The sequence below is a fragment of the Chitinophaga lutea genome (genome assembly GCF_003813775.1).
Classification (GTDB): domain Bacteria; phylum Bacteroidota; class Bacteroidia; order Chitinophagales; family Chitinophagaceae; genus Chitinophaga; species Chitinophaga lutea.
In genome coordinates this window covers 980414-1095756 of sequence record NZ_RPDH01000001.1, presented here as the reverse complement: position 1 = coordinate 1095756, position 115343 = coordinate 980414, and the positions used below count along the sequence as shown (strand labels likewise).

Annotated in this window: 82 protein-coding genes (2 of these 82 running past the window's edge); 48 read left to right on the top strand and 34 right to left on the bottom strand. The window is 55.1% G+C overall.

What is annotated here, in order from left to right:
- From EGT74_RS04210 to EGT74_RS04200, 4 genes are all read left to right on the top strand, one after another.
- On the top strand, positions 1-683 hold the 3' portion of the coding sequence (locus tag EGT74_RS04210; protein ID WP_123845278.1) for a TonB-dependent receptor. It extends 1666 nt beyond the left edge of the window; only the last 683 of its 2349 coding nucleotides appear in the window; its start codon lies off the left edge, out of view; the stop codon is at positions 681-683.
- A gap of 256 nt (positions 684-939) precedes the next feature.
- A complete protein-coding gene (locus tag EGT74_RS27035) occupies positions 940-1830 on the top strand; it encodes a DNA adenine methylase (protein WP_220392809.1) in 891 nt (296 codons plus the stop codon).
- A 6-nt stretch (positions 1831-1836) separates the two neighbouring features.
- Positions 1837-2880, top strand: a complete 1044-nt coding sequence (locus tag EGT74_RS27030) for a DNA adenine methylase (protein ID WP_220392808.1) — start codon at positions 1837-1839, stop codon at positions 2878-2880.
- Positions 2881-2890: 10 nt separating this feature from the next.
- The gene (locus EGT74_RS04200; RefSeq protein ID WP_123845277.1) at positions 2891-4645 is read left to right on the top strand and encodes an AlwI family type II restriction endonuclease; all 1755 of its coding nucleotides are present in this window, start codon (positions 2891-2893) and stop codon (positions 4643-4645) included.
- A gap of 1 nt (position 4646) precedes the next feature.
- On the opposite strand, the gene EGT74_RS04195 is transcribed toward EGT74_RS04200, so the two are convergent.
- Both EGT74_RS04195 and EGT74_RS04190 read right to left on the bottom strand, forming a co-directional pair.
- Positions 4647-7061, bottom strand: a complete 2415-nt coding sequence (locus tag EGT74_RS04195; protein ID WP_123845276.1) for a TonB-dependent receptor domain-containing protein — start codon at positions 7059-7061, stop codon at positions 4647-4649.
- A 104-nt stretch (positions 7062-7165) separates the two neighbouring features.
- Positions 7166-8227 carry a helix-turn-helix domain-containing protein gene (locus tag EGT74_RS04190; RefSeq protein ID WP_123845275.1) on the bottom strand — a complete coding sequence of 354 codons (1062 nt, stop codon included), beginning with the start codon at positions 8225-8227 and terminating at the stop codon, positions 7166-7168.
- Positions 8228-8602: 375 nt separating this feature from the next.
- Between EGT74_RS04190 and EGT74_RS04185 the strand changes: the two genes are divergently transcribed.
- The 3 genes from EGT74_RS04185 to EGT74_RS04175 all read left to right on the top strand — a co-directional run bounded on the left by EGT74_RS04185 (position 8603) and on the right by EGT74_RS04175 (position 10972).
- Positions 8603-9592: a hypothetical protein gene (locus EGT74_RS04185; RefSeq protein WP_123845274.1), complete on the top strand. Its 990-nt coding sequence runs from the start codon at positions 8603-8605 to the stop codon at positions 9590-9592.
- A gap of 314 nt (positions 9593-9906) precedes the next feature.
- The gene (locus tag EGT74_RS04180) at positions 9907-10269 is read left to right on the top strand and encodes a hypothetical protein (RefSeq protein ID WP_123845273.1); all 363 of its coding nucleotides are present in this window, start codon (positions 9907-9909) and stop codon (positions 10267-10269) included.
- A 124-nt stretch (positions 10270-10393) separates the two neighbouring features.
- A complete protein-coding gene (locus tag EGT74_RS04175) occupies positions 10394-10972 on the top strand; it encodes a hypothetical protein (protein WP_123845272.1) in 579 nt (192 codons plus the stop codon).
- 164 nt (positions 10973-11136) lie between these two features.
- Here the strand turns inward: EGT74_RS04175 and EGT74_RS27320 are convergent, their stop codons facing one another.
- On the bottom strand, positions 11137-11247 hold the full coding sequence (locus EGT74_RS27320) for a helix-turn-helix domain-containing protein (protein WP_123845271.1): 111 nt from the start codon (positions 11245-11247) through the stop codon (positions 11137-11139).
- A 44-nt stretch (positions 11248-11291) separates the two neighbouring features.
- A complete protein-coding gene (locus tag EGT74_RS04165) occupies positions 11292-11945 on the bottom strand; it encodes a Pr6Pr family membrane protein (protein ID WP_123845270.1) in 654 nt (217 codons plus the stop codon).
- Between the two features lie 103 nt (positions 11946-12048).
- Between EGT74_RS04165 and EGT74_RS04160 the strand changes: the two genes are divergently transcribed.
- The 4 genes from EGT74_RS04160 to EGT74_RS04145 all read left to right on the top strand — a co-directional run bounded on the left by EGT74_RS04160 (position 12049) and on the right by EGT74_RS04145 (position 14767).
- Positions 12049-12480: a tetratricopeptide repeat protein gene (locus EGT74_RS04160; RefSeq protein ID WP_123845269.1), complete on the top strand. Its 432-nt coding sequence runs from the start codon at positions 12049-12051 to the stop codon at positions 12478-12480.
- A gap of 37 nt (positions 12481-12517) precedes the next feature.
- Entirely contained in the window at positions 12518-13066 is a 549-nt protein-coding gene (locus EGT74_RS04155) for a TetR/AcrR family transcriptional regulator (protein WP_123845268.1), read from the top strand.
- A gap of 210 nt (positions 13067-13276) precedes the next feature.
- Positions 13277-13690 carry a nuclear transport factor 2 family protein gene (locus tag EGT74_RS04150; RefSeq protein ID WP_123845267.1) on the top strand — a complete coding sequence of 138 codons (414 nt, stop codon included), beginning with the start codon at positions 13277-13279 and terminating at the stop codon, positions 13688-13690.
- Between the two features lie 105 nt (positions 13691-13795).
- Positions 13796-14767, top strand: a complete 972-nt coding sequence (locus EGT74_RS04145; protein ID WP_123845266.1) for an alpha/beta hydrolase — start codon at positions 13796-13798, stop codon at positions 14765-14767.
- Between the two features lie 169 nt (positions 14768-14936).
- Here the strand turns inward: EGT74_RS04145 and EGT74_RS04140 are convergent, their stop codons facing one another.
- The gene (locus EGT74_RS04140; RefSeq protein WP_123845265.1) at positions 14937-16646 is read right to left on the bottom strand and encodes a RagB/SusD family nutrient uptake outer membrane protein; all 1710 of its coding nucleotides are present in this window, start codon (positions 16644-16646) and stop codon (positions 14937-14939) included.
- A gap of 19 nt (positions 16647-16665) precedes the next feature.
- Positions 16666-19788: a SusC/RagA family TonB-linked outer membrane protein gene (locus tag EGT74_RS04135; protein ID WP_220392807.1), complete on the bottom strand. Its 3123-nt coding sequence runs from the start codon at positions 19786-19788 to the stop codon at positions 16666-16668.
- A 587-nt stretch (positions 19789-20375) separates the two neighbouring features.
- Between EGT74_RS04135 and EGT74_RS04130 the strand changes: the two genes are divergently transcribed.
- On the top strand, positions 20376-22103 hold the full coding sequence (locus EGT74_RS04130) for an FAD-dependent oxidoreductase (RefSeq protein ID WP_123845264.1): 1728 nt from the start codon (positions 20376-20378) through the stop codon (positions 22101-22103).
- Between the two features lie 250 nt (positions 22104-22353).
- Positions 22354-23856: a choice-of-anchor I family protein gene (locus tag EGT74_RS04125; protein ID WP_123845263.1), complete on the top strand. Its 1503-nt coding sequence runs from the start codon at positions 22354-22356 to the stop codon at positions 23854-23856.
- Between the two features lie 186 nt (positions 23857-24042).
- Here the strand turns inward: EGT74_RS04125 and EGT74_RS04120 are convergent, their stop codons facing one another.
- Positions 24043-25425, bottom strand: a complete 1383-nt coding sequence (locus EGT74_RS04120) for a chloride channel protein (protein ID WP_158617996.1) — start codon at positions 25423-25425, stop codon at positions 24043-24045.
- 67 nt (positions 25426-25492) lie between these two features.
- Entirely contained in the window at positions 25493-26587 is a 1095-nt protein-coding gene (locus EGT74_RS04115) for a hypothetical protein (RefSeq protein WP_123845261.1), read from the bottom strand.
- A 184-nt stretch (positions 26588-26771) separates the two neighbouring features.
- On the opposite strand from EGT74_RS04115, the gene EGT74_RS04110 reads away from it, so the two are divergent.
- Entirely contained in the window at positions 26772-27494 is a 723-nt protein-coding gene (locus EGT74_RS04110) for a hypothetical protein (protein WP_123845260.1), read from the top strand.
- 99 nt (positions 27495-27593) lie between these two features.
- Here EGT74_RS04110 and EGT74_RS04105 read toward each other — a convergent pair whose 3' ends face one another.
- Entirely contained in the window at positions 27594-28730 is a 1137-nt protein-coding gene (locus EGT74_RS04105; protein WP_123845259.1) for a glycoside hydrolase family 88/105 protein, read from the bottom strand.
- Positions 28731-29776: 1046 nt separating this feature from the next.
- On the opposite strand from EGT74_RS04105, the gene EGT74_RS04100 reads away from it, so the two are divergent.
- A complete protein-coding gene (locus EGT74_RS04100; RefSeq protein WP_123845258.1) occupies positions 29777-31141 on the top strand; it encodes an SGNH/GDSL hydrolase family protein in 1365 nt (454 codons plus the stop codon).
- Positions 31142-31145: 4 nt separating this feature from the next.
- Here EGT74_RS04100 and EGT74_RS04095 read toward each other — a convergent pair whose 3' ends face one another.
- Positions 31146-31595, bottom strand: coding sequence for a VOC family protein (locus EGT74_RS04095; protein WP_123845257.1), 450 nt, complete (start codon positions 31593-31595; stop codon positions 31146-31148).
- A gap of 111 nt (positions 31596-31706) precedes the next feature.
- On the opposite strand from EGT74_RS04095, the gene EGT74_RS04090 reads away from it, so the two are divergent.
- Positions 31707-32402, top strand: coding sequence for a DUF4397 domain-containing protein (locus EGT74_RS04090; protein WP_123845256.1), 696 nt, complete (start codon positions 31707-31709; stop codon positions 32400-32402).
- 510 nt (positions 32403-32912) lie between these two features.
- On the opposite strand, the gene EGT74_RS04085 is transcribed toward EGT74_RS04090, so the two are convergent.
- Positions 32913-33314, bottom strand: coding sequence for a hypothetical protein (locus EGT74_RS04085; RefSeq protein ID WP_123845255.1), 402 nt, complete (start codon positions 33312-33314; stop codon positions 32913-32915).
- A 77-nt stretch (positions 33315-33391) separates the two neighbouring features.
- Here EGT74_RS04085 and EGT74_RS04080 point away from each other — a divergent pair, with 77 nt between their 5' ends.
- The 6 genes from EGT74_RS04080 (at position 33392) to EGT74_RS04055 (ending at position 40277) form a co-directional block, all read left to right on the top strand.
- Positions 33392-33949, top strand: a complete 558-nt coding sequence (locus EGT74_RS04080; protein ID WP_123845254.1) for an NADPH-dependent FMN reductase — start codon at positions 33392-33394, stop codon at positions 33947-33949.
- 61 nt (positions 33950-34010) lie between these two features.
- On the top strand, positions 34011-35417 hold the full coding sequence (gene gndA, locus EGT74_RS04075; protein ID WP_246008115.1) for an NADP-dependent phosphogluconate dehydrogenase: 1407 nt from the start codon (positions 34011-34013) through the stop codon (positions 35415-35417).
- 14 nt (positions 35418-35431) lie between these two features.
- The gene (gene zwf, locus EGT74_RS04070; RefSeq protein ID WP_123845252.1) at positions 35432-36937 is read left to right on the top strand and encodes a glucose-6-phosphate dehydrogenase; all 1506 of its coding nucleotides are present in this window, start codon (positions 35432-35434) and stop codon (positions 36935-36937) included.
- A gap of 53 nt (positions 36938-36990) precedes the next feature.
- Positions 36991-37716 carry a 6-phosphogluconolactonase gene (gene pgl, locus EGT74_RS04065; RefSeq protein ID WP_123845251.1) on the top strand — a complete coding sequence of 242 codons (726 nt, stop codon included), beginning with the start codon at positions 36991-36993 and terminating at the stop codon, positions 37714-37716.
- A gap of 127 nt (positions 37717-37843) precedes the next feature.
- Positions 37844-38398: a glutathione-regulated potassium-efflux system oxidoreductase KefF gene (gene kefF, locus EGT74_RS04060; RefSeq protein WP_123845250.1), complete on the top strand. Its 555-nt coding sequence runs from the start codon at positions 37844-37846 to the stop codon at positions 38396-38398.
- Positions 38399-38411: 13 nt separating this feature from the next.
- Positions 38412-40277 (top strand): monovalent cation:proton antiporter-2 (CPA2) family protein, encoded by a 1866-nt coding sequence (locus EGT74_RS04055; RefSeq protein WP_123845249.1) that lies wholly within the window; start codon positions 38412-38414, stop codon positions 40275-40277.
- Here the strand turns inward: EGT74_RS04055 and EGT74_RS04050 are convergent, their stop codons facing one another.
- Genes EGT74_RS04050 through EGT74_RS04040 form a run of 3 tightly spaced genes read right to left on the bottom strand, consistent with a single transcriptional unit; the run spans position 40278 to position 45912 of the window.
- Positions 40278-43454, bottom strand: coding sequence for an efflux RND transporter permease subunit (locus EGT74_RS04050; protein WP_123845248.1), 3177 nt, complete (start codon positions 43452-43454; stop codon positions 40278-40280). It abuts the gene before it with no gap.
- 9 nt (positions 43455-43463) lie between these two features.
- Entirely contained in the window at positions 43464-44543 is a 1080-nt protein-coding gene (locus tag EGT74_RS04045) for an efflux RND transporter periplasmic adaptor subunit (RefSeq protein WP_123845247.1), read from the bottom strand.
- Positions 44544-44553: 10 nt separating this feature from the next.
- Entirely contained in the window at positions 44554-45912 is a 1359-nt protein-coding gene (locus EGT74_RS04040; protein WP_123845246.1) for a TolC family protein, read from the bottom strand.
- Positions 45913-46022: 110 nt separating this feature from the next.
- Between EGT74_RS04040 and EGT74_RS04035 the strand changes: the two genes are divergently transcribed.
- The 3 genes from EGT74_RS04035 (at position 46023) to EGT74_RS04025 (ending at position 50796) form a co-directional block, all read left to right on the top strand.
- A complete protein-coding gene (locus EGT74_RS04035; RefSeq protein ID WP_123845245.1) occupies positions 46023-46868 on the top strand; it encodes an energy transducer TonB in 846 nt (281 codons plus the stop codon).
- A gap of 222 nt (positions 46869-47090) precedes the next feature.
- Positions 47091-48176 (top strand): glycoside hydrolase family 18 protein, encoded by a 1086-nt coding sequence (locus tag EGT74_RS04030; protein ID WP_220392806.1) that lies wholly within the window; start codon positions 47091-47093, stop codon positions 48174-48176.
- 79 nt (positions 48177-48255) lie between these two features.
- The gene (locus tag EGT74_RS04025) at positions 48256-50796 is read left to right on the top strand and encodes a family 20 glycosylhydrolase (RefSeq protein WP_123845243.1); all 2541 of its coding nucleotides are present in this window, start codon (positions 48256-48258) and stop codon (positions 50794-50796) included.
- Positions 50797-50842: 46 nt separating this feature from the next.
- Here the strand turns inward: EGT74_RS04025 and EGT74_RS26835 are convergent, their stop codons facing one another.
- Complete coding sequence (locus tag EGT74_RS26835; protein WP_158617995.1) at positions 50843-50989, bottom strand: hypothetical protein; 147 nt, start codon at positions 50987-50989, stop codon at positions 50843-50845.
- A 59-nt stretch (positions 50990-51048) separates the two neighbouring features.
- On the opposite strand from EGT74_RS26835, the gene EGT74_RS04020 reads away from it, so the two are divergent.
- Positions 51049-52806: a hypothetical protein gene (locus tag EGT74_RS04020; RefSeq protein WP_123845242.1), complete on the top strand. Its 1758-nt coding sequence runs from the start codon at positions 51049-51051 to the stop codon at positions 52804-52806.
- A gap of 134 nt (positions 52807-52940) precedes the next feature.
- Positions 52941-54329 (top strand): sialate O-acetylesterase, encoded by a 1389-nt coding sequence (locus EGT74_RS04015; RefSeq protein ID WP_123845241.1) that lies wholly within the window; start codon positions 52941-52943, stop codon positions 54327-54329.
- 385 nt (positions 54330-54714) lie between these two features.
- Here the strand turns inward: EGT74_RS04015 and EGT74_RS04010 are convergent, their stop codons facing one another.
- The 3 genes from EGT74_RS04010 to EGT74_RS04000 form a co-directional block, all read right to left on the bottom strand.
- Positions 54715-55779, bottom strand: coding sequence for a response regulator (locus tag EGT74_RS04010; RefSeq protein ID WP_123845240.1), 1065 nt, complete (start codon positions 55777-55779; stop codon positions 54715-54717).
- Positions 55776-56909 carry a sensor histidine kinase gene (locus tag EGT74_RS04005; protein ID WP_123845239.1) on the bottom strand — a complete coding sequence of 378 codons (1134 nt, stop codon included), beginning with the start codon at positions 56907-56909 and terminating at the stop codon, positions 55776-55778. Before EGT74_RS04005 ends, EGT74_RS04010 begins: the two co-directional genes overlap by 4 nt.
- Positions 56910-56984: 75 nt before the next feature.
- Complete coding sequence (locus EGT74_RS04000; protein ID WP_123845238.1) at positions 56985-59405, bottom strand: glycosyl hydrolase family 95 catalytic domain-containing protein; 2421 nt, start codon at positions 59403-59405, stop codon at positions 56985-56987.
- A gap of 102 nt (positions 59406-59507) precedes the next feature.
- Here EGT74_RS04000 and EGT74_RS03995 point away from each other — a divergent pair, with 102 nt between their 5' ends.
- Positions 59508-60023, top strand: coding sequence for a hypothetical protein (locus tag EGT74_RS03995; protein WP_123845237.1), 516 nt, complete (start codon positions 59508-59510; stop codon positions 60021-60023).
- Positions 60024-60255: 232 nt separating this feature from the next.
- Here the strand turns inward: EGT74_RS03995 and EGT74_RS03990 are convergent, their stop codons facing one another.
- Complete coding sequence (locus tag EGT74_RS03990; RefSeq protein WP_123845236.1) at positions 60256-60546, bottom strand: HTH domain-containing protein; 291 nt, start codon at positions 60544-60546, stop codon at positions 60256-60258.
- A 742-nt stretch (positions 60547-61288) separates the two neighbouring features.
- On the opposite strand from EGT74_RS03990, the gene EGT74_RS03985 reads away from it, so the two are divergent.
- Both EGT74_RS03985 and EGT74_RS03980 read left to right on the top strand, forming a co-directional pair.
- Positions 61289-62665: an alpha-L-fucosidase gene (locus EGT74_RS03985; RefSeq protein ID WP_123845235.1), complete on the top strand. Its 1377-nt coding sequence runs from the start codon at positions 61289-61291 to the stop codon at positions 62663-62665.
- A 79-nt stretch (positions 62666-62744) separates the two neighbouring features.
- Positions 62745-64205: a sulfatase family protein gene (locus tag EGT74_RS03980; protein WP_123845234.1), complete on the top strand. Its 1461-nt coding sequence runs from the start codon at positions 62745-62747 to the stop codon at positions 64203-64205.
- Between the two features lie 327 nt (positions 64206-64532).
- Here the strand turns inward: EGT74_RS03980 and EGT74_RS03975 are convergent, their stop codons facing one another.
- From EGT74_RS03975 to EGT74_RS03960, 4 genes are read right to left on the bottom strand one after another with little or no spacing between them, the layout of a single operon-like run.
- A complete protein-coding gene (locus EGT74_RS03975; RefSeq protein WP_123845233.1) occupies positions 64533-66245 on the bottom strand; it encodes a RagB/SusD family nutrient uptake outer membrane protein in 1713 nt (570 codons plus the stop codon).
- A gap of 18 nt (positions 66246-66263) precedes the next feature.
- A complete protein-coding gene (locus EGT74_RS03970) occupies positions 66264-69269 on the bottom strand; it encodes a SusC/RagA family TonB-linked outer membrane protein (protein ID WP_123845232.1) in 3006 nt (1001 codons plus the stop codon).
- 26 nt (positions 69270-69295) lie between these two features.
- Positions 69296-70978: a RagB/SusD family nutrient uptake outer membrane protein gene (locus EGT74_RS03965; protein WP_123845231.1), complete on the bottom strand. Its 1683-nt coding sequence runs from the start codon at positions 70976-70978 to the stop codon at positions 69296-69298.
- Between the two features lie 11 nt (positions 70979-70989).
- Positions 70990-74040 (bottom strand): SusC/RagA family TonB-linked outer membrane protein, encoded by a 3051-nt coding sequence (locus tag EGT74_RS03960; protein WP_123845230.1) that lies wholly within the window; start codon positions 74038-74040, stop codon positions 70990-70992.
- A 1077-nt stretch (positions 74041-75117) separates the two neighbouring features.
- Here EGT74_RS03960 and EGT74_RS03955 point away from each other — a divergent pair.
- The 6 genes from EGT74_RS03955 to EGT74_RS03930 all read left to right on the top strand — a co-directional run bounded on the left by EGT74_RS03955 (position 75118) and on the right by EGT74_RS03930 (position 86856).
- The gene (locus EGT74_RS03955) at positions 75118-78153 is read left to right on the top strand and encodes a SusC/RagA family TonB-linked outer membrane protein (RefSeq protein WP_123845229.1); all 3036 of its coding nucleotides are present in this window, start codon (positions 75118-75120) and stop codon (positions 78151-78153) included.
- A gap of 39 nt (positions 78154-78192) precedes the next feature.
- Positions 78193-79665: a RagB/SusD family nutrient uptake outer membrane protein gene (locus EGT74_RS03950; protein ID WP_123845228.1), complete on the top strand. Its 1473-nt coding sequence runs from the start codon at positions 78193-78195 to the stop codon at positions 79663-79665.
- 3 nt (positions 79666-79668) lie between these two features.
- Positions 79669-80955 carry a glucoamylase family protein gene (locus EGT74_RS03945; RefSeq protein ID WP_123845227.1) on the top strand — a complete coding sequence of 429 codons (1287 nt, stop codon included), beginning with the start codon at positions 79669-79671 and terminating at the stop codon, positions 80953-80955.
- 312 nt (positions 80956-81267) lie between these two features.
- Complete coding sequence (locus EGT74_RS03940) at positions 81268-83814, top strand: glycoside hydrolase family 95 protein (protein WP_123845226.1); 2547 nt, start codon at positions 81268-81270, stop codon at positions 83812-83814.
- Positions 83811-85688, top strand: coding sequence for an alpha-L-fucosidase (locus EGT74_RS03935; RefSeq protein ID WP_246008114.1), 1878 nt, complete (start codon positions 83811-83813; stop codon positions 85686-85688). The genes EGT74_RS03940 and EGT74_RS03935 overlap by 4 nt, the downstream gene beginning before the upstream one ends.
- A 1-nt stretch (position 85689) precedes the next feature.
- The gene (locus EGT74_RS03930; protein ID WP_123845225.1) at positions 85690-86856 is read left to right on the top strand and encodes an alginate lyase family protein; all 1167 of its coding nucleotides are present in this window, start codon (positions 85690-85692) and stop codon (positions 86854-86856) included.
- Positions 86857-86951: 95 nt separating this feature from the next.
- Here the strand turns inward: EGT74_RS03930 and EGT74_RS03925 are convergent, their stop codons facing one another.
- Genes EGT74_RS03925 through EGT74_RS03915 form a run of 3 tightly spaced genes read right to left on the bottom strand, consistent with a single transcriptional unit; the run spans position 86952 to position 88743 of the window.
- Positions 86952-87458: a hypothetical protein gene (locus tag EGT74_RS03925; protein WP_123845224.1), complete on the bottom strand. Its 507-nt coding sequence runs from the start codon at positions 87456-87458 to the stop codon at positions 86952-86954.
- Positions 87455-88177 carry a tetratricopeptide repeat protein gene (locus EGT74_RS03920; RefSeq protein WP_123845223.1) on the bottom strand — a complete coding sequence of 241 codons (723 nt, stop codon included), beginning with the start codon at positions 88175-88177 and terminating at the stop codon, positions 87455-87457. The genes EGT74_RS03925 and EGT74_RS03920 overlap by 4 nt, the downstream gene beginning before the upstream one ends.
- Complete coding sequence (locus EGT74_RS03915; RefSeq protein WP_123845222.1) at positions 88174-88743, bottom strand: RNA polymerase sigma factor; 570 nt, start codon at positions 88741-88743, stop codon at positions 88174-88176. The genes EGT74_RS03920 and EGT74_RS03915 overlap by 4 nt, the downstream gene beginning before the upstream one ends.
- Before the next feature lie 133 nt (positions 88744-88876).
- Here EGT74_RS03915 and EGT74_RS03910 point away from each other — a divergent pair, with 133 nt between their 5' ends.
- Entirely contained in the window at positions 88877-90844 is a 1968-nt protein-coding gene (locus tag EGT74_RS03910; protein WP_158617994.1) for a PKD domain-containing protein, read from the top strand.
- A gap of 691 nt (positions 90845-91535) precedes the next feature.
- The gene (locus tag EGT74_RS03905) at positions 91536-94376 is read left to right on the top strand and encodes a CHAT domain-containing protein (protein WP_158617993.1); all 2841 of its coding nucleotides are present in this window, start codon (positions 91536-91538) and stop codon (positions 94374-94376) included.
- Between the two features lie 142 nt (positions 94377-94518).
- Here EGT74_RS03905 and EGT74_RS03900 read toward each other — a convergent pair whose 3' ends face one another.
- The 4 genes from EGT74_RS03900 to EGT74_RS03885 all read right to left on the bottom strand — a co-directional run bounded on the left by EGT74_RS03900 (position 94519) and on the right by EGT74_RS03885 (position 98195).
- Positions 94519-95004, bottom strand: coding sequence for a MarR family winged helix-turn-helix transcriptional regulator (locus tag EGT74_RS03900; RefSeq protein ID WP_158617992.1), 486 nt, complete (start codon positions 95002-95004; stop codon positions 94519-94521).
- Positions 95005-95170: 166 nt separating this feature from the next.
- Complete coding sequence (uxuA, locus tag EGT74_RS03895) at positions 95171-96337, bottom strand: mannonate dehydratase (RefSeq protein ID WP_123845218.1); 1167 nt, start codon at positions 96335-96337, stop codon at positions 95171-95173.
- 161 nt (positions 96338-96498) lie between these two features.
- Complete coding sequence (locus EGT74_RS03890; protein ID WP_123845217.1) at positions 96499-97773, bottom strand: glycerate kinase type-2 family protein; 1275 nt, start codon at positions 97771-97773, stop codon at positions 96499-96501.
- The gene (locus tag EGT74_RS03885) at positions 97773-98195 is read right to left on the bottom strand and encodes a hypothetical protein (RefSeq protein WP_123845216.1); all 423 of its coding nucleotides are present in this window, start codon (positions 98193-98195) and stop codon (positions 97773-97775) included. The genes EGT74_RS03890 and EGT74_RS03885 overlap by 1 nt, the downstream gene beginning before the upstream one ends.
- 197 nt (positions 98196-98392) lie before the next feature.
- Between EGT74_RS03885 and EGT74_RS03880 the strand changes: the two genes are divergently transcribed.
- From EGT74_RS03880 to EGT74_RS03870, 3 genes are all read left to right on the top strand, one after another.
- Positions 98393-101464, top strand: a complete 3072-nt coding sequence (locus EGT74_RS03880; RefSeq protein WP_123845215.1) for an amidohydrolase family protein — start codon at positions 98393-98395, stop codon at positions 101462-101464.
- Positions 101465-101521: 57 nt separating this feature from the next.
- Positions 101522-102823, top strand: a complete 1302-nt coding sequence (locus tag EGT74_RS03875; protein ID WP_123845214.1) for an amidohydrolase family protein — start codon at positions 101522-101524, stop codon at positions 102821-102823.
- A gap of 526 nt (positions 102824-103349) precedes the next feature.
- Positions 103350-103721, top strand: a complete 372-nt coding sequence (locus EGT74_RS03870; protein ID WP_123845213.1) for a rhodanese-like domain-containing protein — start codon at positions 103350-103352, stop codon at positions 103719-103721.
- Between the two features lie 29 nt (positions 103722-103750).
- On the opposite strand, the gene tyrS is transcribed toward EGT74_RS03870, so the two are convergent.
- Complete coding sequence (gene tyrS / locus EGT74_RS03865; RefSeq protein ID WP_123845212.1) at positions 103751-105034, bottom strand: tyrosine--tRNA ligase; 1284 nt, start codon at positions 105032-105034, stop codon at positions 103751-103753.
- A gap of 142 nt (positions 105035-105176) precedes the next feature.
- On the opposite strand from tyrS, the gene EGT74_RS03860 reads away from it, so the two are divergent.
- Both EGT74_RS03860 and EGT74_RS03855 read left to right on the top strand, forming a co-directional pair.
- The gene (locus tag EGT74_RS03860; RefSeq protein WP_123845211.1) at positions 105177-105884 is read left to right on the top strand and encodes a TapB family protein; all 708 of its coding nucleotides are present in this window, start codon (positions 105177-105179) and stop codon (positions 105882-105884) included.
- 49 nt (positions 105885-105933) lie between these two features.
- Complete coding sequence (locus EGT74_RS03855) at positions 105934-106632, top strand: TapB family protein (protein ID WP_123845210.1); 699 nt, start codon at positions 105934-105936, stop codon at positions 106630-106632.
- Here the strand turns inward: EGT74_RS03855 and EGT74_RS03850 are convergent, their stop codons facing one another.
- From EGT74_RS03850 to gatC, 3 genes are all read right to left on the bottom strand, one after another.
- Positions 106633-107193, bottom strand: coding sequence for a cob(I)yrinic acid a,c-diamide adenosyltransferase (locus EGT74_RS03850; protein WP_220392805.1), 561 nt, complete (start codon positions 107191-107193; stop codon positions 106633-106635).
- A gap of 78 nt (positions 107194-107271) precedes the next feature.
- The gene (locus EGT74_RS03845) at positions 107272-107988 is read right to left on the bottom strand and encodes an ABC transporter ATP-binding protein (RefSeq protein WP_123845209.1); all 717 of its coding nucleotides are present in this window, start codon (positions 107986-107988) and stop codon (positions 107272-107274) included.
- A gap of 3 nt (positions 107989-107991) precedes the next feature.
- A complete protein-coding gene (gene gatC, locus EGT74_RS03840) occupies positions 107992-108282 on the bottom strand; it encodes an Asp-tRNA(Asn)/Glu-tRNA(Gln) amidotransferase subunit GatC (RefSeq protein WP_123845208.1) in 291 nt (96 codons plus the stop codon).
- A gap of 114 nt (positions 108283-108396) precedes the next feature.
- Between gatC and trpS the strand changes: the two genes are divergently transcribed.
- From trpS to EGT74_RS03820, 5 genes are all read left to right on the top strand, one after another.
- Positions 108397-109401, top strand: coding sequence for a tryptophan--tRNA ligase (gene trpS, locus EGT74_RS03835; protein WP_123845207.1), 1005 nt, complete (start codon positions 108397-108399; stop codon positions 109399-109401).
- A gap of 19 nt (positions 109402-109420) precedes the next feature.
- Entirely contained in the window at positions 109421-110053 is a 633-nt protein-coding gene (locus tag EGT74_RS03830) for a deoxynucleoside kinase (protein ID WP_123845206.1), read from the top strand.
- 170 nt (positions 110054-110223) lie between these two features.
- Complete coding sequence (locus tag EGT74_RS26830) at positions 110224-110937, top strand: hypothetical protein (protein ID WP_158617991.1); 714 nt, start codon at positions 110224-110226, stop codon at positions 110935-110937.
- Positions 110938-111026: 89 nt separating this feature from the next.
- Positions 111027-112916 (top strand): ComEA family DNA-binding protein, encoded by a 1890-nt coding sequence (locus EGT74_RS03825; protein WP_158617990.1) that lies wholly within the window; start codon positions 111027-111029, stop codon positions 112914-112916.
- 671 nt (positions 112917-113587) lie between these two features.
- Positions 113588-115343 carry the 5' portion of a SusC/RagA family TonB-linked outer membrane protein gene (locus tag EGT74_RS03820; protein WP_123845204.1) on the top strand. 1448 nt of this gene lie beyond the right edge of the window, so the window shows 1756 of its 3204 coding nt (coding positions 1-1756); it begins with the start codon at positions 113588-113590; its stop codon lies beyond the right edge, outside the window.

Below are 115343 nucleotides of genomic sequence, written 5' to 3'. Positions count from 1 at the left end.
ACATCGGCCTGGCGCTCCGCGACGCGAAGGTGGACAATATCAGCAAAATCAACACCGAAGCGGTGCTGGTCAATAATTACGAGCTCGGTTTTGTGAGCAGGATACAAAAGCTGCGTTTTGAGCTGACCGGTTTTATGAGCACTTCCAAACTCGGCGCCGAAATGGTGTACGATGCCGCTACCGACCTGTTTAACGTAGCCCGTATGCCCGAGCGCATTTATGGCGTGGAAGCAGCCGTGCAATACAGCCCGCTGACCAATCTTGACCTGGGTGCGTCTTTCAGTTATGTGGAAGGCAAGGCGGATACCGGCCGCAACGGCAATTACAGGATGTATCTCAACGGCCGCCGTATTGCCGCGCCCAAACTCGGGGGCAGTATTCATTTCCGTCCGGTGAACACGCTGGAGTTGCAATTGCAGTATACCGGCATCATGAACCGGAACCGTTTCAGCAAACTGCCGAGCGGGCTCTACAAAGGGAACGAGGGAGAAGTGAAAGCCTACAACCTCTTCAACCTGAACGCCAGCTACCGCGTGACCCGCAGCACCATGCTTACGCTCGGGATTGAGAACCTCTTCAACGCCGACTATTTCCCTGCGAGGTCGCAGTGGTTTATGATACCCGGCTTTTATTCCAAAGGCAAGGGTGCATCATTTAATATTGGGGTAGCCGTGCGCTACTGATAAATAACCTGCGAAAATGTGATACCCCCGAAAAGCCCCGCGCTTTTCGGGGGGTGTTTTTTAGGAAAATATCCGGCGGTAGCGTGTAGCCGGCCGCCGGCGGTTGCGGAAATTGCCAGTCGCCGCGTGAAGGCCGGTTGAAAGTAAATACCGCCTTCTCCGGGGGGTACAAGCGGCCGGTCGGGCTATGCACATCGACCGATAACTTATCCCCATACAGCCGGATTGCTAAAAATATTAGTTTATATTTGCCCGTATGACGAGTCAATTTGCTGGTTCACCCAATGATAGTCAGGCAGTTGCGGCGGCATCGGGCGGGGATAAACCTTTTGGTTCAACCCTGTCGGCGATTGCCCGGAAACCGTTTTTGAAATGGGCCGGGGGAAAAACCCAGCTGATCGCCGAGTTGTCGAAATATATTCCCTCCCGGTTCAATACCTATATTGAGCCGTTTATGGGAGGCGGCGCCCTGTTTTTCCACATGGCGCCGGAAAAGGCGGTGATCGCGGATCTGAATGAAGAACTGGTGGTGACTTATCGCTGCGTCAAAGAACGGCCGGATGAGGTGATCAAACTGCTGAAAACGTACCGGAACGAAGAGGATTTTTATTACCGGGTGCGTGCCCTGAAGCCTGCGGCGTTAAGTGAAGTGGAACGGGCCGCACGGCTCATTTATCTGAATAAGACCTGTTTTAACGGCTTGTACCGGGTCAACAAAAACGGTGAGTTTAACGTACCGTACGGCAAACGTACATCCGATTTTCTGCAGGAAAGCACCCTGCGGAACGCTGGGCGGTTTTTGAAAGGCACTACCATTCTGCACTCGGATTATAAACAGACTGTGGCGGCGCATGCCAAAAAAGGCGACTTCGTTTTTCTCGATCCGCCTTATTACCCCGTGGGGAAAAATGCCGACTTTAAACGGTATACGAAAGAATTTTTTTACCACGACGACCAGGTGGCCCTGAAAGCGGAGTTTGACGCGCTGGTGGCCAGGGGCTGCCATGTGTTGCTGACCAATTCGGACCATCCCGTGGTGCTGGAGCTGTACAGCGAATACCGGATCGAGATCGTGGAAACCAAACGCCTGATCAGCAGTAATCCGAATACCCGCACCGGAAAAGACATCATAGTAATTGGAGGTTAACATCGTATGGAATTATCTGTCAACAAGGTCGATGAACAATTCAGCTTATTTCCCGGTACCCGGTACATGGGGAGCAAGAACAAAATTGTATCCAAAATAGGGAGCATTCTGCTGCCCTATCAGCGCGATTCTTTTTTTGACGCCTTTGCCGGCAGCAATGTGATTGCCTATTACATGAAAACGGCCGGGAAAAGAGTGGAGACGAACGATTTTATGGCCATCAGCTACATCGTGTCCAAGGCCATTATCGAAAACTCCACCGAACGTCTCTCGCCGAAAGAGGTGGCGTTTATCGTCGATAACAAAAACGACAATACCTTCATCGCGGAAAAATTCTACGACTTATATTTTGAAAGGGAAGAGAATGAGTTTTTAGACCGGGCCCGGGCCAATATCGAAAGCCTGAAAAACCCGTATAAAAAAGCCATTGCCCTCGCCGCCCTCGTGCGGGCCTGCATGAAAAAGCGGCCCCGCGGCATTTTTACATTCGTCGGGCACCGGTATGACGATGGCCGGGCAGACATCCGCAAAACGCTCAAAGAGCATTTTACGGAAAGCGTAACCCTCTTCAACGACGCCGTATTCGACAACGGGCAGGCATGTACCGCCCGCAACGAAAAAACGGAAACCACCCAAACAGACTGCGGCATGGTGTACCTCGACCCCCCGTACTTCACGCCCAATTCCGACAACGACTACGTGCGGCGTTATCATTTCGTGGAAGGGCTGGTCAGAAACTGGGAATCGCTGGAGATACAGGAGCACACGCTTACCAAAAAGTTCAAAAGTTTCCCGTCTCCTTTCTCCAACAGGCAGCAAGCACACAAAGCGTTTGAAGACCTGATCGATAATTTCAAAAAATCGGTGATCGCCATTTCCTATTCTTCCAATTCGTTGCCTACCCGCGATGAGTTGCAGGCCATGCTAAAACGGCATAAGAAAAAAGTGGTGGTGCATGAAATAGATCACCTGTATTCATTCGGCAACCAGAACCATAAAATAGGAAACCCATCCAACCGCGTAAAGGAATATCTTTTCGTGGGGAGTTAATATGTAGCTTATGCCCAAAGTCTGGAACATCGGCAATACGACAGTCAGGAATCCTAATCGGATTGAAAGTGCGTTGCGGGTATTTGAGGAAGAAGGGTTTTCAGGCCATGTAAAAGGCTCCGAAGCGGAAGCCCGCCTGCATCTGATGCTGCGGGAAAAACAGGTGCTCGAGTTCGATGGCGAGCCTTCGGACTGGAACGGCCGTAAATGGCGCGCCGCCTTTTACCAGTTAGGTTTTATCAGTTTTGAAAGATATGCTATCGGTGCGCTGCGGTATGAGCCGGATGCGTTCTTCCGGCAGATCCGGACGCCGGGTGTTACCCTGCCCTTCCAGCTTACGCCGGCGGGTGAAAAACTCGTGGCGGACATTTCCGTTCCTGAAATCGAAGATATTTATACACGGCAGCTGGTTTGTTACGAGCTGCCGAATGCACTGGAAGGAAGGTTTCCTCCCGGTGCGAAAATGAAACCCTTCATTTTGTTCCTGCAGGTGCTGAAGCGATTGCAGGACAACGGCAAGGCTGGACTGAGCAAATACGAGACAGGCCTGTTCCTGCAGCCATTCCGTAACCATACCGCTACTTTGCCCGACGAGATTTATGGGGAAATTCTGCATTTTCGTAAGGAGGCAGCCGCCTGCCGCAATTCGCAGGACAGAGAGGCGCTGGAAACGCGTTACGAAGCACAGCTGCAGCAACGGGTAGGCATCAAACCGCAGTCGGTGCTCAGCGACTACTCGGATACCACTTTCCGGTACTTCAGTTTGTCGGGCCTGCTGATGCGCATCGGCAGCACTATCGTGATCAGAACCAACAAGCGCAATTTTGTGGACACGCTGTTGCAAACCGAGCCGCACTTCCAGTTCCAGGCCGATCCCCTGCAATACTTCCGGCATTTTTACAACAACACCTATCCCATTCCCACGGACGACACGGCGGTTGCGCTGCATGAAATCAGCGAGCTGCGGCGGGGCGTGCGTAACCCGGACAGTCCGGTGCTGCAACAGGCCGCCGTATTAACGGCAACAACGCCCGCGGAGCAAATCCAGGCTACGCGGTATGCGTTGATAGAATATCACAACCGCGAAAGGGAGGCCGATTATGCACTCGAACAGCAAAGCGAAACATCCATCCACGAGATCATTGCCTATTTAAGAAAGCTCAATGGAGAGCGGTTCCCGGGCGCACCGGAAATCGACGATAAACCCGCTTATTTCGAATGGGCTGTGTGGCGGAGTTTTCTGGCCATCAACGACATCAGATGCGCGGTGCATGAAACCCGGCGCTTTCCTGTCGATCATGATTTCAAGCCCCGCAACACCGCTCCGGGCGGTGGCGCTGATGTGATATTTGAATTCGAAGAATATGTATTGATGATCGAAGTGACCCTGACAGCCAACAGCCGCCAGATGGCGACGGAAAGCGAGCCTGTCAGACGGCATGCCGTACAGTGCCAGCAGCAATACGGTGAAAAACCCGTGTACGGCCTCTTCATCGCACCGCAGGTCGACAATAATGTGGTCGAAACTTTCCGGTCCGGTACCTGGTATAGCGGAGACGTGGAATATGTGTCCAACGTGGTGCCCATGAACCTGCCGGATTTCACCGGCGTGATCGCGCGGCTCCTCACCGGCCGGTTTACCAATGCACAGTTTAAACGCCTGCTGGATAGCTGCTTGACCGGCAGAACGGAACGGGCGCCGGTGTGGCAACAGCACATCCGCGCTGAAATCGCACAATGGACGAGTGCTCCGCCAAACGCCTGATCTACATCCCGGCCCGCATCTCCTCTTCATTTTTATTGCCCTGTCTGCTTTTGTGGGTAGACCTGCCAAAGCTCCAGGTCAGCGAAACGGCCAGCCTGCGGCTACCGAACCAGTGTTCCAGCTGGTTATTGATGAGATGTTTTTCCCGGAACTCCAGTTTTGTACGTTGTGTATCGAACAGGTCGTAAAAATTCACGCGCGAATTGAGCTTCCCTTTCGCCCAGCTTTTCTGCAAGCCCAGATCTACATTGCCCGTTGGCCTGAAATAATACAGGCCGTTACCGCTTGGCGACCGGTGGTAATATGAAATATCGAACGTGGTGCCGTACGGCAGTGAAAACAGCTGGCTGCCCGAAATGCTCACGTCCGTGATCGGGATGGCGTAGGTTTTATCGTGGTAAGGCGTTTGCTCTTTTTTGTAATTCCCCCGTACGGTATGCTGCATCTTCCACCATTTCGTGACCCGTAACGGAAAACTCAGCTCCACGGCTGCGAAGTCGTTGTACGGCAGGTTTCTGCCGAGGTATTGCAGGATGTTGGTGGCGCTGTCGTATTCCGGGTAGCGCGTCATGGGATCTTTTTCACGCCCCAGCTGAACGATGATATTGAAGGCGGTATGTGTATAGGTGATGTTCAGCATTTTGGTGGTGGAGGCCTGCAGGTTGGGGTTGCCCACCCAGTAGTTCAGCGGGCTGAAATAAAAGCGGAAGGGGTTGAGTTGCGCAAAAACAGGTCGTGTGATTCGGTGGCTGTACGAGAGGTTGACCTGTTGTCCGCCGCCGATCGCGTAGGTTACGTTGAAGGCCGGCAGCCAGGTGAGGTAACTCCTTTTGGTCACTTCCCCAATGGTCACTGCATTGGCCGTGCTGCGCGTATGTTCCGCGCGCAGGCTGGCCTGGTAGCTCCATTTATTTTTACTGCCGCTATAGGTGAGATAGCCGGCGGTGATGTATTCTTTGTACAGGAATTTGTTGCTCCGGCTGCTGTCGTACACAAATTCCGATGCCTGCGCCAGGGTGTCGTACCGCAGGTCGTTTTCGGTGGTGGTGAATGCGAACTTCGCGCCAGCGCCGAACTTCCCTTTCCCGGCATCGCGCTGGAAGTCCGCCTGCGCCGCCCGGATGAGGATATCGTTTTTCATATCCGTTTTCCAGTAGGTCAGCAGTTTTTCCGTGGCCAGTACCCGGTTCTGAATGTCTTCCTGTTGTTTGTTGCTGATTTTCACCAGCGAGGCCAGTACATCGAGCCGGTTTTTCCCCAGCTGCGCATTGTAGTTGAGATGGGCGGAATAGTTCTGCTGCTTCGGTTCGGCGCGGTTGTCGCTGTTGGTGGCCGAGAGCAGCTGAGTTTCCGTGGAGTCGCGGGTGTGGAGGGTGTTGTAGGCGTGCCTCGATAAATTGGAATGGTAAGTGCCCAGCTGCAGGCCCAGCCGGTGGTTTTTGCGCAGGCTGTAATCCGCGCCCAGCTGCAGACCGGGGTTGTTGTTGCCCGTCAGGGTTTGGGTGCGCGTGGTCAGCACATTGGTATTGGCCAGGTGCTGATAAGCCCCGTAACGACGGATGCCGGTACCGCCGGTATAAGTGGCCCGCGCCGTGTAGGCGATCTTTTTTGTTTTGTACGAAAGATTGAGGCTGTTGTCTGCCAGCGTGTAGGTGTTCCGCTGGATGTTGGTGGTAATGGAGCCGTTCCAGCCAAGGGTTTCATCGCGCTTCAGCCGGATGTCGATAATGCCCTTGTATTCGCCGTCGTATTGTCCCGAAGGGTTGCTGATGATTTCGATGGACGCGATCATGCCGGGCGTGAGGCTGTTCAGGAAGTTCTGCAGCGCTTCCGGGCTCATGGGTACGGGCCGGCCGTCGATGAACACACCGGGCGCAATGCGCCCCGACATCTGGATGGTGCCGTCGCCGGCCACCTCGAGCCCCGGCACCTTCCTTAGAATGTCGTACACGTTGGCCGACGCGGCAAACAGCTGGTTACCGGCAATGTTCAATATCAGCTTATCGGCGAGGCGCTGGAAGGGGGGCTTCGCGCCGGCCACCGTCACTGTGCCCAGTTGGTTGGGAAGAGCGTTCATCGGGAGTGTGCCCAGCTGAATGGTGCGGCCACTTCCTGCGCCGATGGGTTGGTATAATTTGTCGTAGCCCATCGAGAGCAACAGCAGCACATAATTGCCGGGCGGGATGCCGGAGAGGTGGAATGCGCCGGTGGAATCAGCCACCTGCCCGGTGATCAGCGCAGAATCTTTTTCCGCGAGCAGGCGCACTGTGGTAAAACCGAGCGCGGCGCCGGTTTGTGCGTCTACCGTTTTACCGTGAATGGTCAGGGAAGGCATTTCTTTTTTAACTGCCGTTTGCGCCTGCACGATGGCGCCTGTCAGTGTCAGCAGCGCGACGATCAGGGAATGTTTCATCATGCCGCAAACGTAACAACAGGGCGTACGGCAGCGGTCTTACTTCCGGAAATCAGGCGTACGGAATTATAAAACCGGACGGTTGGAACGTATCAACCATTTGACAATCAGCTGGTTATTTTTTCGAGCTGTTCTTTGTAGAGGGCTGGCGTGGTGCCTTTGATTTTGCGGAAGGCGGCATAAAAAGTGGACTTCGAGTTATAGCCCACATCGTACCCGATGGCTTCAAAAGTGAGGTGCCGGCTGGATTCGATCAGTTTGCAGGCCTCATTAATCCGGTATTCGTTGATAAAAGTCGAAAAACTTTTACCCAGGTTATCGTTCAGCAGCTGGGAGAGCTGGTGCCCGGAAATATTGATCTGCTGTGCCAGATCGTTGAGCTTGAGGTTGGGGTTTTTATACAGGTCATTTTCCTGCACCGCCTTTTCCAGTTTTTCAGTCCACAGCTGCGCGCTGCCTTCCGCGATTCTTTTCCGTTCGGGTTTGTCCTGCGGGGTTTCATTTTCAAACGAGGTGCCGTACATGATGAATCCCATCGTGATATACAGCATGAAGGAAAACGAAATAGGCCCGGTCATATAAATCACATTGACAATCCCAATCCACGACACGAGGTAGCCGAGGAAAATCACACAATTGCCGAGGTATACCAGCAGCCAGAGCTTTTCGGTATTGTTCAGTGCGGATGCGTCCGTGAAAAGTGCTTTCAGATAGTTTCTTATTAAAAAGCCCGAAGCCACTACATAAGCGGCCCATTGGCCGTAAACGATGAACACAAACACCTTGTTCCAGATCCAGGGGTTGACCTTGTAAGGGGCAATGAATCCGGCAACCAGTATGATTCCCAGCTGTGCGCCCCATACCCATTTCCACATAGCCGGTATCTTTACCGGTTTGGTGATGGCCGATTTCAGGAAATAATACAGCGAGGGGCCAATCAGGAAACATGCCGTCAGCCCGATCTGCAGAATGATCCGGGACAATTGCGGATTAAAAAACAGGAGAACGGACTTGCCGACCCGGATACTGAGCGCCAACAGCAGAATGCCCAGCAGTACCGCTGCTACCGACCGTTGCTTTTTTGTCCGGAAAAGATAAATGCCGAGCAAAATGCCGTTGCAGGCGCCCAAAGCGCTGACCAGAAATAATATTTGCTGCCCGAGGTTCATGGTTAACCGGTAAATTAGCAGGTTTATAAATGAAATATAAGCGAAATCCGATGAACGCCAAACTTTCCGGTACGGATGGTAGCTGGTTACGGCTGCCGTATTGCGGCGGAGTTTTAAGAAAGCTCGGTTTTGAACAGGCCGTTTGTGTTGTTAAATGTCGTTAATTTGGTGATAAATATCCCTGCGTGAAAGTCCCTCCCTGCTATACAACATCCTGTCGAAAGACCAGGCGGCTGGCGGGCAAATACAGGCTGCGCAAAGGGAAGATGTGTCTGAAGGGGACAGGGCCGTTGGCGCCCGCGGGAACGAATGATGGAGAAGGAGGCAAGAACAAAAACAGACGGGTGGAAATTGTATTGAAATAGTATGTGCTATATGAAAAAGAATGTCCTTTTAATCGTACTCTTCCTGCCGCTGTGCGCACAGGCGCAAAGCACGGGGTTGTCGTGGCTGGGCCGCTGGTTCAACGCATGGGAGCTGGTCAGTAAAGAACTGCTGGCTTTACCTGTCGGGCAGCCGCCGGAGATGGTGTTTTATGATACGGCGCGGGTATATACAACGTCCGGCATCACAGCGCCAACCGGCACACCGGTAAAGGGGCCTGCGCTATACGGACGGCAGCTGTCGTGGAAAGTGGCGCCGCATGGCGATTCATTGACGCTGCCCGATGCCCAGCGGGTGCCGGTAGGCCTCATGAGTTTTGCTGCAGCTGATAAAAGGGGGAACAGCTTTTTCGTGATGGCGGCCCCTTCGTTCTGGAAAAATGCGGGGATAGAAAGCAGGGAGCTGTCGCTCGACAAAATGCTGACCGGCGTGTTCCTCCACGAATTCACGCATACCCGGCAGTACAATAGTTTTGGAGTACAGGTGGATGCGATCGAACGCGAACATCCTTTCACCGAAGTGCAACTGAACGATGACATCGTGCAGGGGTATTTTAAAAGTGATAGCGAATATGTGCGTGCCTTCCGGGCGGAAACCGATGCGTTTTACGCCGCCGCCGGCGCCCGCTCCGTAAGGGAAGCGAAAGTGCTCGCCAAAAAGGCGTTGGGCATGCTCAAAGCGCGGCAGGCCAGGTATTTCACCGGCAATAAAACCGTGCTCAAAAAACTCGACGATATCTTCCTCTCGATGGAAGGGCTGGGACAATATGTGGCAGTTTACTGGCTGGTGCATCCCAGGGGTGGTAACCTGCCGCCGGATGTGGCGGTGAACGGGTTCAGGAGAAAACGCAACCAATGGTCGCAGGAAGAAGGCCTGGCCATGTTCCTGGCGCTCGTGCGGCTGGCGAAGCCCGATTGGGAAAGGGAACAGTTCAGCGCACAGCCCGTTACCATCGTGGAATTGCTGGAAAAAGCCCTTTAAGTGTCCGGTTTTGAGAATCGCTGTCCAGTTTCGCAAAACGGGTTTCCGGCAAAACCGGTTAACCCTGGTGCCCGATAACGGACAGGTGCAGCCGAAAGCCTGAAAAAAGGTCTCGCTGATACAGGTAAATGCTTTACTGTGGCTTGTTTGCGCCTTAAATCGACGGGTGTCCATTTTGTGCGGAAGCGGACGTTCCGGAAATATTGGCTTGCCGTTCATCCGCTGATAACTATTCGTTTTAACAGGTTTTGTGCCGTTCATACCTTTGATTCATCAAACGAACAAAACGTATTAACACATAAAATCTTATTACAATGAAAACACTCATCGCTCTCTTCGCCTTCGCCCTGGTGGCTGTAAATGCACAGGCCGGTAATAACAAGCCCGTTCCCGCTTTTGCGGAAAACGTAGTGTCTAGCAAGATGACCGTTCATGCAGACGAAAAAGGCAACGTATTCGCCATATCCCGTTTCATTTCCGACGTACAGCTGCCCCTGCCGGTATTGAAAAAACTGATGAAGAAATGTCCCGATGAAACCATCGTCTCTATCCGTGAGTTTGATGCCGGCGGCGCGATCACCTATATCATGGCACTGGAAAATGAAAAAGGTTATAAAGTAGTGCGGATAGCCGGGAGCAGCCTCACCACCCTGGATAAAGTCAATAAGTCGTTATAAAAATTGTAACAGCCGGAAATAGCACCTGGGCTCCGAAAGGGGCCCTTGTTGTTGGTGGGTGACGGCCGAGGGGAAAAGGCCCCCTATAGTATAATGTGGATTAAATTAATACATTGCGGGCGCTATGAATGGAAGCGCTAACAGATATTGGTACTTCGCGGCAGTGTTACTGGTTGTTTCCTGCAATTGGCTCGGCAGTGCACCGCCACGGCAGTGTTATGGACAGGCCGGGCTCAACGTACTGGTGAACGACGAGCTGCATGTGCTGAAAAACGGACAGAAAATATACAGCCATTCCCTGTTACCGCACATGGCGGTCGTAACGGGCATCAGGAAGGACACCATTTTCCTGACATATTTCCGGGAGAAGGATGGCGCTCCGGAAGAAGGCCGTGCGCAGGCGGGCGACAGTGTCTGGCTAAAATGGAAGATACTGCCGCAGCAGGAGCTGATCACCGGCCATCCCATCACTGCGACCGCATTCAGTTTCGTGAACGGCCGCCTGATGGTGCAACCCGCAGGTTCCGCTGTCAAGCTTTCATTTGCGCTTGATAATATTGTATATGACAACAAACGCGTATTGGCGTTTTCTCACAAACCGGGCAGAACCAGCTGCCGGGAAATAAAACTTCCGAAAGAGCTGCAGCGCGATTTCGAGGATGCTTTCAGCGAGTATAGTGCGGCGTGGGGAGGGAAGGAATAACATGAGCCTCCGGTGGCCGGTTCGCCGCGCGACTTTCATGCCCATCGCTGGACAAAACCACCCGGCCGCTTTTATCACCACCAAATCATTCTGTACCTTCGGCATCAAACCGGCCGGCATAGCAGGCAGCCGGATAATATCAGGGTCTATGCCCGGAAAGCTGGCTATTTTTTCTGCGACAAGTACTGGCTGGGGCTCATACCGAACTGTTTGGTGAAATTTTTGCCGAAATGGGTTTGCGATTTATACCCCACCATCATCGCCACTTCATACATCTTGTATTACTGTGTGCTCAGTAATTCGGCGGCCTTTTGAAATTTCACAGGGAAACTTTTTCCTGAGCAGCCGCGCTGCGTTTCGCCAACGCCCGTCCCAGCGCAATGACGCCTGCGGACGCAGCGAGAAATAATAATACGACGCCCGCCGCATTCCGCATGGCCACGGGATATCCCAGTACCGCCACGTCGACGAAAGGGTAGGGGTAATAGTTGGTGATTGCGCCGTGAACGATGGTGTACAGCATATATGCCGCCGGGTAGATCAGCCACGAGGGCAGCTGCTTCCAGGCGAGGTCTTTTTTCGGGGCATACAGCAGCCAGTAAAGGATGAACAGCACCGGTATGACGAGATGCAGCAGTTCGTCCACACCCCGTTGCAATCCCTGCGGCGCCCACAAAAAACGCAGGATGGTATTGTACACCAGCCCTACGATGCCGATGTACACGGTCAGTGCCGCCTGTACGGATGCCCGGGAAAAGAAACGTCCCCATTTACCCGCCGGCAGCCATACCAATACCGTGCAGCACAATGCCACCAGGATATTGGTCTGAATCGTAAAAAAGCTGAAATACCGGATGAGCGTTTCCGGTATGGATACGGTGCGGGCAGCAAGGATCAGGTATAGCTGGCCGATGAGCGCGAACCAGCCAAGGCCGGCCAGCACTGTCAGGTAAAGGTGTTGGGTTCGTTGCATGGTATAATTTACATTTTTTTGCAGTTACTGCAAGGGCGCCCCGTTCCGATTTTCTGAAATGAAAGATTAGGGTTAGTTTTGGGCGCACAAAAAATGTTTGATTATGACCGCAAAGATCCTGAAAGATGAGATATACGAACAGGTGGAACTGATTTCAGAAGAAGGAAACGAGTTTGCCGACGACGAGGAGTATGCTGCCGCCGCCGAAAAGTTTAAAGAAGCGCTGCAACTGGTGCCCGATCCTAAAACCGACTGGGAGGCCTCTACCTGGCTGTATTCCAGCATCGGGAACATGTATTTTATGCAGGACGACTTCCAGCAGGCCGCCGAATATTTTCAGCAGGCCATTAATTGCCCCGACGGGAAAATCAATTCATTTATACAAATGAGGCTGGGCCAGGTTTCGCTCGAAATGAAGCAGGAAGACAAAGCGCTGGAGCACCTCCTGAAAGCCTACCGGCTCGGCGGGAAAAGCCTTTTTTCAGAAGAAGATACCAAGTACCTAGGTTTCCTGTCCAAAAGGGTGAAACTGTAAAACAGACAAACCTGTCTGATTTTCGTATCTTTACGGCATGAAACAGAAAGCAGAGCCTAAACAACGTTTGCTGGACGCAGCTACCGAACTGTTTTTTAAACAGGGTTACCATGCAACGGGCATTAACCAGGTGATTGAAGAAGCAGGTGTGGCGAAGGCAAGCCTGTATATGCACTATCCCTCGAAAGAGGCGCTGTTGCTCGCTTTTCTGCAACACCGGCACGAAACCTGGTTTGCCGGGTTGCATGCGGCTACGGCCAAAGCGAAAAGCCCTGGAAAAAAAGTGCTCGCTGCCTTTGATTATCTCCAGCAGAAAAACGTGGAAGAGGATTTCCGGGGATGCGCTTTTCTGAACATGCTGTCAGAAGTGTCGGATAAAGAAAAAGAAGCGCTGGCCATCATCCGCAGCCACAAAAACGAATTGCGGTCCTTTTTCACGCAACTGTTGCACGAAGCATCGCCGGCGGTGCAGACGCATGTGTATTTATTGTTTGAATCCGCCATCGTGGAAAGCCAGCTATACCGCGACCAGTGGCCTGTTCAGGAGGCGAGGAAAATGGTAGAGCGTTTGTTGGGACAGAAATAATAACATTTTACGACTTTATAGCGGGGCATACCGGAAGGATGCCCCTTTTGCATTGATAATGAACCGAAATCGGGTGAGCGAAAAATAAATATTAATATAAACAGACCGGTCTGTCTATTTATGGACATTTCTCCCTTACCTTTGTAATGTCATTTCTTCCGATGGCCATCGATCAGAAATACGCAGTTATCACACTTAAAAACAATGATCATGGAACAAAAGCCTCCTTTTCCTCCCTTTACGAGGGAAACCGCATTACAGAAAGTACAGCTGGCAGAAGACGCATGGAACAGCCGCGATCCCCAACGTGTGGCGCTCGCCTATACCATTGATACCGAATGGCGCAACCGCGATCAGTTTTTGAACGGCCGCGAAGAAGTGGTAAGCTTCCTTACCGCGAAGTGGGAGAAAGAACAGCACTACCGGCTGAAAAAAGAGCTGTGGGCTTTCACGGACAACCGCATCAGCGTACGGTTCGAATACGAATACCAGGCCAGGGACGGCAAATGGTTCAGGGCGTATGGCAACGAACAATGGGAGTTTAACGACCAGGGCCTTATGCAGCGGCGCTTTGCGTCTATTAACGACGTGGAGATCACTGCAGGGGAACGCCGGATTTTGTGAGAATATCGGCGGATGTGAACCGGACCGGGGGATTATATGTTATTGATGAATACATTATAGACATTTTACGGGCAATCCCCTTTTTTCACCACTAAAAAATATCAGATGAAACCCATCGATTACGCTTCTGATCCGAACCTTACGCCGGAAGTAAAGAAATTCCTGGCACCCCTGAACGCCGGCGGCGCCCCCGTGGAGAGCCTACCCGTACCGGACGCCCGCAATGTGCTCGTTACCGTACAAAAATCCGTGCAGGTGGATGAATCGGGGATCGACGTCACGGAGAAAGAAATCACGGCCGACGGCCGCGCCATCAAACTGCACATCGTACGCCCCGAAGGCGCGAAAGGCAAGTTGCCTGTTTTTATATTCATTCATGGCGGCGGTTGGGTGCTGGGTGATTTTCCCACGCACAAACGCCTGGTGCGCGACCTGGTGGTGGAAACCGGCTATGCCGCCGTGTTCGTGAATTACACCCCGTCGCCGGACGCGCGGTACCCGCAGGCCATCCACGAAATCTATGATGCCACCAAATGGGTGGCGGAGCATGGGGATGAAATCGACGTGGACGGGAAACGGCTCGCCGTTGTGGGCAACAGTGTGGGCGGCAATATGACGGCTGTGACGGCGCTACTTGCTAAAGAAAGAGGAGGCCCGCTCATCCGGTTGCAGGTGATGTTCTGGCCGATTGTGGATGCCGGCTTCGATACGGGGTCATACCGGCAGTTCGGAGAGCAACGCTTCCTCACCACTTCGCTCATGAAATGGATGTATGATCAATACACTACAGACCCGGCGCAGCGCAAGGAAATTTATGCTTCGCCGTTGCAGGCTACCGTTGAACAATTGAAAAGCCTTCCGCCCGCTTTAATCCAGGTAGCGGAGAATGATATCCTCCGTGATGAAGGGGAAGCTTATGGCCGCAAATTGTCCGAGGCCGGCGTACAGGTCACAACGGTGCGGTACAACGGCGTCATTCACGATTTCGGTATGCTCAACGGCATGGCGCATCTGCCTGAAACCCGCTCCCTGATCCTGCATGCAGCTGCGGAGCTGAAAAAATACCTGGGGGAATAATCGCCGGTATCTTTGTTCGTCGCGGGTTGGGGAATAAAATAGCCCCGGCATGTTGTTAGAGAGATTGAATCAATAAGACGGTATGATCCGGGAAAGGCATCTACCCGGCATTCATCAAAAAAAAGAGGGCGTATCTGATTCAGATACGCCCTCTTTTTTTTGATGAAGCTTAGTTATCCCAGAGTTCATTCTGTGGATATTTGGGACCTGTGGTCACCGCATCGATCTGCGATTGTGGTATGGGCCGCAGCACATGTTTGGCAGAGATGTTGGCCCGGCCATCGGCGCTGTGCAGCCTTACGCGGTTCAGCAACTGGCCGGTGCGTACCAGGTCGAGCCAGCGGGTGAGTTCGCCGCACAATTCGCGGGTGCGTTCGTCGAGGATGAAATCGAGCGTTACATTGGCCGCGGTAATGTCGAGCGCCTGCGGGGTGGCGGAAGGATATGTGGCCCTGCGGCGGATGGCGTTGATGTATTCCACGGCATCACCGGGGCGGCCGTCCATCAGCAGCGCTTCTGCGGCAATCAGGTAAGTTTCCGCCAGGCGCCATACAATCACGGGCCGGATGGAAGGATAGTTCATATCCGCCCGTTTGGTATCGAAGTATTTGGTGAGGGCGGGCGACAAGGAGGTGCTGTATTTGTTTGGCGGTACCAGCAGGTAGCGCGAAGCGGCAATTTGAGCATCGGTGGCGGCGCGAAGCGGCATGAAAATGGCCGTATCGCCCACCTGGAACTTGGGCTTGCCGGGCTGTGCGCCAGCGGGAGCCCCGGGAGGCAGCGGGTTGGGCCACAAAGGAAGCTTGTTCGGGTTATTAGACAGCCACATCGTCTGGAACGATTTGCGGAAACGGGTGTCGATCGACTGGTTATTGAACACCGTGTCGGTTATCCAGCGGGTAGGGATGGCCCGGATGTAAGGACGGCCGTATTTGACATCGCGTTGCATACCGGCTATGTCTTCATACTTCGGTACCCACATGTGATTCAGCACATTGTCCTGGCCGCTGCTGTTATTGGGCCCGTTGTACGGCAGGTTGGCCGTATGCTGTACCGTCCACAGCACTTCGATGTTCTCTTCGTTGCCTTCTGCAAACACTTTCCCGAAATCTTCCAGCAGCGCCAGGCCGCCTGAGGGCGCCACGGTTTTGATCAGTTCTGTGGCGAGGGTGTGCGCTTTGGTATAATCGTCCGCTTTTTTGGCTTTGGAGCCCGCACGCGCCATGTGAACTTTGGCCAGCAGGTGCATTGCTGCAGCCCGAGTGGCTTTGCCCGGAAGCACGCCGTCTGTTTTCGGGCTCAGCGGCAACAGGGGAATGGCAGCGTTGAGGTCTTCAACGATCAGATCGTACACTTCGGCCAGTGGCTGCCTGGTTGCCGATGTGGTGGCCGTTGTCTGGAAGTGTTTGTTGAGCGTCACATCGCCCCAGAACTGCACCAGTACAAAATAATAATTGGCGCGGAGGAACTTCACTTCCGCCACCATTCTGTTTTTGAGGGTCTCATCCACTCCCGTGATCTTCGGCGCGTTGTTGATCACGCCGTTGCAGGTGTTGATAAACGTGTAACACGACTTCCAGACGTTAGCCAGCAGGCCGAGCGTGGGATTATAGTTGCTGCTGTATTTGTTGATGTCGTTATTGCCATCGATGCCGGTAATAAATTCGTCGGTTCCCAGCACCGTCATGGTAAAATAATCCTGTGTGCCCCACAGGTTGCGGGTGCCTGCGTAACAGGCATCGTAAGCCATCTGCCAGCCCTGTCTGGTTTCGATGAAACCCGGTGTGAGAATGGATTTGGGCTGTTCTACGAGTTTCTCCTGACAGCCGGTGGCCACCATTGCCAGCGCCGCGCTGAAATAGAGGAATATTCTTTTCATACAATAATGTTTTTCCGGTTTAGAATGTCACGTTCAGGCCAAAGATCATAGACCAGGTGGGTGGCGTATCCACTGCCAGCGCACCTGCGGATTCGGGATCGAGCCCGTCGTATTTGTTCACATAAGGTGAGAACAGGATGAACGGATCCCGCACCGTTGAATACAACCGTACCGACGAAACGCCCAGCTTGCGGGTGAGATTTTGCGCCAGGTTGTAACCCAGCGCGATGCTCCTGATCTTCAGGTAAGAGCCGTCGTAAAAACTGAGCAGGTTGGCGTTGGGCGAGTTGGTGGTGCCGGCGTTAGGCTTCGGGTAGAAGTTTTCGCCGTTGGTGGGCGTCCAGTACCGGGCCCGCAGGTTGTTGTAGTTGGCCTGGTAAGTGTTGGTGAACGAACCACCGCTCCGGTGCATGTTGCTGATCAATGTACTGCCCATTCTCGCGAAAGCCGCCACGGTCAGATCGAAACCGGCATAAGTGAAGCGGTTGGTCATACCCCCTTCCCAGTCGGGCTGGCCGGAACCTATAAAGATGCGGTCGCTTGAATTCAGTTTTTTATCGCCGTTCACATCGGCTACCTTGATGTTACCGATCACGGAGTTGTTGCCGGTGCCGATGGTCTGGCCCAAAGAGCGCGCCAGCGCGGTATCGGCGGCGGTATTCTGCCAGATGCCGATTTTTTTCAGGTCGTAAATGGTGCCGATGGGCTGTCCCACGAACCAGTTGTTGGCAACGTCCATCGTAACGCCGTTGGCCAGTTGCGTAATTTTGCCGCGATTGAGATAGATGTTGAAATCGGTCGTCCACCCGAAATCATTCCGGCCTTTGGCCAGGATGTTGTTGGAACTGAGCTGCAGCTCAATCCCGAAGTTTTCCGTTTTACCGACGTTGGTCAGGATGGAGTTCGGGATGCCGCTGGTTGCGGGCAACGTTTGTGGCAGCAGCAGGGAATTGGTGAACTGTTTGTACACATCGAGCGTACCGCTGATGCGGTTGTTGAGGATACCGAAATCGATACCGGCGTTGATGGTATTGGTGTATTCCCAGGTGAGGGAAGGATTGGCGATGTTGGCGAGGTAGGCGCCCACCACCATGTTATTCTGACCATAGTTGTACCGGATGTCTGCAAGGCTGCCCAGCGTCTGGTACGGGTCGATGGCTGTATTGCCCGTTTTACCGTAGGTGGCGCGCAGTTTCAGTTGCGACAGGGTGCTGTTGCCTTTCAGGAAACCTTCCTGGCTGATGTTCCAGGCCAGGGCGACGGATGGGAATGCCTCGTATTTGTTGCCCGGCGCAAGGCGGGAAGAACCATCGGCGCGCATGGTCAGCGTCAGCATATAACGGTCGTCGAAACCATAGTTCAGACGGGCCATGTAGGAGAGGATGTCCCAGCGGTCGAGGCGGCCGGTACCTGTCGGGTTGGCCCCGAACTGAGGCGTGTAGTATTCAAGGTAATCCGCCGGCAGTGTGTTATTGCCGAAGCTGTTTTCCTGGAAATACGATTGCTGCCAGCTGTACATGCCGGTAAAGTTGATGCGGTGTTTGTTGGCGATCACCCGGTCGTATGTGAGCAGGTTTTCCAGCGTGAAATTGGTGGAATACCGCGTGGCATTGGCGGAGCGGGAAGGTGCGCCCAACTGGTTGGTGGTGGCGCTGGCGTAGAAGTTGCCGTATACGTCGCTCCGGATTTCGGCCCCTGCATTGAATTTATATTTAAGCCCCTTGAACAGCTCTGCTTCAAAAAACAAGGTGGTGAAGGTGCTGAACCGTTTGCGGTTTTCCACGGAAGCGCCTTTCACGAAGTTGGCGAGCGGGTTCCATACCTGGTTGGCGTTGCCTTCCACATAACCCACGAGATTGCCGGCGCTGTCGTAGGGAACAGACAGTGGGTTGGCTCTCAGTGCCTGCCCCATCGGGTTGGCGTTTTCTCCGTTGGTAGTGGTGAGGGTGTTGAGGGAACTAACGCCGGCGCGCACACGTTTCGAGAATTGCTGGTCTACGCTGAGTTTGAGGGAAAAGCGCTCGAACGACTGCCCGGGATAGATGCCGGTTTCTTTGTAATAGCCTGCGGAGGCGGCGTATTGAGTGTTTTCCGTACCGCCGGTAACGCCCAGCTGATGGTCGGTCATCATGCCGGTCCTGTATATGAGGTCCTGCCAGTCTGTACTGCGCCCGGTTTTCATCGATTCGATTTCCATGGGGGTGAATTCTTCACCTGGATTGTTCAACCGCGGATCATCGAGGCCGGAATATTTACCGGGTGTGCCGTTGATTTTCGCCCATTTTTTAAAAGTGGCGAATTCAGCGCCGTTCATGATGGGAAACTTGCCCCTGTTTTTCACGAAGCCGCCATAACCGCTGTAGGTCACTACCGGTGCGCCCGGTTTGCCGCGACGCGTGCTGATGAGGATAACGCCGTTGGCGCCCCTGGAACCGTAAATGGCGGTGGCGGAAGCGTCTTTGAGAATTTCCACGGAGGTCACATCGTTCTGGTTCAGATCGTTGATGTTGCCGTTGTAGGGAATGCCGTCCACCACAAAAAGCGGGTCGTTGGAAGCATTCACCGACCTGGCGCCGCGGATGAGAATTTTAGGCGTGGCGCCGGGTTTGTTGTTGCCGCCGGATTTCTGCACGTCGATGCCCGCGGCCTGCGCCTGGAGCGCCTGGCTGATATTGGCCACCGGCACATCGCGGAGGGCGCGTTCGTTGATGGACACGATGGAACCGGTGATATCGGATTTTTTCTGTTTGCCGTAACCCACTACAATAACTTCGTTCAGGTCGCTTTTGTCCGGACTGAGCTGGATGCGCAGGTTATCCGGCGCGGTGGCGCCTATTTTGATCTCACGCATGAGATAGCCGATGAAAGTGATACGCAGGGTGGTGTTGGCGGGTACCTGCATCTGGAATGAACCGTCGGAACCGGAGGCTACGCCCTGTGTGCTGCCTTTGATGGCGATGGCGGCACCGGGCAGCGGGTCGCCGGTTTCGGAGGTGACTACTCCTTTTACAACAATGTTTTGTGCTTGTGCGTATAAGGATGGCACGGTGAAAATGGTGCCCAGGAGGAGCAGGGCCTTCAGCCATAGGCCGCGCCGCTGCCGTTGCCACGAAGGCATGACGGGAAGAATGAAAAATTTCATAACGGAATTTTTAAATGAAAGTCTGCGTTTGGTTTCTGCTGATGTGTTACCGGGACGGGTCCCGGCACCGGATAGATGAATTGCTGATCATGGAAATTTTTATGCGGTCGTTGACCGGCAAGCTCAATAAATAAATGGAACGGGATTAAAAGGACTGTCGTAATGCTGCACGTTTATGGAAACGTTTGCAGTATCTATTACATGGAATTTTATTCATAACTGTGGACCATATGGCGTCACACCTGTAATCGGGTTAGAAGTTAAAAAATAGTGTTTACTGAAGTTTACCCCAACGCTGCGAATAAGTGCAATCGTTTGCATCACCTGTGAAAAAATAAAGCGCTCTCACGCTCCCTGTTTGTGGGTACTAATTTCGGGAATTCCGGGCGGCATTTTTGTGCTTTTTTTATAAAAAATGATGCTATTTGATCCATTTGGACTGCTGTGTTTCTGCAGCGGGTAACAGGCCGCCCAGATGCCGCGAGCTGCTACCTGCCCAAGCAAAAGGAGCATATTGCCGGAATTTGCCCTTATATTAGGCGTTGCTCTTTTTAATAAACCATGTTTACATCACCACCTGATTCACTATGAAAAGGAGAAATTTTTTGGAAATAATGGCCATGGGCAGCGGAGCCGTGCTAACCGGCCCGTTGACCGGCTTTTCGGCCGCACCGGTTGCCCCGGTCGTTGCTGAAGAAACAAACCTGTTGAAGGCTGACCTCGTCATCGCCGGCGCGGGTCTCGGAGGCTGCGCTGCAGCATTGGCCGCACTGCGCAACAACCGCACCGTGATCATGACGGAGGAAACCGACTGGATAGGTGGACAGCTCACCCAACAGGGTGTTCCGCCGGATGAGCACAGCCACATCGAAACACATGGCGCTACTCAACTGTACCGCCGGCTGAGAACGGCCATCCGTGAATATTATGTCCGCAATTATCCCCTCACCGAAGCCGCCAAAGCACGTCCTCGTCTCAACCCGGGAAACGGCGCCGTGTCGCGCCTTTGCCACGAGCCTAGAGTGGCGGTGGCCGTGCTGGAAGAGATGCTCGCGCCGTATATCAGCAGCGGGCAACTGGTGTTATTGCGCGAACATGTTATCAAAGGCGCCGATGTAGACGGGAGCCGTGTAAGAAGTCTCCGTGCAGTGAATCTCCGCAGTAAACGCGAGTACACCCTCACCGCGGCTTACTTCGCCGATGCCACGGAAACCGGTGAGTTGTTGCCGCTCACGGGTACGGAATTTGTCATCGGCAGCGAGGCGAAAAAGGAGACAGGAGAACTGCACGCCGGGGAAACCGCAAACCCGGCCAACCAGCAGTCGTTCACCATGTGTTTCGCCATGGACTATGTGCCGGGAGAAAACCATGTGATCGGCAAACCAAAGGAATATGATTTCTGGCGCCGCCACATTCCAGCCCTGACGCCCGCCTGGCCGGGCCCGCTCCTGGCTTTGCATTATTCCAATCCCATGACGCTGAAGCCCACTCAGCTGGGTTTTCATCCGGAGGGCATCAAAACGGGCAACATGCTCAACCTCTGGAATTACCGGCGTATCATTCATAAAGACAATTTTCTGCCCGGCACCTATAAAGGCGACATCACTATCGTGAACTGGCCGCAGAACGATTATATGCTGGGCAACCTGGTGGGCGTTAGCGAAAAAGAATTCAAGCACCATGTGGAGCGGGCCAAACAGCTGAGCCTTTCCTTGCTCTACTGGCTGCAAACGGAAGCCCCACGCCCTGATGGCGGCAAAGGCTGGCCCGGATTGCGACTGCGGAAAGATGTGATGGGCACGGAAGACGGGATGGCCAAATATCCTTACGTCCGCGAGTCGCGCCGCATCAAAGCCGTATTCACGGTGCTGGAAGAGCATGTGGGCAGCCTCCACCGTGCACAGGTCACCGGGCGGTCCACCGGCAACAAAGCCGCCGTGTTCCCGGATAGTGTCGGCGTGGGTTATTACAGTATCGACCTGCACCCCAGCAGTGCGGGCAACAATTATTTCCATCTTGGCTGCCTGCCTTTCCAGATTCCGCTGGGCGCGTTGCTGCCCGTACGGATGGAAAACCTGTTGCCAGCCAATAAAAACATCGGCACCACACACATCACCAACGGATGCTACCGGTTGCACCCGGTGGAATGGGGGATAGGTGAGGCGGTGGGGATGCTAGCCGCCTACGCGCTTGAAAAGAATGTGACACCCCGTGCCGTGCGGGAACACAAAGAACTGCTGGCCGGTTTCCAGGAGCGCATCCGCTCCCAGGGGATTGAAACCGCGTGGCCGGAAAAAGCGGAACAGGCTTCATAACGGAAACGGATATACACAAATGGCGCCTTTCAGCGTATAAAGCACCCACAAATGGGGAATTTAGGCGTATGATGTATGGCACATATTTGTTCTCCCATAACAACAGATGATGAAGGCAGGGCCAACCGTTTTTCCGATCAACGGGGCCCTGGTTTTTGCCCGGAAACATTCCTTAACTATTTCATAATCTTTTCTTCACATTCCGGTTACCCCCCGGCAGTAACATTACGGCCTGAAACAAACCGTACATATGCGCATTCAACCTCTACTTGCACTTTTTTCATTGTCCCTCTTATTTGCCTGTTCGAAAAACGATTCACCGGCTCCCGTAAAGGAAGACCCTGCTACTTTCTCCGAAATCGGCGCTATAGATATCGGGGAGGCGGGCGCCGCGGAAATCACGGCCTACGACCCTCTCACCAAACGCCTCTTCGTAGTTAACAACGGCGGCACCAACCAGATCACCATCATCGATTTCTCCGATCCCGCGAACATGAAAACCCTCTCCACTTCCATCAACGTGAGCGGCTACGGTGCGGTGAACAGCCTCGATGTGCACGATGGCAAGCTGGCCGCGGCCATCGAAGCGATCAATAAAACACAACCCGGAAAGGTAGTGATCTACAGCACCACCGACTTCAAAGAAATAAAAGTCATTCCCGTAGGCGCTTTGCCGGACATGGTGACTTTCAGCCCTGACGGCGCCTATATCCTTACCGCCAACGAAGGTGAGCCTTCCGCCGATTACCTGACGGATCCGGCAGGCACGGTGTCCGTGATTTCGGTGAAAGACAACTATAGCGTCACCAACATCGATTTTTCAGGCCTCGCCTCACAGCAGGCTGCCCTGGTACAGAAAGGACTCCGGATTTTCGGCCCCAACGCGTCACTGGCACAGGACATCGAACCGGAATACGTGACCGTTTCCCCGGATTCAAAAACCGCCTGGGTGACCCTTCAGGAAAACAACGCGATCGCCAGAATCGACATTGCTTCCAAAACCATCACGGCCGTGTTCCCGCTGGGCATGAAGGATTACAATACCGATGCGAACGCGGTAGACCTGAGTGATAGAGACAACACCATCGCCCTGAAAAAAAACAAGGTGAAAGGTATGTACATGCCGGATGCGATTGCCGTGCTGACAACCGGTAACACTCCCTACCTGTTTACCGCCAATGAAGGGGATGTGCGTGAATACACGGCATTCGAGGAAGCCAAAAGAGTGGCCAAACTCAAGCTAGATGCCACCGCTTTTCCGGATGCGGCCGCATTACTGGCCGAAGCGGTGCTGGGCCGGCTGAACGTGACCGGCAAGTCTGGAGACACAGACGGTGACGGCGACTACGACGAATTGCATTCGTTCGGCGCGCGTTCCTTCAGCGTCTGGAACGGTAACTCCGGTGCACTGGTATTCGACAGCAAAAACGAACTGGAAACAAAATGTATCGCTGCCGGCATCTACGACGATGGCCGCAGCGACGATAAAGGTGTGGAGCCGGAAGGCATCGCATTGGGCCGCATCGGCCAGAAAGACCTGGCTTTCGTAGGAATGGAGAGAGCGGACGCTGTGGCGGTGTACGATGTTTCCAATCCCTCGGCGCCTGTATTCCTGCAACTGTTGAAATGTGGCGACGCGCCTGAAGGCGTACTGTTCATTCCCGCGCAGAAAAGCCCCAACGGCAGAAGCTTGCTGGTAGTGAGCAGCGAGAATGACGGCATTATTAAAATCTACAAACCGAATTCGCTGTAACAATATCTCATGCTTAAAACAGAAAGCCTGGTATCTACCGGGCTTTTATTTTTTTTGGAAGATAGATGGTCATTGACAGAAAACAACTGAATGGAAGTATAAAATTGTTTACCCGCGTTCAGTCGGGGATTTTCATTCACCTGTTAGGGCGCCTCCTCCCATATAGCTTTTCACAGGCGGTCACTATCAGAAATGATCGTGCTCACTGGTGTCGGTAAGGATTTTACGCTCTACCAGCGATTTGTGATACACGGAGTGTTTCACATATTTCGGGGTAATGAAATACGAAATGGCCGTCACGATCATCAGCGGGATGAACAATTTGTAACCACCTGAAATCTCGGCCATCAGGAATATTGCTGTGAGCGGCGCATGCATTACACCGGCCAGTACGCCGGCCATGGCGGTGATGATGAAGTTGGGCGTATTCAGCTGGTAAATGCCGGAAAGGTTCACAAGATACGCGAACAGGAAACCGCTGAGCCCGCCCGTGATCATGGATGGGGCAAACACCCCGCCATTGCCGCCGGCGCTGATGGTGAGGCAGGCGCAGACCACCTTGAATACTACCAGCAATACCGTCATCAGTATGATCGCCCACGAATACTGGCTGTAGCTCTGCAGCAGTGAGTGTGCCGTGATGCTGGCGTAATCGCCTTTCAGCAGGCTGGTAATGGTGGAGTATCCCTCCCCGTAAAGCCCCGGCAGTAAGAAGATGATGACGCACAGCGGGATGCCGGCGATCAGCCACCTTTTCCAGTTCATACTCCTTTTTTCGAAATAACCTTCGATGAAGTCGACCTGCCAGGTGATGTACACCGATACGAGCCCGCAGAAAACGCCCAGCAGCACGTAGAAGGGAATGGCCGGTACGTTCCAGCTTTCGCTGGCCACAAAAATGAATTTGCCGGGATAGATCAGTTGTGAAACAACGGTAGCCGTGGCTGTGGAAATCAGCAGCGGTATGAAAAAGGGAATGCTGAAGTCGAGCAGGAATATCTCCAGCACGAAGATGATGCCGGCGAACGGGCTGTTGAATACGGCCGCGATGCCGCTGGCGGTGCCGCAGGCCAGTAACAGAACGGTGTCTTTCGCGGAAAGCCGCAGGTCGCGCCCGGTGTTGGACCCGATTGCCGCTCCCGTGGCCACAATAGGGGCTTCCAGCCCAACGCTGCCGCCAAAGCCCACGGTCAGGGCGCTGGTGAGAATGTGGCCGTAAGTATGCCGCTTGTCGATACGGCCTTTGTTGGTGACGATGTTGTGAATGATAAAGCCCACACCGCGACTGAGCCGGTTGCGGAAAAAGCGTGTCAGCAGCAGGAGTGAGATGCCTGTTCCGATCATCGGCAGGATGGCGGAGAGCCAGTTGCTGTCCATCCAGTTGTTCATGAGTTCCACGCGGTGCTCAAAAAACTGGACGCTGACTTTCAGTAATACGGCGGCCAGCGCCGCCAGTACTCCAACGATAAAACTGAGGATGATAAGAAAGTTTCGATGAGAAGTGTACCTGGTGCGGTACCGGCCTATTTTCACCAACAGCCTGTAAAACTTGTTGCCGGATATTTCCATGGCCCTAAAATACGCATACAAAACGAAAACCCCGGCAAGTGCCGGGGCTTTCATCGATCTATAACAATTATTGGTAAGTTCGGAAAACGACTTTCTCCACGATCACGCCGAGCTTTTTGAGCGAGGCATTGTCGGAGCGGAATTTCTTTTCACCCGTAAACTGATCGTACAGTTTCGGGTCGCCGCTGTTGACGGCGCGGAAAAGGATCTGCACGCCTTTTTTATCCATGGCGCCGCCTTCCCAGCTGTCTACCACCCCGCCGTTCGTCCATTCGAAACCATTCACGCGGAAGGCGCGGGCATTGACTTTATTTACTTTTTCAATCGGGTCGCCGGGTTTGATGCCGAAAGGCGATTTCCATTTGGAGCGTTCCTGTGTGAAGATGATGGTTTTGGAAGAGTCGGCATTAAAAATCACCTGCATCTCATTTTCCGTATCCGGGTACACATACCAGGCCTTGCCGGCATCATTGCCGTCGAGGCCTGTGGCATCGCGGAGCTCGAGGTTTTCTTTGCCATAGAGCGTGGCCAGTTCGTCGGGTTTGGTGATGGAGAACACACTACGCACTTCCCAGTTGCGGGTATCTTCCACCGGTGCGGCCGATGTAGCGGGTGCTGTAGTTGTGGTTGCGGCAGCAGCGGGTTGCGTGGTGCCGGGCGTATTGGCAGCAGGCGGTAATGCATTGGTGTTGATCACGGCGGGCTGACTGGCGGGAGGCGCTACCATCACTGAAGTGACCTGAGGGATGGCGCCGATGCGGATCAGTTCGGCTTTTTCTTCCTGCAGCGTTTTGGCTTCGTTCTTGTTTTTATTCACGATGTAAGTTGCCAGCGGGAACACGTTGCCCGAGCTCACATTCATGGCGCGCAGATTGGCGATGAGGGTCTGGCGGTTACAGTCGCTGTACTGGTAGAGGAATTTCAGCGCCGCATCGAGGGCCGCCGGGTCTTTTTTGAGCTCCATCATGGTTTTGTCCACTTCCAGCCCCCCTGACCCAGATCTGCTCATCTGCTCCGTCACAAACACCAGGGCGGGGTCGTTCCTGCGCTGGAATTGTGTGGCCATTTTAGCAGAAATGTCCTCCACGGCGGACTCAGACAGCTTCTGGGCGCTGGCAACCGCGGGGAACGCGAATAAGAGGAATAAAAGGAACCGTTTCATGCAAGATTGATTTATAGCTGGATGTATATAACGTATGTCAGTATCACTAAATTATGCAATATTCCCAATTCAGGAGCAAATAGCAGGCCAGCTGCTGATTTTCCCTATCGCGTAAATGAAATTTCCGATTGGAGTTGCCGCCCCTGCCGCCGCCGGCTACATTTGTCGCAAAAAATAAGATACAATGCATTACAGATCATTGATGATTGCAGCGATACTGGTACTGGCCGGTTTCCGTGTCTCCGCCCACGCCCTCTGGATTGAAACCAGCCCCACCGGCAAAAAAGGACAGCCGCAGGAAGTCCGGGTGTTCTGGGGGGAGTTCGGCGACAAGGATATTTCCCCGCTCGATAAATGGTTCTCCGATACCAAAGCATACACCCTGTCGGTGATCACCCCGGATAAAATAGTCATTCCCCTCACTTCCACACCCGGGAAAGACCATTACAAAGCTTTCTTCACCCCTGAATCGGACGGCGTATACACCGTTGTGATGATCCATGCGGTGAAAGACGTTTACCACGGCAGCCGCCTCGATTACCATTCCAGCGCGGCCGTGCTGGTAGGCAATACGCCCGGTGATGGTGCCGGCAAGACCAATGCCAACCCCCTGAAAGTGGAAACCGCCGCCCGCGCCAAATACAAAGTGAATGAGCGCATCAAACTCGGCGTACAGGCAGATCAGGCACCCGCCGGCTCCAGTGAGGTGGAGGTGATCGCACCGAACGGCTGGATCAAAAAACTGTACACAGACAGCACCGGCACGGCAGCCTTCACACCCCTCTGGCCCGGCCGATACATGGTGGAAGTGGCAAAAACGGAAAAGAAAGGCGGCGACCATCACGGCAAACCTTTCGAGGCCATCTGGCGCTGCGCGACATATTGTATTGAAGTAACGGAAAAATAAACGGGATACGGTGACTGTTATGGGCAACAAGGCGGTACATATCTCTATTAAAAAAGGCGTTCCTGACAGGGAACGCCTTTTGTTTTTTATCACGGTCGGTTATTTTCTCAGCAGAGCGGTGGCGCACCAGAGCAACGGCGCCTGTCCGTGCATATCGCCGGTGAGGCGTTTGCGGTCGAGGTAATACTGATGGTTGTTTTTGGCGTTGGTGCCTTCGCACACATCGGTAATGTCGTTTTCCGCATTGATATAAGTGATCAGCTTCAGCCAGGCCTTCCGGGCGGCGGGGCCATAAGTCTTCGCATCGAGCCAGCCGTTTTTGACGCCGGTGATCATGGCGAAGGTGAACATGCCGGTGCAGGATGTTTCCGGCCACGACTGCGGATCGTCGATCAGCTGCCGCCACATGCCGTCTTCGGCCTGGTATTTCAGCAGGCTGGCCATCATCGTTTTATAGGCGGCCATGATGCGGGGATAGTTCGGGTTGTCTTTCGGCACGGAGCGCAGCAGCTCGCTCATGCCGGCTGCCATCCAGCCATTACCGCGGCCCCAGAAGTAAGGCACATCCGGGGAATGGTAGAAGAGGCCGTTGGGCTTCTGCAGGGAGTCAAGGTAAAACACCATCTCGTTGGCCGCCTTGTCGATGTAAGAACGGGCGCCGGTAGCGCGGGTAGCCTGCGACTGAACGGCGGTGATCATAAACATATCGTCTATCCACAAGCGCGTTTGCCAGGAATATCCTTTGTTATAAAAGCGGTGAGAGGCTTCGGTAACACGTTTCCCTTCGGGCGGGCCCCACTGCTTGTCGGCCATGCGTTTACCGATGGCGAGGTAGCGTGGATCTTTCGTTTGCTGGTACAGCTCCAGCGGCACGGAACCGAACACGGTGTAGTCCACGTGATCGGGGATGGGGATCAGGGTGTCGCGCGCGCCTAACAGCGGTTCGAAGCGGGCGGCAAGTTGTTGCAGCAGGGCTTTGTCGTTCCGCTCTTTGGCAAAAGTGAGTGCGCCGTACCAGGTGCAGGTTTCCGGGTAAGTGATCACCCTCGGCGGCACGGGGCGGCCGAAGTTGGGATGCGGGGATGCCACAAACCGGCTGGCGATGCGCTGGCCTATTTCTTCGGGAGTGGCGCCTTTGGGAAATTTCTTCAGGTCGCCGGACTGGGCATGGGCGGCGGCAGCGGAAAAAAGCATGGCCGCCGCTGCAAGGCCATGAAAGAAGGTGTTTGTTTTCATATCGTGAACTGGAATTTTACTGCTACCAAGTTATGCAAACGTTTGCTCAAATACAAACGCCTCCCGAAATAGGGGTGCGTAGAAACACGCATTGTTGGAAATCAGCGGTTTTACTGGTGTTTTTCCGGTGGGTGCGGCCTACTTTTGTGTTGCTAGTCTGAATAATTAAACTGTTTGTTTTCCCACTCCCTTTAGTGAATGCGCATTCCCCGATGCGCATTTTTTTTGCCCGGTCGCGGCGGTTCTAAGTGCTACGGCCTTTTGTTGTCACTAGCGGCTATCTGCTAATTAATCCGGGTTGTAAATGTGATGTCCCTTTTTGTTCGTCGCTGCTGTATGCCGGCCTGATGCAACAGACCGTTATTGCCGTCAGAAAAGACACGCATCCCGCCGCATCTCTCGCCAACGGTGGCCCTCCCGGGCTCGCTTCGGAGAGGCTGTATTGTATTTGAACTGGCCCATCTGCCTCATAGAGCCAACCTGGTCTACCATTATCAAAGGCATGCATCCCGTCATTTCTCTTATCAATGGTCACCTGCCGGTCTCGCTCCAGAGAAGGACATTCTTTATTTGAACTGGTTCATCTGCTCGTTGAATAAGCCTCTTTCACCTTTACAAAGGGCATGCATCCCGCCATTTCTCTCATCAACGGTCGTTCGCCCGCCCTCGCTCCTGAGAGGGAATTCATTATTTGAACCGGTTCATCTACTCGTAGAACAGGCCCCATTCGCCGTTACAAAAGGCATGCATTCCTCCATTTCTCTCATCAACCGTCGTCTGCCTGCCCTGCTTCGGAGAGAGCTTTGTTTAATTTGAACCGATCCCTACTCATCGAACAGGCCGCTACTACCGTCATCAAAGACATGCATCCGCCGTACCTCTCATCAACGGTTGGATGTGTGGCCGGCACGGGAGGAAGTCTGCCCGCTGTTCGGACCGGCCTTTGGTCTGCCGTCAGGCGGCGACCGGTCCTGTTCCTCCTGAATAACGATTTTATATTCCTCCGATACACATAATTTTCTATTTTGTACCGAGAAACCGGAAACATGAAATCGATCAAATACTGGAGTCTGGTCATATTGCTCCTGGCTTGCGGGTTTTCTTCCCCCGCACAATTCTTCAAAAAAGGCGACCGCGTTTGTTTTGTGGGTAACAGCATCACCCACAACGGGGACTACTGGCATAACATACAGCTGTATTACGCCACCCGCTATCCCCAACTGGGCGTTCAGTTTTTTAACTGCGGCATTTCCGGCGACGTGACGGGAGGAATTCTCCGCCGGATGGACCATGACATTCTCATTCACCGACCCACCTGGGCCGTAATCATGATCGGCATGAACGATGTGAACAGGCCTTTGTATGATGCGAAACGGAAAAATGAAGAGGGCATCAGGGAAAAACAACAGGCGGCGCTGGCCGTTTACCGCAGGAACCTCGACAGTATCATCCGCATCTTCCACAATAAAGGTATCCGCGTGGTACTGCAAACACCGTCGATTTACGATCAGACGTCCAAGATGGCCGGCAACAACCTCTTCGGCGTCAACGATGCATTAAAGGTCTGCGCGGGATATGTCAGGGAGTTTGCGGCGAAAGACAGCCTCACGGTGGTCGATTACTGGGCCATGCTCACCAAGCTCAATGCGGAAGTACAGGCCACGGATTCCACCGCTACCCTTATCAGCAAAGACCGTGTGCATCCTGCCGGCGTGGGCCACCTGCTGATGGCCTGGGAATTCCTGAGAACCATCATGGCGCCGGCTGCGGTGGCCTATATTACGGCTGATCAGTCGGAAAAGGGGAGCCAGGCCAAGAGCCAGCAATGCACCATCACGAACTTCACGAGGAAGGACGGGCTGATCCGGTTCACCGCCCTTGAAAAATCGCTGCCCTTCCCCGTGCGGGCGGATCAGCAGCCGGCCGTTGAACTGGTGCCGTTCGCAGAAAACCTGAACCGCGAAATCCTGAAGTTCAATTACCTCGTGCCCGGCAATTATACGCTGACGATCGATGGGGTGGAGATGGGCTCCTTTTTTTCGGGAGAACTGGAAAGAGGGCTGAACCTGGCGCTGTTGCAGCAGGCGCCGCAATATCAGCAGGCGCTCAAGGTACAGGCCCTGCTGCAGAAAAGCTGGCAGCTCGAAGGACAGATCCGCGCGCTGCGGCTCATCGAGCACCGCTACATCAACAACCTGCCGGGTAGCAACAACCTGGAAACGGTGCGCCGTTTTTATGATACCGCCCATGCCCATAAACCGGACTCGGATAATGTAAGGAAGATGTTCGTGTCGTACCTGGAGAACAAACCGAAAGAAGCGGATTTGATCCGCCGCTGGCAGCATTCGCTGGATTCGCTGCCGTTGCTGAACAAGCCGGCGCCGCATGAATATGTGCTGAAGAAAAACTGAGCCGTTATTTCCGGGCGTCGTTCACTTCAACCCAGTAACCGTCCGGATCCTGGAGGTAAATTTGTTTGACGCCGTCTACCCGCAGTGTGATCTTCTTTTTTTCACCGGCCCAGTTGATGTATTCCATGCCGGCTTTATCAAGCCGTGCAATGAATGCTTCCACCGAAGGCACGCTGAAACAGATATGTGTATTACGGTCGCCCTGCTGTTTTGCCTTTGCGCCGGCGATCAGGTGCAGGTGGCTGGCGGGGCCCACGGCGAACCAGGTGTGCTTGCCGTCGTGAAAGGGCTCGGGGATCGTATCGAGGCCGAGCAGGTCGCGGTAAAAGGTGGTGGCCTTTTGCAGGTCCTGCACATACAGTGCAAGGTGGTTCAGCACCGGGCGGGTTGGCGACTGAGCTTTAACAACCATAACGCCGCAGGAGAATAAAATGAGCAGAATGAACGTTTTCATACGGTACAATATACAGCAGCCGTTTTAAATGAACAATCCCGGCAACGGGGTGTTTAAGCTGCATGTCCTGATTTCTTCCCATATCTTTTCCGGATCTTTAAACACCTTATTATGAAAAACCTGCTGCTTTCCTGCTGCTGCGCACTTTTATTACTGACCGCCTGCAGCAGCAACGACGATGCACCGAACGTGCCACTTTCCAAATTACAGATCACCCATGCATCGCCCGGCAACAGCGGCCTCGACCTCACGATGGACGGCCTGCGCGTCAACAACATCCCGTTTAATTACCTCGCCAACTCCGGCTATCTCGACGCATATGCCGGCCAGCGGAAATTTACGGCCAACCCGGCGGGAGGCAGCGGTGTGCTGGTGGAACAGCAACTCCAGCTGACGGCGGACAAACGTTATTCCATGTTTTTGTACGACAGCGGGGTGAAGATCAAAACGCTGTTCCTGGAGGACGTATTCCCCAATACCGAAGCCGGGAAAGCCCACATCCGGTTTTTCCATCTGGCGCCGGACGCCCCCGCAGTCACCATCGGTTATGTGAGCGGCGGCACCTTTACACCTGTTTTCTCCAACCGCTCCTTCGAAACGCAGGCCACCGGCACCCAGAACCAGGGCTTTACGGCAGTGGCGGCGGCCACCTATACGATTGAAGTCAGAAGGGCCTCCGACAACATGGTGGTGTTTTCACGGCCGGGCGTGCCCCTGTCGGAAGGCAAGATTTACACATTCTATGCCCGCGGCCTTATCAATTCCGTAACTACACCACTGGGTGCGGAGGTGATCATTAACCGGTAGCTTCATTGGAGCCGACGGAGGCAGTAAGGTAATAGTCCTTGATCGCTGCGATGGGGGATATCTCCCCGTGCGAGAGGTGCCATACCAGTTTCATCAATTTTATCACGCCGAAGGAAAATTCCTGACTGCAGGGATTGTTAATCCGTTGACTATCGCATCGGGATAGAACGTTATTGCGGTTAAGCTTAGAACTTCCTGCACCAGAGATGTGATGCCCGGCTGATCGATTTACTTGGAAGGAAATCATCAATCGCATCTAATTAGTGGACTACCGCAACGGGATTGAACATAGTTGGCGGCTTCTGTCTCCATCCCCCTGAACGACCATGCCAGTCTCATCAATTTACCAGGGAAACCATCCACCAGAAACAGCATTACCATCGCCCTTCACGACTGGATCTGGATATTATTGCAAGCACGACGCTGTTTCCCTTCAGCCAGGCCCGAAATCGCCCTGGCTGCCACAATCATTTTACGCTACGGACTGGAAGCCCCTTCCGCCGTCCGGGTTTATTTCCGGTTGTACAACGGCGCCCGCTGCGGCAGGTGCAGCGGGACGATCAGCAGAATAGCCATACAGAAAGCCCCGGCGATATAGTAGATCGCACTGCGCAGTGCGGCCGACGGCTCTCCGCCCGCTTGATGGATGTCCACCATCTCGTCGAACCAGGCCAGGGAAAAATACAGGGAGAGGAACAACATCAGCAAACCCGCGATCATCCGCGCATAGGTGCGCCGGAAGAAGAGCAGGCCCAGGAAAAGCACCAGCATCACCAGTGCGGTGACAAGGTTGTTCCGTATGCCGGCGGCATCGAAGGCGGGGCTGTTATAAGCTGAATATGCTATGCATAAAGACAGGAAAATGAAATACAAGCACGGTAAATAATGTTTCAGTATCACTCCTAATTTCATGGGGTCGGGATTAAATACTGTAATTTATACCGCTTATCCCACTTTTCCTATAGCATTTTTGTGCCTATTTTTGTTGAATGAGTGCACCTGTCCACCTCGTTGGGATTTCCGGAAGTCTGAGAAAAGGATCTTATAACACGGCATTATTAAAAGCGGCGCTGGAGCTGCTGCCGGAAGGCGTTACCGCCGAAATTGCCGATTTTTCCGCTGTACCCGTGTATAACGCGGACCTCGATACCGGCGACAGGCCGGAGCCGGTGCGGGCCTTCCGGGAAACGCTGGCCCGGGCGCAGGCCATCCTGATCGTTTCGCCGGAATACAATTACTCCATCCCCGGCGGACTTAAAAACGCCATCGACTGGGCTTCCCGTGGCCCTGACGCTCCCCTGCTGCACAAGCCCGTAGCGCTCATGGGTGCCACCCCCGGCATGTGGGGCACCGTGCGCATGCAACTGGCTTTTAAAGCCGTTTTCCAGTTCCTGGACATGAAACAGGTGGTTAAACCGGAAGTACTGGTGGCCCAGGCCTCCGGGAAATTCGACGCCGAAGGCCGGCTGATCGACGACAAAACGATCGACCTGGTGCAGCGGGCATTGGTGGCCCTGCGCGACCTCACTTTACAATTGCATAAATAATAATAGTGGCTAAATGGCTAATTTCGCCGCACAATTCAGTTAATACTCTATGGCAAACAGCATGTATGAATTCGGAATGATCGGCCTGGGCGTGATGGGGCGTAACCTCCTGCTCAATATGGCCGACCATGGTTTTGCCGTGATCGGGTTCGACAAAGACACCGAAAAGGCACAGGCCCTTGAAACCTCCGCCACCGCGGGCACCCGCGTAAAAGGCGTGGTATCCCTCGAAGAAATGATCACCCAGCTGCAGAAACCCCGCCGGGTGATGATGCTGGTGCCGGCCGGTAAACCGGTAGACGATGTGCTCGAATCCCTGAAACCTTTACTGGAGCCGGGAGACATCGTTATCGACGGAGGAAATTCCCATTTTACAGACACCCTTCGCCGCGTATCGGCCACCAAAGCGGCCGGTTTCCATTTCATGGGCGTAGGCGTTTCGGGTGGCGAACAGGGCGCCCGTACCGGCCCGAGCATTATGCCGGGCGGCGACCAGGAGGCTTATGCACATGTGAAGCCCATGCTGGAAGCCATTTCCGCCAAAGTTGACGGCGAGCCCTGCGTGGCTTACCTCGGCAAAGGCGCCGCCGGCCACTACGTGAAGATGGTGCACAACGGCATCGAATACGCCATCATGCAGCTCATCAGCGAAAGCTACCGCCTGCTGAAAGCCGCCGGCCTCAACAACGACCAGCTCCACCAGGTGTACAGGGAATGGAACGAAGGCGAAATGCAGTCTTTCCTCCTCGAAATCACCGCCGACATATTTCTGCAGAACGACGATAAATCCGGTCAGCGCCTCATCGACGTGATCTCCGATAAAGCCGGCTCCAAAGGCACGGGCAAATGGACGTCACAGGAAGCGATGGACCTCGGCGTACCCGCCACGATCATCGACACGGCGGTGGCCATGCGTACTATTTCGGCCTTTAAAGACGAAAGGGTGGAAGCGGCCAAAGTATATGCCGAGCCTAAAATCCCGGTATCCGCGGAAACCGGCCTGTTCATCTCCCAGGTGAAAGACGCCCTGCAATTCGCCACCATCATGTGCTACGCACAGGGCATGGCGATGCTGCACAACGCTTCCGCCGCGCACCAGATGGACATTCCCTTACCGGAAGCGGTGAAGGTTTGGCGAGGCGGCTGCATTATCCGCTCGGCGCTGCTGGGCACCTTCTACACGGCGCTCAAAGAAGCACCGGATGCGCCCAACCTGCTGCTGAACAAAGCCGTGGCTGAAATTGTAAAAAGCAAGGAGCATAACACCCGCGCCGTGATCGTACAGGCGGCACAGGCCGGCCTCCCGGCTGCAGGGTTTATGGCCGCCCTTTCTTATTTCGATGCATACCGTACCGAAAAACTGCCCACTAACCTGGTTCAGGCACAGCGGGACTATTTCGGCGCGCATACCTATCAGCGTATAGACATGCCTGGCAGTTTCCATACTTCCTGGCAACACCATTCATAATTTTTTCATTTTTTATGCAACAACATAAACGCCCGCCTGCCTCGATCCTGTTTATCTTCGGCGGTAGCGGGGACCTGAACTACCGCAAACTGACGCCCGCACTCTACAACCTCTTCCTCGACGAGTGGATGCCGGAACATTTTGCCATCGTAGGGATAGGCCGTACCGAATACAGCAACGAAAATTACCGCAGCCATTTACAGGAAGGCATCACCAAGTTCTCGCGCCGTAAAGCGGAAGCCAACGGGCATTACAAGGAGTTCTTCGATCATGTGAACTATCTCCAGCTGGATGCGGGCGATGTCAAATCGTACCAGCGCATCGCGGAATATGTGCAGACGAAGGAAAAGGAATGGGGTACCCATCCGAACGTGATCTTTTACCTGGCCGTAGCGCCGCAGCTGGTGCCCTCCATCGCGCAGGAGCTGGGTACGCTCAACCTGTGCAAAGACAAAAGCACCACCCGCATCGTGATCGAAAAACCTTTCGGCCACGACCTCGCCAGCGCGCATGAGCTCAACGACCTGCTCTCCGGCCTCTTCGCGGAAGAACAGATTTTCCGCATCGACCATTACCTCGGTAAGGAAACGGTGCAGAACATCCTGGCCCTCCGCTTCGCCAACGCACTTTTCGAACCGGTATGGAACCGTCATTATATCGATCACATCCAGATCACGGCCGCCGAAAGCGTGGGCCTCGAAGGCCGCGGCGGTTACTATGAGCACTCCGGCGCCCTGCGCGATATGGTGCAGAACCACATCCTGCAGCTGATGTGTATGGTGGCCATGGAAGCGCCCGTTTCTTTCGACGCCAACGAGATCCGTAATAAAAAAGTAGACGTGCTCAACGCCATCCGCCCCATCAAAAAGGAAGATGTGCATGAAAGCGCGGTTCGCGGCCAGTACGGCGCGGGTTGGATGAAAGGGAAACAGGTGACGGGCTACCGTGAAGAAAAAGGGGTAGACCCGGTATCCAATACCGAAACCTACGCCGCGGTGAAGTTTTATGTCGATAACTGGCGCTGGCAGGGTGTGCCGTTTTACGTGCGCACCGGTAAACTGATGCACCAGAAATCGACGCATATCACCATCCAGTTCAAGGATGCGCCCACTTTCGCGTTCCCTTCGGAAGCCGCGGAATCCTGGCGCTCCAACCGCCTGACCATCAGCATCCAGCCGGAAATGGATATCCGTATCCGCTTTCAGGCGAAACGCCCCGGTCAGACCATGACGCTCGACCCGGTGAACATGACTTTCAACTACGAAGGCTCCGACGATCATACGCCCGAGGCATATGAAACGCTGCTGCTCGACGTGATGGAAGGAGACGCCACCCTCTTCATGCGGGCCGACCAGGTGGAAGCCGCCTGGAAGGTGATCATGCCCATCCTGGAGACGTGGGAAAACCGCACTCCGCAAGATTTCCCGAACTACGTACCGGATTCGTGGGGACCGGAAGACGCCGATGCGCTCATTGCGCGCGACGGCCATTCCTGGATCAACCTGCCGCCGGCCAGATAATATTTGTTACTGCCAGCAGGCCGGTGAACGCCGGCCTGCTTAATTTATACCATATGGAACTGCATATCGCAAAAGACACGCAGCAACTCAGCGAAAACCTGGCCGCCTTCATCAGCCAGTACATCCAGGAAGTGCTCCAGCAACAGGACCGGTTTACCTTCGCCCTCTCGGGCGGCAATACGCCGAAAGCCCTGTACGCGTTGCTGGCCAAAGAGCCCTACGTGAACATGATCGACTGGAAGAAGGTGCATTTTTTCTGGGGCGACGAAAGGGCCGTACCTTTTGAAGACAGCCGCAATAACGCCCGCATGGCGTATGATGTGCTGCTCGACAAGGTGGGCGCCCTGCCGGAGAATATCTTTGTGATGCGCACCGACATCGAGCCGGAAGCGGCCGCTGCGGAATATGAAAAAACGCTGCACGAATATTTCGACGGCAAACCGAATACGTTCGACCTGGTGCTGCTGGGCATGGGCGACGACGGCCACACGCTGTCTCTCTTCCCCGGCCTGCCCATCGTGCACGAGCGCAAGGCCTGGGTGAAAGCCTTCTGGCTCGAGGCGCAGGCGATGTACCGCATCACGCTCACAGCCCCGGTCACCAACCTTTCGGCCTGCGTGGTGTTCATGGCCACCGGCGCCGGCAAAGCCCTGACGTTAAAGAGCGTGATCGACGGCGCTACCGACCCCGATAAATTCCCTTCCCAGCTCATCCGTCCCGAAAACGGGCAGCTGCACTGGTTTGTGGACGAAGCAGCCGCGGAAGCGCTGCAGGTATAATACTTTGCGGATTAGGAATGCCGGCTTGCCGATAATCAGTAATTTCGGCTTCGTAAAGCGGTTTGCGCCAATTTTTTTCAGGCGTGCCGAGAGCACCGCATTTCCTAATCCGTAATTTTTTGCGCCCGTGCCCAAAATACTCATTCTTTTTGCCCACCCGGCCTTTGAACGGTCACGCATACACGCCCGGCTGCTGCAGGCGGCCGCTACCGTCAAAGACGTGACCATCCGCGATCTTTATCAGTTGTACCCCGATTTTGACGTACTGCCGCAGGTAGAACAGGCGGTGCTCGAGCAGCACGACATCATCCTCTTTCAACATCCTTTTTACTGGTATAGCAGTCCCGCCCTCATCAAACAGTGGCTCGACCTGGTGCTGGAGCATGGCTGGGCATACGGCAAAAACGGCACCCGCCTGCAGGGCAAACACATGATGAATGTGCTTTCCATGGGCGGCAATGAAGCCGCCTACACGCCGCAGGGCCACCACGGGCATTCCATAAAGGAATTCCTGCTGCCGTTCGAACGCACGGCGGGGCTTTGCAACATGAACTACCTGCCGCCTTTCCTGGTGCACGGCTCCAATACTTTAAACGATCAGCAGCTCGGCGAATACGCCGCGCGTTACGTGCAACTGCTGGAACAGCTGAAAACGCCGCAATTGGGCATTCCTCAACCATAACTGAAAACTGCGTATGTCGAACGAATCATTTTTTTACCAGGCGTTAGTGTACCTCGCCACCATGGTGGTATTTGTGCCGCTGGCCAAAAAGCTGAACCTGGGCTCGGTGCTGGGTTATCTCATCGGCGGTATCATCATCGGCCCGGCGCTGCTGGGGCTGATCGGGCATGGCGGGGAAGACCTCATGCACTTTGCGGAGTTCGGGGTGGTGATGATGTTATTCCTGATCGGCCTCGAGCTGGAGCCTTCGCTGCTCTGGAAGCTGCGTGCGCCCATTCTCGGGCTCGGCGGGCTGCAGGTAACGGTAACGGCCATACTGATCGCGGGCCTCGGTTTTATGCTGGGGCTGCGGTGGAACGAGGCGCTGGTGCTGGGCATGATCTTGTCGCTGTCGTCTACCGCGATCGTATTACAGATATTGAATGAAAAAGGGCAGATGGGGTCCGCGGCTGGGCAAAGCGCGTTTTCCGTGCTGTTGTTCCAGGATGTGGCGGTAATCCCGATGCTGGCCATTTTCCCGTTGCTGGGGCCTGAAGGGGCGGCCGGAACGGTGGAAGACGGGCAGTCGCTGATCGCGCATCAGCCGGCCTGGGCCAAAACGCTGATCGTGTTCGGCGCGGTGAGCGTACTGGTGGTGGGTGGCCGCTATGTGGTGAAACCCATCCTGCACATTGTAGCCCGCACCCGCCTGCGCGAATTGTTCACAGCATCGGCGCTGCTGCTGGTAGTGGCTATCGCGGTACTGATGACGCTGGTGGGCCTGAGCCCCGCGCTGGGCGCATTTCTGGGCGGGGTAGTGCTCGCCAACAGCGAATACCGTCATGAACTGGAAAGCGACATCGAACCGTTCAAGGGATTGCTGCTGGGCCTGTTTTTTATCGGCGTGGGCGCCACTATCAACTTCGATCTCATCCTGCAGCAGCCCTGGCTGGTAAGCGGCCTCGTGGCCGGCATACTCGTGCTGAAATTTTCGGTGCTGGCCGGTTTGGGCAAGCTGTTCCGTCTCAGCGGTGAACAGAACCTCCTCTTTGCTTTTGCTTTACCGCAGGTGGGTGAATTCGCCTTTGTGCTGTTTTCGTTTTCGAAACAATCGAAATTACTCCCGGTAGAACTGATCGATATCATGATGGCCGTAGTGGCCATCACCATGGCGCTGACGCCGCTGCTGATGCTGGCTTATGAAAAAGTGATTGTGCCGCGATTCGGCTGCACGGCCAATAAAGAAGAACGTGAGCAGGATGCGATCGATGAAAAGAACCCCGTGATCATCGCCGGCTTCGATCATTTCGGGACGGTGGTAGGCCGTTTCCTGCGCGCCAGCGGGGTGCATTCCACGGTACTTGATCTGGATTCCGACCGGGTAGACCTGTTGCGGCAGATGGGCCTGAAAGTGTATTACGGCGATGCGGCGCGTTTCGACATGCTGAAATCCGCCGGGGCTGAACAGGCGCGCCTCATCGTGATCGCCATGGCGACACCGGAAAAGAACCTCGAAGTGGTGGAAACGGTGAAAAAACACTACCCGCATCTGCAGATGCTGGTGAGGGCGACTCAGAACGCGGACGCTTTCGACCTGATGAATGCCGGTGTTCTCCACATCTACAGGGAAACCATCGATACCTCTTTACGCCTCGCCTCCGACGTACTGGAAATGCTGGGCCGCCGCGCCTACCAGTCACAGCGCGCGGCGCGCATGTTCCGCCGCTTCGACGAAAAATCACTGAAAGGCCTCGCGGCTTACCGCGACGATAAACAATACGTGAACGTAGCCCGCGAAAGAATGGAAGAACTGCAAAAACTCATACAGGCGGATGCCTACACGAACATGCTCATCCGTGATGCGGGCTGGGACCGGGATAATGCGGAGGAAAGGAACTGATCAATGCGGCGTTGAGGGCGGCGGCGGGTTCTTCTTACCTTCTTCTTCCAGTTCGGCCAGTTTCTTTTTACCGTAAGCCAGCCGGGTAATGAGCACGTACAGCACCGGCACGCTGAAAATGGCCAGCACCGTGGCCGCGAGCATACCGCCCACCACCGTGAAACCGATGTTGACGCGCGAAGCGGCGCCGGCTCCTTTGGCCAGCGCCAGCGGCATAACGCCCAGGATGAAGGCGAACGACGTCATCAGGATGGGCCGGAAACGGAGGCTCACCGCTTCGAGGGTGGCCTGGATCAGGGGCATCCCCCTGTCTACCCGCTCCTTACAGAACTCAACGATCAGAATGGCGTTTTTGGCAGACAGCCCGATCAGCGTGATCAGGCCGATCTGCGAATAAACGCTGTTGGCTTGTCCGGATAGCCACAGGGCGACAATTGAGCCGAACAGGGCTACCGGAACCGCCAGCAGTACAGAGAATGGGACAGACCAACTTTCGTATAACGCAGTGAGCAGCAAAAACACGAAGAGGATCGACAACGCGAAGATCATCGTGCTTTTATTGCCTGCTTCAATTTCCTGTTTGGAGATATTCGACCATTCATAGCCGAAGTTGGCCGGCAGCACTTCCTTCGACACTTCTTCCATCGCCTTGATGGCATCGCCGCTGCTGAAGCCGGGTTTACTGGTGCCGCTGATTTCTGCCGAACGGTACAGGTTAAAGTGGTTGATCACCGGCGCGCCCGCGCCCAGTTTGGTGGTGATCAGCGAACTGAGCGGCACCATTTCTCCCTGCTGGTTACGCACATGATAGAATTGCAGGTCGTTCACCGTTTTACGGAACGCCGTATCCGCCTGCAGTACCACGCGGAAGCTTCTCCCGAAGCGGGTAAAATCATTCACATAGAGGCCGCCTAAGAATGTCTGCAGCGCGCTGAACACATCGTTTACCGCCACGCCCATCTGCTTGCAGCGGTCGCGGTTCACCTCCACGTTGAATTCCGGGGTGGTGGAGCTGAAGAATGCATACGCCCGGGCTATTTCAGGCCGTTTGTTGGCGGCCATCAGGAGGTTTTGCAGCACTTTGGTGAATTCGGCGATGTCTGTACCGCTGCGTTGCTCCAGCACGTAGGTGAAGCCGGTGGAGGTGCCCATGCCGCGCAGGGTAGGCGAGGGCAGGGCCAGCGCCGTGGCTTCTGTGATCTGCGCCAGTTTGCCCTGGATGCGGCCGGAAACGGTGCCCATATCGTCGCCCTTCGCCAACCGTTCGTCCCAGGGTTTGAGGTTCACGAAGAAGGTGGCGGAGTTGGGTTTGATGGCATTGGCCACGAAGTTGATGCCCGACACGCCCATGAAATGCTGCACGGCGGAATCGGAGGCGAGGATGGTGTTGATGCGCTCCACCACCTCGCGGGTGCGCACGGAAGAGGAAGCGTCCGGCAGTTCCACCACCAGGAAAAGCGCGCCCATATCTTCCTGCGGCACAAAGGTGGTGGGTACTTTTTTGAACAGGATAAAGGCCGTTCCGAACAGGATGCCCAATAATATCAGTATGAACGCAGTTTGTTTGATAGCCCGCCGTACGCCATGGGTATACTTTTCGGTGAAGCGGGTAAACCAGCGGTTGAATTTGTAGTGCAGTTTGTTGAGGCCCCTGGAGTTTTCATTGAGCTGCGAAGGGCGCAGCACCACGGCACAGAGCGCGGGGGTGAGCGTCAACGCCAGGAACGCGGAGAGGATCACGGAAAATGCGATGGTCAATGCGAACTGCTGGTACAGTTTGCCGCTCACGCCGGGAATGAATGCCACGGGCACGAACACCGCCGCCAGTATCAGCCCGATGGCGATCACCGGCGCCTGCACTTCCGTCATCGCGCGGTAGGTGGCTTCGAGCGGGCTCATGCCGTTCACGTCGATGTGATGCTGCACGGCTTCCACCACCACAATGGCGTCGTCCACCACAATCCCGATGGCCAGCACAAAACCGAATAGCGTCAGCGTATTGATCGAAAACCCGAGCAGGGTGAAGAAGATGAACGTGCCGATAAGCGAAACGGGGATCACGAGCACGGGCACCAGCGTGGCGCGCCAGCTTTGCAGGAAGAGGTACACCACGAGTATCACCAGCAGCATGGCCTCGATAAAAGTCTGCACCACTTCCCTGATGGAAATCTTCACGAACGAAACGGTTTCGAACGGCACAAGCCAGTTCACGTCTTCGGGAAACGACTTCGCCAGTTCCCTGAATTTGTTTTCCACGCGCTCGGCCACGTCGAGGGCATTGGCGCCGGGAGCCAGGTAAATGGCCATGCCGGTGCCGGTTTTACCGTCCGCCTTTACTTCCACGGCATACGAGAAAGAGCCGAGCTGCTGGCGCGAAATGTCGCTGAGGCGCACCAGCGACCCGGTTTGCGGATTGGTGGCCACGATGATGTTGCCGAATTCTTCCGATGTCAGCAAACGGCCTTTGACTTTTACGGTGTATTCGAATGCCTGTCCTTTACCGGCGGGTGGGGAACCGATGATACCGGCAGGCGCCTGCGTATTCTGCTCCTGTATGGCGCGGGCCACGTCGGCCGGCGTGATGTTGAGCGCGGCCATCTTGTCGGGGTTCAGCCAGATGCGCATGCTGTAATCCTGCGAAAAGGCGTTCACGTCGCCCACACCCGGTACGCGGGCCAGCTCGGGTTTGATATAAATATTGAGGTAGTTGTTGAGGAATTCCGAATTATGCGTGCCTTTGGGGGAGTTCAGCGCCACCACCATCAGCATGTCGTTCGAACGTTTTTTGGTGGTTACACCCACTCTCCGCACGTCATCCGGAACGGCCGGCAGCGCGAAGTTCACGCGGTTCTGCACGTCGAGCGCGGAGATGTCCGGGTTGGTGCCGATCTCGAACGTAACGGTGATGCTCATGGAACCATCGTTGGCGCTGACCGACTGTATGTACATGGCGCCGGGCGTGCCGTTCACCTGGTTTTCGATGGGCGTGGTCACCGTTTCCTCCACGGTGGTGGAGTTGGCGCCGATGTAGTTGGCCCGCACGTCCACCACCGGCGGCGCAATATCCGGCAGCTGCGCAATGGGCAGGTTGATCATGCAGATGAGCCCTACAATCACCAGGATGACCGCAATCACGATCGTTGTGTTCTTCCGTTCTATGAATGTTTTAGAGATCATGCTGCGCCGTTATTTGATATTGACTGTATCGCCCTGGCGAACTTTCTGTATGCCGTCCACCACCACCCGTTCGCCGGCCTGCAGCCCGGAACGGACGATCATCAGGCTGTCTGCCAGGGGCCCTCTTTCCACGGTCCTGGTCTGCACCACGTTATTCCGGTCCACCACATATGCTTTTACTTCACCCAGCAGCTCCACGATGGCCCTGGCGGGAATGGCCAGTGCGGAATCGGATGGGGGCGATTGCACCTGCACGGTGGCCGTCATCCCGCTTTTCAGCATGCCTTCCGGGTTGGGAAAGGTGAGCCGCATGCGGATGGTGCCGGTTCTGGCATCCACCACGTTGTTGACGAGCAGTACTTTTCCTTCGTGCGGATATTTTTCACCGTTGGCGGATGCGAGGAAGAAACGCTGCCCGCCCCGCCGGCCGAATTCCATGTAGCGGCTTTGCGGCAGGTCGATGTCGGCATAGATGGGATTTTCATTCACGAGTGTATTGATCACCGTTTGCCCGGCCGTGACGAGGTCGCCGACGCGCACCAGCGCAATGCCGATTTTACCGCTCAGCGGCGCGCGGAGCACGGCATGGTTGATGTCCGTTCCGCTGCGGGCGCGGGCGGCCTTCGCCGACGCAAGCATCGCTTCCGCGGTCCTGAGCGCCGTTTCCGCCTGGTCCACCGTCTGTTTTGATATCGCATCCTGTTTCAGCAGGTTGCTGTAACGTTCGTAGTCTTTTTTCTTCATGGCCAGATCGGCCTCCGCCTGCAGCACGCTGGCCTGGCTTTGTTCGTAAGTGGCCTGGCTGCGGCTTTTGTCCACTTCATACAATACCTGTCCCTTGTTCACATTGCTGCCGTCCTTTACGCGGATGGCCTCTAGAAAACCCGTCACGTCCGATTTGATGTCCACGATCACATTGCCTGTCAGCGAGGCGGGGAATTTCTCCGAAACGGGAAAGCTGGCCGGTTGCACTTCATACACCGAAACGGTCGGCTTCGGCATGGGGCCCGCGGGCGCCTGCCGTTTGCCGCCGCATGCACAAAGCAGCGGCAGTAACAGGCCAATGTAAATGTTCCGGGTGCGGTGCATAAAAAATGATTTATTGTGGTTTGATTTTGCCCATCGCCTGGTCGAGCTTCACTTTGCTGATCAATGTATTGAGAAGGGCCTGTATGTAATCGCTCTGCGCCTGTTTCAGGTCACTGTCGGCCGTGGTCACATCGAGGCTTGATGATACACCCTGCCCGAATTTCAGCAGCACACGGTCGTACACGCCCTGCGTCAGCGCCATGTTTTTTTCTTCGGTGAGCAGGGAGGCGGAGTTGTTTTTGTAAGTGGTCCACGCCTCTCTTACTTCCAGTTGTATCTGTTGTGTTAAATAAGACAGGTTGTTCTGTGATTGCTGCAGCGTGATCTCGCGCTGTTTTACCTGGAAAAGCCTTTCCGTGCCGGTAAAGAGCGGCAGCGACAAAGTGAGGCCCATATTGGAGGCGCCGAAGCCCGTTTTATACAGGTCGGAGAACGCATCGGAAAACCAGTTCACGCCGTAATTGATATGCGCGTTCAGCGAAGGCACCACTTCCAGTTTTTTGCTTTTCAGGTTCAGTTTGTCGAGCTCCACCTGCGTGCGCTGCATGGCGTATTCCGGCCGGTCCTGCACGCTGTAGTTGATGCTGTCCGGCATTTCTCTCGCGAAGCTTTTCAGTTCATCTTCAAGCGTAAGCGATTCCTGCAACGGCATGCCCATCTCGAATTTCAGCAGCTCGAGCGAGAACGCCATCAGGCGTTCGAGGTTGGCGCGCTGGTTTTCGGATTTGTTGTACGACACCTGCAGCCGGTCCACATCGATCCTTTCCGAAACGCCCTCGTCATAACGGGCACGGGTATCTTTCAACGCCTTGCTGATCTGTACGAGGTTCGCGTCCGTCAGCCGGATGCTTTCGCGGTTCACGAGCACGTTGAAGAAGGCGTTGCTCACCGCTACTCTCGTGGCGATGGCGGTACGTTCGTAGTCTTTTACAGAGAGCTGGTCGTATACTTTGGCGGCGCGCAGGCCGAGAAAATAATCGCTGTTGAGAATAGTCTGTGTGGCTTCGCCGATTACCTGCGAAGAGAATTTGGTGCCGAACTGCACGGGGATCTTGTTGTCGGGGTTGCCGGAAAAATCCGGGATGTAAGAGGTCTGCAGTTTCAGGTTATCGGTGAGTGACCCGTTCACATTGATGTGGGGAAACAGTTTGCCGCGCATTTCGCGGATCTTTTCGAGTGAGGCCTGCCGGTTCAGGCGCGCGTTCAGCACGTTGTTCTGGTTACGAAGGGCGTACCGGACGGCTTCTTCGAGGGTGAAATGATGCGGGCCGGAAGTGTCCCGCTGGGCCGCCAACGGCTGCACGGCAAGTATCAAAGCCGCCAGCAGCAATAAACTACGGAGCGTTTTATGTGGAGTCGGGCACTTCATAAAATTCCGGGTACAATAGAAAGAACAATGCTAAAATGAAAAGGTTCAATGGTTTATAAATTTCTTATGGAAAATAAAATGACGTGCATCTTCCTTCTAAACGAACTGCCATGGAAACAACCAAACTCGAAAAATCCGATTTTCTCGACATTCTTTTCGATGCCCGGAACAAAGATTACGGGGCTTATGAATTGCGCCGGCGGTATGACCGGCGGGTGCGCAACGCCGTGCTGGGCATGGGCGGCCTTGTGCTGCTCGTGATCGGCGGCTATACGATTTCCACGAAGCTGCTGGCCTCCGGTGAGGTGAACCACAAAGTCATCGTACCGGCCGATATCATCGAACTGAAAAACATCCCGAAAGAAGAAAAAGTACTCACTCCGCCGCCCACTATCCGCCAGCCGGCGCCTGCGGCGTCGAAGCCGACCGTACAGCACGTGGTATTCAAGATTGAAAAAGATGAAAACGTGAAGCCGGAAGATGAGCCGATGAAAAACGCCGACCTGAAAGACCCGGCCATCGGCTTCAAAACGGATCTCAACGGCGACCCGAACGGTTCGGACAACGGTATTGAGAACGGACTGAAAGGTGGCAACGACGTGATCGAAGCACCGAAAGCGGAGAAAAAGGAAGACATCCCGACGATCGTGGAAATCATGCCGGAATTCCCCGGCGGCCAGGACGCACTGGCTAAATTCCTCCGCAATAACCTGCGTTATCCCCCCATGGCCATCGACAATGCCGTGCAGGGTACCGTGTTCGTGAAGTTCGTGGTGCGGGGCAATGGCGAGATCACCGACGTGGAGCTTATCGGCGTCAAAAAAGGCGCGGGCCTCGACGAAGAAGCACTCCGGGTAGTGAAGAAAATGCCCAAATGGAAACCCGGCCGGCAAAACGGGCAGAGCGTGCCAGTGTACTTCAATCTCCCCATCAAATTCCACCTGGAAGGCGAATGAAAAAATATTTACGCAACATTATGGAATAACGGACAACCGTGCATCCATTGTTTGACATCTCAGCAGTAGATGACGCTAAAATGTGGAAATGATATAGCCATCCCGGTATCTACCGGGGTGGTTTGCTGTTAGGCGCAAATGCAGTATATTTAATGCATGCGTTATCTATCCTTGCCGGCCAAGTGCGCCCCAGTTGCGCTGCTTTTTATATTATCCTTTTTCATGGCCTTCATCCCGGCCGCCCCTCCCGGAAAAAAGCCCGTTGTGATCGCCTACGTCGGCGGTTACCGCGGCCTCATCGCCAACCCGGCTTCCATCATGGTGGAAAAGCTCACCCACATCAACTATGCCTTCGTAGACATCAAAAACGGGCAGGCATGGCTCACCAATGAAGCGACGGATACCGTCAATTTCCGCGCGCTCAACGCCCTCAAATTCCGCAACCCTGCGCTGAAGATCCTCATCTCCATCGGCGGCTGGGCCTGGAGCGAAAACTTCTCCGACGCCGTGCTCACCGAAGCCGGCCGGCAGCTGTTCGCCGCCACGGCCGTGGACATCGTCAGAAAGTATCAGCTCGACGGCGTGGACATCGACTGGGAATACCCCGGCGTGCCGGGCGAAGAAGGGAACGTGTACCGTCCGGAAGACAAACAGCACTACACCCTCATGTTCAAAGCTCTCCGCGCATCGCTCGATACGCTGCAGCGCGAAACGGGGCGCCCGTACCTGCTTACCACCGCGGTAGGCGGCGGGCGGTACTTCACCGAACATACGGAAATGGACAAAGCCCAGCAGTACCTCGACTATGTCAACATCATGACGTACGATTATAAAACCAGCGCCACCGGCCTGGCCGGGCACCATACTAACCTATACGGTTCAACGAAAGATACGGCCGAAGCAAGTGCCCACCGCTCGGTACAGATCTACCTGGAGGCCGGGGTGCCGGCGGAGAAACTGGTGATGGGGGCGGCGTTCTACGGCCGCGGCTGGACGCTCAAAGACGGCACCAACCGGGGGCTCAACCAGCAGGCCCTCAAAGGCGCCCGCGGCGGTGGTTATACCCGCCTGAAAGACAGCCTCATCAACCAGCAGGGATATAAACGCCATTGGGACAGAAAAGCAAAAGCCCCTTATCTTTGGCATCCCGGCAACAACGTGTTCATCACTTTCGACGATGAACGCTCCGTGCGGGCCAAGTGCAAATACATCAAAAAGTACAACATGGCCGGCATCATGTTCTGGGAGTATTCCAGCGATCCGAAAGGGTATCTGCTGGATGCTATTCACACGTCATTTAACAAATAATAATTGAACGGTCTTTGCTGATGAACCATCCCCTCAGGTGGTTTTTCTTTTCAGACCTCTTCGGTTAAATCCTGATTATATGCGCTTTAGATTCACATGTTTGCTCATGCTGCTCTCCGGTATTGCCATGGCCCAGTCGCCCGCCTTCCCCGCCAACGGCTTGAAAGTGAAATGGGAAGTGGTGGAAAACGGGTACCAGGGCAAACCTCAGACGCTTTCCACATTTACTTTCATCAACAAAACAAAACAGGCATTCCCTGCTTCGGGGTGGACGTTCTTTTTCACCTTCGTTCGTTACGTAAGCCCCGGCGACGCGGGTAACGGCATCCAGGTGGCACACGTCAACGGCCCGCTGGCGACGTTCAAACCCACCGCCGGTTTTAAAGGCATCGCCCCGGGCGATTCCCTGAAAATCAACGTGGTGTCGGTTGCCTGGGTTACCGCCATCACCGACGGACCGGAAGGTCCCTACCTGGTATGGGACCAACAGCCTGCGAAAGGGCATGCGATAACGGATTATACGGTAGTGCCGCCCACGAGCGACAAACAGCTGCGCCGCACCGCGGCCGATCAGCATCCGCAGACCACGGCAGCGGAAATTTACCAGCGCAACGCGCGGATAAAGGATGTGCCGCTGGATCAGTTGCCGAAAATATTGCCCACGCCCGTGGCCTACGAAGAGAAACCGGGCGCTTTTACGATCAATGCCAACACTGCCATCGGTTATCATCCTGATTTCAAACAGGAGGCGGAATACCTGTCCGCCGTACTGAAAGACGCACTGGGTAAGCCCGTGCGTATTGTGGCCGGTAACGAAGGCGCCATCCGCCTGGAGAAAAATAATGATACTGCCACAGGCGCCTACAGCCTGAGCGGCAGCAGCAACGGGTATGTGATCGCATCGGGCAATGCCGCCGGAATTTTCTACGGCATCCAGTCGCTTCGGAGCCTGCTGTCCACAGCCAAAGGCAGTACTATCAGCGTTCCGCTGGTGGACGTGAAAGATCAGCCCCGCTTCGGTTTCCGTTCGATGATGATCGACGTGGCGCGTAACTTCCAGTCGAAGCAGCAACTGCTGAAAGTGATCGACCTCATGGCCGTGTATAAACTGAACGTGCTGCACCTGCACATGAGCGACGACGAGGGCTGGCGCGTGGAAATCCCCGGCCTGCCGGAACTGACCAGCGTAGGCGGCCGCCGCGCGCATGGTGTGAACGAACTGGAAGCCCTGCAGCCGTCGTACGGCTCCGGCCCGGATGTGGTGAACACGGCCGGCAGCGGATTTTACACCCGCGCCGATTATATCGAAATCCTCCGCTTCGCGCGCCAGCGTCATATCAAAGTGATCCCGGAAATAGAAATGCCCGGGCACGCCCGTGCCGCCATCAAATCGATGGATGCCCGCTATGAGAAGCTGATGAAAGCCGGTAAAACGGCGGAGGCCAACGAATACCGCCTCAGCGATCCCGACGATAAAAGCCAGTACCGTTCCGTGCAGGAATGGAAAGATAACGTGATCAATCCCGCCCTGCCGTCTGCCTACAAATTCATGGAGAAAGTGGTGGACGAACTGGTGGCTATGCATAAAGAGGCCGGCGCGCCGCTCGACATCATTCACATGGGCGGAGACGAAACCCCGGCGGGCGTGTGGGCAAAATCCCCCGTATGCCAGGCGCTGATCGCCAAAGAAAAGATGAGCGGTCCCGACGACCTCTGGTATTATTTTTATGACAGGATTGCGAAAATCGTGAACCAGCGGGGCCTGCAACTGTACGGCTGGGAAGAGGCCGGCATGCGCAAAACCCGCCGCGACGGCCGCGATGTGATGATCGCCAACCCGGATTTCGGCAACCGCAACTTCCAGCTCGATGTATGGAACAACGTGATGGGCGGGGGGATGGAAGACCTCACGTACCGCCTGGCCAATGCGGGGTACAAAGTGGTGCTGTCCGGCGTGAGCAATTATTATTTCGACATGGCTTACGTGAAAGACTACTACGAGCCCGGCTTTTACTGGGGCGGGTATGTGGATGTGGATAAACCCTTCTATTTCATTCCGTTCGATTTGTATAAAAATGCCAAAGAAGACGACCAGGGCCGCACTTTACCGCCCGGCACATTTGTGGGGAAAGACCGCCTGACCGAATACGGCCAGCGGAACATCGCCGGGGTGCAGGCCGCGCTCTGGAGCGAAACCGTTAAAACGCCCGCCCAGCAGGAGTACCTGCTGCTGCCCAAACTGATCGGCATGGCCGAACGCGCCTGGGCGCCCGACCCGGCCTGGGCCCGGGAAAAGGATGAAGCCGCCGCCGGCCGCCTGTACCAGGAAGCGTGGAGCAATTTCATCAATGTGGTGGCAAAACGGGAACTGCCCCGCCTCACCCGGCTCAACGGCGGTTACCTGTACCGTATCCCCACCGCCGGAGCCATCGTTGAAAACGGAAAAGTTTTGGCCAACGTACAACTTCCGGGCATGGTGATCCGTTATACCACTGACGGAAAGGAACCAACGGCTAAAAGCCCCGTATATACGGAGCCGGTAGCCGCCACAGGTGCCGTTAAGCTGAAGGTGTTCGACAGTGCGGGGAGAGGGGGCAGAACCATCGCGGTACAGCCATAGAAAAATAACCTTAACATGCATAAAGTTGAAGGGAAGGCGCAAACGGTCACGTTGCCTTCCCTTTGTTTTTCGCCGCCACCGGATTTTGGACAAAAATTTGTATTGTTGTTACAGTTAAACGCAAAATTGGATCGTTACCGGAAAATATTCTTTGCGTCCCTAAGCTGTTACCTGTTGATGTTTTGTCTTCCACAGCAGTGTTTTGCGCAGGCCGACACCATACCTGCGCAGGGCAAACGGTGGTTTAAGAAATTGAATACCTATGTAGACTCCCTGAAGAGCCGGCGTTTCCGGGATTCGCTGCTGTCCAGCATCTCCCGCCACAACGACCCTCCGCCTTCAACGGACGACAGCAGTATGACCAGGAGCGAACAGGGATTTTTGCCGCATACCGGCAAAGTGATTCGCCATATCCGTTACCGCCGGGTGAAAGTATTCGGCCCCCGTAACATCAACGATACCACCTTCACCACATCCATGAAGCTGATCCACCTGGCCAACCGCCTCCATTTCGATTCGGAGGAGTGGATGATCCGGCAATCGCTTTTTTTCCGGCAGAAAGATACCGTGAATGCTTACGAGCTGGCTGATAACGAACGTTACCTCCGTAACCGCCCTTTCCTGTCCGATGCCCGCATCCTGACCATGGAAACGGGATATGAAGATTCGGTGGATATTGAAGTGCTGACGAAAGACGTGTTCGAATACGGCTTCGATCTGCGGGAACTGACGCCCACGGTGGCGGCGGCCCGCGTATTCAGCAACAATCTTTTCGGCGCGGGGCAGGGCGTAACCCTCGGTTTCCGCTGGGATAATTCCTACGCCCGCCCCTGGGGCACGCAGGCGCAGTATACCAAATACAATGTGCTGGGCACATTCACGGACGTGACGCTCGGTTATTCCGAGCTCAACACCCAGGTGCCGCTGGATACCGGCGTATACGAAGGCTCATATTTCATACAGGTACAGCGGCCGCTGTACCGCAGTTCCGCCCGGTTCGCCGGCGGCTTCGCGCTGGCGCGGAATTATTCCATCAATATCCGCGGATATGCAGACAGTGTGTTCCGCGACTATGCCTACAAAACCCTCGATGTATGGACGGGCTACAGTTTCCGGAACCGTATTTCCAACAGCGGGCACCTGGTGCATAAATCCAGCATGGCCCTGCTGGTCCGGTACAATAACCTGCGGTTCGATAAAACGCCGCACCAGGCCGAATACATCGGCGACCCGACCTATAACAACCGGCATTATTATCTCGGGCAGTTCCTGCTGTTCCGGCAGGACTTCTTCAAAACCCACCGTTTTTTCGGCTTCGGGCGCACGGAAGATATTCCCTACGGGTATTCCGCCAGCATTACCGGCGGCTGGGAAAACTGGATGGACCGGCGGCGGTTGTACACGGCGATGGAACTGCAGAAATACTGGCATACCCGCCTCAACGGCCTGTTGAGCCTCAACGTGGGGCTGGGCTCCTTCTGGCAGGGCAATGTGAGTGAAGACATGGTGATACATGCCAACGTCAGTTATTACAGCAAGCTGATGCCGTTGTGGAAGGGCCACTGGCGGCAATTCCTGAGTGCGGATTACCTCGGCAATCCCAATAATTACTTTTATAAACCGCTGAACCTGAACATGGAAAACGGCATATGGGGTTTCAAGAACACCGCTATCAGCGGCTATCACCGCCTGAACCTGCGCGCCGAATCGGTGTTTTACAGCCCCTGGAAAGTGTACGGTTTCAAGTTCAACTTTTTCGCCTCGCTCGATGCCTCCCAACTCTCCGAATACAAACAATACCTCGTGGAGAACCCGGTATACCTGGGCCTGGGCGCCGGTGTGCGCGTCAGGAACGAAAACCTGGCCCTCAATACCCTTAAAATCGGGGGATATTATTATCCCAGAAAACTCTACCCGATGGGGCAGTTCTATTTCGAAATTACCACCGTCGTCGATTTCCGTTTTGACATTTACGGTATGCGCGCCCCGTCGTTCCTGCAATTCCGGTAGGGAAGGGCTGGCACATGCTGTTGCATGCGCGCCGCAAACCCGTGCTGCCAGGGTACGTGTACGCTCTTCAAAATGGTTATGAATTTTAACGGAGGATGAGTATTTTGAGGGACTGAAAAACTAAATAATCCAACATGCCACGTTTACTCGTTACCGTCTGTTTTTTCTTCGTATACGCGGGCGCTTTCGCCCAACTGCGGTTGCCCGCCGTGCTGTCCAGCAACATGGTGCTGCAGCGCAACGCCACTGTTAAATTATGGGGATGGGCGGGGCCCGGTGAAAAAATCATCGTACGCCTGCCCTGGAGCAAAAAGGTGGATACCGTGGTGACCAGCCGCGACGCGCGCTGGAGCATCGACGTGCAGACCCCCGAAGCCGGCGGCCCTTACACCATCGCGCTCGACGGCCGCACCTCCGTAAAACTGGAAAACGTGCTGATCGGCGAGGTGTGGGTGTGCAGCGGGCAAAGCAATATGGAATGGAGCGGCAATCACGGCCTGAAAGATATCAAGGCCGAACTCCCCTCATGCGCAGATAACAACATCCGTTTTTTCCATGTGCCGAAAACCACTGCCGCATACCCGCAGGATGATGTAAAAGCAACCTGGACCGCCTGCGATTCCAATACCCTGAAAAGCTTCAGCGCGGTGGCTTATTTCTTCGGCAAAAAACTGAAAAAAGAACTGAACGTGCCCGTCGGCCTGATCAACTCCAGCTGGGGCGGCACGCCCGCAGAGGTATGGACGCCCGCCGAACTGGTGCAGGGTGACGAAAAGCTCAAATCCGCCGCCGCTAAACTGGCGCCCAGCAACGGCTGGCCCTTTACGCCCGGCAGCAGCTACAATGCGATGATCGCCCCGCTCACGCCCTTTCGCGTAGCCGGCGCCATCTGGTACCAGGGCGAAAGCAATGTGAATACCGCGTACGGTTACACCCAGCTGTTCAACACCATGATCGGGTCGTGGAGAAAGGCATGGGGATACGATTTTCCGTTTTATTACGTGCAGATCGCCCCGTTCCGCTATACCCCCGGCCAGAAAGCGGCCCTGCTAAGGGAAGCGCAGACTGCTTCGCTGCAGTATCCCCGCACGGGAATGGCCGTGATCACCGACCTGGTAGACGATACCACGAACATCCACCCCCAGAACAAGCATGATGTGGGCCTGCGCCTGGCCAACTGGGCGCTGGGCGATGCTTACGGCAAACCCGGGCTGGCTTATAAAAGCCCCCTCTACGAGAAAATGGAGCAGCAGAAAGGAAAGATCGTGCTGTACTTCACCAACGCCGAAGGCGGCTTGAAAACCAGCGGCGGCAAAGCCACGCAGTTCTTCATCGCCGGCCCCGACAAGCAGTTCGTACCGGCAGACGTGAAGCTGGAAGGCAATAAAGCCATTGTATCCGCCAAAACCGTCAAACAGCCGGAAGCTGTGCGGTTTTCCTTCAGCAACGCCGGGATGGGGAACGTATTCAACGGGGCGGGGCTGCCGCTGAACCCCTTCAGAACCGACAATTGGGAAGAATGATAAAAAATAAACATATTGTAGGAAAGGCGCCGGTTTGGCGCCTTTTTTATGACATAACCCCAGTGTTGGTAAGGGGTTGACTGGTGTTTGAATTGAAGGGCTCCCTACTGTGGCGGTTTTGGTGGGGCTTACCACGGTGTTCAACGAACCTTCAACGAAGGTCCAACGAACCTCCAACGAAGGATCAACTTTTTCATGAAGGTTCGTTATTCCCCCAGGGAAGGTTCGTTCATCCTTCGTTGAAAGCCGTTTTTCTGCTGATGCAGGGCGTTTTTGCGGGGCGCCAATAGCCGCCGCGCAGGGGAAAGCCCCTTTGGGGCCGCAATAGTGCAGGAATGACGGCGGTACGGCGAACCGCCGGCTCTGTCGATCATCTGGGAACCGGTCAGTACAGCAGCTTCCGCAATAAATCCGGTTGAACGATGCGGATGCGGGTACCCTGCATTTCGATGAGTTTCTCCGATTTGAAGTCGCTGAGCGTGCGGATGAGCGATTCCGTGGCCGTGCCCACAAAGCGGGCGATATCGTCGCGGGAAAGCTCGATGAGCGCGCCGGGCTGCTGTTCCAGGTGGAGTTTGTCGTGAATGGCCAGCAGGCCGTTGGCCACGCGTTTGCGCAGGGAATCGTAAGCGAGTTGCAGCAGGCGGTCTTCTTTTTCCTTCACCTCGGATGCGATGCGTTTGATGAAGGTGCGCGCCACGCCGATGTTGTTCAGCAGCTGTTCGAGGAATATTTCCTTGGGGATCTGCACCAGTTCGGTGTGTTCCAGGGCTTCCGCGTTTTCTTCGTAGGGATGGTCTTCCAGCAGCGGCACATATCCGAAATAATCGCCCTGCCCGAAGAGGTTGGTGATGTATTCCTTCCCGTCGTCGTTGAGGCGGAAGGCTTTGACCTTGCCGCTTTTCACGTAGTACAGGAACTGCGGGTGCTTGCCTTCGCGGTACACGGGTTGTTTTTTGCTGAACTGCACCACGTCGTATGCGTCGAGGTCGAGGTGGAGGAGGCCGGAAGCCTGCCAGTCCTGCAACATTACGCCGATGGACTGTGTTTGCGCCGCCGCGAATTTTTCCTGGAGGAACTGCTGTTTTTTCAGCCGCGTTTCCACCGCGGTGAGCAGTTCCACGTCTTCGAAAGGTTTGGTGATATAATCGTCCGCGCCCATTTCCATGCCTCTGCGGAAATCGCTGCGGTCGGTTTTGGCGGTAAGGAAGATGAAGGGGATGTGCTCCGTTTCAGGGTATTTACGCAGCATATGCAGCACGCCGTAGCCGTCGAGCTCCGGCATCATGATATCACAGATGATGAGGTCCGGGCGGTGTTCCTTGGCCATTTCCACGGCCTGTTTCCCGTTTTCCGCCTCCAGGGCGTTGTACCCTGCGAGGGTGAGGATTTCCGCCACGTTCTCGCGGATGCCGGGATGGTCGTCTATCACCAGAATGGAAGCTGTCATGATGCTTGTAAATTTGGAAAATGAATGAATATGCTCGTTCCTCTGCCGAGGCTGCTTTCCACGCTGATCTCACCGTGCAGCATGTCTACATACCGTTTCACGATATGCAGGCCCAGCCCCGTGCCCTGGATGTTGGTCACATTGCGGGCGCGGAAAAAGCTGCTGAAAAGATAGGCTTTGTCTTCTTCGGGAATACCCATGCCGTGGTCCGTAACGATGGCGTTGATCTGCCCGTTTTCCTGCCACAGTTTCCATTCGATGGCCGTATCTGCGGGAGAAAATTTGGAGGCATTGGTGAGCAGGTTCACAAAAATATGTTTCAGTAAACGTTTGTCGGAAATCACTTCCAGCGTTTTGTCCACTTCCGGATGCAGCACCTGCCCGCTTTTGAGCAGGCCCTGCACTTCTTCCACCGTTTCGATGGCGAAACTGTGCAGCGATATTTTTTCCGGGTGCACATGGATCTTCCCTTCTTCGATGCGGCCGAGGGAAAGGAAATCCTCCAGCAGCTCGTTAAGGTGGATCACCGCCTCGCGGATCTTGAATACGTGCTTTTCGCGGCGGGGCTGGTCTTCCAGCGCGGGATATTTACCGATCAGGGCGGCGGAAGAAAGAATGGCGCTCAGCGGCGTTCTGAACTCATGCGAAGCCATCGACACGAACCGCGATTTGATCTCGTTCAGTTCCTTTTCCTTTTCCAGCGCATCTTTCAGTTCGGCCTGCGAAGAGGCGAGATGCGAGAGCGCCAGTTCGAGATTGGCGGTACGTTTCTCCACTTCCCGCTCCAGCGCCTGGTTCAGCTCCTGCATGGTGCGGTACAGCCGTTTGAGGAACAGCACCAGCAGGGTGGAGCTGATCACCAGTATCAGCGAAAAGAAGTGCTCGATGAACACTTCCGCGAGATTGGGATTTTTATGCGGCAGGCAGGCGATGATCACCACCAGCAGCGTACAGGCGATGCCCATAAACCGGGTGGCGGCGTCTTTCTTGATAAAAATAGTCAGCAGGATGGCGGTGATGAGCCCGCCGTCAAAAAAGTTATAGTCCGGCCGCCATACCAGCAAACATGCCGTCAACAGCATGATGAGGATGGAAATGATCAGGGTGGTACGCTGGCCGAAATGAAACATGAACGCTTTACATTATGTGAAACGCAAAGATAGCACTTGCCGCCTTATTGAACCTGCTTTATGACGAATGTCAGCTTACTCCACGGAATAGGTTTTGTTTTTCTCCGTGGCGAAACTCACTTCCCCGCCGGTTTCCCCCACGCGGGCCAGCACCTTGCCTTTCGCGTCTTTCACCGTTTTGCCGGCGGGCAGCAGCAGCCGGCAGGTTTCGCCTTTCAGCGAAGTGATGCCGGCTTTGGTGATGCGGCCCTGTTGCCAGCGCATGTCCACTTTGAAAGCGCCCCTGGCGCGCAGGCCGGTTACGCGGCCGTTCTGCCAGCCGGCTTCGGTGGGCAGCGCGGGCAGCATGCGGATAACGCCGGTGTCGCCATGGCTTTGCAGCAGCATTTCGGCGATGCCGGAAGTGCCGCCGAAGTTACCGTCTATCTGGAAGGGAGGGTGCGCGCAGAAGAGGTTCGGGTAAGAACCGCCACCGGAGGGCTTCACGGGGTCTACCGGCCGCAGCAGTTTGTGGAGCAGCGCCAACGCACGGTCTCCTTCACCAAGGCGGGCCCAGAAATTGATTTTCCATGCGAGCGACCAGCCGGTGCCGTCGTCGCCGCGCTGGCGGAGGGTTTCACGTACCGCTTTGGTGAGCTCCGGGGTGCCCCAGGGCGTTATTTCATCGTAAGGATGCAGCGCATACAGCTGGCTGATATGGCGATGGTGCGGTTCGTTGTCTTTCCAGTCGTGGAGCCACTCGTTCAGGTCGCCGGCGGCGCCCACCTGGTTCGGCGCAAGCTGACTGCGTACCGCCGCCAGTTCGTTTTTCCAGGCGTCGTCGGTTTGCAGGATGGATGCGGCGGCGATGCAGGCGCCGAACAGTTCGCGGCAGATCTGCATGTCCATGGCAGGGCCCATCACCGTATTACCTTTTGTTCCGTCCGGCATGATGTAAGCATGCTCCGGGGAATTGGAAGGGGCCGTCACCAGCCAGCCATGTGTGGGCTCCTTGATGAGAATGCTCCGCAGGAATTGCGCGGCGCCTTTCATCACGGGATAATATTGGCGGAGGAAAGCCGTGTCGCGCGTGTACCGGAAATGCTCCCAGATGTGCTCGCAGAGCCAGGCGCCGCCGGTGAGGGTGGAGCCCCAGTCCGCACCTTCGCCGGGAGAAGTGAAGCCCCAGGGATTGCAGATCACATGCGCCACCCAGCCGGGTGCGTTGTAATAGGCTTTGGCCGTTCTGGCGCCGGGTGCTTCGAGCCCTTTGATATAGCGGTGAAGGGGCTCGGCGAGGTCGTCAAGACCGGTGACCGGCGCCAGCCAGTAATTCATCTGCAGGTTGATGTTGATGTGGTAGTCGCCGTTCCAGGGCGTCTGGTACTCCGGCGCCCAAAGCCCCTGGAGGTTGGCGGGAAGGCCGCCGGGGCGCGAGGAACCGATGAGCAGGTAACGCCCGAAATTGTAATACAGCACGGGCAGCTGTGCGTCCGCTTCGCCATTGTAATACCGCGCCAGGCGGTCGGGCGTGGTCAGCGTATCGTTCGCCAGCGGCGCGTCGAGGTAAAACCGGTTGCGGTTAAACAGTTCGCCGTGGGTGCGGAGGTGCGACTGGTATAACTGCGCATAACCTTTCGCCACGGCGGCTTTCAGCGTTGCCTGTACCAATGGTGCGGGAGCCGGGCCTTTCTTCGTATAGTCCGTATGGTTATAATCGGTGGCCGCCGCGAAATACAGCCAGCATTCGTCTGCGTTCTCCACGCGCACGGTATTGCCGCTCACCGTTTGCCGGCCGCCGGTGGTGCGTACCTGCAGGGCGGCTGCATACCGCATGCCGGGTTGCGCGCCGTTCGGTAACTGGCCTTCCATGGTAATGAGGCCGGGGCCGGCAGCGACTGTGGCGTGCTCTTCCCTGGTGAGGCCGGCGGAGAAGGCGATCTTCCCTTTTTTGGAAGCCGTGAGCCGGATGGCCAGCACATTGCCGGGAATGCCCGTAAACGCTTCCTGGTGATAGGTGACGCCGTTACGCTCCCAGCTGGTGCGGGCGGTAGCCGTTTCAAGGTTGAGCGTGCGGCGGTAATGATGCCAGGCGCTGGTACTGTCGTGCCACCGGAGCTGCAGCATGCCGAGCGCCTGGTATGCGCCGTACGGCACCTTGGCGCCGCGGCCATGGCCGGAGCCTTTGCCCTTGCAGATAAAATATTGCTGCAGCAGTTGCTGGGCCTCTTTATTCCGGCCCTGTAACAAATGCTCCTGTATGCGGGGAAGTATGCGGTAAGCGGTGTCGTTGTCTGCATCCTGCACGCCGCCCGACCACAGCGAAATTTCATTCAGCACGATGTCGTCTTTCACAGGGTGGCCGCCGATGAGCGCGCCTATCTTGCCGTTGCCCAATGGCAGGGCCTCGAGATAATTGGTGGCAGGTTTCGAAAACCGGATGGTGACATCCGGCTTTTGTGCGGACGCAAAAAGGGGCAGGGCCATTACGGCCAGGAACAGCATGACGTGGTTCATAAACAAAGTTTAACTGGACTAAATATATCAATTGCCGGTCTTATTCGGAAACGTCCGTGAAAATGGCATCAGGATCAGCCAGTAAAACATTAAATTACGGGTATGTACCCCAGACTACTGATCGGGCTCTTTTTGCTGACCTGCTGGAGTTGCCGGCCCAAGCCCGCGCCGGAAACAAAAGCATCCTCCATTGCCCTGAAGGGATATCGTTTTCATCAGCCCTGCGGGGAACCGGTGCTGTCGGGCAACCTCTCCGGCGGTTATTATTTTGCGTACGTCTTGTCGGACAGTTTGCAGGTGGCGGACTGTGTGGGAAAAATCACACCGCCTGCCGCGGGCGACCCGTTGCCGCTGCAAAGCCGCGATGAATTTTTACTGGTGCTGGAAGCTCCCGCCGGCAGCCGCATGGCGCTGGCGAATATGGCCGTGACGGACAGCATGCTGCACATCCACCTGCGGCCAGATGCCGGAACGGATACCACGCGTATATGGAAAATAAACGGGCAGGGTGTGAAGCTCATCCGGCTGATGGCGGATCCGTTGCATTACGCTTATGTGCCAGGCCCGGCCTGGAACGGCACTCCGCCGCAATTGCGACGCGCGCACTGGAAAGAATGAAACACTCTGAAAAGCGCGGCGGGTGACTGGAAAGAAACCCGCCATTATCCTTTTGCATCAATTTAAATCTAAACCTTTGTTATGAGAAAAGTTCTTTGTGCAGGACGGTCATGAAAAAAGGCACTACCATTTTGGTGCCTGTATTGCAACGGGCATCAAAATAGTGCAGTGCCTGTAGTGGCGGAGTTAATTGTTTGTTAACCGGCCACCCTGTGAGTGCATGAAAGCACGCTTACAAACTTGTTAGCGTGATGATGACAAGGGTGAGCAACATCACGGGTGTGGCGGTCATCAGGCTCTTGGTGAACTTGATGTTGAATCCTCCTTTTTCACCGTAGTAATAGCTCTCCTTGTATCTATCGTATTCTATCGGCGCACCGAGATCTTTCATGAGTTTCAGGAACTCATAAAGCGTGCGTTCGGAAATGCGCATCCGTTTGGCCAACTGCGAAGGTTTGCCGGTTCCTTTAATGCGGATAAGATAGTCGATAGTCTGTAGTCTTTCAAAATAACGCTTTGGCATTGGATCAACTGGGGGTTTAAGCTAAATTGTAAATCGGGTTTCAGTTCAAAAATTTGATAGGCCAATGGTAACTTCTCAATTACTGTAACATCCAACGGGCTCATATTTCATTTGTCCACTCCTGCAATACTTCAAGGGTAACTGTTGATATCATGATACGACGCTTTGTATGTATCGCTAAGTTAATATACCCTACTGCGGCATTATTACAGTTAATGTTATGATTCTTCTAAAAAAAGGCAACCAATCATAACGGATTGGTTGCCTTTAATCAATGGTTAACATGGAGCTTGATGCTATTTAGGTATTAAAGAATATGTGTTCTAACGTATATTCAATATTACACTGATCTGTTTGTGAATGATGTTAACGCCGTGTTAAAGAAATGTCATATTTGCCCCCTTTTGTTAACAGCGAAAACGTTGCACCGGCACCGTAATAAAAAGGCCGCAGCTGGTGAAAGCGGCGGCCGGCGGTCGAAAATCAAATTGGAGCGCTATCGTGTAGCGATATAAAGAAGTAAATCTTGCTGGAACAATGTTACACTGAAAATTATTGTCGTTATGTTAATCGGTTGTTAATTAAGTGTTCGTTCACATGGTGTTCGCACTGTCATATTTCCGCAGCGGCAAACCGCCTGCCAGCGGGCGGGGCTGATTCAAATATGCATAGTCACCGGCAATATCGTATGAGTATATGCTGTTCCGGCAGGGTAACTTGTAGCGGTTAAATTAATATCAGTATGAAACGCAACGCCCTGCTGCTTATGTTCAGCCTGCTGCTGACCATGAGCGCCACGTCACAGGAAAAACGATTATTCCCTGAAACACCCGAACAGAAAGAAAAACGCCTCGCCTGGTGGACCAACGACCGCTTCGGCATGTTCATCCACTGGGGCCTCTACGCACTGCCCGCCCGCCACGAGTGGGTGAAAAACCGGGAACAGATCTCGGATTCGGCTTACCGGAAATACTTCGAGTATTTTAATCCGGATCTCTACAACCCGCGCGAATGGGCCAAAAAAGCAAAAGCGGCGGGCATGAAGTACGCGGTGATCACCACCAAACACCACGACGGCTTCTGCCTTTTCGATTCGAAATTCACGGACTACAAAGCCACCAACACGCCCATCAAAAAAGACCTGATCAAAGAATGGGTAGACGCTTTCCGCGCGGAAGGGCTGAAGATCGGGTTTTATTATTCGCTGATCGACTGGCATCATCCCGATTTCACGATCGACAGAACACACTCCGCCCGTCCGAAAAATGAAACGGACTATGAAGTACTCAACAAAAACCGGGATATGGGCAAATACCGCACTTACCTGTCCAACCAGGTGAAGGAACTGCTGACCAATTACGGGAAAGTGGATATCCTCTGGCTCGATTATTCCTATCCCGGCAAATACGGCAAAGATCATAACGACTGGGGCTCTGTGGACCTGATCAAAATGGTGCGCAAGCTGCAGCCGGGCATCATCGTCAACGACCGCCTCGACCTGAAGGAGTATGCGGACGGCGGCGACTTTGTAACGCCCGAACAATATAAAGTAGCGGCCTGGCCTACGGAAAACGGCAAACGCGTGCCCTGGGAAACCTGTCAGACGTTCTCCGGCTCATGGGGATATTACCGCGATGAAACTTCGTGGAAGAACGTGCAGCAGCTGCTGGTGCTGCTGATCGAATCGGTGAGCAAGGGCGGCAACCTGCTGCTGAACGTGGGCCCCACCGCCCGCGGCAAATTCGATCACCGGGCAGACGATGCGCTCAGCGGTATGGGCGCATGGATGGAGTATAACAGTCGCGCTATTTACGGCTGCACCCAGGCGCCGGAAAGGTATGCGCGCCCCGAGCAGAGCCTGCTCACGTACAATCCTTCCACCAAACGCCTGTATGTGCACCTGGTCGACTATCCGCTGCAGAACTTCACGCTGCCCGGTTATAAAGGCAAGGTAAAATATGCGCAGTTCCTGCACGACGGTTCCGAAATCAGGTTCACCGCGCCCTCCGGCTACGGTTATAAAACCAGCGGCCTCGGCGACGGCGACCTCAACCTCAGCCTGCCGGTGCAGAAACCGCCGGTAGCTATCCCGGTGATAGAACTGATCATGGCAGATTAAATCCGCCGGCGCTTTTAATACTGAAAACACTGCGTTACATTTGACGCAGTGTTTTTTTATTGCTAAACCGTTGCATTGTATGATAAAGAAAATTCTGGCCGCCGGCCTGCTGGCCGTCACCGCTGCGGCCGTATGCAGTTTTATTCCTCCCAAACCGGCGCCTGCTCCGAACGTGGTGGTGATTTTCATGGATGATATGGGCTATGGCGACCCCGCCGTATATGGCGGCGGTCCGTATAAAACGCCGAACCTCGACCGGATGGCGGCACGCGGTATCCGCTTCACGCATTTTTATGCCGCACAGGCGGTATGCTCCGCTTCGCGGGCGGGTTTGCTTACGGGCTGTTATCCCAACCGCATCGGGATTCACGGCGCCTTGTGGCCCACAGCGCCCACCGCGCTGAGCAATGAAGAAGAAACCATCGCCGAATTGTTGAAGGCGAAAGGATACAGCACGGGCATGGTGGGCAAATGGCACCTCGGCAGCAAACCCCCGTTCCTCCCGCTGCAGCACGGGTTCGACGAATACCTCGGCCTGCCGTATTCCAACGATATGTGGCCGGTGCATTACGACGGCAAGCCCATCACGGACACGGCCAATAACCGTGGGAAATATCCGCCGCTGCCGCTGATCGAAGGTAACAACACGATCCGCATCATCAAAACGCTCGACGATCAGGCGGAGCTTACTTCGCTGTACACCGAACGCGCCTGCCGTTTTATCAAAGCCCATAAAAACAAACCCTTCTTCCTGTACATGGCGCACAGCATGCCGCACGTGCCCATCGCCGTGTCTCAAAAGTACAAAGGCCGCAGCGGCGCCGGTTTGTTCGGTGACCTGATGGAAGAGCTGGACGCGTCGGTAGGTGCGGTGATGAAAACGCTGGAAGAAAACGGCCTCGATAAAAACACGCTGGTCATCTTTACCAGCGACAATGGCCCCTGGCTCAACTACGGCAACCACGCCGGCAATACCGGCGGCCTGCGCGAAGGGAAAGGCACCAGCTTCGAAGGCGGCCAGCGCGTGCCCTGCCTCATGCAGTGGCCGGCGCAAATTCCCGCGGGCATAGTCAGCAATGCAGTAGCCTCCACCATCGACATTCTGCCCACCGTGGCCACCATCTGCGGCGCGAAACTGCCCGCCAGAAAAATCGACGGGCTCAACATCCTGCCGCTGCTGAAGCAGGAAAAAGGCGCCAATCCCCGCGATCACTTCGTGTATTATTACGGCGTGAACAGCCTCGAGGCCATCCGCAAAGGAAAATACAAACTGGTGTTCCCGCACAAGGCGCGCACCTATAAAAACAACCTGCCGGGCTACGACGGTTTCCCCGGCGCGCAGCCCAACATCCCGGTGCCGCTGGCGCTCTACGATTTAAGCAGCGACCCCGGTGAAACGCTCGACGTGCAGAAGCAATTCCCCGATGTGGTGAAAGAACTGGAAGCGCTGGCGGATCAGTACCGGCAAACGTTGGGAGACGATCTGAAAGATATCAAAGGAACAGAACGGCGGGAACCGGGGAAAGTGGCGATGAAATAGAAATTCAGGAACCGGTTGGTAACGATGGGAGAGAGGACTGGAAGAAGGAAACCGGGGGAAGTCGTAATGAAACAACGATATCAGAAAATAACATGAAATGAAAAGGAAAGACAGGCGAAGAGAAAGGCAGCATAAATTTGCAGGAGAAGTGATGAAATGAAGATGTCGGGAAATAGCATGAAGTGAAAAGGAAAGACAGGAGAATGGCGATGGAATAAAGATATCGGGGAACAAATTAGACGAATCAGGCAAGAGTACTTAATAAACGAAGAGGGTGTATCAAACCGATACACCCTCTCTGTTTTATGATGACATTCTTTCGACCGTTTATTCCCAGTTAGGGTTCTGCGTCATATTCGGATTGGCTCTTACTTCCGACCAGGGCACCGGGAAAAGATGCATTCTATCCTGGAAGGTATGCTGCTCCACATCCCTGTAAGCGTACGTATAAGTGGTGCCGGTTTTGGTGATCACCACACCCCGTACGGGAACGTTGAACAGTTCCACGCCGCGTTTCCAGCGGCGTACGTCCCAGAAGCGCTGATTCTCAAAGCATAATTCAATCCTTCTTTCCTGCACCACCGCATCATTCATCTGCACTTTGCTCAAACCCGCCGGTAAAGCGAAGGGCACGAGGCCCGCGCGTTTGCGTATCATTTCGATCGCGGCGGCGGCGGTCAGCGTACAGGTGGGTGGCACCACGTATGGGCCGTAAGCCTGGTTCACCGCTTCTGCGTAATTGAGCAGTACTTCCGCGTAGCGCATCAGCTGGTAAGGTCTTTCCTGCGTCTGGTTCGTCACGAGGTTGAGGCCCACGTGCATGAACTTGCGCATGTAGTAGCCGGTGCGGGTGGGGAAATTGCCAATGGCGTCTTTCCCGCCGGTGAAGGTTTCGATGGGCCTTGCCTGCCAGGTGGTGCCCGTAGGGTTATCGGGCAGCGATGCGCCGTTGTAGTTGATGAACAGGTAGAAACGCGGGTCGCGGCGCAGGTAAGGGTTGGCCGGGTCGTAGGTGGAGCCCGCGTCGTTGATGTTTTTGCCGTTCACCATCTGGAACGCATCCACGAGGTTCTGTGAAGGATTTACCGCAGGCCCGGTCGTGAACTTGTAACCCACAGGGCGCTGCGCGCGGTCGATGTCGTTACGTCCGCCGCCCCGGATACTGAAAATGGATTCTTTGCTGTTACGGTCGGTCACCACATTCTGGAACGTGGTTTCGAGCCCATACTCGGAGCTGTAAGTGGTGATGAAGGTGCCCAGCAGGTCTGCCGCCGCTTTCCAGCGTTCTGGCTTGTTGTCCGGGTTGAACAACGGGCTGGCGTAATACAGGAGCAGGCGGCACTTGTATGCCATGGCCACCGGTTTGGAAGCGCGGCCCGCGAAGTTGGGGTAGTTGTCGTAATCGTCCGGCAGGTTGGCCATGGCGGAATCCAGGTCGCGGCTGATGTAGGCCACAACGGAGTCGATGGACTTGCGGGGCAGGTTGAAATTATCGTTCACCGCGTACACGCTGTCCGTCAACGGCACCGTACCGAAGTAGCGCATCAGTTCCATGTAATAAAACGCGCGCATGAAAAACACCTCGCCGGTAAGCCGCGTCATCACGGTGCGGGCGGGCAGGTTGTATTCGTCTTTCAGCCGCACCGTATCGCCGTACTTCTCCAGCGCCGTGTAAGACCGGTATTTGAAAAAGCTGTTGCATTTACGGATGCCCTGCCAGCAACGGGGCCACACGTTCCATGGCGTGTTCTGGGAGCTCCAGTTGCCGTTCGTGAAAATGTTGATGTTGTTGCCGGAGTTGCCGTGCACGGCTTCGTCGGTAGCCGCGGCAAAACCGGTGTTGGCGAACAGGGTGTTGTCGTCCTGCCGTAACGAATAAATGTTATTCACCCAGTTGCGCACCCGCGCGATGTCTGTAAACGCTTCGGTGATGGGATACTCATCATTCAGCGGCTTATCGAGGAAATCGCGGCGGCAGGCCGCAGTGCCCAGCAGGCAGCAGCAAAGCATGGTGAACAGAATATGTTGTGTCGTTTTCATGAGTTGTTGCTTTAAGAATTAGAAGTCAATTTTCACGCCCAGGTTGGTGATCTTCAACAGGGGATAATCTGTGTTAACACCGGCGCCGGGGCTTTCGGGATCCGTGTCCGGGAACTTGGACCATACGGCGAGGTTGTGCCCGGTGGCGAAAATGCGCCCGCTCTGCAGACCCCAGCGGCGGAGCATGGATTGCGGGATGTTATATGCCAGCTCCACATTTTTCAACCGGAGGAATCCGCCGTCCCTCATCCAGAAAGTGGAGTTGCGGAAGTTGTGGTTGTTGGTTTCCGTGTTCAGCCTCGGGAAGGTAGCCCTGTCGGCCGTTTCAGGTGTCCAGCGGCCGAGCACCATGGCGGTGGGCCTTGCGGAGCCGGGCTGGAAACCACGGAAGCTGGGGTAGGCGTTGAGGAAAAGCGACCTTTCGGTAACACCGGAGAATAGCACGGTAAGCTCAAAATTGCGGAAACGCGCGCCGATCTCGAAAGCGTATTGCATTTGCGGAAGACCGGGTTTGCCCAGCGGTATTTCATCGAGCGCGTCGATCACATCGTCGCCATTCTGGTCTTTATATTTCAGGTCGCCGGGGCGCAGCGTGGTGAAAGAGGAAGAAGGCCCTGCGTCGATTTCAGCCTGGTCTTTATAAAATCCGAGCGCCTGCAGACCGAATACCTGGCCAAGCGGGCGGCCGGTGCGCAGCTGGTACGCTTCGTCGCGGAACTGTTCTGCCTGGTACTCGATTTTGTTCGTGTAATAAGCGCCCTGCGCACGGATGTGCGTAGCGAACTGCCGGGTCCAGTTGCGGCGGAGCGTGATCTCGCCTTCCCAGCCCTGGTTACTGGTGCGGCCGATGCTGGCGGGTACCTGCGAGTTGCCGATGATGGCGCTGATGTTCTCCGGCGTTACGGGGATAAAATTGACTTTCTCCGAAAAGCGGTCCACCGTCAGCGCGATCTGCCGGTTAAACAATTCCACGTCGATGCCCACATTGGCCTGTTTGTATTCCATGGCTCTTGTGAGCGGGTTGCCCAGCGTGGTTTCCTGCAAGCCGGTGCCGGTAAAGCCCGTTTGCCCGAAGTTGGCGCCGGTGCCGCTGCCTGTGATGCCCTCTACGTAGGGGAACCTGGAGGGATACACGTCGTTGCCCAGGATGCCGTAGGAACCGCGCACTTTCAGCAGGCTCAGCCAGGTGGCATTTTTCAGCATGTTTTCTTTGGAAGCTATCCAGCTCAGGCCCACAGCGGGGTAGGTCTGGAAGCGCCTGTCTTTGGCGTAGTTCTCCGTGCCGGAATACGATACCACCACATCGGCGATATACTTTTCGTTATAGTCGTATGAGGCAATACCGGACACGAGCTGGCGGGAATACGGCAGGTCCGTATCGGGCTGTTTCTGCCTTACCTGGAAGTATTTGAGTTTGGTATTCAGGTGATGGCCGCCTTTGAGTTTGGGCGCGTATTCCAGCCCGCCTTCGAAGGCATAGTTATGCGAAAAGGTAGGCACACTGGCCGGAGCGCTCAACGGAACGTCGTTGCCGAACTTGACATACGGCTGGTCTTTTCCCTGATAGGTATATACCGCGAAGTCCTGGCTCTGCTGCATGGTGGGCCTTGCAAACGAGTTGAAAGAAAAGGACGCGAAAGCGGAGAGGCCGGGCAGCCAGGAATCGAGCTTGCGGAATACGCGGGTGCTGCCTTCGAGGAAGCGATGGTCCTGGTGCTGGTAGCCGGTGCGGGTCAGCGAACCGATGGGGTTTTCCCCATATTGTGCGTTACCGCCCAGGGAGCCGTTCGGGTTGAATACCGGGAACTGGCCGGGAGGATAAGAAGCGATGTTGGTCCAGATGCTGGCGGCGGAAAGGCTGCTGTGCGGCAGCACGCGGCGCTCGAGGCGCACATTGATGTCGAGCTGCACGAGCGTATTCGCGTCCACGCTCACGTCCATATTGGTGCGGAAATTATACCGCTGGTAACTCTGGCCGGTGCGGTAATTGTCGTTATCACGGCTGTACTTGAGCAGGCCTTCCTGGTTGGTGTAGCCCATCATCATAAAATACCGGGCGGTCTTGTTCCCGCCGGAAGCGCTCAGGTTGAAGCGGTACTGCATGGCGGTGTTGTTCACGGCGGCATCGTACCAATCCACGTCCGGGTACAGGTAAGGATCCGTTTTATTGAGGTAGCCGTCGAGCTGTGCCTGCGTGTAGTCGGCCTGCACCTGGTCGTTGGCGGAGCCTTCGTTATGGAGCAATGCGTACTGGTAAGCACCGAGCGTACGCGGTAATTTGGTCGGCTGCTGTATGCCGGTTTGCGCCATCACGGAAATCCTGTTCTGGTAAGCCTGGCCGCGTTTGGTAGTCACATATACACCTTTCCTCGCACCACGGCTGCCGTACATGGCGTTGCTGATCGCATCTTTCAGTACCACCAGCTGGTCTATTTCGCTTACTTCCAGTTCACCGTAGTCCCTTTCAACCCCGTCTACCAGCGAATTATAGCCACCGGCATCGGTGATGCCGGAACGGCCGCGGATGTAGATGGAGGGGAGTTCGTTACCGGGACTGGCATCCGTCTGAATGGAATAATATCCCGGTACACGCCCGTCGAGCGCATTTTTGATGTTGATGGCCGGCGATTTCAGCAGGTCGTTTTCCGTGAGCACATTCACGGCGCCGGTTACCAGCAGCCGCTTTTTATTGTACCAGAGGAGCGGGGTGGTTTTATCCCAGGGAGAGGCTTTTTTCAGCGTAACCAGTACGGGCGCGCCTTCACGCACGTACACCGTGGCCTGTTCGTATCCTGCATAGTAGGCGTACAGCGTATCGCCGGGAATGAGGCCTTCCAGGGAGAAGAGGCCGTTTTTATTGGAGGTGACTTCTTTGCTGGTCATCGCCGAGATGATCATGGCGCCTTTGAGGGTATTCCCTTCTTCGTTCACCACTTTACCGAACTCCTGCTTCTGCGCATACGCCATCCACGGCAGCATGCAGCATAGCAGCGATGTAAATATTCTGAATAGTTTTTGTTGCATTGGTTGCGAGCATTAATGGTGAACAATCAGTAACCGGGATTTTGTACCAGGCTGCCCTTGCTTCTTTCGATTTCTGTTTGCGGGATGGGGTACAGGTTCCAGTGTTTTTTATAGATCCTGTTCTGAAAGTTGTACCGGGTGTAGCTGAGCGCGCCGGTCTGGGCGTTATAAAAAGTACGCCAGCCCCAGGTGGCCCCGCCGAATGTTTCTTCGGCAATCTTCCACCGGCGGGCATCGAAGCCGCGGTGTTCTTCAAACGCCAGCTCTACCGAACGTTCGTTGCGGATGCGGGTGCGCATACTGTCTTTGGTGATGCCGGCGGGCAATTCTTGCATACCAACGCCGGTACGTTTACGAATAAGGTTCACGTATTTGTACACGGCAGCCACAGGCCCTGCCGCTTCATTTTCAGCTTCCGCGTAGTTAAGGTACAGTTCGCCCAGGCGCATCAGCGTCCAGTTGCGGTTTGCTCCCTCACCTACGTCCACGAACTTTTTCACGAGCATGGAACTCCAGCTGCCGTCGTTTGGTTTAGCGCCGTACACAGAGCGGCCATCGAGCCCGCCCGGGCCATACCAGGGCCTGAACTGTACGCCGAACCAGCTTTCCAGGGGTTGCACCACAGACATGCCCAAACGGGGATCGCGGTCTTTGAACGGTTGCTGGGGATCATATCCCGAAGTGGGATCCGTGATGGGTTTCCCGTTTTTCATTTCGTATTTATCCACCAGGTTCAGCGTGGGGTTGGTACCGCCGTAACGTCCTGCGCTCGGGTGCCCCTCGCGGAGGTCATACGCGCTGCCGATGCTTTCGTAGATGAAGAGCAGCGTTTCCTTGTTGGTGCGGGAATCGTTGAGGAACATCCTTTGGTAATTGCTATGCAGCTGGTGCCCGCCTGCTTTTTCGGCGGTGTCGATAGCAGTGCGGCAGGCGTCTGCGGCAATTCTCCAGCGTTGCGGGTTGGCGTTGCCGGGGTTATGCAGTTCGCTGGCGTGGTAAAGCAGCAACCTGCCTTTGTAGCCGAGCGCGGTCTGTTTGGTAATGCGGCCGAGATCGCCGGAGGCATATACTGCTGGCAATCCTGTAGCGGCGGTGTCGAGTTCCTTGCTGATAAAATCCACGACCTCGTCGACGGTGGCGCGGGGGATGTAGTACTCAGACAGGTCGTTGTTGAGCACACCCTGTACTGACAGCGCTTTTTTCACAAGCGGCACACCTCCGTAACGGCGGAACAGTTCGAAATAATAAAACGCGCGGAGAAAACGTACTTCATGTTTCCACCGGGCCACAACCGGCGGGTCGCCATCCTGCACACGGTCGATGTTCTCAAGGAACATGTTGCAGCGGCGGATGCCCTGGTAGCAAGTTTCCCACATATTGTCCGGGTTGAAGAACTGGTTGAAGCTCCCGTTGGTCACACTCCAGCTTTGCGCCGTAGTGGTGCCGTTGGCCGCTTCGTCGGTGTAAGAAGCCGGCAGTGCGGAGCCCGTTCTGGCAGGGGCCAGTCCATACCGCATGCGGTAGGCGCTGAAGGGTTGCAGGTAGGCGTAGCAGTTGTTCAGTACCTTTTGCGCTTCCACGGCCGACGTAAATACCAGTTCCTCCGTATAGCTGGTGGAAATGGAAAAGTCGGGCGCCAGGAAATCGCGGCGGCAGGCGCCTGTAAACAGACCGCCGAGCAATAGTATATATAGCGTAAGTTTTTTCATCGAGAATGTTTTTAGAAAATGATGTTGAGGCCCAGGTTGTAGTTTTTCATCTGCGGGTACAGGTTAGCCGCCGCAGACCGGATTTCCGGGTCAAACCAGTCGAACTTCGACCAGGTGTAAAGGTTGGCCGCATTCACGTATATGCGTACGCGTTGCATTTTCAGCCTTTGCAGCCAGGCCTTGGGCAATGAATACGCGATGGTCAGATTTTTGAAACGGATGAACGAGGCATCGCGGGCCCAGAACGAAGAGGGCTGGTAGTTGTTCTTCGCGGTGGTGGAAGAGGTGGTGAGCCTGGGATAGGTAGCTGTGGCCGCTGTTTCGGGCGTCCACCTGCCGAGGTGGTGCTTCTGCACCTTTGCGCTGTTATAAAAATCCCAGCCGCCCAGCTGGTTCACGAAGGTGGTAGTATTATCCACACCCTGGAACTGTACCTGCAATTCCCAGTTTTTGAATTTCACGCCGCCGCTGATGGCATAGGTGATTTCCGGCACGTCGGGGTGGCCAACGGGCGCAATGTCGAACTGGTTGATGATGCTGTCGCCGTTCATGTCGCGGTACTTGAGGTCGCCGGGCTGCACCGTACCGAAGGTGGTCTGGTCGTGCCACTCGTCCACTTCACGCTGGCTGTTGAAAAAGCCTTCCACGATATACCCGAAACGCTCGCCGTAACGCTTGCCGGTACGGGCCATCCAGGGGTAGGGTTTCTGCGGCTCCGTCATCGCCAGTATTTTGTTGCGGGCGAAGTTGTAGTTGCCGCCGATGTTGAAAGTCAGGTCTTTGCTGGCTTTGTAATCGTATTTCAGCTCGATCTCATACCCCTTGTTTTCCATGACGCCCATATTCACCGGCGGGAGAGAGGTCTGGCCGATGAGCGACGGAATGTCCTGCCGCGACAGGAGAATGTTGTCTCTCTTTTCAGAGAAGAGGTCCACATTGAGGGTAATGCCGTTGAACAGATTGAATTCGAGGCCGAGGTTGTTTTTCCAGGCGGTTTCCCAGGTTACGTCCGGGTTGCCGAGGTTCAGCTCGAATGCGCTGGCCACTGCGGTGCCGGAAGTGCCGAAGCGGTAGTTCCAGGCGGAGCCGGGGTTGCCCCAGGTATCGGGCAGGTAGAGGTACCGGCGGTTACCGATGAGGGAGTTGCCCACCTTGCCGCGCGAGAACCGGATTTTCGTATAACCCAACCAGTTGGAAAGGGGCCTCATCCAGGGCTCTTCGGTGAGTATCCAGGCCAGGGAGTAAGAAGGGAAGAAGCCCATCCTTTTTCCTTTGGCGAAGTTCTCCGTACCGTTGTAGCCCATGTTGAATTCCCCAAAGTATTTGCTTTTGTACCCGTAGGTAACCCGGCCTACCCAGCCGAGTTTGGAGAAGGGGTAGGCGGCCGCTTCGCGCAGGCGGTCTGCATAAAACAGGGCCAGTCCCGTTACGGCGTGTTTACCGTCGAAGGTGCGGCTATAGTCGAGCGCGGCCTCGCCGTACACGTGCTTGTCCGCATTCACGCCGGTAGACGTAAAGGCGATGGGCGTTTCCACCTTGCTGGTAGCGCGGTAGATGGGCTCGCCGGTGGCGGGGTCCCGCAGGTAATAGAAAGTTTCGTATTGTTTGAGGCGCCGTTCCGTGTAATAGAAATAAGTATCGAACACGATCTTGCCGCGGAAGCTGAGGCCTTTGATGGCGTAGTCCATTTTGTGGCGAACGTCGATGTTGGCCTCCACATCCGTGCGGAAGTTGTCCGAATACCCGGTGCGGGATACGTCGCCCACGATGTTGTTGTCTTCGATAAACGCGCCGAGCGAACCGTTGGGATTATACACCGGCGCGGTGGTAGGCGCCCAGCGGCCCATATTCCAGAAAATGAGGCCCAGCGGGTTGTCGGTGAAAAAGTGGCCGTTGCCGGGCCAGGTCTGCCGCGAGTGTTTGCCGGAAAGCGACATCGATACGGTGAGGGTAGGGCTCACATCCAGGTCCACGTTGCTGCGGAAGTTATACCGCTTGAAGGTGGAGTTGGTGTTGTATTCGTTGTAGTTGCCGTATTTCAGGAGACCGTCCTGGTCGAGGTAAGTGGCGGCCACAAAATACCTTGCACGGGAAGTGCCGCCGCTGATGGAGACGTTGGCCTGCGTCTGACGGGCATAGTCTTTCAGGATTTCCTTGTGCCAGTTAACGTCCGGGTAAAAATACGGGTCCGAATGGTCTTTGTACTTCTGCAGGGCTTCCTGGCTGAAGGGCATAAAGTTGGGATCGCCGCCGTCGTTGAGGTAAGCCTCATTGTAGAGTGTGGCGTAGTCATAACTCTGCAGGTATTGCGGCAGGTTGGTCACGAACTGGAGGGTGTTATCCACCGTCATGGACACGCGGGGCTTGCCGGCCACGCCGCGTTTGGTGGTGATGAGGATAACGCCGTTGGCGCCGCGCACCCCGAATACGGCTGTGGCGGACGCGTCTTTAAGAATGGAAATGGTTTCCACTTCGTTGAAATCCACATCGTTGAACCTCCTTTCCACCCCGTCTACCAGCACCAGCGGTTCCTGGCCGGCGGTGTTGAAGGTGCCGAAGCCGCGCACATACAGCAGGGCCGCATCGCTGCCGGGCAGGCCGGTGCGCTGCTGCGAGATGAGGCCGGGCAGGCGGCCCGCCAGGGCGTTGGTCACGCTGGCGGTGGGCATGTCTTTCAGCTCCTCGGCCTTCACATAGTTGATGGCGCCGGTGGTGGTGGCTTTTTTCTGTTTGCCGAAGCCGATCACCACCACCTCGTCGATGTCCTGGTTCTTCGGCACCAGCCGCAGCTGCACCTGGTTGCCGGGCCGGGCTTTCACCTCCTGGGTGTTGTACCCGAGGAAGGTGACCATCAGGGTTACTTCACCCTCGGCCGCAATTTCAAATTCTCCTTTCACATTGGTATAAGCGCCACGGGTGGTTCCTTTCACCTGGATGCTCACTCCTTCGAGAATGCCGCCGTTCGAGTCAACGACCCTCCCGGTAATTTTGCCCGACTGGCGGGCAAGCGCAACGATGCTGCATAGCAATAGTAGGTAGCATAGCGTAAACTTCCTGATCATATATTGATGGGATTTTAAGACTTAGACATGGGCATAGCTCACTCTGTAATGACTAGGTATTTGATGATTTAGATCTTGGTGGTTCAATCGATTATACAAGCGGGGGCATGGTCGTTACGAAATCATTAAATCGAATGAAAGCAAGCGGCTAAAAAGCAGATGTTCCTAATTTTGATGTTCCTTCCTTTCCTTTTTCAGTATTTCCCTGGTTACTATAAAAACGCCTCGTAATAGTTAGGTACCTCGGATACCAAGATTGGGACTTTTTTCGGGTTTTAACATAGTTTTAACTTTTATTGCAATCAAATGACATACGTACCCGGTGGAATATATCCCCGTGCGACTGAACATTCCGGGCCTTCCCGTTGTAATAAATGTTGTAACCCACAAGAGTTTCCGGGCCTGTCCTTTTTTCTCTGTACCCCGGTGTAAGTCCCTTTTTTCCGAGCCGGGTATTTCTGTGAATGTTTTCCTGTCCCGTTGTCCCTTCCTTTGCCTGTTACCGGGAGTTGTGCCCGCTTACCGGCGGCCCCCTGTGAAAGGAACTGTTCTGTTTTCCCGTTGCCACGTTTCGTCCTGTTTCCTTGTGCTACGCATTTAAGCTCGTTCTGTTTTCCCGTTGCCACGTTTCGTCCTGTTTCCGTGTACCACGCATTTAAGCCTGTTCTGTTTTCCCGTTGCCACTTTCCGTCCTGTTCCCTTGTACCACGCCATTTAAGGCTGTTCTGTTTTCCCGTTGCCACGTTTCGTCCTGTTTCCTTGTGCTACGCATTTAAGCTCGTTCTGTTTTCCCGTTGCCACTTTCCGTCCTGTTCCCTTGTACCACGTATTTAACTCGTTCTATTTTCCGTTGCCGTGCTTCGTCCTGTTTCCTTTTACCATGTATTTAAACTCGTTCTGTTTTCCCGTCGCCACGTTCCGTCGCTGTTCCCCTTTGCCGCGCATTTATCTGTGAATGGACTGTTCTGTTTTCCCGCTACCACGCTCCGTCCTGTTTCCCCTCATACCGGGCATTTTTCTGTGAATGTTCCTGCATATCCTTTTTGCCCTGTACCCAAACCTGAAAAACTGTGCATTATGAAATCATGCTTACTACTGCTTTATTTACTGTTAGTGGCACGGCTCGCAATGGCGTTTTATGCCCCCGTAAAGGGAATGGTGAAGGACAAAGACGGCAACCCCATTCCCGGCGTGACCATACAGGTAAAAGGCACCAGCCTGGGCACCGTGTCGCAGCCCGACGGTTCGTTCACCCTGAACGTGCCGGATGCCAACGCCACACTGGTGTTTTCTTACATCGGCTACGAACCGCAGGAAATCCCGCTGGCGGGCCGCGCCACTATAGACGTCACCCTCGCGCCCTCTTCGAGCCAGCTGGAACAGGTGGTGGTGGTGGGGTACGGCACCCGGCGTAAGCGCGACCTCACCGGGGCCATCGGCAGCGTCAAAGGGGAGGAAATCACCAGGCAGCCCGTCAATACCGCCACGCAGGGCATTCAGGGCAAACTCGCCGGTGTGCAGATCATCAGTTCGGGCGCACCGGGCTCACAGCCGCAGGTGCGCGTACGGGGTACGGGCAGTATGCTGGCTGGCGCGGAACCATTGTACGTGGTGGACGGGGTGCTCACCAACGATATCCGCAACATCAACACGGCCGACATCGTGACGATGGACGTGCTGAAGGATGCATCGTCCGCCGCCATATACGGAGTGCGTGCCGCCAATGGCGTGATCATCATCACCACCAAACGCGGGCAGGCGGGCAAAATGGAAGTGAGTTACAATATGAGCGTAGGCTGGCGGGAGGTGGCCAACCTCGTCAAAATGGCCAACAGCACGCAATACACGGCCTACCTGAAAGACGTGGCCCCGAATGCGGCCATTCCGCCCTATAATGTGTCGAGCGACTGGTACGACGCCATCCTGCGGAAAGGTTTCCAGCAAACGCATAACGTGTCGCTCTCCGGCGGTAACGATAAGGTGCTGTACTATTTTAACGTGGGGTACCTCACCGACGCCGGCATCGTCAACAGAAACAACTACGACCGCCTCACCGTGCGTTCCAACACGGAATACAACATCACCAAAGAGCTGAAGTTCGTGGCGCAGTTGTCGTTTATGCATAACAACACCGATTATGTGGACCTGCAGGGGATTTATAACAACACTTACCGCGCGGCGCCGGTCATCCCCGTTATGCAGAACGGGAAATACGGCAACACCTCCGCCTTCGGCAACGTCGGCAATCCAGTGCTCACGTCGGACAAAACGAACGATAACCTGAAGGAAAACCGGCTGCAGGGCACCACCTATCTTGAATATTCGCCCTGGACGTTTTTGAAGTTGCGCAGCAGCCTGAGCGTGAACCAGGGCAACTTTAACCGGAAGCGCTATAACGCCAAATACCTGAACGACGAAAGCACGTTCCTGGTGGCGGGCGGCAACCAGCAGCGCCCGGAAAGCCAGCTCACCATCGTAAAAGAGCAGGGCACGGAATGGTTGTGGGATAACACGGCCACTTACCAGCAACGTTTCGGCGATCACGACCTTACCGCACTGGTGGGCTTCACCGCTCAGAAGTACAGCGCGGATTACGTGGAAGCAGCGCGCAGGAATGTGCCCAGCAGTTCCGATCTGTGGTACCTCATTGCCGGCGATCCCAATACCTCTACCAATACCTCCGACGGCGATAAATACGCGCGCCGGTCTTTGTTGGCGAGGATCAACTACGGGTACCGCGATAAATACCTGCTGAGCGCTTCCTTCCGGAACGACGCCTCTTCACGGTTCCCGTCCGACAACCGGCAGGGGTACTTCCCAGCGGTGGGGCTCGGCTGGGTGATCTCCGAAGAGGATTTTATGAAGAACAGCGACCGGCAGATTTTTGATTTCCTGAAACTGCGCGGCAGCTGGGGGCGTATCGGCAACGACAACATCGCTTCCAACCTGTACATCCTCACCGCCAATTCAGGATTGCTGTATTTCTTCAACGGGGTGGCCACCCTCGGCACCAATCTCGCCGACATCAAAGACCGCAACCTGAAATGGGAAACCACCGAAGAATATGACGTAGGGCTTGAGTTTTCCACGCTCAAAAAAAGGCTGACGGGTGAAGTGAACTACTACAACAAAAAGACCATCGACGCGCTGGTGAACGTGCGCATCCCCGGCCTGCTCGGCGATCCGGACAACGAATACACCACCAACGCCGGTTCGTTCGTCAATAAAGGATGGGAGTTTACATTGCAATGGCGGGATAATATCTCCGAAGATTTTAACTATACTTTCGGCGGCAACCTTACCCTGAACGAAAACGAAGTGACCGGCCTCAACCAGGGGCAGCCACTCTTCCGCGGCGGCGTGGGTCAGCAGGGGCCCGTTACGCAAACCGCGAGCGGCCATCCCATCGGCAGTTTTTATGTGTACGATGCGGCCGGGGTATTTGTGGATCAGGCCGCCGTGGATGCCTGGGTGAATAAGGACGGGCAGAAGCTCCAGCCCACCGCCCAGCCCGGTGACCTCCGCTACCGCGATACCGATGGCAACGGGGTGCTGAACGATAACGATAAAATATTCGCCGGCTCCTACCAGCCGAAGCTGTACTACGGCCTCAACGCCGGCCTCAATTACAAGGGCATCGACCTGAGCCTCGATTTTTACGGCAATGCCGGCAACAAGATCTACAACGGCAAAAAAGCGTTCCGTTACGAACTGACGGACAATATCGAAGCCTCGTACGCCGACAAACGCTGGACGCCCACACGCCCTTCGTCGACCGACCCGAAGGCGCTGCTGGGCAGCACCAGGGCATCGACGTACTTCGTGGAGTCCGGCAATTTTTTCCGGCTCAATAATGTCACGCTTGGCTATTCGCTGCCGAAAAGCTGGCTCGACCGGATAAAGATAGAACGCGTCCGCGTGTACCTCACGTCGCAAAACCTCTTTACGGTGAAACGCTTCAGTGGTTTCTCGCCGGAAATGGTGTCGTCCAATCCCAAGGCGGACGGTTTCCTGTCCCTGCAGAATTCTACCAGTCCGCTGGAAGCGGGGATTGAGCTGATGCCTTATCCCACCACCAGAACATACGCCGCGGGGCTCAATGTCATATTCTAAACGGTGCAGCTTTTGGTAGCTGCTGAAAAATATCAAGCGATGAAAAAAATACTCCTCATATTCAGCATAACGGTACTGGCAGGATGCAAGGATTTTCTCGACATCCCGCCGCAGGGGCGGGTGACGGAAGAAGAGATCAGGACCAACCCCACCGCCGCGCAGGACCTCGTGAACGGTGTATATAATGTTATGTGGCTGGGCGGTTTCGGGCCCGATGTGCACGGGCTGCAATACACCGTCATCACCTCGATCGTCAGTGATGACGCCGATAAAGGCAGCACCCCTACCGACTATGGTCCCGCGCTGGAGATAGACAACTTCACATACGGTCCTTCCAACGCGAACGTGCAGAACTTCTGGACGGGTTATTACCAGGCCATCGCCCGCGCCAACCAGGCATTGGACAAACTGCCGCTTTCGCCGCTGGGCGACGTGGAAAAAAATAAACTCATCGGTGAAGTGCGTTTTCTCCGCGGTTATTTTTATTTTAATCTCGTACGCACCTTTGGCGGCGTGCCCAAACTCGACCGTGTGCCTACGCCGGAAGAAGCCAACTCCGATGCTTTTCAGACGCGGGCGACCGCCGCTGAGATTTACGAACTGATCATCGGCGACCTGACTTTCGCGGCGGAGAACCTTCCGCTGAAAGGCGCCACACCGGTGGGGCGGGTAACGAAGGGGGCCGCGCAGATGCTGCTGGCCAAAGTGTACATGTACCAGAAAAACTGGCAGAAAACATTCGAGCTGTCCAAAGCCGTGATCGATTCCAGGCTGTACGATACGCTCTCGAACTATGCCGATATCTGGCGCGTAAAAGGCGCCAATTCCATCGAATCGATCTTTGAGGTGCAGACGGGCACCAATGCCGCCTGCAACGCCGCGATTGAGCTGTATGCCAACAGCCAGGGCATCCGGGCGCGGAGGGGATGGACGGATTTCGGATTTGGATTCAACAACCCGTCTGCCAGCCTGGCCGCCGCCTACGAACCGGGCGATAAACGCAAAGACGCCACCATCATCACCATTTTGCCCGCGGGCACATTTTTGTGGGATGGTTTTCGCGTACCTTCGAGAGACTCGGTGGAAAACGACCGGTACAATTACAAGGCCTATCATAGCCGTACACAGGAACCGTATTGCGGCAGTCCGGACCGGACGCCGAAAAACCTGCGGGTACTGCGGTACGGGGAGTTGCTGCTGATGTATGCCGAAGCGGCCAACGAAACCGGTAACACGGCCGAAGCGCTCGACAAGCTGAACATCGTGCGGAAAAGGGCCGGCCTGCCACCGGCAACAGGCGCAGATCTGCGGATGAAGATCTGGAACGAACGGCGCGTGGAACTGGGCATGGAGCACGACCGTTTCTGGGATCTCGTGCGCCAGGGAAGGGCAGGAGCAGTGATGCGCGCGCACGGCAAAAACTTTGTGGACGGGAAGCATGAATTGTTCCCTATACCACAGGAACAGATATTATTAAGTAATAACCGACTGAAACAAAATCCTGGCTATTAATAGATGAGAACATTCCTGACCTGGATACTGCTGATCAGTATCACCATTCCGGCAGCCGCCCAAAAACGGCCGCAGCTGGGAGATTCGGCATTGCTTACCCTCGTGCAGCAGAAAACATTCGATTATTTCTGGAGTTTCGCCCATCCCGTATCCGGCCTGGCGCCCGAACGTACCGAAACGCCCAACGTCGTGACCATCGGTGGATCCGGCTTTGGCGTGATGGCCATCGTGGCGGGCATTGAACGCGGCTTCGTGACCAGGGAAAAGGGGCTCGAGCGGCTGCTTAAGATTGTCAACTTCCTGGCCAAAGCAGATCATTACCACGGCATCTGGGCGCACTGGATCGACGGCGCTACCGGTAAAACCATTCCCTTCAGCCGGAAAGACGATGGCGGCGACCTGGTGGAATCCGCCTTTATGTTCCAGGGCTTGCTCGCGGTGCGGCAATACTTCGATAAAGACACACCAAAAGAAAGAGAAATCAGGAACAAGATCAACGCCCTCTGGCGCGATGCCGAATGGGACTGGTATACGCAGGGTGGCCAAAACATCCTGTACTGGCACTGGTCGCCGAACCAGGGCTGGGCCATGAACCATCAGGTACGCGGCTGGAACGAATGCCTGATCGCTTATGTGCTGGCCGCGTCGTCGCCCACCCATCCCATTGCGCCCAAAGTATATCACCAGGGCTGGGCCGTGAGCAACCACTTCCTCAACGGCCGCGACTATCTCGGCATCAAACTGCCGCTGGGCTTCGATTACGGCGGGCCGCTGTTTTTCGCGCATTATTCTTTCCTCGGCCTCGACCCGCGGGGGCTGAAAGACCGCTATGCCGATTACTGGGAGCAGAACCGCAACCACACCCTCATCAACCGCCAGTACTGCATCAACAACCCGAAAAAATTCAAAGGGTACGGCGCCGACTGCTGGGGGCTTACCGCCAGCGACAACCACGAGTCTTACAACGCGCACTCGCCCACCAACGACCTCGGGGTCATAACGCCCACGGCTGCACTGTCGTCTTTCCCCTACACGCCGGAATACTCCATGCAGGCGCTCAAATACTTTTACAATAAAGTCGGGAATAAACTCTGGGGCAAATACGGCTTCTACGATGCCTTCAATGAAACCGTCAACTGGTACGACCATCAGTACCTGGCCATCGACCAGGGGCCTATTGCAGTGATGATAGAAAATTACCGGAGCGGGCTGCTGTGGCGGCTTTTCATGAGCAGTCCGGAAGTGAAAAACGGGCTGAAAACGCTCGGTTTTACCAGTCCCGCCATCTGACGCATGTGAATTTATTACAAATAAAAGATAAAATAAACGCTATTTAAGTGCAACCGATTGCATAATTTGCAGGTATATTCAGGGCGACATACATTCTCCCTGTAACCAATAAAATGCAAACGTTTGCATCTGACCTGAACGCTAACTAATATTTTAAACTGTTTTTTATATATGCCCACAGGAGGGCACCGCGTTATGAAAACTAGTCATGTATTTTTGATCTGACATGCCTTTGCTGCAACCATGCGGGTACAGTATGTAGATGGCTGTACCCCATGGAGCAGCGGTTCAGCGCTTTATAATTCACGCTACATGAAGAAATTATTTTTCCCTGTTTTATTATTGTTCACGTCGGTTTCGGGATTCAGTCAGACTACAGGGCCGGATTTGAAACTATGGTACCGCCAGCCTGCCAAAAACTGGAATGAAGCATTGCCGGTTGGTAACGGACGTATCGGTGCGATGATTTTCGGGCATGTCAACGAAGAAAAATTACAACTGAACGAAGCCTTCCTCTGGAGCGGCGGGCCGCGCGACGGGAATAACCCGGGCGCCAAAGCCATGCTGCCGAAAGTACGCGAAGCATTATGGAAAGGGGAATATATGCTGGCCGATTCGCTCAGCCGCGAGATGCTGGGCCCATACTGCGCCCGGTACATCACGCTGGGCAACCTGCTGCTGCGTAACGATGCGGCTGCGGGCAAAACAGAGAATTACATACGCGACCTCGACCTGAATACCGCTACGGCCTCCGTTTCCTACGTTGAAAACGGGGTGACTTATACACGCCAGGTATTTGCGAGCTATCCCGACCAGCTGCTGGTAATCCGGTGGAAAAGCAGCAAGCCGGGCGCCCTGAATTTCCATGCAGGTTTCGATAACCCGATGCCCTCCCGGATCAGCAGGCGCAGCGACGCCCACATCGTGATGAGCGGACAGGCGCCGTCGTACGTGCCGCACCGCCCGTATGAAAAAAGAAAAATCGAATATGACCCGGCTACGGGCACCAGATATGAAGTACATGTACAGGCGAAGCTGAAAGGCGGCAGCAGTCGCGCCGACGCTGAAGGCCTGCAGATCAGCAACGCCACGGAAGCGGTGTTGCTCGTATCGATCGGCACCAGTTACAACGGGCCTTTTAAGAATTCGGCTACCGAAGGAAAAGATGCGGCGGCGGAAGCTTTGAAGCCACTGAGCGGGAATAAATCCTATGAGGCGCTGCTGCAGGCGCACCTCGCCGACTATACGAAACTGTTCCGCCGGGTGCAGCTCGACCTGGGCAGCGATGCATCGGCCGCACAGCCTACGGACGCACGCCTGATGGCTTATACCAAAGCCGGCGGCAATATGGACCCGCAGCTCACCACGCTGCTGTACCAGTTCGGCCGCTACCTGATGATTGCAGGCTCCCGCAAGGGAGGCCCGGCCATGAACCTGCAGGGGCTCTGGAACGACAAAATACAGCCGCCATGGGGCTCTAACTATACCACGAACATCAATACCCAGATGAACTACTGGCCGGCTGAATCGGCCAACCTCAGCGAATGCGCGCAGCCCCTGTTCCAGCTGATCGGTCAGCTGGCGGAGAACGGCCGCAAAACGGCCGCCGTGAACTACGGCATGAAAGGTTGGGCGGCGCATCATAACGCGGACATCTGGGCCATCACATCGCCTGCGGGCGGCTCCGACTGGCGCGACCCGAGAGGGGAGCCCCGCTGGGCTATCTGGCCCATGGCCGGCGCCTGGTTCTGCCGCCACCTGTGGGAACATTATACCTACACGGGCAACACGGCGTTCCTGCGCGAAACGGCGTATCCGCTCATGAAAGGATCTGCGGAGTTCATGCTCGACTGGCTGGTGAAAAATCCGGAAGGAAAATGGGTGACAAATCCCTCTACCTCCCCCGAAAATAATTTCCTGGTGAACGGGCAGCGGAAAGGTTCCGTGAGCATCGCCACCACGATGGACATGTCCATCATCCACGACCTGTTTACCCGCACCATCGCAGCGGCGGAGATCATCAACACCGATGCGGCGTTTGCGGCGAAGCTCAAACAGGTATTAAAAGAACTGTATCCCCTGCATGTGGGCCGCCTCGGACAGCTGCAGGAGTTCTATCTCGATTGGGACGATCCCAACGATAAACACCGGCATTTATCTCATCTCTATGGTTTGTTCCCCGGTAATATCCTCAGTCCCCGCCGCGAGCCGGAACTGGCCGCAGCGGCCAAACGCAGTCTCGAACTGCGCGGCGACGGCGGCACCGGCTGGTCGAAGGCGTGGAAAATCAACTGGTGGGCCCGCCTCGAAGATGGGGACCATGCTTACCTGATGCTGAACAAACAGCTCTTCCTCGCGCAATCTGACTCCGTGAGCGTGGCAGACAACGCCGGCGGTTCGTATGCGAACCTGTTCGACGCACATCCGCCCTTCCAGATCGATGGTAACTTCGGCGTCACGTCCGGTATCACCGAAATGCTGGTGCAGAGCCACGACGGCGCGATTCACCTGCTGCCCGCCCTGCCTTCCGCATGGCCCGACGGCAGCGTGAAAGGACTGAAAGTGAAAGGCGGCGGCGAGGTAGACATCACCTGGAAAAAAGGAAAACTGACGGCGGCTACCATCCGTTACGACGGTTCATTCGGCGGCAAATTCATCGTCCGCACCTTTGAACCGGTAAAAGTGACCGCATCGCCCGCGTCATCGCAGAACGGGCCGTCCAAATCATTCAAAGACTACGGCAGCGCCGTTAATAAAGAGATCAAAGACCGCAGCAAACTGCCCGGTCTGGCGCTCAAAAAAGTATACGACACCGATATTATCATCACCAAAGGCACTACGAAGATCACGGCATTATGAAACCAACAGTGAAAACAGGATGGCTGGCTGCGGCAATGCTCGGATGCGCCGTACAGGGATTTTCCCAGTACAAGGGCGACGACGACGGCATACTGATGCAGAAAGCCGCGGCGCGCGACAGTTTGGCCATTGCCGATGCGGTGAACGGCTGGTGGACGGCCTCGATGAAAAATCATGAAAGCCGCATCGCCTGGTGGCGTGATGCCAAATTCGGCTGCTTTATTCACTGGGGTGTGTATTCCGTGCCCGGCGGAGAATGGAAAGGCAGGAAGGTGGGCGGCTACGCGGAGCATCTCATGCGCAAGGAAAAAATCCCTCGGGGCGAATACGCGGAAAAACTCATCCGCCCGTTCAATCCCATGGAGTTCAACGCGGAAGAATGGGTGAAGCTGGTGAAAGCCGCGGGCATGAAGTATCTCATCATCACGGCCAAACACCACGACGGCGTGGCGATGTATCCGTCCGCGATCGGCGATTACACCATCGGCCAGTCGAAATTCAAACGCGACCCGATGCAGGAACTGGCCGACGCCTGCAAAAAAGCCGGCATCCGTTTCGGGTTCTATTACTCCCACGCATTCGACTGGGAGCACCCGGACGCGCCGGGCAACGACTGGGACTACAACAATCCCGGTGGCGATAAAGACCTGTTCGGAGGAACGAACTGGTACGATCACCATCCGGAGCTGCTGCCCAAAGCGGTGAAATACGTCAACGAAAAATCCATCCCGCAGATACTGGAGCTGCTGAAAAAATATCACCCGGACATTATCTGGTTCGATACGCCGCATAAACTGCCCCTCTCCGAAAATATCCGCATCCTGCAAGCCATCCGCGCGGTGGATCCGGATGTGGTGGTGAACGGGCGGCTGGCGAGAAGCTCCGCGGTGTCTTTCGGGGATTATAAAAATACGGCCGACCGTCCGGCGGAGTTTTACCCCGTGGAAGGCGACTGGGAAGCGATTCCCACCACCAACGAATCGTACGGGTATTCCCGCTTCGATAACAGTCACAAGCCCATCGGCTTCTTTATCCAGCTGATGGCCAAGGCGGCCGCGAAAGGCGGCAACCTGCTGATGAACATCGGCCCCATGGGCAACGGCCTCATCGACCCGAGGGATACGGTAATACTGCACGCCATCGGCGAATGGATGACCCGGAACGGCGAAAGCATTTACGGCACGGAGGAAGTAAAGAAACACGAACAGAACTGGGGCGTGATCACCCGCAAGGGCAGCCACGAATACCTGCACGTGTTCCAATGGCCGAGAAACGGCAAGCTGGTGGTGAATGGCATCAACACGATCAAAACAGCGGCCCTGCTCGACGGCGGCAAAACCCTGCAGGTGAAAAAGCTGGGCGATGCCCGGTGGGAAATCACCGTTCCGCAAACCGCGCCGGATGCTTACAACAGCGTCATCCGGATTGCTACCGACGGCAAAGAGGAGCCCATCGTGCCCTACCTGTTGTCGGCTAACGGCAATGCCAATACGTTGCTGGCTTTCGATGCGGACTTGCAGGGAAAGGGATGGGCATTCGGCGACGGGAAAGCCGCCAGATATTACGCCCAGCGCTGGACGAGCACATCGCAGACAGCGGCCTGGCAGGTGACCACCGATAAAGCGGTGCGTTACAAAGTAAGGATCAAATACGCCGCCGACGCCAATACGAAAGGAACATACCGTTTCACCGCGGATGGCAAAGGCAACGAATATACCGTGACGCCGGCGGAGAAGGGGGAAAGCATCGTGGAGCAGGAACTGGCGGAGATCGCACTGGCGCAGGGTAATCACACCCTGCAGATTGCGCCCGTGGAAATCGGCGGAAAGGAACTGATGAAATTATTTGAAATCACTTTAACACCGGTTCAATAAGATGAAGCAACGGTTGCTGCTGATATTGTTTTTACTGACTGTGCAGCTGGCGCAGGCCGGCGACTGGCTGAAAGAAGCCGTGATCGTGCGCCGGGCCGATATTATGGCCAAGGCCGAATGGGCCCTGCAGCAGCAGCCGGTAACGGTTACGGCATCGCGCTGCGACCGCAGTGCCGGTGGTTTGCACGACTTTTATTCCGAAGGGGATTACTGGTGGCCAAACCCGGCGCATCCTGACAGTCCGTATGTCCAGAAAGACGGGCAGACCAACCCTGACAACTTCGTGACCCACCGCCAGGCGATGGTTCGTTTCAGCAGGGTGGCCGGCGCACTGGCCGCGGCGTATGTAGCCACCGGCGATAAAAAATACCTGACCCATGTGCTCACGCATGTACGCGCCTGGTTCATTTCACCGGACACCCGTATGAACCCGCACCTGCTCTATGCACAGGCCATCAAGGGCCGCGCCACGGGCAGAGGCATCGGGATCATCGACACGGTGCATTTTATTGAAGTAGCACAGGCACTGCGTATCATGGAAAAGGCAGGCGCCATCCCGCCCGACGACCTGGCCGCCGTGAAAGCATGGTTTGCCGCCTACCTGAAATGGATGACGGAACACCAATACGGCATCGACGAAATGAATGCCGCCAACAACCACGGCACCTGCTGGGTGATGCAGGTAGCGGCGTTCTCCAAATTCCTCGGCAACGAGCAATGGCAGAACTTCTGCATTAACCGGTATAAAGAAGTACTGCTGCCGCGCCAGATGGCGGCCGACGGGAGTTTTCCGCAGGAGCTGCGCCGAACAAAACCTTACGGCTACGCGTTATTTAACCTGGATGCAATGGCCACGGTTTGCCAGATACTCAGCAGCCCCGGCAACGATTTATGGAAGTACACCGAAACAACAGGTAAAACAATCTCGAAAGGCATTGCTTACATGTTCCCGTACGTAAAGGATAAAAATACCTGGCCCTTCGCCAAAGATGTGATGTATTGGGAGCAGTGGCCGGTGGCCCACCCGTTCCTGCTCTTTGGTGCGGCGGCTTACGATAACAAAGATTATTTCGGCGTATGGCAGCGGCTGGAACACAACCCGCAGGTAGAAGAAGTGCTGCGGAACCTGCCGGTGCGCAACCCGGAAATCTGGATGGTCAAACTATAATCACAAACACAAAAAGATAATCATAAACGTACTAAAGATTTTACTGTAGACGTGGAATATGATAACGCCGGTCTCGTCTGAGCCGGCATCTTTTTTTATTGCCAGCCTTTCAGTGTTTCGAGCGCATTTATTTTCTCTTCATCGGGCGCCGCGGTATCGGTGGAGATCTTGAGGAGCAGCTGTTTCAGTTCGGGGTCTTTGCGGCCCAGCAGGTAATGGTAGATCATATCATTGCTGACGGAGCGGTAATGGCGGTATTGTTCGTGCATGGCGTTGCGCGCATCTTTGACGAACTGTTCCTGGTTGGCTTCGAGGCGTTGCAGCCGCGCTTGGTAATCCGGTTTCTGCGACCACAGGGAAGTGTAGAGGTGTGAGATCTTGTCGTGGTCGGTTTCGTAACGGATGTATTCCTCCCGCTGCGCATGGTATTCGTACTGATAACAATCCTTGTAGAGGAAAATAGCCAAAGCCGTATCCGGGTTGCCGGTGCGGATATACAGCGCCGTGTCCTGGATGCCGGCCGGTTGCCGCCCGGCAGTATGGCAGGCCTGGCAGAGCATAAAGCTGGCTGCGGGCAGAAAGAGGTATGGGTAAATTTTCATAGTTCGTTCAGTAATTCCTGCGCCCGCGCGAAATTCTCCGCATCCGCGGGTATCTTCAACAGCCACTGCCTGCACTGTTCCTTGTCCTTTTCTTTCAGATAGCTGATCGCCATGTAAAAGGCGCCGTCGTATTTAAATAACGACTGCCCGTTGTAAATTATTTCAAGGTCGGGCCGCGCGAGGGCAGGCTGATCATTTTCAAGATAAGCCAGGCCGCGGTACAGGCGGGCATAGGCATCGTCCGGTTGCCGGTCCAGTACGCGGGTGAGGGAGGTGATCGCATCTGCGTAATGCCGGCCGTTGAATTGCTGCACGGCCTGCTGCAGGCTGGTATCGGGCGCGGTGCCCCGCTCCGCCGGATACACCATTTCCTGCGCGGCGTATTGGGTGGTCAGGTCCTGCCGCCAGGGGCTGATGTAGAGTAATACGGCCACTACGGCGGCCACAGACGCCACGGCGATGGAGAACCGCTGCAACCGCACCACTTTGGAGCGGGCATGGAACACCGGCCGGTTGCTTTGCAGGGTTTTCTCCAGCTGCTCCCGCTGCGGGTCGGGCGTGAGGCTTTGGCGGAGGGTGTTTTGCACATCCGCCCATCTTTCCAGCGCCTCCTGCAGGTCCGGTTCCATCCGTAACCGGTCTTCAAAAGCCTCGCGTGCGGCGGGGCTCATGTCGCCGGACAGGTACCGGTCTATCAGTTCGTGATCGTTGTCGTTCATGTCAGTCCCCATTTAGAAAGATTTTCTTTAATAGCGCTGACCAGGGCGGCCATACATTCGGATTTCTTTTTACGAAGGTATCCGTATGTAACGCCCAGCGCAGCGGCGATTTCCTCCTGTGGTTTGTCGGTCAGGCTCAGCCGGATGATCTCCTGGCAGCGCTCGCCCAGCCGGCCCAGCATGGCTTTGTAGAGCCGCGCCTTTTCATTGTCGGACCAGGTCTGTTCCGCATCCCGGAAGCTGTCTTCTCCGAGGTTAAATTGTTCGTCCAGCTCTTTTGTTACCCCCTGCCGGCCTCTTTTTTTCAGTTCGTTGAGCCATTTCCTTTTGCAGATCATCAGCAGGAAAGGCTCGAAAGGACAGGTGAGCACCAGGTTTTTGTATTTGCCCTGGTTGTAGATATCCACCAGCGCTTCCTGGAAAATATCGGCCGCATCGTCTGCCGTGCCGTTGTTTTGCAGGATGTAGTGTTTCACCCGCGGTGCGAACCGCTGGTAGATTTCTTTCACAGCCTGCGTGTCGTTTTGCAGGAGGGCTTGGACGTATGCCTGGTCGGGATGGGCCATAGAAACTAAAGATATCAAAATTCCCAGGGGTAACAAATGGCAGTTTCCGGTGATCTAATCCTGAAAAAGATATATATTCATGCAAACAGTTGAACCGCGACGAGAGCAGCGTATATATCCTAAATACCTTTTTATGTTCAGATACAGCTTGTATTTGCTGCTGTTGGTGCAGTCGGTGCAAGGCCAGCAGAAACCGGCCCCCGATACCATCCCCGCCGTTATCGATGTGGAAATGGAAGAGAACAGGGCCGCCCTCAAAGCCTCCCTGCGCCCTCTCCGCCAGATCGCGGGAGCGCCCGAAGCCTTTTACAGTTATTTCTGGGAATTCGGCGATGGCACCTTCTCTTTTGCCCCGCAACCTGTTCACGCCTATAAAGACACCGGAAACTACGACATCCGGCTGTATGCCACCAATAATTACGACGACGGCAAGGCGCCCAAAAGCAAGCCCCGCCGCATCAGGGTAAAGAAAACCATGTACGCCGCCGCGCCGGCCCCTTCCGCGTTTTTCGCAGCGTCAGACATGCTGGCCATGAAAGTGAACCGTATGCCCAAACCGGGAGAGGAAATGGTGGCCATCGCGGGCTACCGCCATCCCGGCGGCACCGGTAACGTGAGCGGCTCGCTGCTGCTGTATTACAACGAAAAACAGTTTGCGCAGAAGAATTTTGTGCTGGGAGAAGAAAGGGCGTATGCCGGCGAACGCAAAGTCAGGGCCGATTCCGTGCTGGCATTTGCCCCGATGGACGACCTGTATGCATCGCCCGCACTGGCCGGACCGTCGGCGGTACGGTGGATAGACCCGGTGCGCGCCACCACACTCACCAACATGCTCGCTGAAAAGAAAGCCCTTTTCCGCGAGCAGCATGCCTGGCGGGTGGAAGACCTGAAAGCGGGGGAGGAAAAATTCATCTTCCTCAGCCTCGAAACCACGCCGGAAATGATCAAAGACACGAACGCCGTGGTCACCATCAGCACCATCTTTATCCCCGACGATCCCGCCATCCCGGTGTCGCAGTTCAACCTCGACATGCAGATCGTGGCCTCGCACGATCCCAACCGCATGCAGCTGAAGAACCGCCGCATGAACTACCGGTTTGTGAGCAAACAGAAGGAACTGAGTTATAAAGTGCAGTTCCAGAACACCGGGAAAGGCCCCGCCAGCAAGGTGGCTATCGGTATCGCCGTGCCGGGCATGCTCAACGGGCAATCGCTCGAAATCATGGACTATTCTCCCAAGTGTGTGCTTTGTGATTCCGCTTACGAGCGGCAAAGCTGCCTCGATACCATTGTGCGGCAGGACAGTATCTTCTTCGTATTCAACAATATTTACCTCAAAGGCATGCAGCAGGAAGGGGTGGAAGATCCCGATTCCACGAAGGGGTTTGTGAAGTACCGCGTGCGTTTCAGCGAAGAGCTGAAGAAACTGCCCTTCACGAGCCAGGCCGCGATCGTGTTCGATAAAAACGAGCCCGTGATCACCAACCGTTCCAAAGGCCGCTTCAAGCCCGGATTGTCGCCCGGGATCATACTGGGTTACGGGAAAGGGTTTCAGAAACAGGAGCTGCCGTTTGGCATACCGGCGGGCACGCTGGGGGTGAGCGTTTCGGCTTATGCGCCTTACCGGCCATATTTCCAGGCGGAGCTGTATATGAGCCTGCAGGAAAAAAATGAACGTTTCATTTCTTCCCGCCGCGACCAGCGCGACACGGCCATCGGCAACGGTAAATACATCGTGCGCCTCCGGGAGGAATATGAGATCATCCAGCGTACTACGGTGGATGTGGTGCCCCTGCACCTGCGCTACAACATCAAAAGCTGGCTGGGCGTTGGCGCCGGCGCGATGCTCAGTGTGGTGACGGGAGAAAAGAAACAGGTGAAAAAAGTGGTGGAAGCGATGCCCATTCCCGACGGCCCGCCACAGAAGTTCCAGCATATCAGCGGCAGCGATACGAAAAGTTTCACCGCCACGAACGCCGCTCTCTTTGCCGACATCAACCTCGGAATGGTGCGCGCCGGGCCTTCGCTGGGCGTACGGCTGCTACAATACCTCAAAGACCCGCAGCAGCGATTGTTCATTTACGGGATTTGGCGGTTGTAGGCTTCCGCTCTTCCAAGGACATCGGTATTCACAGGCAGTCCTTTCAAAAAAGCGCTTCATTGCAGATCAGCGACATCCCGCACGGTTAGCATCGGAAGGCAACAGCGCCCGGATTTTATAATTCAGTTTGCAGGAATATACCGGGGGAGCTGCGCACACGCTCATCGTATCAGACAATTTTAGCTATCTTTAAGACAGCATGATCAGGGTGTGTTTATTTTGGTTGCTGTGTAATGCTGCCACTTTAAACACGGCAGCCGGTGCTGCATTTTACAGTATCCCCGCGGATGGTATCCATTCAATTTCTTCCAACATCATCGCGTTCCCATCTGATCGAAAGGAGGCTGCGCCCGGCGAAGCCGGTACTGGAGGTGGCGGTCATCTTGCTGATGATATCCATCCAATTTCTTCCAGCATTATCCCGTTCCCATCTGATCGAATTGTAGCCACACCCAGCGAAGCCGGTACCGGATGTAACGGTATTCCTGCGGAGGACATCAATTCAGTTTCTTTCAACATCGCCCTGTTCTCATCTAACAGAAAGGAGGCTCTACCCGGCGGAGCCGTTACCAGATGTAACGGTGTTCCGGCGGAGGATCTCAATTCAATTTCCTCCAACATTATTGCGTTCCCTTCTGATCGAATAGTAGCTACGCCCGGAGAAGCCGGTGCCTCATGTAACGGTATTCCTGTGGAGGATGTCCATTCAGTTTCTTCCAACATCATCGCGTTCCCATCTGATCGAAAGGAGGCTACACCCGGTGAAGCAGGTACCGGGGATAACAGCATCCCCACGGATGATAGCAATTCGTTTTCTTTCAATCCTGCTCCGGAAATTTCGACTGGCGAAACCAGTGCTGCCCGCTACCGCATCCCTGCATCAGTTCCCGCTCAGGATTCATCAGACGAGCACAAAACCAGTGCCGGCAAGGAAGCGCTTCCGGCCTCCCTCACCGCCCGCCTCGCCACGCTCAGATCAAACAATAATCTCGAAGAATGGATTTTTGTATACCTCGACTATATCACGGAGCAGCCCGTACAGCGCCTCAAGCTGCTGATGGACCTGCCCGCAAAGGCCTGGCGGCAACCGGCCAACGCGGACGAGCGTACGGCCTGGCTGGATATGCTCACCTACCAGGGATATTACCAGATGTATGCAGGCAACATCCTGCCGTCGATCGCGGCATATGAAAATGCCTACCGCTTTTATTATGCGGCGCCGAACCCGGAAACGGACGTACTGGAATATATTCTAAAACCGCTGGGCAACAACTACACCCGCCTCGGTGATTACGAAAGAGCCACTTTCATCCAGACGAAAGGCCTCGATATGGCCCGGCAGCACAAGGATGCGAAGCAGGTGGCGGGCATGTGCAACAACCTGGCCGTGTCGTGCGTGATGCAGGAGCAATACGCCAAAGCGCTGGAATATGGGCGGGAAGGGCTTCGCCACGCGCCGGAAGGCTCAGGGATTGCAGGTTTGCTGCATGCCACCATCGCCGATGTTTATCTGAAAAGCAACCGGCCGGACAGTGCGGCGCTCAACGCCGCCACCTGCATCTGGCTGCTGAATAAATCTGCCGCGCTCAAAGAAGAAAATGCCGCTTACTGGCTCGCCTCGGCGCATGAGATGGCGGGCGATATTGCCCTGGCCCAGCTTCGGCTGAGGGAGGCGCAGCAGTCGTTCAACGCCGCCCTGCAAAGGCTGGACAAATATTATCCCGGCGCCCGCAAACGGGAAAGAGCACGGCTGCTGGGCAAGTGCGGCCGTGTGGCGTTGTTACGGCAGCAACCGGCCCCGCAATACGGTGAAGCGATTCGTTTGCTCGTTCCCGTTAATAGCAACGGCTGGCCGGCAGATAGTGTACTGTATGGCGAGTACACACTGGCCGATGCGCTGGAAGGCCGCGCGGATGCGCTGGTGCAGGCCGGCCGCCTGGAAGATGCCCTGGCCGGGTACCAGCTCATTTTCAGGGTGGAGCAATTACTGAGAAGGGAATTTTTCAGCAGGGCCACCCGGTTGCTGCATCAGCGGCAGTTCCACGACCTCGCCGAAAAAGCCATGCACACGGCGTTTATATTGTGGGAACGGACGGGTGACCAAACCCATGCCGCTACGATGTTGCAGATCATGGAAAAAAGTAAAGCGCAGGTACTGCTGGAAGAACAATTGCTTAACCAGCAGATCAGCCGCCTCCAGATGAACGACAGCCTATTGGGTAAACAACGGCAACTGCAGCAGGCCATCGCCTATTACGATCGCGAAGCAGCGCTCTCCGGTCAAAAGAACGCGGCCCGGAATGCCCTCGCATACGAGCTTTCACAGGTGCAGCTGCAAATCAAAAAGAAATACCCGGATTATTTTGAGCCTGTCACAACCGACTGGCACATCCGAGACCTGCCGGCGGGCCTGACGGTAAAACATTTCTTTACCGGTAAACATCACATCTACATCATGGACCTCGACGCCGGCGGGATAAAAACCATCCGCCGCCTCGCCAACGCGCAGCAGCTTCAGGCATCCGTGCAACACTTCGTATCGACATACTTTCACAACGGCCCGCAGGCCATGCAGAATAACCCGCGGCAGTTTTACGACGATGCGCACCGGATTTACCGATGGCTCTGGAACGATACCGCCATCGCCGGTAAATACCTGCTCATCCCGGACGGCTGGCTGGGATACCTGCCTTTCGATGCATTGCCCACGAATGCCGCGTACCAGCAGGATGTAGGGCGCTGGCCCTTCCTGTTGAAACGCGCTTCCACCGGCCTTGCTTATTCGCTGGAAACCTGGTTCCGCCAGCAGCAGCAACACGACAATGCACCGCGCCGGATGACCGGCTTTTTTATGTCGGGCGACGGCCTGCCTGCCGTGGATAAGGAATATGACCTGCTGCGCGGACAGGTGAAAGGAAAGTATTTCCGGAACGGAGAGGCTACGCTTGCTGCATTCCGGGAACAACTCGCACAGGCCAGCCTGCTGCATCTCAGTACCCATGCGTATTTGCAGGGTGAACAACAGCTGCCCGCCATACAGCTGGCAGACGGGCCGTTCTTCCTGTTTGAATTGTACACCAGGAAATTCCGTCCCGGCCTCATCATGCTCAGCGCGTGCAGAACCGGGCAGGGCATGATGGCGGAAGGCGAAGGCATCATCAGCCTTGCCCGCGAATTCGCCGCCTCCGGCGCTTCGGGTATTGTAGCCGGTTTGTGGAATGTGCACGATGCCGCCGGCGCACAGCTCACCGGTGATTTTTACAATGCCCTGCTGCGGCAGCAGGATCCCATGACGGCGCTGCACACTGCTAAAACCGCCTGGGTGGATAACTCGCAGCTTTCCCGCCAGCTGAAGCTGCCGTATTACTGGGCCGCCCTGACGTATGTGGGGCATCATCATGCTTTCGTCATTGAAAAAAACGGAAAGAGAAATGGGGGATGGTGGCTGGCCGGGGGACTGCTCATTTCCATCAGTGTATTCATCGTGCTCTTCCGGAAAAGAAAACATCGCCGCGGCACAAACCCGGTCTGAAGACAGATGCTGCGTTACAGGAAACGCATTAAGGTAAAGCATACTGCTCCCGTAAATACGGATGCTCTCTTACAGGAAACGCATTAAGGTAAAGCCACGCACTGCCGGCCTGCATACTGCTCCCGTAAATTTTGGATCTTACCTACTTCTCCACCGACGTGGGGAAAATTACCTCTACCAGTCGGAATAAAATATCGCGCAGCACGGCCGCATCTTCTTCCCCGATGATGCTCGTGTAATACCCCTGTACTTCATGCACCACCGCCGATGTGTCGATCACCAGCTGTTTGCCCTTGTCGCTGAGGAAAATCACCGTAGCCCGGTTATCCGTTTCATGTTTGCGGGTATAGATGTAGCCCGTGGCTTCCAGGTTTTTCACCACCTTGCTCATCGCCTGCTTCGTAATACGGGCTTTCTTGGCCAGCTCATTGTTGATGGTGCCCTCGGGGGAAATATTCACGATCAGCACCATGTCGCCAATCTTAAAATCTTTATAACCAGCCTGTTGCAACTTCTCGGTGAGGCGCGCGTCAAAATCCTTTTTTACGATGCTCAGCAGCCGTATCAGCAGCCGGGGCCGGACCGCTACTATTTCCTGCAATTGTTGATCTAAGGTTGATGTGGTCATATAACAGTTGTTAAGGCTTTGCATGCGAAGATAATAAGTTACCCATATAGTTGGCTTCGATGTAAGGGGTAAAGCGGGGTGCCGGAACACGACTGGTTGTTTTGGCCGTGTGTGCATAGAAAAAGCCCGGCCCTTTTGAGCCGGGCTTATCTTTTATACGCCGTGTTTATTTTCCTCCCGCGATGCCCATTTCAAGGCCGCGCAGTTCGGCAAGGCCACGCAGGCGCCCGATGGCGCTGTAGCCGGGATTGGTCTTCTTATGCAGGTCGTCGAGCATCTGGTGCCCATGGTCGGGGCGCATGGGGATGGATACATTCCTTTTCTGCATCACTGCCAGGATGCTTTTTACCACGCCGTACATGTCCACATCGCCCTCGAGGTGGTTGGCTTCGTAGAAGTTGCCCAGCGCATCGCGTTTGGTGGAACGGAGATGGATGAAGTGAATGTGATCGCCGAGGCGCTCTACCATACCGGGCAGGTCGTTGTCTTCCCGCACGCCGTAAGAGCCGGTGCAGAAACAAAGGCCGTTGGCCGGGGAAGGCGCCGTAGCCAGCAATTCGCGGGCATCCTGTTCGGTGCTCACCACGCGGGGCAGGCCCAGGATCGGGTACGGGGGATCGTCGGGGTGAATGGCGAGTTTGATACCCACTTCTTCCGCAACGGGTACGATCTGCTGGAGGAAATAAAACAGGTGGAGCTTCAGTTTGATGGCGTCCACGTCTTTATACTTGTCGAGCGCAGCCTGGAACTGCTCCAGTGTGAAACTTTCTTCGGAGCCCGGCAAACCGGCGATGATATTGCGTTGCAGCACGGTCTTCTCTTCGTCGGTCATACTGTCGAACTGCTCTTTGGCGCGGGAGATCTCCTCTTCGGGATAATCGTTTTCCGCGCCGGGCCTTTGCAGCATGAACAGGTCGAAGGCCATGAACTGCGCTTTGTCGAACCGGAGGGCTTTGGAACCGTCTTCCACCGTATAGGCAAGGTCGGTGCGCGTCCAGTCGAGCACGGGCATGAAGTTATACGTGACCGTGTACACGCCGCAGGCGGCGAGGTTGCGGAGGCTTTGCTGGTAATTCTTGATGTATTCTTTGAAGCGGCCGGTTTGCGTTTTAATGTCCTCATGTACGGGAACACTTTCCACAACAGACCAGGTAAGGCCTGCGGCTTCTATTTCCTGTTTGCGCTGCATGATTTCCTCTTTGCTCCAAACAACGCCGTTAGGAACGTGGTGCAATGCGGTAACGATACCTGTGGCGCCCGCCTGGCGGATGTCTGAAAGGCTTACCGGGTCTTTGGGACCGAACCATCGCCAGGTCTGTTCCATTCTCAACATACTCTGAATGTTTTTTTAGTTTCCCAAAAATAGAATCAAATGCGGGATATGCAAATAATCGGCAAGAAATATCCTGTTTGCGCGAAAAAACTGCAAATTTCAAACGCTGCAGCCGGGGCGGGGCGCATGTTTCCGCCGGTTGTTAACGGGTAGTAAAAGTTTTAACGGAATGTGGGCGGCTGTTGCAGCAGTATCACCATCAGGTCCATCACATTGGTATGGGTATGCCCGGTTTTGAGCAGCGAACCCGTTTTTTCGAAGAAGTGATATGCGTCGTTGTTGTGCAGGTAAGGATGGGCATCGGGCGCATGTTGCAGGATGTGCGTATTCACCACGGCCCCTGCCGCATCGGTGGGTCCGTCGATGCCGTCGGTGCCGGCGGAGAGGAAAGTGATATACGGTGCATCTTTCAGTGCAATGCCGGCAGCCAGCGTCAGCTCCTGGTTACGGCCGCCTTTGCCCCTGCCGGTCACATGCACGGTGGTTTCGCCGCCGGCCAGCAGGCATGCGGGAAACGGGCCTTCGTAAGCGATGGCCTGCTGTGCAAGGCGGTGGGCGGTTTCTTTGGCTTCGCCGGTAATGGTGTCTGTCAATATCGTGGTATGGTACCCCAATGCTTCCGCTTTGTTGCGCGCCGCTTCCAGCGCAATGCTGTTGCTGGCCGCCACACAATGGCGGGCATGCGCCATCGTGCCGGGTTTGGCGGTTTCGGGGATTTGCGCGGCGAGGCCCTGTTGCAGGTGATGCAAAATGCCCGACGGCAAATCCTTCACCAGCCCGTATTTTTCCAGCACGGCCCAGGCGTCGGCGAAAGTGGACGGGTCTGCAACGGTAGGCCCGGAGCCGATCACAGCGGGGTCGTTGCCGGGCACGTCAGACAGAATGATGGTGTAGATGTCGGCCGGGTGAAGTCTGCGCGCCAGCTGCCCGCCTTTGATGGCGGAGAGGTGTTTGCGCACCGCGTTCATTTCCCGGATGTTGGCGCCGCTTTTCAGCAGCACATCAAAGAGCCCCTGCAACTCCCCGAGGGGCACGCCTTCCGGTGCATCGGCCAGTAATGCGGAGGCGCCGCCGGACAGCAGGAACAGCACCAGGTCGCCCGCCTGCATGGCGCCGGCCATTTCGAGCATGGCCATCCCGGCAATGAGGCTGTTCTGATCGGGCACGGGGTGCCCGCCGATGATCGTTTGTATGCGGGAAAGGGGAAAAGGGGAAGCATCGTTGGTTACGATGAGGCCCTGCGTGATCCTGTCTTCCAGCAGTTGCTCCGCTTCGTGCGCCATGGCCGCAGCGGCTTTGCCGGCGCCAAGCACAAAAATGCGTTTTGCTGCAGCGGCAAGTTCCTGTGGCATGCACGCGCGCATGAACTGCTGCGGCTGCACCGCGGCCACTCCATGCCGGAATATCTCAATGGCCTGCGCTGCGAAGTGCTCCATCAGGGATTCGCTTTTCGGGCCAACTGCTTATCCTGCTTGCGGTCCATCTTCGCTTCGAGCTGCTCTTTCTTTTTCAGCTCCCAGTCGTTCCACTTCTTATACTGAACAGGCGTGAGCACGCTTTTGAAGCGGTTGCTCCGTTCGGCATCCAGCTGCTGGCGCAGCTGCATCTTGCGGCGGGCGTCCAGCGTGGTATCCCGGCGGGCGGCATCGCGGCGGCGCGAAATATCGCTGTTGATGGCATGGATCTGTTCGTTCTGCGCCCTGGTGAGGTTCAGCTCCCGGTACAGCTTGTCAGACATCTTGTCGGCCTTCGAAGCAGCATCCCATCTATCCCTTTTAACCCTGGCCGTTTCCTGTGCCTGTCCAGCCAGTACCGTCAGCAGGAACATCCCCATCATGAGGCATGATTTCATTTTCATAACTATCGATTATCTTATTTTCCGCAACTTTTATACCGCTCGTAAAATTTATCCCAAATAGTGAGGCAAGCGGTCAATCATTTGTTAAATTTAACGCTTGTAGCTGTATTGTGACCTGATGCCGGACATTTATTTAATCTGAACCTGTACCGGTGGTTTTTTTCAGCCATCATCTAAATGCTAAAAGTAAATCGAACATGAAACCAAATTTGTTACAACAGAAGCCGCAACGCTACGGCTCCCGGTTAACCCATGCACGGTACCGTTCCGTATTGGGCGCCATCGGGCTGCTGCTGGCCGGCCTCGGCGCCAGCGCCCAGCAAACCTGGCCCGTGAACGGCGTGGCGGATCCGAAAGAAGACTGCTATGCTTTTACCCATGCGACCATTGTAAAAGACGCGCAAACCACCCTCAACAACGCTACCCTCGTTATCCGCGACGGTAAAATCACCGCGGTAGGCGCTTCCGTGGCCATCCCGAAAGACGCCGTGGTGATCGACTGCAAGGGCAAGTTCATTTATCCTTCGTTTGTGGACATTTACAGCGACTATGGCATGCCCGCCGTGCAGCGCCGCTCATTCAGCGGTTTCGGCGGCGGGGGCGGCCCGCAGTTCCTGTCGAACACCAAGGGCGCCTATGGCTGGAACCAGGCCATCAAAAGCGAAGTGAACGCCGTACAGTTATTTACGGTGGATGATACAAAAGCCAAATCCCTCCGCGAGCAGGGCTTCGGCGCCGTGCTCACGCACCAGAACGACGGTATCGCCCGCGGTACCGGCGCACTGGTAAGCCTGGCGGCGGAAAGGGAGAATAAAACCGTGCTGCTGCCCAAAGCCTCCGCACATTATTCTTTCGATAAAGGCTCTTCCACGCAGGATTATCCTTCTTCCCTCATGGGCGTGATCGCCCTGCTCCGCCAGCAGTACCTGGATGCGCAGTGGTATAAATCCGGCCCCACCAAAGAAGGGCTGAACCTCAGCCTCCAGGCCTGGAACGATAACCAGTCGCTCGTGCAGATATTCGATGCGGGCGACAAATGGAACGCCCTGCGCGCCGACAAGATCGGTGACGAGTTCGGCGTACAGTATGTGATCAAGGCGGGCGGCAACGAATACCAGCGTATACCGGAAATTGCCGCCACCAAAGCAGCTTACATCCTGTCCCTCAACTTCCCGCAGGCAACCGATGTGGAAGACCCGAACGACGCGCGTTTTGTAGCGCTGTCGGACATGAAACACTGGGAACTGGCGCCCACCGCCGCCGGCGCTTTCGAGAAAGCGAACATTCCTTTCTGCCTGTCCGCCGCCGACCTGAAGGATGCCAAATCCTTCCTGGCCAACCTGCGCAAGGCGATCGAATACGGCCTCTCCGAACAGAAAGCGCTCGAAGCGCTCACCAAAACGCCGGCGACGCTGATCAAGGCGTACGATAAAGTGGGCAGTCTCGATGCCGGTAAAATCGCCAACTTCCTGGTGACCTCGGGCCCCGTGTTCGCGGAAAACACCATCATCCACCAGAACTGGGTGCAGGGCAATAAATACGCGCTGAAAGAAGACGGCTGGAAAGACCTTCGCGGTTCCTACGTGATCAGCTTCAACAACGTGAATTACCCGGTGGAGATCAAAGGCACCCCGGCCTCCCTCAGCCTGAGCAACAAAGACAGCATTGCCGGTAAAATCGAGGTGGACGGTCAGCTGGTGAAAATGGTCGTTAATAACTCCAAAGACGGTAAGCAGCAGCTCCGCCTCAGCGGCGTGATCGGCTCCGATAATACCTGGAGCGGCTCCGGTAGTAATGAAGCGGGCGTGTACAGCAACTGGACCGCCACGTTCTCGAAACCCTTCGTTGCCAAAGCAGACACCGCCAAAAAGAAAACCGCTCCCGAACTGGGCAAAGTATATTATCCTTTCGTGGGCTACGGCTATGAGACCCTGCCCAAGCAGGAAGACATTCTTATCCGCAACGCCACCGTATGGACGAATGAAAAAGAAGGCAAGCTCGAAGGCGCCGATGTACTGGTACGCAACGGCAAGATCGCGCAGATCGGCAAAGGCCTCAGCGCCGGCAACGCCCGCGTGGTAGATGGTACCGGCAAACACCTCACGCCCGGCATCCTCGACGAGCACTCCCACATCGCGATTTCCCGCGGCGTGAACGAGGGCACCCAGTCGGTAACCTCCGAAGTGCGTATAGCCGACGTCGTGAATCCCGACGATGTGAACATCTATCGCCAGCTGAGCGGCGGCGTTACCTCCTCGCACCTGCTGCACGGTTCCGCCAACACCATCGGCGGCCAGAGCCAGCTGATCAAACTGCGCTGGGGCGCCAATGCGGAGCAGCTGAAGTTCCAGAACTGGGACGGCTTCATCAAGTTCGCGCTGGGTGAAAACGTAAAACAATCCAACTGGGGCGCCGCGCAACGCGTGCGTTTCCCGCAGACGCGCATGGGCGTTGAACAGGTGCTGGCGGATGCCTTCACCCGCGCCCGCGACTACGAAAAGGCAGGCGCCAATAAACGCCGCGACCTCGAACTGGACGCACTCGTGGAAATCCTGAACAAAAAACGTTTCATCACCTGTCACTCCTATGTGCAGAGCGAAATCAACATGCTGCTCAAAACCGGCGACCGCTTCGGGTTCAAGGTGAACACCTTCACCCACATCCTGGAAGGGTATAAAGTGGCCGACAAGATGAAAGCGCATGGTGCAGGCGCGTCTACGTTCGCCGACTGGTGGGCGTACAAAATGGAAGTGGTGGACGCCATCCCCCAGAACGCCGCCATCATGCAGCGTGTAGGGCTTACCGTGGCCATCAACTCCGACGATGCCGAAATGGCCCGCCGCCTCAACCAGGAAGCCGCCAAGAGCGTGAAGTATGGTGCGGTGAATGAAGAAGACGCCCTCAAGATGGTAACCCTCAATCCTGCCCAGCTGCTGCATGTGGCCGACCGCATCGGCAGTATCAAAACCGGGAAGGACGCAGACCTCGTGCTGTGGAGCGATCATCCGCTGAGCATCTACGCCAAAGCCGAAAAAACCATGGTAGACGGTATCATCTATTTCGACCGCGAAAAAGACCTGGAGCTGCGCAGCCGCATCGCCGCAGAGCGTAACCGCCTGATCGGCAAAATGCTCGGCGACAAGAAAAAAGGCCTGCCCACGCAGAAAGCAACGCCCAGCCGCGAGGAAATATATCATTGCGAAGACCTGCACGCCGGCCACCAGCACCACATTCTGCACGACGCGGAGCAGGGAACGAATAACCAGTAAACCATATATAGATGGAACGTGATCGCGTTCCATCCGGCAACTGAAAAGACAAAAAACATGAAAAAAGTATTCAGCTATATATTGGGGCTCACCGCCTGCAGCCTGTACGCACAGGCCCAGGAAACGGTTTACCCCGCCAGGCCGCAGCAGGGCCTGGTGTTCCTGAAGAACGCCACCATTCACGTGGGCAACGGCCAGGTGATCAACGGCGGCACCATCGGTTTCAACGGCGGCAAGATCATTGCCGTGGGCGCCAACGTGGCCATCCCGATGGACGATGTAAAAGTATTCGACCTGCAGGGGCAGCACGTATACCCCGGCCTCATTGCGCCGGAAAGCAGCCTGGGCCTGACCGAGGTGGAAAGCGTACGAGCCACCAACGACTATGAAGAGGTAGGGGAGATCAATCCTTCCGTACGCTCCATCGTATCGTACAACACCGATTCCAAAGTGATCGCCACCCTGCGCACCAACGGCATTCTGCTGGCGCATGCGGTGCCGCAGGGCGGCCTCATCAGCGGCAGCTCTTCCGTGGTACAGCTAGATGCCTGGAACTGGGAAGACGCGGCGTATAAAACCGATAACGGCATTCATTTCTACATGCCCCGCCTGATGGCCCGCAGCAACCCCTTCGGCAGTTCCGCCGCAGGTCCCAGCAACGATGCCGTAAAAGCCGCCATGGCCAAGATAGACGAAGTCAAAGCGTTTTTCCGCGCGGCCAAAGGCTACCTGGCTGAAGCCAAACACAGCGAAACCAACCTGAAATACGAAGCCGTAAAAGGCCTGTTCGACCGCTCACAGAAACTCTTCATCCATTGCGACCTGGTGAAAGAGCTGATCGTAGCCACCGACATCGCCAAAGAATTCGGCTTCGACGTGGTGATCGTGGGCGGCACCGATGCCTGGCTCATTACCGATGTGCTGAAAAAACAGAACATCCCGGTAGTGCTGGCGCAGCCGCACAGCCTGCCCGTAATGGCCGACGATGATGTGGACCAGCCTTACAAAACCGCCGCCCAGTTACAGAAAGCCGGCATCCTGTTCTGCATCAGCAACGAAGGTTTCTGGCAGCAGCGCAACCTGCCCTTCAATGCAGGCACCGCAGGCGCCTATGGCCTGAGCAAAGAGGAGGCCCTGAGCGCCGTAACCCTCAACCCGGCCAAAATCCTGGGAATCGCCGACAAAACCGGTTCGCTGGAAGTAGGTAAAGACGCCAACATCGTGGTGAGCACCGGCGATATCCTCGATATGAAAAGCAGCGTGATCACCCGTGCCTACATCCAGGGCCGCGAGGTAAGCCTGGAAGACAAACACAAACAACTGTACGAAAGGTATAAATACAAGTACGACCTGAAGTAACGGGCCGAAGGCCTTCCTGAAAAAGGGGCTGTGACTGGTAAAAGCCGGTTGCAGCCCCTTTCTTGTTTATCGGCACACTGGTCATCTCATTATTATAAACAGTTCTTTCAGTCTATATTTTTCCTATTTAAGCCCTATATGCTTCCTTCCTTTAAAAGAAGGAAGCATATAGGAAGCAAATAGAACGTATATAGGACGTATATAGGGCGTATATACTTATAAACACAATAGCAGTAACGGTTTCAGACAATTTGATACCATATTCGGTTCAAGCATTGACAAGTGGATTATTATAATGTGTTGATATTGTATGTTTTAGAGTAACATGGCAGATGCGCCCGAGAGCGCTCAATCTTTTCCACGATCGCTTTTTGCCGCCTGTAAGGAGGCAGATAGGTTGGCATAGTATTGATTATCAATTGTTTTGCCCGGATAAGCGGCCCGTTGCCGGGAAAATGTTCCCTCCGGGCCATTGCTGCTGACATACCCTTGTCACCGTGGGGGAGGACATTTGTCGAAAAAAGCCATGAGAATCACTACCACCAAGCTCTTCGGCCTTACGGAAATAAGCCCCGAAGAGGTGCGGCAGATGCTCGGTAAGCCCGGATTTGTCACCATCGATAACAACCCTGTTTCCTCCTTCCGCCGTCATCATCTCCCCGGGGCCAGGCACCTGGACCCGGGAGATTATTCCGCCGAGGACCTCGGCGCCGACCCCAACACCACGCTGGTGTTTTATTGCTCGGACGCGCTTTGCGGCGCGGGGCCCTATGCCGCCAAACGCGCGCGGAACATGGGCTTCGAAAAGGTGTATGTGATGACCGCCGGGCTGTCCGTCTGGCTGAGGAAGGGGTACCCGGTAGAGCAGGGCATAAAAAACGGCGCAGTACCGGAGTAAGCTGCGCCGTTCGACCCGTGAGGGGTGGATTACACCACTTTCACGAGGATATAGTTTTTCTTCCCTTTCTGGAAGAGGATGTTTTTCCCGATGATGAGCGCATCGTTGTTGATCGGCTGGTCGATGGCGGTGATTTTGCTGCCGTTCATGCTTACGCCGCCATTCTGGATGGTTTTACGGGCTTCGCCTTTGCTGGGGAAGATGCCCGCATCGGCCAGGAAACTCACCACGTCTTTACCCGCGGCCAGGTCGGTGGCGGTTACTTCGAACTGGGGCACGCCGGCCATGACCTTCAGCAGCTGCTCTTCAGACAGCGATTTCAGTACGTCCACGGAGGCGTTGCCGAAGAGGATCTGGGAGGTGGTGATGGCGAACTCATATTCCTGTTCGCCGTGGATGAAGCTCGTCACTTCTTTAGCCACCCGTTTCTGGAGCACGCGTTTGCCGGGATCCTGCTGGTGTTCTTCCACGAGGGCGTTGATGGTGGCTTCGTCGAGGAAGGTGAAGGTTTTGATGTAGTTCACCGCGTCTTCGTCGCCGGCATTCAGCCAGAACTGGTAAAACTCGTAGGGCGTGGTCTTTTTCGGGTCGAGCCAGATGTTGCCTTTCTCCGATTTGCCGAATTTGGTACCGTCCGCCTTTTTGATCAGGGGGCAGGTGAAAGCGTAGGCTTCCCCGCCGCCGATGCGGCGCACCAGCTCGGTGCCGGTTACGATATTGCCCCACTGGTCGGAGCCGCCCATCTGCATTTTACAGTTCTTCGTATTGTAAAGATGGTAGAAGTCATAACCCTGGATCATCTGGTAGGAGAACTCGGTAAACGACATGCCGCTTTCGCCTTCGAGGCGTTTTTTCACCGAATCCTTCGCCATCATATAGTTCACCGTGATGTGTTTGCCCACGTCGCGGATGAAGCTGAGGAAGGTGATGCCCTTGAACCAGTCGTAGTTATTCACCATTTCGGCCGCATTGGGTCTGGCGGGGTCGAAATCGAGGAACCTTTCCAGCTGCGCTTTGATGCAGCGCTGGTTATGCAGCAGCGTTTCTTCGTCGAGCATCTTTCTTTCTTCCGCCTTGAAGGAAGGGTCGCCCACCATACCGGTTGCGCCGCCTACGAGAGCCAGGGGTTTGTGCCCCGCCTTCTGCAGGTGCACCAGCAGCATAATGGGAACGAGGTTGCCCACGTGAAGGGAGTCTGCCGTAGGGTCAAAACCGATATAAGCCGTGGTCATTTCCTTTTGCAACTGTTCCTCCGTGCCCGGCTTAATATCCTGCACCATTCCCCGCCAGCGCAATTCCTTAATCAAATCCATGAATCAGAAAAATTTTTGCAAACCTACGGATTCAATTACGAATTCGGAAGGCGGAAGTCGTAATTGGTTGATAAACAGTTTGATATATTTCAAGTAGCAAATCCGGTATTACGAGTAGTTTGCATATTACAAACGTATATCTATGAAATGTTTCCTGTTATCTCTTACCTGTCTGCTGGCGGCAGGGACCGTTGCCGCACAGGACTGCAACAAATATTTTTACAGCACGCCGCAGGCCTCCGCGGAAATTTCTCTTTATAACATTGGCGGCCTGCCGGATGGGAAAGCTGTGTATAAGGTGGAAAGCGTGAAAAATGACAAGGGGGTAGTGATGGCTAATATCCGGGCAACGCTGACCGACAGGACCGGCAGAACGGTTTCCAAAGGCAGTTTTGATTTTAAATGCGATAGTACGGGCGCTTCGGTGGACGTACAGCAGTATTTTGTGTATATGCCCCTGATCAGCTACAGGATTGCCGCAATGCCTACCGGCGGCTATCTCAGGTATCCGGCGGTGTTGTCGGTGGGAACGAAATTGCCGGATGGCTATGTGCGCACGGAAGCGACCGTGAATGGCAAAAAAATGAAGCTGCACTACCAGATAAAGAACAGGAAGGTGGTTGGAAAAGAAAAAATCACTACCCCTGCCGGTACCTGGACCTGTTGTGTCATCACTTATGACGCCAATTCCTCACTGGACGGGCCGGGGGACGGTGGCTCGGCATCCCAGCTTGGGGGCCGGGAATGGTTTGCGCCCGGTTTCGGCGTTGTTAAAACCCATCATCTTTCGCCGGGAGGCAAAAGCAAAGAACCCTACGGCACGCAGGTGCTCACCAAACTGACAAAATGAGCAACGTTTGCGTCTAAATGCGTAAATTGAATAACACAATCGAACCCCAATGAAACGTCTCTGGATAACTGCCACGTTTTTTCTGACTGCTCTCGCTGTTGCTGCGCAGGATTGCAGGAGTTATTACTACATGGTGTCCAACTCGGAAGTGGAAATGACCGTTTTTAACGGCGAAGGCGCTTCCATTGGCAAGCAGCATTTTAAGATAGCCGATGTCAAAAAAGAAGGGGGAGACCTGGTTTCCTCCTTCACGTCTGTTTTTTCGGGGAAAGACGGGAAAACCATCACATCCGGCCAGGGTACTTTCAAATGCAACGGCAACGGCATTTTTGTGGACATGAAAATGAACATGCCTTCCATGCCGGGCGGCAAGGGAGCCGGTTCAGCCAAAACCTCCGCTGCCTACCTCAGTTATCCCGGAACGCTGTCTGTGGGGCAGAAGTTGTCCGATGGTAATTTCAGCATGGATACCGAGGCCAACGGCATGAAGATGAAGATGGATTACGCGGTGAAAGACCGCAAGGTGACGGGGAAAGAGAAAGTGACCACGCCGGCCGGTACCTGGGACTGTTACAAAATCACCTATGCCGCCAGTTTCAAAATGAACATGATGGGAAAAGACATGGAAATGCCTTTCAACGCAGCGGAATGGTTCGCGCCGGGCTTTGGTGTGGTGAAAACCGTGAATTACGGGAAAGAAGGCAATAAGGTGATGGGCAGCACCGAAATCACGAAAGTAGTCAAGTAGTTATACCCGCGGCCGCCAGGGGATTTCTTCCGCCTGCAACTGATGGCCCACATACCGCGCCAGTACGAACAGGTAATCGCTCAGCCGGTTGAGGTACTGCAGCACCAGCGGTTCCACGTGCATATCCTGTTCCTGCATGTTCACACACAGCCTTTCCGCGCGCCTGCATACACAGCGGGCGATGTGGCAGTGCGACACGGCTTTGTGGCCGCCGGGCAGCACAAAAAATTTCATTTCGGGCAATACGGTATTCATCTGGTCGATGCTGTTTTCGAGCACCTGCACGTCGGCCTCATGCAGGTCGGGGATTTTCATTTTGGTGTCTTTATCCGGGTCCGTGGCCAGCGAAGCGCCCACCGTAAAGAGGCGGTCCTGTATCTCGCGGATGAGCGTCTTTACGGCGGTTTCTTCCATATAATCGTTCACCAGCCCCAGCCAGGAATTCAATTCGTCTACCGTGCCGTACGTTTCGATCCGGAGGTGGCTCTTGGCAACTTTGGTGCCGCCGATCAGGGAGGTTTTGCCTTTGTCGCCCGTTTTGGTGTATATCTTCATTGCCATAATCGCCGTTTTTACGAAGGTAAAGAAATAAAAAAGGCGGCAGAACATGCTGCCGCCCCGGGTATGTTACGGGTGTGGTCAGTTGGTGCTGACTGCTTCCCTGATTTCGTTCAGTTTGTCGGATTCGATGAGGCCGTCGCGCAGGCGGATGATCCGGCGGGCGTGTGCGGCGATGTCTTCTTCGTGCGTTACCAGCACCACGGTGTTGCCGGAAGCGTGGATTTTGCCGAAGATCTCCATGATCTCGATCGAGGTTTTCGTGTCGAGGTTACCGGTGGGCTCATCGGCGAGGATGAGCGAAGGGTCGTTCACCAGGGCGCGGGCGATGGCCACACGCTGGCACTGGCCGCCGGAGAGCTCGTTGGGTTTGTGTTTGTACCGGTCGCCGAGGCCTACTTTCTCCAGCATCAAACGGGCCTTCTCTTCCCGGTCGCGTTTGCTGATACCGGCATAGATCAGCGGTACGGCCACGTTTTCGAGGGCGGAAAGGCGGGGCATCAGGTTGAACTGCTGGAAAACGAAACCGATTTCCTGGTTGCGGATACGGGCCAGCTCATTGTCTTCCATCCTGCTCACATCATGCCCGCTCAATACGTACTTGCCGCTGGTAGGCGTATCCAGCGCCCCGAGAATGTTCATCAGGGTGGATTTGCCGGAACCGGACGGGCCCATCAGGGCTACGTACTCGTTCTTGAAAATGTCGAGGGATACGCCTTTCAGTACGGGCAGTTCATTTTTCCCGATGAAATAGCTTTTCCTGATTTGTTCCAGATGGATGACAGAAGACTGGGCCATAGTTTATTTCTTGATTACTTTAGGGACGCTGAAATACTCCTCAGTATGGGCAGGCGCATTTTTAAGGCCTTCTTCACGACTGATACCGGGTAGCACTTCATCGTTGCGGAGCACGTTGGTATCAGCAGTCATATGCAGCAATGGTTTCACATCTTTCGTGTCCAGTTCCGCCAGTTTCTCCACAAAGGTGATCATTTTTTGGAGGTCCTGCCGGATCTCTTCACTTTCTCCCGGGTTGATTTCCAGCCTTGCCAGGGTTCCCAGCTGCCGGATCAGGGCATCATTCACTTCCATGAGTTCAAATTAACGAATTAAAGCTAATAAATAGTACCGATATCACCGATAAATGTGACCGGTTCGCAAAATTAGGGATAAATGGCGGCCAATTTTCTTAAATTGCGCCCCGATATGGGAAAGGAAAAAGAAATCGTTGTGAGCGGCATCCGCTCTACCGGCATATTGCACCTCGGGAACTATTTTGGGGCCATCCGCAACTACATCCGCATGCAGGAGGAGTATAACTGTTATTTCTTCGTGGCGGACTGGCATTCCCTTACCACCCACCCCGATCCGAAGGCCCTTCGCGGCAACGTGTTCCGGGTGCTGGCGGAAAATATCGCCTCCGGCCTCGACCCGGAAAAGGTGACCCTCTATGTGCAGAGCGACGTGCCTGAAATTGCCGAGCTGTATCTCATGCTCAATATGATGGCGTATAAAGGTGAGCTGGAAAAAGTGCCCACGTTCAAAGACAAGGTGCGCCAGAACCCCGATAACGTGAATGCCGGTTTGCTGACGTACCCGGTGCTCATGTCGGCCGACATCCTCATTCACCGCGGTTATAAAGTGCCCGTGGGAAAAGACCAGGAGCAGCACCTGGAGATGAGCCGCAACTTCGCGCAGCGTTTCAACAACCGCTACGGGCAGCTGTTCCCCGAACCGGTCCCCTTCAATTTCGGCGACGATCTTATCCGTATCATGAGCCTCGACGGTAACGGGAAAATGAGCAAAAGCGAAAACCAGAACGCCACCATTTACCTCAACGACAGCGACGACGCCATCCGCAGCAAAATCAAAAAAGCCAAAACAGACAGCGGCCCGCAGGAACCCAATTCCGTGATGCCGGATTATATCAGCAACCTCTTTACCATCATGCGCCTGGTGTCTACACCCGATACCGTGCAGCATTTCACCGATGCTTTCAACAACTGCGGCATCCGTTACGGCGATCTGAAAAAGCAGCTGGCGGAAGACATGGCGGCTTTCATTAAACCCATCCGCGAAAGGGCGGAAGCCATCGAGCACGACCAGGCTTACCTGAACCGCATCATGCGGGAAGGCGCCGAGAAGGCCCGTGCGTCTGCGGTACAGACTTTACAGGAAGCACGCAAACTGATGGGTTTAAATTATTATTGATTCGTTCATTCCCCCATGCATGGCAAAAAATAAAATCAAGCACATTGCGATAGCCGGCAATATCGGCGCAGGCAAAACCACGCTGACCGAAATGCTGGCGAAGCATTACAAATGGACGCCCCAGTTCGAGGATGTGGAGCATAACCCCTACCTGAGCGATTTTTACGACGATATGCCCCGCTGGTCGTTTAACCTGCAGGTGTACTTCCTGCACAGCAGGCTGAAGCAGCTGGTGGATATCCAGCACGGCAAGGAAACCGTTATCCAGGACCGCACCATTTACGAGGACGCGCACATTTTTGCGCCCAACCTGTATGAAATGGGGCTGATGACGAAGCGCGACTTCGACAACTATTTCAACTTTTTCGAGACGCTGAAATCGATGGTGAAGCCGCCCGATCTGCTGATTTACCTGCAGGCGTCCGTGCCTACGCTGGTGGCGCAGATCCAGAAGCGGGGGCGCGAGTACGAAGAGAATATCCGGCTGGATTACCTCAAGCGGCTGAATGAGTTTTACAATTCATGGATCGAGAAATACAAGGACGGGCCTTTGCTGATCATCGATGTGGACAAGAACAAATTCCCTGAAAAGGACGAAGATCTCGGTGAGATCATTTCTAAAATAGATTCCGAACTGTACGGGTTGTTTTAAAGCAATATACCTGATTTTCGGGTCACTTCGCACCGCGCCGTCACGGCGGGTTACGATAAAAAATATCTCCGGGTTTGGCAGCTGATGCTCCTGAATCCGGAGATGTTTTTTTTGGCGGAGATACCGGCTGCTGCTATCTTGCTGATGTTTGTTAACCAGCAGTAAAAGGTATGAAGATCATTGTTTGTCAGCTGTTGATGCAGTTGTTATGCATACAGATGCCGCAGTTTCCCGCGGGCGGCAGTTTTTCCAGCGTATTTCAGGTATTCAGGAATCCCGGCGCGATGGCGGATGTGCAGCATCCCGCAGCAGGATTGTATACGGAGCGGCGTTTCCTGTTGAAGGAAATGAACGTGTACGCGCTGGCGTTAGGCATGCCGGTGTCTGCCGGCGTGTTGGGGTTCAAGTTGTGGCAGTTCGGTTTCCCTTTGTACCGGGAGCAGCTGGCGGGACTGGGGTATGCCCTGCCGCTGGGCGAACGGTTGCGGGCTGCGGTGTGCCTGAATTACCGGGCGCAGGCGCTGGAGGCGGAGCTGGGGCTTGTCTGGAAACTGACGAAGGAATTAAGGGTGGGGCTGCATTGTTACGGGCCGGGTGGAGCATCCGGCGCCTACACGGCATCGGTGTATTATCTGCCGGCGCCCGGCTTGCGGCTGGAGGGGGAATGGCGGAAAGAAGCGCAGCTGCCGCTGTTTACGCGGGTACAGTGCCTTTACCGGCCGGCAGATGCTTTATGGCTGCTGGCCGGGTTTTCCGCCGCGCCGCCCACGCAATTCGCCGGTGCGGCATTCAGGGCAGGGCGTTTGCAGGTGGGCGTTACGGGGAGTTATCATTTGTTGTTGGGCATTACACCCGGGGTGACGCTGGTATGGGGACGGGAATAGGAAGAATGGGAAGGAAGGGCATACAACAAAGGGAACATCGGCTAATAGTAAGTGGCAGTATAAGGTTTGATCACCTGATACCTGGCCGGATGAAATGTGGCAGGACCAGTTATGGCCGGCTGCAATGGCTGATCTTTTTGCTATTGTGCAGTCATTCCCTGCAGGCGCAGCACGAAGAACAGCTGGAACAGCTGCCGGAACAGGAGCATGCGCAGCTGGAAAACGATGAAACTTTCCAGGAAAGGGAGGCGCGCACCGTGCGCCAGCTGAACCTCAATACGGCCGACGCGGCGTCGCTGCATGCGCTTGGATTGCTCAGCGGCATGCAGGTTGAACAGTTCCTTGCTTACCGGCAACTGCTCGGGCCGCTGATCAGCCTTTACGAATTGCAGGCGGTGCCGGGGTTCGACCTGCCGCTGATACAAACCCTGCTGCCGTATGTGCGGGCGGGCAATGACCTGGAACCGGTGTATCATCTGAAAGATTACCTGCGCCGCGGGAAACATGTGTTGCTCCTGCGTTATGGGCGGCCGTTGGGGAATGGTGACAGGATGAAGAACAATTACAGCGGCAGCGCCGATAAGCTCATGTTAAGATATCGCTACCAGTTTTTACCGCATCTCAGCTGGGGCGTGGTGATGGAGAAAGACGCGGGCGAACAGTTTTTCAGGGGCGCTCAACGGCAAGGATTCGATCACTATGGCGCGCACCTGTTCCTCCGGCGGCCAGGGAGATTAAAGGCGCTCGCGCTGGGCGACTTCACCGTCAACATGGGGCAGGGCCTCATTCAATGGCACGGGTTGTCGTTCGGGAAAAGCGCGAATGTCGTGCAGCTGCGCCGGGAAGGGGAGGTGCTGCGGCCTTATGCATCGGCGGGGGAGTTTTACTATTACCGGGGAGCGGGCCTCACCCTCAAAACAGGGCGCCTGGAATGGACCGCTTTCCTGTCACGCCGCTCCCTCGACATGGCAGACAGTAGCGGCTCCCTTACCAGCAGCGGTTATCACCGGAATGCGGCCGAGGTGGCCAAGCGCGGCGCCGTTCTGCAATACACCGCCGGCGCCGTCAGTAAATGGCTGCTCCCGCAGGGGCATGTGGCGCTCAACGTGCTGGCGCACCGGTTTTCAAAGCCCTTCATTAAGGACGGTGCCCCGTACCGCCTGTTCGGTGCAGACGGGCATACGTTCGTCAATGCCGGCATCGACTATGCCGCTACCTGGCGGAACGTTCATTTCTTCGGTGAGGCGGCGGTGAATAAAAACCGGGAGTATGCGGTGTTGCAGGGTCTGCTGGCGGCCCTTCACCGGAACGTCGATGCAGGATTCGTATTCCGACATGAAGCAAGGGGCTACCAGGCCTTTTATGCCAATGCCTTTGGTGAACAGCCGGCGGCAGGCAATGAGTCCGGCCTGTATGCCGCATTGCACATCCGCGTTAACAGCCGTTGGCAGATAGCGGCTTATGCGGATGTGTTCCGCTTTCCCTGGCTGCGGTACCGTATCCATGCGCCCACACAGGGGTACGATGCATTGGCGGCCCTGAGCTGGCAGCCCGATAAGCACACCGCCGTTCAAATCCGGTACCAGTATAAACAACCGGCTACCGTTGATTCTCTCATCCCGGCGCAACAATTCCGTTGCCAGTTCACCATGCCCGTCGTGGCCCGTGCGATCAGCTGGAAGTGCCGGGTACAGGCCGCTCCGGCGGCCTGGCTGGTGCACCAGCAATTTGAAGCGCGCTGGCGGCAATGGCGTGTGGGCGCCGGGTATACCTGGTTCGAAACGGGCGGGGAAAAAGCGGTATACCTGGCGGGTCAGGGGTTTCCCGGCGACAATGCGCTGGCCCGGTATGCCGGTACGGGATGGAATGCACAGTTGTTGGTGCAGTGTCGGTTGGGTGGGGCCTTCACCGCATGGTGCCGCTGGCAGTATGCGCCCGGTAGTAATAGTTTGCAATTGCAATTGCAGTGCGGGTTTTAGAGAACTTGCAAATTTGCAACCGGCAGATCGCTTGCCAGCAAAGCATTAACATATCGTCGTTCGCGACCTCCCGAAAAATCCCGAATTATCAGTAGAATCAGCCACTTTTTACCATGAGGGTGAAACAGGGATAAATATTTTTTTAAATAATATTATCATCTTATCTTGTTGATTCACATGCGCTTGTGAAATTATCTAGTTGATGTGATTTAACATTATTTTAACCCATGTATTTTTGAAAATAAAAAAAATCCTATCTTACAAATGTCATCCAAAATACTGAACTTGAAGGGAGCGAAAATTGAACGCTGAAATAATTAGGGGTAAGAGAGAAAATTAATAAGCCAAAATTTAAACCGAGAAATAAGTTATCCAGAGCATCTCAACGTTTAGTCAACCGACGGTAAAGATCGCCATTCTATTACCATGAACCTTACTTATTGTAGCAACCCAGGTTTGTAATAAAGCAATTTTATTACGGGAAACGTATGCAACATGCTAACCGTAAAACCTATATGATCAGACATTATTTTATATCAACCGCTAATCAATTTTAAACAAAATCTAAATCATCGCTATGACCTAAATCCAATCTGACATTATTTAATTCATTCTATTACCGCCAATTTTTAGTATTACAAGTTCATCATCCAAAATCTGAATCTCTTTTTATGAAAAAAGCTTTGCTTTTCATCGCCATGCTTATGGTGATTGTCACGTTGGCCTATGCACAGCAGCGCCAGGTGACAGGTAAGGTGATAGGGGAAGATGGGGCCCCTGTACCGTTCGCCACCGTCCAGGTAAAAGGCACTACTTCAGGTACTACCACAGATCAAAACGGCAATTTCAAACTCAATGTAACCGGGAACAACACCGTTCTCGTGATCAGAAGCATCGGGTTTACGCTGAAAGAAGTGGCAGCCGGCAGTGAGTCCAACCTGAACGTCACACTCGCGCCTGATAACACCAACCTCCAGGAAGTAGTCGTAACGGCCCTGGGTATCAAGCGCAGCCAGAAATCCGTATCCTACGCAGTGCAACAGGTAGATGCGGCCAAACTGGCATTAACCCGCGAAACCAACATCAACTCCTCACTGGCTGGTAAAGTAGCCGGGGTACAAATTATGGGTCAATCCGGAGCGAAGATCGGCGAAGGCGCAGTGGTTCGTCTGCGCGGCGCCGGTTCGCTCCAGGATAAAAACCCATTGTTTGTATTGGATGGTACGCCGGTAAATCCGGACGACATCAATATGGACGATGTTGAAAACGTATCTGTGCTGAAAGGCCCCAACGCTACGGCGCTGTACGGCCAGCGCGCAGATGCGGGCGTGGTGATCGTCACCTCCAAAAAAGGCCGCCGTCAATCCGGTATCGGCCTGGAACTCAACTCCACCACCACTTTCGACCGCGTTACCAACCTGATGAATTATCAGAACGAATACGCGGGCGGTGGTAAATACGAGCTCAGCCGCTACACCTGGCAGCCGGGCCAGCCTGATTCCTGGAAGGCGCTCGACGGCAAATTCTATCACGATTATTCCGATGACGCCAGCTGGGGCCCACGCATGGTAGGCCAGGAATATATTCCCTGGTACGCCTGGTATCCCGGCGCGGAATTCGGTAAAACCGCCAAACTGCTGCCGCAGAAAAATAACGTGCGCGACTTCTACAACACCGGTATTTCTGCGAACAACAACATCAACTTCAGCAAGGCGGACGATGGTTACAGCATCCGCGTGTCACTCACCAACCTGGAACGCCAGGGTGTGATGCCGGGCTCCAAACTGAGCAAATACAGCCTCTCTACACAAAACTCGTTCGACCTCGGCAAACACTTCACCATCGCTTCCAACGTGTATTACGTAACGGAAAAGCTCGACGGTGAGTTCATCGACGGTTATTCCAACAACTCCACCGGTTCATTCAACCAGTGGTTCCACCGCGACCTGGATATGGCTAAACTGAAGCAATACCGGAACCTCCGCGCGCCCCAGGGCTCACTGGCCAGCTGGAACCACCTGAACCCGGATTCCTATACCTCCGCCAACGAGCTGAAGTTCTACGGCGGTAACTATTGGTACAACCCGTTCTCCTATTTCGATAACATCGAAAATATCCAGAACAGGAACCGCCTCTTCGGTGATCTCAGCCTTACCTACAAACTGAACGATCACTTCCGTATCGCCGGTTTTGTAAGAAGGAACGAGCTCAATACCAACTACGAAAACAAAACGCCTTATATCATCGAAACGAGTGCTACCCAAACGGGTATCAAACAGGGCTACGACACCCGTCAGACGCTCACCCGCGAAGACAACTTCGAAGTACTGGCCACATACACCAATAACTTCTTCGACGGCCTGAGCGTGGATGTGAACCTCGGTGGTAACGTCCGCAAAAACAAATTTTCCGAAATACAGGCCAATA

Excerpts from the sequence above, each read along its gene's own strand:
- EGT74_RS27035 (WP_220392809.1), top strand. The coding sequence starts at position 940 with ATGACGAGTCAATTTGCTGGTTCACCCAATGATAGTCAGGCAGTTGCG.
- EGT74_RS27030 (WP_220392808.1), top strand. The coding sequence starts at position 1,837 with ATGGAATTATCTGTCAACAAGGTCGATGAACAATTCAGCTTATTTCCC.
- EGT74_RS04200 (WP_123845277.1), top strand. The coding sequence starts at position 2,891 with ATGCCCAAAGTCTGGAACATCGGCAATACGACAGTCAGGAATCCTAAT.
- EGT74_RS04195 (WP_123845276.1), bottom strand. The coding sequence starts at position 7,061 with ATGATGAAACATTCCCTGATCGTCGCGCTGCTGACACTGACAGGCGCC.
- EGT74_RS04190 (WP_123845275.1), bottom strand. The coding sequence starts at position 8,227 with ATGAACCTCGGGCAGCAAATATTATTTCTGGTCAGCGCTTTGGGCGCC.
- EGT74_RS04185 (WP_123845274.1), top strand. The coding sequence starts at position 8,603 with ATGAAAAAGAATGTCCTTTTAATCGTACTCTTCCTGCCGCTGTGCGCA.
- EGT74_RS04180 (WP_123845273.1), top strand. The coding sequence starts at position 9,907 with ATGAAAACACTCATCGCTCTCTTCGCCTTCGCCCTGGTGGCTGTAAAT.
- EGT74_RS04175 (WP_123845272.1), top strand. The coding sequence starts at position 10,394 with ATGAATGGAAGCGCTAACAGATATTGGTACTTCGCGGCAGTGTTACTG.
- EGT74_RS27320 (WP_123845271.1), bottom strand. The coding sequence starts at position 11,247 with ATGTATGAAGTGGCGATGATGGTGGGGTATAAATCGCAAACCCATTTC.
- EGT74_RS04165 (WP_123845270.1), bottom strand. The coding sequence starts at position 11,945 with ATGCAACGAACCCAACACCTTTACCTGACAGTGCTGGCCGGCCTTGGC.
- EGT74_RS04160 (WP_123845269.1), top strand. The coding sequence starts at position 12,049 with ATGACCGCAAAGATCCTGAAAGATGAGATATACGAACAGGTGGAACTG.
- EGT74_RS04155 (WP_123845268.1), top strand. The coding sequence starts at position 12,518 with ATGAAACAGAAAGCAGAGCCTAAACAACGTTTGCTGGACGCAGCTACC.
- EGT74_RS04150 (WP_123845267.1), top strand. The coding sequence starts at position 13,277 with ATGGAACAAAAGCCTCCTTTTCCTCCCTTTACGAGGGAAACCGCATTA.
- EGT74_RS04145 (WP_123845266.1), top strand. The coding sequence starts at position 13,796 with ATGAAACCCATCGATTACGCTTCTGATCCGAACCTTACGCCGGAAGTA.
- EGT74_RS04140 (WP_123845265.1), bottom strand. The coding sequence starts at position 16,646 with ATGAAAAGAATATTCCTCTATTTCAGCGCGGCGCTGGCAATGGTGGCC.
- EGT74_RS04135 (WP_220392807.1), bottom strand. The coding sequence starts at position 19,788 with ATGAAATTTTTCATTCTTCCCGTCATGCCTTCGTGGCAACGGCAGCGG.
- EGT74_RS04130 (WP_123845264.1), top strand. The coding sequence starts at position 20,376 with ATGAAAAGGAGAAATTTTTTGGAAATAATGGCCATGGGCAGCGGAGCC.
- EGT74_RS04125 (WP_123845263.1), top strand. The coding sequence starts at position 22,354 with ATGCGCATTCAACCTCTACTTGCACTTTTTTCATTGTCCCTCTTATTT.
- EGT74_RS04120 (WP_158617996.1), bottom strand. The coding sequence starts at position 25,425 with ATGGAAATATCCGGCAACAAGTTTTACAGGCTGTTGGTGAAAATAGGC.
- EGT74_RS04115 (WP_123845261.1), bottom strand. The coding sequence starts at position 26,587 with ATGAAACGGTTCCTTTTATTCCTCTTATTCGCGTTCCCCGCGGTTGCC.
- EGT74_RS04110 (WP_123845260.1), top strand. The coding sequence starts at position 26,772 with ATGCATTACAGATCATTGATGATTGCAGCGATACTGGTACTGGCCGGT.
- EGT74_RS04105 (WP_123845259.1), bottom strand. The coding sequence starts at position 28,730 with ATGAAAACAAACACCTTCTTTCATGGCCTTGCAGCGGCGGCCATGCTT.
- EGT74_RS04100 (WP_123845258.1), top strand. The coding sequence starts at position 29,777 with ATGAAATCGATCAAATACTGGAGTCTGGTCATATTGCTCCTGGCTTGC.
- EGT74_RS04095 (WP_123845257.1), bottom strand. The coding sequence starts at position 31,595 with ATGAAAACGTTCATTCTGCTCATTTTATTCTCCTGCGGCGTTATGGTT.
- EGT74_RS04090 (WP_123845256.1), top strand. The coding sequence starts at position 31,707 with ATGAAAAACCTGCTGCTTTCCTGCTGCTGCGCACTTTTATTACTGACC.
- EGT74_RS04085 (WP_123845255.1), bottom strand. The coding sequence starts at position 33,314 with ATGAAATTAGGAGTGATACTGAAACATTATTTACCGTGCTTGTATTTC.
- EGT74_RS04080 (WP_123845254.1), top strand. The coding sequence starts at position 33,392 with ATGAGTGCACCTGTCCACCTCGTTGGGATTTCCGGAAGTCTGAGAAAA.
- gndA (WP_246008115.1), top strand. The coding sequence starts at position 34,011 with ATGTATGAATTCGGAATGATCGGCCTGGGCGTGATGGGGCGTAACCTC.
- zwf (WP_123845252.1), top strand. The coding sequence starts at position 35,432 with ATGCAACAACATAAACGCCCGCCTGCCTCGATCCTGTTTATCTTCGGC.
- pgl (WP_123845251.1), top strand. The coding sequence starts at position 36,991 with ATGGAACTGCATATCGCAAAAGACACGCAGCAACTCAGCGAAAACCTG.
- EGT74_RS04055 (WP_123845249.1), top strand. The coding sequence starts at position 38,412 with ATGTCGAACGAATCATTTTTTTACCAGGCGTTAGTGTACCTCGCCACC.
- EGT74_RS04050 (WP_123845248.1), bottom strand. The coding sequence starts at position 43,454 with ATGATCTCTAAAACATTCATAGAACGGAAGAACACAACGATCGTGATT.
- EGT74_RS04045 (WP_123845247.1), bottom strand. The coding sequence starts at position 44,543 with ATGCACCGCACCCGGAACATTTACATTGGCCTGTTACTGCCGCTGCTT.
- EGT74_RS04040 (WP_123845246.1), bottom strand. The coding sequence starts at position 45,912 with ATGAAGTGCCCGACTCCACATAAAACGCTCCGTAGTTTATTGCTGCTG.
- EGT74_RS04035 (WP_123845245.1), top strand. The coding sequence starts at position 46,023 with ATGGAAACAACCAAACTCGAAAAATCCGATTTTCTCGACATTCTTTTC.
- EGT74_RS04030 (WP_220392806.1), top strand. The coding sequence starts at position 47,091 with ATGGCCTTCATCCCGGCCGCCCCTCCCGGAAAAAAGCCCGTTGTGATC.
- EGT74_RS04025 (WP_123845243.1), top strand. The coding sequence starts at position 48,256 with ATGCGCTTTAGATTCACATGTTTGCTCATGCTGCTCTCCGGTATTGCC.
- EGT74_RS04015 (WP_123845241.1), top strand. The coding sequence starts at position 52,941 with ATGCCACGTTTACTCGTTACCGTCTGTTTTTTCTTCGTATACGCGGGC.
- EGT74_RS04010 (WP_123845240.1), bottom strand. The coding sequence starts at position 55,779 with ATGACAGCTTCCATTCTGGTGATAGACGACCATCCCGGCATCCGCGAG.
- EGT74_RS04005 (WP_123845239.1), bottom strand. The coding sequence starts at position 56,909 with ATGTTTCATTTCGGCCAGCGTACCACCCTGATCATTTCCATCCTCATC.
- EGT74_RS04000 (WP_123845238.1), bottom strand. The coding sequence starts at position 59,405 with ATGAACCACGTCATGCTGTTCCTGGCCGTAATGGCCCTGCCCCTTTTT.
- EGT74_RS03995 (WP_123845237.1), top strand. The coding sequence starts at position 59,508 with ATGTACCCCAGACTACTGATCGGGCTCTTTTTGCTGACCTGCTGGAGT.
- EGT74_RS03990 (WP_123845236.1), bottom strand. The coding sequence starts at position 60,546 with ATGCCAAAGCGTTATTTTGAAAGACTACAGACTATCGACTATCTTATC.
- EGT74_RS03985 (WP_123845235.1), top strand. The coding sequence starts at position 61,289 with ATGAAACGCAACGCCCTGCTGCTTATGTTCAGCCTGCTGCTGACCATG.
- EGT74_RS03980 (WP_123845234.1), top strand. The coding sequence starts at position 62,745 with ATGATAAAGAAAATTCTGGCCGCCGGCCTGCTGGCCGTCACCGCTGCG.
- EGT74_RS03975 (WP_123845233.1), bottom strand. The coding sequence starts at position 66,245 with ATGAAAACGACACAACATATTCTGTTCACCATGCTTTGCTGCTGCCTG.
- EGT74_RS03970 (WP_123845232.1), bottom strand. The coding sequence starts at position 69,269 with ATGCAACAAAAACTATTCAGAATATTTACATCGCTGCTATGCTGCATG.
- EGT74_RS03965 (WP_123845231.1), bottom strand. The coding sequence starts at position 70,978 with ATGAAAAAACTTACGCTATATATACTATTGCTCGGCGGTCTGTTTACA.
- EGT74_RS03960 (WP_123845230.1), bottom strand. The coding sequence starts at position 74,040 with ATGATCAGGAAGTTTACGCTATGCTACCTACTATTGCTATGCAGCATC.
- EGT74_RS03955 (WP_123845229.1), top strand. The coding sequence starts at position 75,118 with ATGAAATCATGCTTACTACTGCTTTATTTACTGTTAGTGGCACGGCTC.
- EGT74_RS03950 (WP_123845228.1), top strand. The coding sequence starts at position 78,193 with ATGAAAAAAATACTCCTCATATTCAGCATAACGGTACTGGCAGGATGC.
- EGT74_RS03945 (WP_123845227.1), top strand. The coding sequence starts at position 79,669 with ATGAGAACATTCCTGACCTGGATACTGCTGATCAGTATCACCATTCCG.
- EGT74_RS03940 (WP_123845226.1), top strand. The coding sequence starts at position 81,268 with ATGAAGAAATTATTTTTCCCTGTTTTATTATTGTTCACGTCGGTTTCG.
- EGT74_RS03935 (WP_246008114.1), top strand. The coding sequence starts at position 83,811 with ATGAAACCAACAGTGAAAACAGGATGGCTGGCTGCGGCAATGCTCGGA.
- EGT74_RS03930 (WP_123845225.1), top strand. The coding sequence starts at position 85,690 with ATGAAGCAACGGTTGCTGCTGATATTGTTTTTACTGACTGTGCAGCTG.
- EGT74_RS03925 (WP_123845224.1), bottom strand. The coding sequence starts at position 87,458 with ATGAAAATTTACCCATACCTCTTTCTGCCCGCAGCCAGCTTTATGCTC.
- EGT74_RS03920 (WP_123845223.1), bottom strand. The coding sequence starts at position 88,177 with ATGAACGACAACGATCACGAACTGATAGACCGGTACCTGTCCGGCGAC.
- EGT74_RS03915 (WP_123845222.1), bottom strand. The coding sequence starts at position 88,743 with ATGGCCCATCCCGACCAGGCATACGTCCAAGCCCTCCTGCAAAACGAC.
- EGT74_RS03910 (WP_158617994.1), top strand. The coding sequence starts at position 88,877 with ATGTTCAGATACAGCTTGTATTTGCTGCTGTTGGTGCAGTCGGTGCAA.
- EGT74_RS03900 (WP_158617992.1), bottom strand. The coding sequence starts at position 95,004 with ATGACCACATCAACCTTAGATCAACAATTGCAGGAAATAGTAGCGGTC.
- uxuA (WP_123845218.1), bottom strand. The coding sequence starts at position 96,337 with ATGTTGAGAATGGAACAGACCTGGCGATGGTTCGGTCCCAAAGACCCG.
- EGT74_RS03890 (WP_123845217.1), bottom strand. The coding sequence starts at position 97,773 with ATGGAGCACTTCGCAGCGCAGGCCATTGAGATATTCCGGCATGGAGTG.
- EGT74_RS03885 (WP_123845216.1), bottom strand. The coding sequence starts at position 98,195 with ATGAAAATGAAATCATGCCTCATGATGGGGATGTTCCTGCTGACGGTA.
- EGT74_RS03880 (WP_123845215.1), top strand. The coding sequence starts at position 98,393 with ATGAAACCAAATTTGTTACAACAGAAGCCGCAACGCTACGGCTCCCGG.
- EGT74_RS03875 (WP_123845214.1), top strand. The coding sequence starts at position 101,522 with ATGAAAAAAGTATTCAGCTATATATTGGGGCTCACCGCCTGCAGCCTG.
- EGT74_RS03870 (WP_123845213.1), top strand. The coding sequence starts at position 103,350 with ATGAGAATCACTACCACCAAGCTCTTCGGCCTTACGGAAATAAGCCCC.
- tyrS (WP_123845212.1), bottom strand. The coding sequence starts at position 105,034 with ATGGATTTGATTAAGGAATTGCGCTGGCGGGGAATGGTGCAGGATATT.
- EGT74_RS03860 (WP_123845211.1), top strand. The coding sequence starts at position 105,177 with ATGAAATGTTTCCTGTTATCTCTTACCTGTCTGCTGGCGGCAGGGACC.
- EGT74_RS03855 (WP_123845210.1), top strand. The coding sequence starts at position 105,934 with ATGAAACGTCTCTGGATAACTGCCACGTTTTTTCTGACTGCTCTCGCT.
- EGT74_RS03850 (WP_220392805.1), bottom strand. The coding sequence starts at position 107,193 with ATGGCAATGAAGATATACACCAAAACGGGCGACAAAGGCAAAACCTCC.
- EGT74_RS03845 (WP_123845209.1), bottom strand. The coding sequence starts at position 107,988 with ATGGCCCAGTCTTCTGTCATCCATCTGGAACAAATCAGGAAAAGCTAT.
- gatC (WP_123845208.1), bottom strand. The coding sequence starts at position 108,282 with ATGGAAGTGAATGATGCCCTGATCCGGCAGCTGGGAACCCTGGCAAGG.
- trpS (WP_123845207.1), top strand. The coding sequence starts at position 108,397 with ATGGGAAAGGAAAAAGAAATCGTTGTGAGCGGCATCCGCTCTACCGGC.
- EGT74_RS03830 (WP_123845206.1), top strand. The coding sequence starts at position 109,421 with ATGGCAAAAAATAAAATCAAGCACATTGCGATAGCCGGCAATATCGGC.
- EGT74_RS26830 (WP_158617991.1), top strand. The coding sequence starts at position 110,224 with ATGAAGATCATTGTTTGTCAGCTGTTGATGCAGTTGTTATGCATACAG.
- EGT74_RS03825 (WP_158617990.1), top strand. The coding sequence starts at position 111,027 with ATGAAATGTGGCAGGACCAGTTATGGCCGGCTGCAATGGCTGATCTTT.